This window comes from Leptospira wolffii serovar Khorat str. Khorat-H2 (assembly GCF_000306115.2).
Lineage (GTDB): Bacteria > Spirochaetota > Leptospiria > Leptospirales > Leptospiraceae > Leptospira_B > Leptospira_B wolffii.
In genome coordinates, this window is record NZ_AKWX02000020.1 from 746,971 (window position 1) to 862,313 (window position 115,343).

General features: G+C 45.8%; 93 protein-coding genes and 1 pseudogene (1 of these 94 running past the window's edge). 50 read left to right on the forward strand and 44 right to left on the reverse strand.

Annotation, left to right across the window (positions count from 1 at the left end):
* Positions 1 to 1,252, forward strand: the 3' portion of a protein-coding gene (locus LEP1GSC061_RS16775; protein WP_016546771.1) for an amidohydrolase family protein. The gene continues 14 nt to the left of window position 1, outside the view; 1,252 of the gene's 1,266 nt are visible here — the last part of the coding sequence; its start codon lies off the left edge, out of view; its stop codon occupies positions 1,250 to 1,252.
* On the opposite strand, the gene LEP1GSC061_RS16780 is transcribed toward LEP1GSC061_RS16775, so the two are convergent.
* Positions 1,224 to 1,859 carry a methylated-DNA--[protein]-cysteine S-methyltransferase gene (locus LEP1GSC061_RS16780; protein ID WP_016546342.1) on the reverse strand — a complete coding sequence of 212 codons (636 nt, stop codon included), beginning with the start codon at positions 1,857 to 1,859 and terminating at the stop codon, positions 1,224 to 1,226. The two genes, LEP1GSC061_RS16775 and LEP1GSC061_RS16780, sit on opposite strands and share 29 nt — an antisense overlap.
* 226 nt (positions 1,860 to 2,085) lie before the next feature.
* Here LEP1GSC061_RS16780 and LEP1GSC061_RS16785 point away from each other — a divergent pair, with 226 nt between their 5' ends.
* On the forward strand, positions 2,086 to 2,880 hold the full coding sequence (locus LEP1GSC061_RS16785) for an SDR family NAD(P)-dependent oxidoreductase (RefSeq protein ID WP_016546401.1): 795 nt from the start codon (positions 2,086 to 2,088) through the stop codon (positions 2,878 to 2,880).
* Entirely contained in the window at positions 2,880 to 3,890 is a 1,011-nt protein-coding gene (locus LEP1GSC061_RS16790) for an LLM class flavin-dependent oxidoreductase (protein ID WP_016546394.1), read from the forward strand. Before LEP1GSC061_RS16785 ends, LEP1GSC061_RS16790 begins: the two co-directional genes overlap by 1 nt.
* 31 nt (positions 3,891 to 3,921) lie before the next feature.
* Here the strand turns inward: LEP1GSC061_RS16790 and LEP1GSC061_RS16795 are convergent, their stop codons facing one another.
* The 3 genes from LEP1GSC061_RS16795 to LEP1GSC061_RS16805 all read right to left on the reverse strand — a co-directional run bounded on the left by LEP1GSC061_RS16795 (position 3,922) and on the right by LEP1GSC061_RS16805 (position 8,022).
* A complete protein-coding gene (locus LEP1GSC061_RS16795) occupies positions 3,922 to 5,103 on the reverse strand; it encodes an acetyl-CoA C-acetyltransferase (protein WP_016546020.1) in 1,182 nt (393 codons plus the stop codon).
* A gap of 39 nt (positions 5,104 to 5,142) precedes the next feature.
* Positions 5,143 to 7,176, reverse strand: coding sequence for a neutral/alkaline non-lysosomal ceramidase N-terminal domain-containing protein (locus LEP1GSC061_RS16800; protein ID WP_016546142.1), 2,034 nt, complete (start codon positions 7,174 to 7,176; stop codon positions 5,143 to 5,145).
* Positions 7,177 to 7,245: 69 nt separating this feature from the next.
* Positions 7,246 to 8,022: an acetoacetate decarboxylase family protein gene (locus tag LEP1GSC061_RS16805; RefSeq protein ID WP_016546670.1), complete on the reverse strand. Its 777-nt coding sequence runs from the start codon at positions 8,020 to 8,022 to the stop codon at positions 7,246 to 7,248.
* 162 nt (positions 8,023 to 8,184) lie between these two features.
* Between LEP1GSC061_RS16805 and LEP1GSC061_RS16810 the strand changes: the two genes are divergently transcribed.
* Both LEP1GSC061_RS16810 and LEP1GSC061_RS16815 read left to right on the forward strand, forming a co-directional pair.
* Positions 8,185 to 8,799 (forward strand): TetR/AcrR family transcriptional regulator, encoded by a 615-nt coding sequence (locus LEP1GSC061_RS16810; RefSeq protein WP_040509340.1) that lies wholly within the window; start codon positions 8,185 to 8,187, stop codon positions 8,797 to 8,799.
* Positions 8,796 to 9,713: an alpha/beta fold hydrolase gene (locus tag LEP1GSC061_RS16815; protein WP_016546496.1), complete on the forward strand. Its 918-nt coding sequence runs from the start codon at positions 8,796 to 8,798 to the stop codon at positions 9,711 to 9,713. Before LEP1GSC061_RS16810 ends, LEP1GSC061_RS16815 begins: the two co-directional genes overlap by 4 nt.
* Positions 9,714 to 9,718: 5 nt before the next feature.
* Here the strand turns inward: LEP1GSC061_RS16815 and LEP1GSC061_RS16820 are convergent, their stop codons facing one another.
* From LEP1GSC061_RS16820 to LEP1GSC061_RS21735, 3 genes are all read right to left on the reverse strand, one after another.
* On the reverse strand, positions 9,719 to 10,054 hold the full coding sequence (locus LEP1GSC061_RS16820) for a rhodanese-like domain-containing protein (RefSeq protein WP_016546600.1): 336 nt from the start codon (positions 10,052 to 10,054) through the stop codon (positions 9,719 to 9,721).
* A gap of 25 nt (positions 10,055 to 10,079) precedes the next feature.
* Positions 10,080 to 12,023: an ABC-F family ATP-binding cassette domain-containing protein gene (locus LEP1GSC061_RS16825; RefSeq protein ID WP_016546247.1), complete on the reverse strand. Its 1,944-nt coding sequence runs from the start codon at positions 12,021 to 12,023 to the stop codon at positions 10,080 to 10,082.
* Positions 12,024 to 12,098: 75 nt separating this feature from the next.
* Positions 12,099 to 12,266 carry a hypothetical protein gene (locus tag LEP1GSC061_RS21735; protein ID WP_016546619.1) on the reverse strand — a complete coding sequence of 56 codons (168 nt, stop codon included), beginning with the start codon at positions 12,264 to 12,266 and terminating at the stop codon, positions 12,099 to 12,101.
* Between the two features lie 142 nt (positions 12,267 to 12,408).
* Here LEP1GSC061_RS21735 and LEP1GSC061_RS16835 point away from each other — a divergent pair, with 142 nt between their 5' ends.
* Positions 12,409 to 12,855: a DoxX family protein gene (locus LEP1GSC061_RS16835; RefSeq protein ID WP_016546404.1), complete on the forward strand. Its 447-nt coding sequence runs from the start codon at positions 12,409 to 12,411 to the stop codon at positions 12,853 to 12,855.
* 86 nt (positions 12,856 to 12,941) lie between these two features.
* Here the strand turns inward: LEP1GSC061_RS16835 and LEP1GSC061_RS16840 are convergent, their stop codons facing one another.
* Both LEP1GSC061_RS16840 and LEP1GSC061_RS16845 read right to left on the reverse strand, forming a co-directional pair.
* On the reverse strand, positions 12,942 to 13,997 hold the full coding sequence (locus LEP1GSC061_RS16840) for a FecR family protein (RefSeq protein WP_016546075.1): 1,056 nt from the start codon (positions 13,995 to 13,997) through the stop codon (positions 12,942 to 12,944).
* Positions 13,998 to 14,149: 152 nt separating this feature from the next.
* Positions 14,150 to 14,704: an RNA polymerase sigma factor gene (locus LEP1GSC061_RS16845; protein WP_040509051.1), complete on the reverse strand. Its 555-nt coding sequence runs from the start codon at positions 14,702 to 14,704 to the stop codon at positions 14,150 to 14,152.
* Positions 14,705 to 14,842: 138 nt separating this feature from the next.
* Here LEP1GSC061_RS16845 and LEP1GSC061_RS16850 point away from each other — a divergent pair, with 138 nt between their 5' ends.
* Entirely contained in the window at positions 14,843 to 15,658 is an 816-nt protein-coding gene (locus tag LEP1GSC061_RS16850; protein WP_016546567.1) for an LA_0442/LA_0875 N-terminal domain-containing protein, read from the forward strand.
* A 3-nt stretch (positions 15,659 to 15,661) separates the two neighbouring features.
* Here LEP1GSC061_RS16850 and LEP1GSC061_RS16855 read toward each other — a convergent pair whose 3' ends face one another.
* The 4 genes from LEP1GSC061_RS16855 to LEP1GSC061_RS16875 form a co-directional block, all read right to left on the reverse strand.
* Entirely contained in the window at positions 15,662 to 16,819 is a 1,158-nt protein-coding gene (locus LEP1GSC061_RS16855; RefSeq protein WP_016546256.1) for a DUF1554 domain-containing protein, read from the reverse strand.
* 125 nt (positions 16,820 to 16,944) lie between these two features.
* Complete coding sequence (locus tag LEP1GSC061_RS16860; RefSeq protein WP_016546354.1) at positions 16,945 to 18,045, reverse strand: DUF1554 domain-containing protein; 1,101 nt, start codon at positions 18,043 to 18,045, stop codon at positions 16,945 to 16,947.
* 196 nt (positions 18,046 to 18,241) lie between these two features.
* Entirely contained in the window at positions 18,242 to 19,291 is a 1,050-nt protein-coding gene (locus tag LEP1GSC061_RS16870; protein ID WP_016546671.1) for a DUF1554 domain-containing protein, read from the reverse strand.
* Between the two features lie 224 nt (positions 19,292 to 19,515).
* Positions 19,516 to 21,552 carry a hypothetical protein gene (locus tag LEP1GSC061_RS16875; RefSeq protein WP_016546385.1) on the reverse strand — a complete coding sequence of 679 codons (2,037 nt, stop codon included), beginning with the start codon at positions 21,550 to 21,552 and terminating at the stop codon, positions 19,516 to 19,518.
* Between the two features lie 248 nt (positions 21,553 to 21,800).
* Here LEP1GSC061_RS16875 and gpmI point away from each other — a divergent pair, with 248 nt between their 5' ends.
* Positions 21,801 to 23,444, forward strand: a complete 1,644-nt coding sequence (gene gpmI, locus LEP1GSC061_RS16880; protein WP_040509057.1) for a 2,3-bisphosphoglycerate-independent phosphoglycerate mutase — start codon at positions 21,801 to 21,803, stop codon at positions 23,442 to 23,444.
* A 2-nt stretch (positions 23,445 to 23,446) separates the two neighbouring features.
* Here the strand turns inward: gpmI and LEP1GSC061_RS16885 are convergent, their stop codons facing one another.
* The 5 genes and pseudogenes from LEP1GSC061_RS16885 to murB form a co-directional block, all read right to left on the reverse strand.
* Entirely contained in the window at positions 23,447 to 24,982 is a 1,536-nt protein-coding gene (locus LEP1GSC061_RS16885; protein WP_016546012.1) for an Lcl domain-containing protein, read from the reverse strand.
* A 283-nt stretch (positions 24,983 to 25,265) separates the two neighbouring features.
* Positions 25,266 to 25,718, reverse strand: a complete 453-nt coding sequence (locus LEP1GSC061_RS21955; RefSeq protein ID WP_232218505.1) for a TetR/AcrR family transcriptional regulator — start codon at positions 25,716 to 25,718, stop codon at positions 25,266 to 25,268.
* Positions 25,719 to 25,982 (reverse strand): annotated as a pseudogene (locus LEP1GSC061_RS22055) (TetR/AcrR family transcriptional regulator); the annotation flags it as partial.
* A 335-nt stretch (positions 25,983 to 26,317) separates the two neighbouring features.
* Positions 26,318 to 26,899 carry a TetR/AcrR family transcriptional regulator gene (locus LEP1GSC061_RS16905; protein ID WP_016545994.1) on the reverse strand — a complete coding sequence of 194 codons (582 nt, stop codon included), beginning with the start codon at positions 26,897 to 26,899 and terminating at the stop codon, positions 26,318 to 26,320.
* Between the two features lie 10 nt (positions 26,900 to 26,909).
* Positions 26,910 to 27,929, reverse strand: a complete 1,020-nt coding sequence (gene murB, locus LEP1GSC061_RS16910) for a UDP-N-acetylmuramate dehydrogenase (protein WP_016546731.1) — start codon at positions 27,927 to 27,929, stop codon at positions 26,910 to 26,912.
* Positions 27,930 to 27,973: 44 nt separating this feature from the next.
* On the opposite strand from murB, the gene LEP1GSC061_RS22025 reads away from it, so the two are divergent.
* A complete protein-coding gene (locus tag LEP1GSC061_RS22025) occupies positions 27,974 to 28,099 on the forward strand; it encodes a hypothetical protein (RefSeq protein ID WP_016546261.1) in 126 nt (41 codons plus the stop codon).
* A 25-nt stretch (positions 28,100 to 28,124) separates the two neighbouring features.
* On the opposite strand, the gene hflX is transcribed toward LEP1GSC061_RS22025, so the two are convergent.
* Positions 28,125 to 29,840: a GTPase HflX gene (hflX, locus tag LEP1GSC061_RS16915; protein ID WP_198014284.1), complete on the reverse strand. Its 1,716-nt coding sequence runs from the start codon at positions 29,838 to 29,840 to the stop codon at positions 28,125 to 28,127.
* A gap of 394 nt (positions 29,841 to 30,234) precedes the next feature.
* On the opposite strand from hflX, the gene LEP1GSC061_RS16925 reads away from it, so the two are divergent.
* The 11 genes from LEP1GSC061_RS16925 to LEP1GSC061_RS16975 all read left to right on the forward strand — a co-directional run bounded on the left by LEP1GSC061_RS16925 (position 30,235) and on the right by LEP1GSC061_RS16975 (position 41,698).
* Entirely contained in the window at positions 30,235 to 31,539 is a 1,305-nt protein-coding gene (locus LEP1GSC061_RS16925; protein WP_016546328.1) for a HEAT repeat domain-containing protein, read from the forward strand.
* Positions 31,540 to 31,832: 293 nt separating this feature from the next.
* A complete protein-coding gene (locus tag LEP1GSC061_RS16930; protein ID WP_156844574.1) occupies positions 31,833 to 32,450 on the forward strand; it encodes a hypothetical protein in 618 nt (205 codons plus the stop codon).
* Between the two features lie 156 nt (positions 32,451 to 32,606).
* Complete coding sequence (locus LEP1GSC061_RS20890) at positions 32,607 to 33,233, forward strand: hypothetical protein (protein ID WP_016546620.1); 627 nt, start codon at positions 32,607 to 32,609, stop codon at positions 33,231 to 33,233.
* A 63-nt stretch (positions 33,234 to 33,296) separates the two neighbouring features.
* Positions 33,297 to 34,076: an inositol monophosphatase family protein gene (locus tag LEP1GSC061_RS16940; RefSeq protein WP_016546548.1), complete on the forward strand. Its 780-nt coding sequence runs from the start codon at positions 33,297 to 33,299 to the stop codon at positions 34,074 to 34,076.
* Positions 34,077 to 34,201: 125 nt separating this feature from the next.
* A complete protein-coding gene (locus LEP1GSC061_RS16945; protein ID WP_016546679.1) occupies positions 34,202 to 34,906 on the forward strand; it encodes an MgtC/SapB family protein in 705 nt (234 codons plus the stop codon).
* 206 nt (positions 34,907 to 35,112) lie between these two features.
* Positions 35,113 to 36,210 carry a sensor histidine kinase gene (locus tag LEP1GSC061_RS16950; protein WP_016546277.1) on the forward strand — a complete coding sequence of 366 codons (1,098 nt, stop codon included), beginning with the start codon at positions 35,113 to 35,115 and terminating at the stop codon, positions 36,208 to 36,210.
* A gap of 24 nt (positions 36,211 to 36,234) precedes the next feature.
* Entirely contained in the window at positions 36,235 to 36,855 is a 621-nt protein-coding gene (locus LEP1GSC061_RS16955; protein ID WP_016546384.1) for a hypothetical protein, read from the forward strand.
* A gap of 165 nt (positions 36,856 to 37,020) precedes the next feature.
* Complete coding sequence (locus tag LEP1GSC061_RS16960) at positions 37,021 to 37,944, forward strand: hypothetical protein (protein WP_016546162.1); 924 nt, start codon at positions 37,021 to 37,023, stop codon at positions 37,942 to 37,944.
* Positions 37,945 to 38,286, forward strand: coding sequence for an STAS domain-containing protein (locus LEP1GSC061_RS16965; protein WP_016546458.1), 342 nt, complete (start codon positions 37,945 to 37,947; stop codon positions 38,284 to 38,286).
* 9 nt (positions 38,287 to 38,295) lie between these two features.
* Positions 38,296 to 38,733 carry an ATP-binding protein gene (locus LEP1GSC061_RS16970; protein ID WP_016546542.1) on the forward strand — a complete coding sequence of 146 codons (438 nt, stop codon included), beginning with the start codon at positions 38,296 to 38,298 and terminating at the stop codon, positions 38,731 to 38,733.
* Positions 38,720 to 41,698, forward strand: coding sequence for a PP2C family protein-serine/threonine phosphatase (locus LEP1GSC061_RS16975; RefSeq protein WP_016546297.1), 2,979 nt, complete (start codon positions 38,720 to 38,722; stop codon positions 41,696 to 41,698). Before LEP1GSC061_RS16970 ends, LEP1GSC061_RS16975 begins: the two co-directional genes overlap by 14 nt.
* 51 nt (positions 41,699 to 41,749) lie before the next feature.
* Here the strand turns inward: LEP1GSC061_RS16975 and LEP1GSC061_RS16980 are convergent, their stop codons facing one another.
* The 3 genes from LEP1GSC061_RS16980 to LEP1GSC061_RS16990 are packed head-to-tail and all read right to left on the reverse strand — an operon-like array spanning position 41,750 to position 58,015.
* Complete coding sequence (locus tag LEP1GSC061_RS16980; RefSeq protein ID WP_016546353.1) at positions 41,750 to 47,653, reverse strand: carboxyl transferase domain-containing protein; 5,904 nt, start codon at positions 47,651 to 47,653, stop codon at positions 41,750 to 41,752.
* Between the two features lie 10 nt (positions 47,654 to 47,663).
* Entirely contained in the window at positions 47,664 to 48,113 is a 450-nt protein-coding gene (locus LEP1GSC061_RS16985; protein WP_016545959.1) for a holo-ACP synthase, read from the reverse strand.
* Complete coding sequence (locus LEP1GSC061_RS16990) at positions 48,110 to 58,015, reverse strand: type I polyketide synthase (protein ID WP_040509062.1); 9,906 nt, start codon at positions 58,013 to 58,015, stop codon at positions 48,110 to 48,112. The genes LEP1GSC061_RS16985 and LEP1GSC061_RS16990 overlap by 4 nt, the downstream gene beginning before the upstream one ends.
* A gap of 513 nt (positions 58,016 to 58,528) precedes the next feature.
* On the opposite strand from LEP1GSC061_RS16990, the gene LEP1GSC061_RS16995 reads away from it, so the two are divergent.
* Positions 58,529 to 59,659 (forward strand): carbon-nitrogen hydrolase family protein, encoded by a 1,131-nt coding sequence (locus LEP1GSC061_RS16995; protein WP_016546794.1) that lies wholly within the window; start codon positions 58,529 to 58,531, stop codon positions 59,657 to 59,659.
* Here the strand turns inward: LEP1GSC061_RS16995 and LEP1GSC061_RS17000 are convergent.
* The 5 genes from LEP1GSC061_RS17000 to LEP1GSC061_RS17020 form a co-directional block, all read right to left on the reverse strand.
* On the reverse strand, positions 59,656 to 60,078 hold the full coding sequence (locus LEP1GSC061_RS17000) for a response regulator (RefSeq protein ID WP_016546689.1): 423 nt from the start codon (positions 60,076 to 60,078) through the stop codon (positions 59,656 to 59,658). The two genes, LEP1GSC061_RS16995 and LEP1GSC061_RS17000, sit on opposite strands and share 4 nt — an antisense overlap.
* Entirely contained in the window at positions 60,075 to 61,973 is a 1,899-nt protein-coding gene (locus tag LEP1GSC061_RS17005) for an ABC transporter ATP-binding protein (protein ID WP_016546647.1), read from the reverse strand. Before LEP1GSC061_RS17005 ends, LEP1GSC061_RS17000 begins: the two co-directional genes overlap by 4 nt.
* Before the next feature lie 4 nt (positions 61,974 to 61,977).
* A complete protein-coding gene (locus tag LEP1GSC061_RS17010) occupies positions 61,978 to 62,556 on the reverse strand; it encodes an anthranilate synthase component II (protein ID WP_016546633.1) in 579 nt (192 codons plus the stop codon).
* Positions 62,553 to 63,977, reverse strand: coding sequence for an anthranilate synthase component I (trpE, locus tag LEP1GSC061_RS17015; RefSeq protein ID WP_040509351.1), 1,425 nt, complete (start codon positions 63,975 to 63,977; stop codon positions 62,553 to 62,555). Before trpE ends, LEP1GSC061_RS17010 begins: the two co-directional genes overlap by 4 nt.
* Before the next feature lie 86 nt (positions 63,978 to 64,063).
* Positions 64,064 to 65,227: an acyl-CoA dehydrogenase family protein gene (locus LEP1GSC061_RS17020; protein WP_016546864.1), complete on the reverse strand. Its 1,164-nt coding sequence runs from the start codon at positions 65,225 to 65,227 to the stop codon at positions 64,064 to 64,066.
* Positions 65,228 to 65,825: 598 nt separating this feature from the next.
* Here LEP1GSC061_RS17020 and LEP1GSC061_RS21740 point away from each other — a divergent pair.
* Both LEP1GSC061_RS21740 and LEP1GSC061_RS21745 read left to right on the forward strand, forming a co-directional pair.
* Positions 65,826 to 65,972, forward strand: a complete 147-nt coding sequence (locus LEP1GSC061_RS21740) for a hypothetical protein (protein WP_016546338.1) — start codon at positions 65,826 to 65,828, stop codon at positions 65,970 to 65,972.
* A 556-nt stretch (positions 65,973 to 66,528) separates the two neighbouring features.
* Positions 66,529 to 66,675 (forward strand): hypothetical protein, encoded by a 147-nt coding sequence (locus LEP1GSC061_RS21745; RefSeq protein ID WP_016546135.1) that lies wholly within the window; start codon positions 66,529 to 66,531, stop codon positions 66,673 to 66,675.
* A gap of 89 nt (positions 66,676 to 66,764) precedes the next feature.
* Here LEP1GSC061_RS21745 and LEP1GSC061_RS17030 read toward each other — a convergent pair whose 3' ends face one another.
* Positions 66,765 to 67,613 (reverse strand): patatin-like phospholipase family protein, encoded by an 849-nt coding sequence (locus LEP1GSC061_RS17030; RefSeq protein ID WP_016546734.1) that lies wholly within the window; start codon positions 67,611 to 67,613, stop codon positions 66,765 to 66,767.
* A 143-nt stretch (positions 67,614 to 67,756) separates the two neighbouring features.
* Between LEP1GSC061_RS17030 and cutA the strand changes: the two genes are divergently transcribed.
* A complete protein-coding gene (gene cutA / locus LEP1GSC061_RS17035; RefSeq protein WP_016546340.1) occupies positions 67,757 to 68,074 on the forward strand; it encodes a divalent-cation tolerance protein CutA in 318 nt (105 codons plus the stop codon).
* A 93-nt stretch (positions 68,075 to 68,167) separates the two neighbouring features.
* Positions 68,168 to 68,782, forward strand: a complete 615-nt coding sequence (locus tag LEP1GSC061_RS17040; protein ID WP_016546537.1) for a hypothetical protein — start codon at positions 68,168 to 68,170, stop codon at positions 68,780 to 68,782.
* Positions 68,783 to 68,839: 57 nt separating this feature from the next.
* Here the strand turns inward: LEP1GSC061_RS17040 and LEP1GSC061_RS17045 are convergent, their stop codons facing one another.
* Positions 68,840 to 70,573: an alpha/beta fold hydrolase gene (locus tag LEP1GSC061_RS17045; RefSeq protein ID WP_016546882.1), complete on the reverse strand. Its 1,734-nt coding sequence runs from the start codon at positions 70,571 to 70,573 to the stop codon at positions 68,840 to 68,842.
* Between the two features lie 266 nt (positions 70,574 to 70,839).
* Positions 70,840 to 71,892 carry a helix-turn-helix domain-containing protein gene (locus LEP1GSC061_RS17050; protein WP_040509355.1) on the reverse strand — a complete coding sequence of 351 codons (1,053 nt, stop codon included), beginning with the start codon at positions 71,890 to 71,892 and terminating at the stop codon, positions 70,840 to 70,842.
* A gap of 228 nt (positions 71,893 to 72,120) precedes the next feature.
* On the opposite strand from LEP1GSC061_RS17050, the gene LEP1GSC061_RS17055 reads away from it, so the two are divergent.
* Complete coding sequence (locus tag LEP1GSC061_RS17055) at positions 72,121 to 73,419, forward strand: OmpA family protein (RefSeq protein WP_052006572.1); 1,299 nt, start codon at positions 72,121 to 72,123, stop codon at positions 73,417 to 73,419.
* Between the two features lie 356 nt (positions 73,420 to 73,775).
* Here LEP1GSC061_RS17055 and LEP1GSC061_RS17060 read toward each other — a convergent pair whose 3' ends face one another.
* Entirely contained in the window at positions 73,776 to 76,175 is a 2,400-nt protein-coding gene (locus tag LEP1GSC061_RS17060) for a sulfatase (RefSeq protein WP_040509066.1), read from the reverse strand.
* A gap of 207 nt (positions 76,176 to 76,382) precedes the next feature.
* On the opposite strand from LEP1GSC061_RS17060, the gene LEP1GSC061_RS17065 reads away from it, so the two are divergent.
* From LEP1GSC061_RS17065 to LEP1GSC061_RS17075, 3 genes are all read left to right on the forward strand, one after another.
* Positions 76,383 to 76,835: an FAS1-like dehydratase domain-containing protein gene (locus LEP1GSC061_RS17065; protein ID WP_016546446.1), complete on the forward strand. Its 453-nt coding sequence runs from the start codon at positions 76,383 to 76,385 to the stop codon at positions 76,833 to 76,835.
* A 12-nt stretch (positions 76,836 to 76,847) separates the two neighbouring features.
* The gene (locus LEP1GSC061_RS17070) at positions 76,848 to 77,264 is read left to right on the forward strand and encodes a MaoC family dehydratase (protein WP_016546575.1); all 417 of its coding nucleotides are present in this window, start codon (positions 76,848 to 76,850) and stop codon (positions 77,262 to 77,264) included.
* A gap of 134 nt (positions 77,265 to 77,398) precedes the next feature.
* A complete protein-coding gene (locus tag LEP1GSC061_RS17075) occupies positions 77,399 to 77,749 on the forward strand; it encodes a hypothetical protein (protein ID WP_016546377.1) in 351 nt (116 codons plus the stop codon).
* A 6-nt stretch (positions 77,750 to 77,755) separates the two neighbouring features.
* Here the strand turns inward: LEP1GSC061_RS17075 and LEP1GSC061_RS17080 are convergent, their stop codons facing one another.
* Positions 77,756 to 79,843, reverse strand: a complete 2,088-nt coding sequence (locus tag LEP1GSC061_RS17080; protein ID WP_016546361.1) for a SpoIIE family protein phosphatase — start codon at positions 79,841 to 79,843, stop codon at positions 77,756 to 77,758.
* A 322-nt stretch (positions 79,844 to 80,165) separates the two neighbouring features.
* Between LEP1GSC061_RS17080 and LEP1GSC061_RS17085 the strand changes: the two genes are divergently transcribed.
* Together LEP1GSC061_RS17085 and LEP1GSC061_RS17090 are read left to right on the forward strand one after the other, a co-directional pair.
* A complete protein-coding gene (locus LEP1GSC061_RS17085; RefSeq protein ID WP_016546848.1) occupies positions 80,166 to 80,963 on the forward strand; it encodes a tetratricopeptide repeat protein in 798 nt (265 codons plus the stop codon).
* 12 nt (positions 80,964 to 80,975) lie between these two features.
* Entirely contained in the window at positions 80,976 to 81,614 is a 639-nt protein-coding gene (locus LEP1GSC061_RS17090; protein ID WP_016546757.1) for a DUF2062 domain-containing protein, read from the forward strand.
* Position 81,615: 1 nt separating this feature from the next.
* Here LEP1GSC061_RS17090 and LEP1GSC061_RS17095 read toward each other — a convergent pair whose 3' ends face one another.
* Both LEP1GSC061_RS17095 and LEP1GSC061_RS17100 read right to left on the reverse strand, forming a co-directional pair.
* Positions 81,616 to 82,653 carry a 2-dehydropantoate 2-reductase gene (locus LEP1GSC061_RS17095; protein WP_016545983.1) on the reverse strand — a complete coding sequence of 346 codons (1,038 nt, stop codon included), beginning with the start codon at positions 82,651 to 82,653 and terminating at the stop codon, positions 81,616 to 81,618.
* A 124-nt stretch (positions 82,654 to 82,777) separates the two neighbouring features.
* Positions 82,778 to 83,701 (reverse strand): lipase family alpha/beta hydrolase, encoded by a 924-nt coding sequence (locus LEP1GSC061_RS17100; RefSeq protein WP_016546034.1) that lies wholly within the window; start codon positions 83,699 to 83,701, stop codon positions 82,778 to 82,780.
* Between the two features lie 681 nt (positions 83,702 to 84,382).
* On the opposite strand from LEP1GSC061_RS17100, the gene LEP1GSC061_RS17105 reads away from it, so the two are divergent.
* Positions 84,383 to 86,179 carry an N-acyl-D-amino-acid deacylase family protein gene (locus LEP1GSC061_RS17105; RefSeq protein ID WP_016546399.1) on the forward strand — a complete coding sequence of 599 codons (1,797 nt, stop codon included), beginning with the start codon at positions 84,383 to 84,385 and terminating at the stop codon, positions 86,177 to 86,179.
* A 52-nt stretch (positions 86,180 to 86,231) separates the two neighbouring features.
* On the opposite strand, the gene LEP1GSC061_RS17110 is transcribed toward LEP1GSC061_RS17105, so the two are convergent.
* The 4 genes from LEP1GSC061_RS17110 to LEP1GSC061_RS17125 form a co-directional block, all read right to left on the reverse strand.
* Positions 86,232 to 87,245: a zinc-dependent alcohol dehydrogenase family protein gene (locus LEP1GSC061_RS17110; protein ID WP_016546145.1), complete on the reverse strand. Its 1,014-nt coding sequence runs from the start codon at positions 87,243 to 87,245 to the stop codon at positions 86,232 to 86,234.
* A gap of 80 nt (positions 87,246 to 87,325) precedes the next feature.
* Positions 87,326 to 88,576 (reverse strand): crotonyl-CoA carboxylase/reductase, encoded by a 1,251-nt coding sequence (gene ccrA / locus LEP1GSC061_RS17115; RefSeq protein WP_016545961.1) that lies wholly within the window; start codon positions 88,574 to 88,576, stop codon positions 87,326 to 87,328.
* 66 nt (positions 88,577 to 88,642) lie between these two features.
* The gene (locus LEP1GSC061_RS17120) at positions 88,643 to 89,236 is read right to left on the reverse strand and encodes a TetR/AcrR family transcriptional regulator (RefSeq protein WP_016546580.1); all 594 of its coding nucleotides are present in this window, start codon (positions 89,234 to 89,236) and stop codon (positions 88,643 to 88,645) included.
* A gap of 209 nt (positions 89,237 to 89,445) precedes the next feature.
* Positions 89,446 to 90,138 (reverse strand): hypothetical protein, encoded by a 693-nt coding sequence (locus tag LEP1GSC061_RS17125; protein WP_016546883.1) that lies wholly within the window; start codon positions 90,136 to 90,138, stop codon positions 89,446 to 89,448.
* A gap of 153 nt (positions 90,139 to 90,291) precedes the next feature.
* Here LEP1GSC061_RS17125 and LEP1GSC061_RS17130 point away from each other — a divergent pair, with 153 nt between their 5' ends.
* Together LEP1GSC061_RS17130 and LEP1GSC061_RS17135 are read left to right on the forward strand one after the other, a co-directional pair.
* A complete protein-coding gene (locus LEP1GSC061_RS17130; protein ID WP_016546868.1) occupies positions 90,292 to 90,975 on the forward strand; it encodes an OmpA/MotB family protein in 684 nt (227 codons plus the stop codon).
* A gap of 173 nt (positions 90,976 to 91,148) precedes the next feature.
* Positions 91,149 to 92,792 (forward strand): ATP-binding cassette domain-containing protein, encoded by a 1,644-nt coding sequence (locus LEP1GSC061_RS17135; protein ID WP_016546383.1) that lies wholly within the window; start codon positions 91,149 to 91,151, stop codon positions 92,790 to 92,792.
* Between the two features lie 11 nt (positions 92,793 to 92,803).
* Here LEP1GSC061_RS17135 and LEP1GSC061_RS17140 read toward each other — a convergent pair whose 3' ends face one another.
* From LEP1GSC061_RS17140 to LEP1GSC061_RS17160, 5 genes are all read right to left on the reverse strand, one after another.
* Positions 92,804 to 93,286, reverse strand: a complete 483-nt coding sequence (locus tag LEP1GSC061_RS17140; protein WP_135597951.1) for an LA_3696 family protein — start codon at positions 93,284 to 93,286, stop codon at positions 92,804 to 92,806.
* Positions 93,287 to 93,405: 119 nt separating this feature from the next.
* Entirely contained in the window at positions 93,406 to 93,990 is a 585-nt protein-coding gene (gene rdgB, locus LEP1GSC061_RS17145; protein WP_016546106.1) for an RdgB/HAM1 family non-canonical purine NTP pyrophosphatase, read from the reverse strand.
* Positions 93,987 to 94,325 carry an STAS domain-containing protein gene (locus tag LEP1GSC061_RS17150; RefSeq protein WP_010514772.1) on the reverse strand — a complete coding sequence of 113 codons (339 nt, stop codon included), beginning with the start codon at positions 94,323 to 94,325 and terminating at the stop codon, positions 93,987 to 93,989. The genes rdgB and LEP1GSC061_RS17150 overlap by 4 nt, the downstream gene beginning before the upstream one ends.
* Positions 94,326 to 94,511: 186 nt before the next feature.
* A complete protein-coding gene (locus tag LEP1GSC061_RS17155) occupies positions 94,512 to 95,753 on the reverse strand; it encodes an acyltransferase family protein (protein ID WP_016546729.1) in 1,242 nt (413 codons plus the stop codon).
* Complete coding sequence (locus LEP1GSC061_RS17160; RefSeq protein ID WP_232218499.1) at positions 95,750 to 97,228, reverse strand: hypothetical protein; 1,479 nt, start codon at positions 97,226 to 97,228, stop codon at positions 95,750 to 95,752. The genes LEP1GSC061_RS17155 and LEP1GSC061_RS17160 overlap by 4 nt, the downstream gene beginning before the upstream one ends.
* A 276-nt stretch (positions 97,229 to 97,504) precedes the next feature.
* Here LEP1GSC061_RS17160 and LEP1GSC061_RS17165 point away from each other — a divergent pair, with 276 nt between their 5' ends.
* The 6 genes from LEP1GSC061_RS17165 to LEP1GSC061_RS17190 all read left to right on the forward strand — a co-directional run bounded on the left by LEP1GSC061_RS17165 (position 97,505) and on the right by LEP1GSC061_RS17190 (position 106,266).
* The gene (locus LEP1GSC061_RS17165; RefSeq protein WP_016546553.1) at positions 97,505 to 100,654 is read left to right on the forward strand and encodes a SpoIIE family protein phosphatase; all 3,150 of its coding nucleotides are present in this window, start codon (positions 97,505 to 97,507) and stop codon (positions 100,652 to 100,654) included.
* Positions 100,655 to 100,832: 178 nt separating this feature from the next.
* Positions 100,833 to 102,893 (forward strand): ATP-binding protein, encoded by a 2,061-nt coding sequence (locus LEP1GSC061_RS20895; RefSeq protein ID WP_016546215.1) that lies wholly within the window; start codon positions 100,833 to 100,835, stop codon positions 102,891 to 102,893.
* A gap of 3 nt (positions 102,894 to 102,896) precedes the next feature.
* Positions 102,897 to 103,340 (forward strand): response regulator, encoded by a 444-nt coding sequence (locus LEP1GSC061_RS17175; protein ID WP_016546434.1) that lies wholly within the window; start codon positions 102,897 to 102,899, stop codon positions 103,338 to 103,340.
* Positions 103,341 to 104,474, forward strand: coding sequence for a hybrid histidine kinase/response regulator LvrB (gene lvrB, locus LEP1GSC061_RS17180; RefSeq protein ID WP_016546595.1), 1,134 nt, complete (start codon positions 103,341 to 103,343; stop codon positions 104,472 to 104,474).
* Between the two features lie 64 nt (positions 104,475 to 104,538).
* Positions 104,539 to 104,886, forward strand: coding sequence for a hypothetical protein (locus LEP1GSC061_RS17185; RefSeq protein ID WP_016546681.1), 348 nt, complete (start codon positions 104,539 to 104,541; stop codon positions 104,884 to 104,886).
* Between the two features lie 123 nt (positions 104,887 to 105,009).
* Positions 105,010 to 106,266 (forward strand): esterase/lipase family protein, encoded by a 1,257-nt coding sequence (locus LEP1GSC061_RS17190; protein WP_016546196.1) that lies wholly within the window; start codon positions 105,010 to 105,012, stop codon positions 106,264 to 106,266.
* On the opposite strand, the gene LEP1GSC061_RS17195 is transcribed toward LEP1GSC061_RS17190, so the two are convergent.
* A complete protein-coding gene (locus LEP1GSC061_RS17195; RefSeq protein WP_016546107.1) occupies positions 106,263 to 106,733 on the reverse strand; it encodes a DUF1801 domain-containing protein in 471 nt (156 codons plus the stop codon). The genes LEP1GSC061_RS17190 and LEP1GSC061_RS17195 overlap by 4 nt on opposite strands.
* Before the next feature lie 351 nt (positions 106,734 to 107,084).
* On the opposite strand from LEP1GSC061_RS17195, the gene LEP1GSC061_RS17200 reads away from it, so the two are divergent.
* The 10 genes from LEP1GSC061_RS17200 (at position 107,085) to LEP1GSC061_RS17250 (ending at position 115,223) form a co-directional block, all read left to right on the forward strand.
* A complete protein-coding gene (locus LEP1GSC061_RS17200; RefSeq protein ID WP_016546408.1) occupies positions 107,085 to 108,362 on the forward strand; it encodes a lectin-like protein in 1,278 nt (425 codons plus the stop codon).
* Positions 108,363 to 108,724: 362 nt separating this feature from the next.
* Positions 108,725 to 109,396 (forward strand): response regulator, encoded by a 672-nt coding sequence (locus LEP1GSC061_RS17210; RefSeq protein ID WP_016546299.1) that lies wholly within the window; start codon positions 108,725 to 108,727, stop codon positions 109,394 to 109,396.
* A gap of 58 nt (positions 109,397 to 109,454) precedes the next feature.
* Positions 109,455 to 109,904 (forward strand): Spy/CpxP family protein refolding chaperone, encoded by a 450-nt coding sequence (locus LEP1GSC061_RS17215; RefSeq protein WP_040509079.1) that lies wholly within the window; start codon positions 109,455 to 109,457, stop codon positions 109,902 to 109,904.
* Positions 109,905 to 109,927: 23 nt separating this feature from the next.
* Positions 109,928 to 110,479, forward strand: coding sequence for an RNA polymerase sigma factor (locus LEP1GSC061_RS17220; protein ID WP_016546644.1), 552 nt, complete (start codon positions 109,928 to 109,930; stop codon positions 110,477 to 110,479).
* Positions 110,464 to 110,769, forward strand: a complete 306-nt coding sequence (locus tag LEP1GSC061_RS17225; RefSeq protein WP_016546792.1) for a hypothetical protein — start codon at positions 110,464 to 110,466, stop codon at positions 110,767 to 110,769. The genes LEP1GSC061_RS17220 and LEP1GSC061_RS17225 overlap by 16 nt, the downstream gene beginning before the upstream one ends.
* Before the next feature lie 126 nt (positions 110,770 to 110,895).
* Positions 110,896 to 111,249 carry a single-stranded DNA-binding protein gene (locus tag LEP1GSC061_RS17230; RefSeq protein WP_016546709.1) on the forward strand — a complete coding sequence of 118 codons (354 nt, stop codon included), beginning with the start codon at positions 110,896 to 110,898 and terminating at the stop codon, positions 111,247 to 111,249.
* 92 nt (positions 111,250 to 111,341) lie between these two features.
* Positions 111,342 to 111,884 (forward strand): phosphoribosyl-AMP cyclohydrolase, encoded by a 543-nt coding sequence (locus tag LEP1GSC061_RS17235; protein ID WP_016546103.1) that lies wholly within the window; start codon positions 111,342 to 111,344, stop codon positions 111,882 to 111,884.
* A 124-nt stretch (positions 111,885 to 112,008) separates the two neighbouring features.
* On the forward strand, positions 112,009 to 113,028 hold the full coding sequence (gene mltG / locus LEP1GSC061_RS17240; protein WP_016546337.1) for an endolytic transglycosylase MltG: 1,020 nt from the start codon (positions 112,009 to 112,011) through the stop codon (positions 113,026 to 113,028).
* 10 nt (positions 113,029 to 113,038) lie between these two features.
* The gene (locus LEP1GSC061_RS17245) at positions 113,039 to 113,296 is read left to right on the forward strand and encodes an SPFH domain-containing protein (protein ID WP_016546776.1); all 258 of its coding nucleotides are present in this window, start codon (positions 113,039 to 113,041) and stop codon (positions 113,294 to 113,296) included.
* Between the two features lie 253 nt (positions 113,297 to 113,549).
* Complete coding sequence (locus tag LEP1GSC061_RS17250; RefSeq protein WP_016546888.1) at positions 113,550 to 115,223, forward strand: acyl-CoA dehydrogenase family protein; 1,674 nt, start codon at positions 113,550 to 113,552, stop codon at positions 115,221 to 115,223.
* The last annotated feature ends 120 nt before the right edge of the window (positions 115,224 to 115,343 follow it).

The window sequence follows — 115,343 nt, forward strand, 5'->3', positions numbered from 1 at the left end:
TCGTAGAGTTTCCGGCAGATTCCAAGACAGCAAGGGTTCCTTTCTTGCGACGATCGAATTGGATCCTAACGGATTGATTCTATTCGTACAGAAAGACGTTCTTATTTCCGATCCGAAGGAAGACGAGCTAAGCTTCGATCCGAAGCAATCCTTCATATTCTCCGGGTTCGGAGATATTCACGTTCATGCGAGAGAGGATGAATCCCAAAAGCATATCTATAAGGAAGATTTTGTTTCTGCGGGACTGGCGGCGATCAACGGAGGAGTGATCCAGATTGCGGACATGCCGAATAATCCGATTCCTCCCACGGACGACGAAACGTACGCAAAGAAGAGGTCCTTAGCGGATCGTTCCCCCGTTAGAATCACTTTATATGCGGGAATCGGGCCGCATACGAAACCTTTGAGGACTCATGTTCCTTATAAAGCGTTTATGGGGCCTTCCATCGGAGAATTGTTTTTTCACTCCAACGAGCAGTTGGAGGATACTATCCAAAATTATAAAGGTTGCAACGTTAGTTTTCATTGTGAGGACCCCGAGATTCTGGAAAAGAGTCAGAACGAAACTTACCACGAGGACCGTAGGCCTCCGGTCGCGGAAACCCTGGCTACAGACTTTGCGCTTTACCTTATTGAAAAATACGATCTCGTAGGAAAGCTTTGCCATTATTCTACGGAAGACGGTTTGCATAAGATCATCTCCGCCAGAAAGAAGGGGGTAAAAGTGAAATGCGAAGTGACTCCCACTCATCTCTATTTCGATCGGACGATGCTCACGGATGAGAATCGACATTGGTTCCAAATGAATCCTCCTTTACGGGGGCCGGAAGACAAGAAGGCGCTCTTGCAGGGAATCAAGGACGGGTGGATCGATTTTCTTGCGACGGATCACGCTCCCCATTCGATTCCGGAAAAGTTGAAAGGCACTTCCGGTATTTCCCAATTGGATACGTATTCCTTATTCGTAACTTGGCTACATAAGGAAGGAAAAGTAAGCTTAGAGAAGATTTCGGAAATCTGTGCGGAGAATCCTGGAGAATTCGTGAACGAGTTTCTTCCGCAAGAATATGGTAAGGGATTCGGAAGATTAGAACCTGGCTACTGCGGAAGTTTTACCGTCCTGGATTTCGAAAATCCGACTCTATTCAAAAAAGAAGATATAAAGAGTAAGAGCGGTTGGTCTCCTTTCGAAAACGTCGTTTTTCCGGGAAGCATCGTATCGGTTATTCATCGGGGAAAAAAGGTAAAGTAGGGGAGTCGGAATTTTTTCTTTCCAGTTCGAGAAGGAACTTCTTTCTCCAGAGTCCGCCTCCGTATCCTATTAAGTCCCCGTTCTTTCCTATGATCCTATGGCAAGGGATCAGTATCGCGATCCGATTTTCTCCGTTCGCCTTGGCTACCGCGCGGATGGCTTGCAAATCTCCGACTCGAATCGCCTGAGCCTCGTAGGAATTTGTTTGTCCGTAAGGAACGGAAGCGAGAGCCTTCCAAACTTTTTGTTGGAACTCCGTACCTGGGGTTACAAGCGGAGTATCGAATTCTTTCCTTTTTCCTTTGAAGTATTCGTATAATTGATTTTCTAATCCGGAAAAGATCGGACTTTCCCCAAGCACGATCCCCGAACGGAAATATTTTCCCAATCTAGGGAGTTGGAGCTCCAACCTTTCTTTTTCGGTGAATTCTAAAAAGCATAAGCCTTCTTCCGTGGCTCCCGCTAATAATATTCCGATCGGAGTGGAGATGAATTTTGCGAGGACCGGCTTTCCCTCGGCTTCCGAATGTCCTATTCTTCCGGAAACCCTTTCGAAAAGAATTTGGTAATCGGAAAAATCCAAGTCTATTCGGGGCTGTTTTTCCATACTTTGCGCTTCCGATCGCCGAGCCTTACGGGCTGAAATGAATTGGAATTCGAAAATCCACTCCGATCAAATCCTTTTTATTCTACTCTTAAGCCTATAAGAAAGAATGCGAGGTTGCATGAGAATAACGCCGACCGAAGTATCAAAAGGAAAAGATTCCGTTTTTCGAATATCCCGCGACTAAACCCGTCTAAAAATTAGAAAACTCGGGAGAATGGAATCTGGAATGGATACCCAACTGAAAAATAAAACCGCCTTAGTAACCGGCTCTACGGCAGGTATTGGACTCGCTATTGCAACCGGCCTAGCGAGAGAAGGTGCGAACGTAATCGTAAACGGAAGAACGAAAGCAAGGGTAGAAGAGGCGATCGCTTTGATAAAAAAAGAAGTTCCGGGAGCCTCCGTCCAGGGAATCGAAACCGATTTTTCCAAGAAAGCCGAAATAGACGGAATCATATCAAAATTTCCGAATGTAGATATTCTTGTGAATAATGTGGGAATTTTCGAGCCCAAGAATTTTACAGATATACCCGACGAGGATTGGAATCGATTCTTCGAGGTAAACGTATTGAGTGGTGTCAGACTTTCCAGAGCTTACTTACCAAGTATGCTGAAAAAAAATTGGGGAAGAATCCTATTCATTTCCAGCGAATCCGGCGTGCAAATTCCGGAGGAAATGATCCATTACGGAGTCACCAAAAGTGCTCAGATTTCCTTGGGTAGAGGGCTCGCGGAACTGACCAAAGGTACGAATGTAACCGTGAATTCCGTACTACCCGGACCAACAAGATCAGAGGGAGTCGAAGGCTTCCTACAAAATTTGGCGAAGCAGCAAAATACGGATCTGAACTCCGTCGAAAAAGCTTTCTTCCAACAGGCAAGACCTAGCTCGTTAATCCAAAGATTCGCTACCGTGGAAGAAGTCGCCAACCTGGTCGTTTATCTGGCCAGTCCATTATCCTCGGCCACGAACGGTGCGGCTCTTAGGGTGGATGGCGGCGTCGTTAAATCTGCGTTCTAATGGTTCGACTTAGTGTTTTAGATCAATCTCCGATTCGAAAGGGAGGAACGGCCGCGCAAGCGGTTCGTGAATCCGTAGAATTGGTCAAGCTTGCGGATAAGCTCGGCTATTCCAGATATTGGGTATCGGAACATCATAATATTCTAGGATTGGCCGGCTCCTCCCCGGAGGTTTTGATTTCCCATTTGGCGGGTGAGACAAAAAGGATTCGAGTCGGTTCGGGAGGCGTCATGCTTCCCAATCATAGCACTCTTAAGGTCGCGGAAAATTTTCGCATGTTGGAGACTTTGTTTCCCGGAAGGATCGATTTAGGCCTCGGGAGAGCTCCGGGAGGGGACAGGCTTACCGCAGCAATATTAAATCCTTCTAATAGTTTTGTTCAGAACGATTTTGTGCAACAGATTATGGATCTACGGGATTTTTTGACCGATCATGCCGAGCCTGAGTCCATCCAAGAGAAGGTGAAGGCGATTCCTATCTGCGAGACCGTTCCGGAGATGTGGATGTTGACTTCCAGCGGGGAAAGCGGACTTCTCGCGGCCCACTTCGGAATGTCCTTATCCTTCGCGCAATTCATCAATCCTACCGGAGCGAGGGCTACGATCCAAGCTTATCGGGAAAGATTTCGACCTTCCCGGTTTCTGGATTCCCCGCGGGCCAGTGTCGGTATCTTCGTTCTATGTGCGGAAACCAAGGAAAAAGCCGACGAGTTGCAAGCCGTCATGGATCGGCAGCTATTGAATATAGAGAAAGGAATTAGTGAAGGCGTTCTTTCTTACGAGGAAATCAAGCCCTATGTTTATTCCGATATAGAAAAGGCGAGGTTGCTATTCAATCGGGGACGAATGATCGTAGGAACTCCCGATATCGTAAAACAGAGGATATTGGATTTAACGAGGGATTGCGGGATCGAGGAAGTCGTGGTCACGACTATCACTCACGATTTCAAAGACAGAATTCGCTCTTATGAACTCTTAGCGGAAGCGTTCGGTTTGGAAAGAACAGAGTGAGTCTTTCCAAACCGAGACGTAGAACTTGAAATTAGGCTTCCGGGTTTTCCAGAACCAAAGCGATTCCTTGGCCGCCTCCGATACAAAGGGAAGCGACTCCGTATTTCGCCTTTCTTCTTCTAAGCTCGTATGCCAAGGTAATGGTGACTCTGGCACCGCTTGCCCCCAGCGGGTGTCCGATTGCCACCGCTCCTCCGTTCACATTCGTGATTTCCGGATTGAGTCCTAGTTCCTTTTGGACCGCGAGATACTGTGCCGCAAAAGCTTCGTTTACTTCCACAAGGCTCATATCGGAAAGTTTGAGACCCGCTTTCTTGAGAGCGATCGGAATAGCCAATGCGGGACCGATTCCCATTTTAGCCGGATCGCATCCTGCGTGTCCGTACCCTCTGATGATCGCCAAGGGTTTTTTTCCGATCTTCTTAGCGTAAGAAGCGGAAGTCACGATCGTTGCCGCCGCTCCGTCGTTCAAACCGGAAGCGTTTCCGGCAGTGACCGTCCCACCTTCGCGGAACGCGGGCTTGAGTCCGCCCAATTTTTCGATGGATGCGGCTCCTTTAATAAATTCATCTTTTTCTAATGTTATAGGTTTCTTTCCACCCACGGTTACAGGAAGAATTTCCTCTTTCAGTCTACCTTCTACCGTCGCCTTTTCGGCTCTGGTTTGGGAGATTCCCGCCCATTCGTCCTGCTCGCTGCGGCTGATCTTGTACTGGTCCGCCAAATTTTCCGCAGTGGCTCCCATGATCAGGCCGACGTATTGGTCCGTGAGTCCTTGTTCTAGAGAATCCTCGAATTCGGAGGAACCGTATCTAACTCCCCATCTCGCGTTACGCACCACATAGGGAGCGTTACTCATGGATTCCGATCCGCCTGCCAGGACAGCATCCGCCTCGCCCAAATAGATTTTTTTGGCGGCTTGGATGATGGCTTCCATTCCCGAACCGCAGAGTCTGTTGAGAGTCAGGGCCGGAACGGTTTGCGGGAGGCCGGTTTTTAATCCGATATGTCTTGCAAGGTAAATCGCTTCCTTTCCTGTAGGAACTACGTTCCCGAAAATCGATTCTCCGATATCGCCGGGGTTTACTCCGGTTCTTTCCAATACGGATTTGGAAACTAATACTCCCAAATCCACCGCGCTTACATCCTTTAAGGTTCCTCCGAAATTTCCGAAGGCCGTACGGATTCCGTCTAGTATTACCGCTTCTTCCATCTTATATCTTCCTAAATAATATAAATCTTTCCCGGAAACTTATTTTAATTCTAGTTCCGGGCAAGTTGCCGAGAAGGGGACCGCAACTCCGTCTTCGCCCAAGTAGGACGAGGAATGTTTAAGTCTATAGGAGCCGGGAAAGTCCCCTTTTTCCGTCTGCCAGTATAGGATTGCTTTGTCCTCTAAAAACGGAAAGAAGGATTTTTGGAAAACGAATTTAGTCGACCAGTCCGCGTCGGTATATGTCGCGATCCATTTTTCCCCCACTTTCCTTTCCACATCGAAATAGGATTTTTGCTTCGGATAAGCCTCATTCGGATTTACGGTCGTTACCTCGCAGGATACGAGTTCTCCTGATTTTGCGGAGCTCGCATTCGGCGTCACTACATGCGAAGAGAAGGACTTTCTTTTTCCTCCTCTCGGGATCTCGGTGGTTATGACGCTCGCACTCAAATCCTTAGGCAGGGGGCCTTGCAGGCTGGTCTTTTCCTGCAGTAAATCTTTTGCAAGGCGATCGTATTCCTGTCTAAAAAGATCCAGACTGAAGGGGCCATGCAAAGTGTGACCGCCCTCGTACTGTTGTGTGGAATATTCTTCCTTTGTGGTGATATAACCCGCGAAATCGTTAGTCAAACCGGAGAGAGCGATCTCTCGCACCTTATCTCCGAGCACTTTTCGGACGACGTCCTTCATTCTTCTACTGGACATGGTCGTTACTTCGTTCGGAGATACGATCAATCCGAAATCCCCGATGGTCACTAAGCCGATCGGTAGGATTTGCGATAAGGAAGGGTCCGGTTTGGTCTCCCCCATGGGAAAAAGGATCGCTTTCGGCTTTTGGCATTCTCTAAGCTCTTCCGTGGGAGACTGCAGTAGGAAAGAAGCCAATAGATCTATATAGAATTTTCTATCCTCGTCCTTCATTCCTTCGTGAAAGAGAAAATGTCCTCCGCCTTCTTCGGTAGAACCGGCGGCTAACGCGTATCCGTAGGCGGAAGTGCAAACCTTTTCGTCTTTACCTGTTCCGGAGAATTCCTTTCCGACTATCGAGTTGGGCATGTCCAAGAAGGATTGGGCGAAACTTAGGCCGGAAGGTAAGGATCTGAGTTTTTCGTCGTTTAAGATCTGGGCACTTGCGGTGTACTGTCTTTCGCCGATTATTCTGGTACTCTCGAACATATCTTTACCCGGCCCGGTATTGTCCAGATTCAGATTCGGAGTGACGTCTCCTTCGTTTGCTTGGGCGAAGATGGCGGTAAAATCCTTTTGCCCTCGTTTTGCGGCTTCGGATTCCGCCAAATAAGATGCGTATCCTTTATTATCGGTCGAAATGAGGTGGTTATTGAAGGTCATATTCGTGGTATGAACTCCGAACCAATTCACGAATCCGACGGCACCCTTACGAGTATTTACTACGATTTGTATCATGGTTTTATCCACATTCGAATCGTATTTCTTACGCTCTTCTTCCGGATTCGCTTCGTATGCGATCGCCGATCTATTTACGCCGGCTCCTTCCACCTTTGCGGTTCCGATCAGTAATTGAGCGGGCTCTTTCTTAGAATACGCTTCTTTAACCGATTGAACGATTCCGTTCACGATTACGTTGTAATATTCCGGAAAAAATTTGGTAGTGTATATGGAATTCTTAATATAATGGAAGAAACCCGCAGGTGCGCTATGAGTATGGGATGCGTTCAGTAAAACGTTCGCCAAATTGAACGAAGGATCCACTTCCTTTTTAAGTCTCGCGACCACGTCTCTTTGGACTTCATGTGGAACACCGCCCAATTCAGAGGTAACATATGCGAGAAGCTTGCCCGATTTTACGTCCTTGATAACGAGCGCTCTCGCGAATTGTCTCAGGTGGATTCCCTCTCCCTTTTGGCCTTCTTGTGCGTAACCCCAGAACATGATTCCCGTAGGAGGTCCTGTGATATCCGCTTTGGCCATTCCCGCCTCGAAGGGGAAATCTTTAGGGAGAGGTTTCGCCCGTCCGTTAGGAGCGGATTCCAATCCCAAAAATGAGAAGAATATGAAGCAAAAAATCGATGCCCTGGCGGCTCTAAACATGGTATGACTCCGTTCTACATGGTCGTTAGGTCGATTTTAATATCAAATTTTTCGAATATTCTTTCTTTTCTAATCCACGATTTCGGCAACGGGGAATACCAGATTGAACGGCGAGGCGCCGATTCCGGTTTTGAATCCTCCACCTTTTATGAAGTCGGGGAAAACGCTTTCGTCGGTCCAAATCGATTCTATTCTCGCGAACTTTCCTTTTCCTTTGCCGATAAACGCCGTGCTGAGACGGCTTCCATCTTCCGCTTTTTGTAGAAGTACGTAAGGTAGTACGGAAGTTGTGACCGGAAATCCGAAACCCAGAGTACGGATGGAAATCTTAAAGAAAGTTTTCCCGTTTCGAGAGACTTCGATATGCGTAAAGGGGCCTTTCTTTTCCCATTTAAAATCCGCTCTCTCTTTAGGGATGGCCCAATTGCGGATTCCTTCCTCAACGGAAGTCTGGCTGGAAACGAATATTCTAGTGATCCGCTTATAATTTCTGTCCTTGTACTCGAAATTTCCGGGGATATATAGTAATTCATAATATGGACCGACGTCGGACCTTTCGTAATTTACTAGCATCAAGGAACCGATTCCGCCTCGATAGGATTTGCGATCCTCGTCGTCGAAGAATCCCATTTCGGAATTGTAGGACTTCCTGCCGAATAGGGGGAAAAGAAAGCCTTCTCCCGTTAAATTCCAAGGAGCGGGAAAATGTCCCCTAGAGAGGCTCGCGATTTTTTGATTGGTGTCTGTGGCTTTTTTGGGAGATTTGGATGCCGTTTTAGCTGCTTTTTGCGGGAGACCGACTGTTTTTTTCTTCGGCTTAGTCTTTGTATTACCGGTAGATTTCATGCGATGGATCCGTTTCTGTCTTTTTTGGTGCTATCCTGTGAAAAACCCCGAATTTGAAAAGGAAACTCTTGAACATCTTGCCTATTTTTGGGATAACTGGACATTGGGGATAGCGTTCGGAGCCGATCTATGCCTCCGGACCGCGATCTTAAGGCAAAAACTATGACCGCAGTAGCTACACGTCCTAGACGACGTACTAGAAACAGTTTAAATAAAGAATCCATTGTTCAAGCAGCCTTGGACATATTGAACGAAGAGGGAATCGACGGTCTATCCATGAGACGGATCGCCGAAAAATTGGACTGTAGCGTGGCCAGTCCGTATTCTCATTTCAAAAGCCAACAGGATATTATAAAAATTATCATATCCCAAGGAGAGGCTCAGCTCACCGAAACATTAAGGGCCGCACGGCTCAATGGAAATTCTTGTTATCAGAAATTGACTTTGATCGCTAGAGCGTATTACGACTTTTCCGGGAACAACCAAGAACTTCATAAGGTGATGTTCAATACCGTTCACGGGCATATGCATCGTAAAGCTTTCCCGAAATTGCCGACGAGTTATCGGGTTTTTTTGGAAACGATTCGAGCGGGCGTTCGTTCCAAGGAGTTTCGAATTCGGGAGGAGGATTATCCTTCTCTTGCTAGGACCATGTATTCCTGGATGTACGGAATCATCGTTTTGGATATGACGGGAATGCTGAAAAAAAGAGGTATGGGCGATCCTCTCGACGAAGGTTTTTTATTCTTTCGTAAAATACTTTTAGGCGAAGAATGAAACGCAGACTATTCCCGATCGGAATCGCGGGACTAGTTCTCGTAATTTCGATTCTGCCTTTTCTTAGATCGTTCGAAGATTCCGAATTGAACGAAGTGGCTCGAGCAAGCGCAAAGGGAAGTTTTGTCACTCTCGCGAAAGGCACAGTCCATTACGAACTTGCGGGCCCCGAAAAAGGAAAGCTTGTCGTTCTGGTCCACGGATTTTCCACTCCGTATTATATTTGGGATCCGGTAGTTGAGTCTCTATTACATTCCGGTTATAAAGTGCTTAGATTCGACCTATACGGCCGGGGATACTCCGATCGCCCGGATACGGTCTATAAGATGGATCTGTTCGTTTCGCAAATCGAGGATCTATTAAATTCTCTTCATATTCAAGATTCATTCGATATCATGGGTCTTTCCATGGGGGGACCGATCGTGGCCGCTTATACCGGAAAGAATCCGAGCAGAGTGAAGAAAGTCGTTCTGGTGGATCCTTTTTCACAAACCACGAGTATCTTTCCCCTCAATCTGCCCTGGATCGGCGAGTATTTGAATACTACCGTTTATATTCCTTCCCTACCGAAAGGAATATCCAAGGATTTTGTGGATCCAAGCAAGGTGCCTAACGACTGGGTAGAAGGTTATAGAAAACAGATGAGTTTCATCGGTTTTAGAAGGGCCATTCTATCCACACTTAGAAACTTAATCGTCAGAGATCCTAAAGTTCATTTCGAAAGCTTGGCTCTGGCGAAAAAACCCGTATTAATGTTTTGGGGAGAAGAGGATAAGACCACTCCCTTGGAATCCGGAGCTTATCTGAGAGAATTATTGAAACCCAAATTCGTTTTAGTGAAGAGCGCGGGGCATCTACCTCATGTGGAAAAACCGGAAGAAGTACTTCCGGTCATTTCTTCGTTCCTAAAGTGAGCGTTTCAGTATTTAGCCAAAGAAGAATCCACATCGTCCGAATATTGTAGGATTCCGCCTTCCAGATTGAATACTTTACCGAAACCTACGCTTTTTAAGAACGCGCAGGCGTTTCCGGATCTTCCTCCGGAGCGGCAGTAAACGATTAGATCCTTTCCGGAATTCTTCCAAGAATCCAATTCGCCAACTCTTCCTGGGAGTTCGGTGACGGGGATCAAGAGATCCGTTCCTTCAATGATCGAAATCTCCTGTTCGTTCGGATTTCGAACGTCCAAAAGATAGAAATCGTCCTTTCCCGATTTGCGTGCATCCAGTCTTGATTTAAGTTCGATAGGGTTCATTCCGTTTCCTGTATTCGTTTATTCTTTAGACAGCAGAAGAAAGTTCTTCCATCTCCAATTGGAGCTTTTCCCAATTTTCGGTGAGGCGGGAAATCTCCGCCTTTGTCTCGTTATAAGTGTCCAATTCCATCTGATAACTGCGCTTTTTATAGAATTCCGGATCGGCTAACAGCTCTTCCGAATTCGCTTTATTTTTTTCAAGCAGGGCGATTTTCCCTTCGATTTGCTCGATATCCTTTTGGATTTTCTTCAGGCGATTCTTATCCGAATTCTTTTGGGACCGACTCTTGTCTTTCTGAGAATCTTTTTGATTTAGCTCGCTCGAGCTCCGAATTTCTCCCTCCGCCTGGAGATCTTCCGGGGGAAATCTAAGATAATCGGAAAAGCTGGAATTCAGGTCTCGGATCTTTCCGCCGGAAACGGAAACGGTTCGAGTGCAAAGATCCTTCAGGAAATCCGGATCGTGAGAGATGACCAATACCGCGCCGGGATAAGCTTGCAGTGCCCTTTTCAGATTGTCCCGAACCACCAAGTCCAAATGATTCGTGGGCTCGTCCAGGAATAGAGTATTTGAGGAGAATCTTACAAGCAAAGCGAGTCTGAGACGACTTTGCTCGCCACCGGAAAGCAATCCTACTTTTTTGAATACCCGGTCGTCGCTAAAGGAAAAATAACCTAGGAGTTTGCGCGCTTCCACATCCGGGAGATCCGGATAAACGGAGAGAACCGTTTCCAATAGGGTCTTATCGGGATCCAGATCTTCATGATGGTTCTGTGAAAAATAACCGATCTTGGTTTTGGGTCCGAATGTGACGGTTCCTTTAGTTAATTTATGAATTCCTAATAAACATCTGAGGAAAGTAGATTTTCCCGCTCCGTTGGGGCCGATGACCGCGATCTTATCGCCTGTGGAAACATGCAACTCGGCGTTTTCGAAGATTTTCTTCTCCTTTCCTTCGTAGTGGAATTCTCCTCCTTCGATTCGGAAAGATAGATTACCGCTGGGGGTAAAGTTGAATTGATAATCCGTTTTGGAATTCCAAAAGGACTCTTCCGGAGCATCGACTTTCTCCCTTTTCTCCAATCTCTTGATGACGCTTTGGACCGCTTTCGCCTTTGTAGCCTTGGATCGGAAACGTTCTATCCATTCGGTTCTCTGTTTGAGATAAGCCTCTTCTTTTTTGAATTGAACGCGTAATTTATCCAGTAGTTCGTTCTTATGTTCGAAATATTCCTCTAAGGTTCCTTTGAATTCGAGTACTCCGGAAGGATTCAGTTCCGCGATGGTGTCCGAGGTCGCATTCAAAAATTCCGGATCGTGAGTAACGAGTACGAAGGAACGATTCGTACCGCGTAAATATTCCGCCAGCCAATCTTTGGACGCATGATCCAAGTGATTTGTGGGTTCGTCCAAGAGAAGAAGGTTTCCCGGGTTTAGGATGGCTATCGCGAGTCCTAACCTGTGTTGGTATCCCGGAGAAAATTCCTTTACCTTTTTTTCCATCTGTTCGTTAGAGAAGCCTAATCCGCCGATGATTTTGCGGGCCTTGGCTTCTAATTCGTGTACTCCGTAGGTAAAGGCGTATTCTTCCAGGGCGCTTTGCTCTTCCAACAGGTCGTTGAAGGCGGGAGAATCGTGATCCGTAAGATTCATCTTTTCCCGAATTTCTTCGGAACGTTTTACATATTCGTTATAATGTTTATGTTTGGATAAGGCGGTATCGATCACCTTGGCTTCGAAATCGAAATCCGGAATCTGTTGGAAGAGCGAAATCTCCGCATGTTTGGATCTGCTGACCAAACCTTCTTCAGGAGCTAACTCGCCGGTTGCCATACGGAACAACGTGGACTTACCGGAACCGTTCGGTCCTACGAGAGCGATTTTGGATCCCGGTTTGATATGCCAGGAGAATTTTTCGAAAAGGGTGGAGCTACCGAACCGGTGCTTTATATCGATAAATTGTAGCATGGTTCTTGGAAAATTAAGAGAGGCGATCCCTCCACCCGAGCAGGCGGAGGGTTTTAACGGGATGTTAAGTAGTGCTTACTTCTTTTTAGCGAGTAGTTCTTCCTTTCTCGCTTTAAGATGTTGTACGTACTTGCTCGTTTCCCCATTCATCTTCTCGACGGCGTTTTTCAGGGCTTGATCCAGCTCTTGAGCACTCATCTTGTTGACTTTCTTGTTCTTCTTTTCGGCTGTCTCTTCAGACATAGGTACCTTCCGATGCGTTCGTATTGCCAAAATTTCCGGAAACGGGCGTTTCGACAACCTATTTTGGCCCGGATGGCTCTCGTTGGATTGGTCGAAAATGGCTGGAATCGACGCTACAAATGGATTCCAATGAGAAAGACTCATGCTGTATCATTTTTTTCAGACTTCTTCGGGGTATGCGCCTCTGTTTCTTAGATTAGCCTTGGCCGTATCCATTTTCCCTCACGGGGCTCAAAAGGCCTTGGGATGGTTCGACGGGGCCGGCTACCAGGCAGCCATGGAATATTTTACCCAGACCTTAGGTGTCCCTCATTTCTTAGGAGTCCTCGTAATCGTATTCGAATTTGTAGGAACTCTCGGACTGGTTCTCGGATTCTTGACCCGCTTTTGGGCCCTAGGACTTGCGGTTACTTTAACCGTCGCCGGTTTTACTCATATTGAATTCGGATTCTTTATGAATTGGTTCGGCGATAAGGGAGGAGAAGGTTTCGAATACCACATACTCGCAGTCGGCATGAGTCTTTCTCTTTTGATTTTCGGGGCAGGGTCCTTCTCTATCGATAAGAAATTAGGAGAATGGTCCGTATAGAAAATGTAGGAACAACGGTCTCGAAATAAAAAACCCGGAGTGTTTCACTCCGGGTTCGAAATAGAAAAGGAGGCTTTCCTAATCGATCAGTAGACGATCTTATCCACTGAATTCTCGTCCAGGATATAGGACCCTTTCAATGTTTGGACGATTAGTTTTCCTTTCTTTTGGGAAACCACAACGCCTCTTAACTCACGACCGTCCTTCATTATGATACGTTCGATGCTTTTATCGTAGAGTTCTTCGAGCTCTTGTTCTGTCTTAGCGGTTTTTAAGTTTTGAGTGGTTTCGAGAACTTCCTTATCCAGTCCGCCCAAGTTCTTACGCATCTCTCCGTATTCCGGAAGAGATTTTTTGGTTCTAGCGGCATCTTCGGATACTTGAGATTCATCGGTGGTGACCACGATCAGTCCTCCGCCGTTCAGCACTTTTTGAGTTTTATCGCGAACGAGAGGAGTAACTTCGACGGATCCTTCCACAACGAAGACCGATGATTCGGTAGAAGAGGCGTTCACTTCGAAGGATGTTCCTCTAACCGCAGCTACGACTGTGGGGGTGTCTACGAAATAGTTGGAGTTCTTCTTTTCCTTCTCGACCAAGTTCAGAATTTTTCCCGAAACAAGGGACAGTCTTACTTGGGAGGAATCGGTTTGTCTCAAACCTTTTAGAATCAGTTCGGAATTTTCCTTTAAGCGAATTACACTGGAATCGGTGAGTCCGATGTCCACCGCACCGCCTTTTCCGGTGACGATTCTATCACCTTCCGAAAGTATATCACCTAAATGTAATTGAGTCGGAGCGTCCTTATGAGTCTTAACGTCCCCGATCACAAAGACGACCGCCGCTTTTAGAAGAACTCCCTCTGCTACTGGAGCCGGAGTTTCTTTCTTGAAAACCGTAAAGTAAGAGCCGATTCCGATCCCGACGATCAAGACCGCCGCAGCGGCCAAAAACCAAACTTTGTTTTTGGACTTTAATTCCACTACATTGTTTTGTGTAGGAGATTGCATGATATTTGCCTCCACTGTTAAGCGGGGAGACTTGCCGATCCAGTTAGGATCGAAATCAGGAGCCTTAGAGATCGGTTGGATATTTTTCAGGACTTCTACGAATGTTTGAAATTCAGGGTTCATTCTATCCATCCTTTTAATACCGTTTCCCGATCCGGAGCCTAAGGGGTTTAACCTGCCCGCTCAGTTGGACTAACAAACTGCTTCCGACTTCCTTGCTCGTTTTTTTGGGGGGTATGGCTTTTTTGACGAAAAGAATCGATTGTTCGAAATACATAAAATCCTTAAGATTTCAAAAAAGAAGAAGGTTGAAACCCCTTCCTTTTACCTTCCTGGAGGAGATGCTTTTCGGCTCTTTCCAATAATCTAGAAACGCCTGAAACGGAAAGATCCAATACCTGAGCGATTTCTTCCAGTTTGCAATTCTGGGAATACCTCAGGTCGATTGCCGTTCTCTGCTCTTCCGGTAGGGTGCTTAATAATTCGCTTAGCATTTTTCCCAGATTTTGGGCTTCGATATCATCCAAGACCTGGCCCTCGGGTCCTTGCGCTTTGGATCCGAATACTACTGAGCTTTCTTCGCCGACGAGGGAGACGTTCTTTTGGTAGTAGGACTTGCCATGATTGATCATCAGGTTTCGGGCGATGCGGAATAGGATCATCCGGGATATTTGTTCGTCCGGGATATCCTTGCCGGTATAGTGCTTAAAGAAGTTTAAAAATGTATCCTGTAGGAGGTCCAATGCAGTCGATTCGTCCCGGATCGAACGGCGAATAAATGAAAACAAGTGGTCCTTATTTTTATTGTATAGTTTTTCGAAAAACAAGGTCTCGGACACGGTAAAATAGAAAGTTTTTTCCTACGGTCTTTTTTCAAGTAAATTCGGTTTTTTCTTGTAGAAAGCGAACCCGATTTAAAAGGTATAGGCAAACGAATTTTCGTCTGTAATCAAACAAATCCTGGATTAAATAGAAGTATGGCCTACCGCTGGCTTTTAACACTCTGTCTCGTATTATTCACTTCGAACCTATTGGCTTCTAGCCTAACCCTGAAAAATGGAAAAGTTTTACAAGGAAAGGTCGTCAATCAGACCAGAACGGAAGTACAGATCGAAGTGGACGGTAAGGTTCTAACGATTCCAAAGACGGATATCGTGGAGTTGAATCTCAAGGATACCCCTAAACAGGAACCCAAGAAAGAACCGGTTAAGGAAAAAGCTAAGGAAGAACCGGTAAAGCAACCGGAAGAGCCGATCGGTTCGAAATGGTATAATAAGCCTCGTTGGAGTTATTCCATTCGTTCCGCCGTTGTACCGGGTTGGGGATTCTGGAAAGCCGACAGGAAATATCTTGCAATCGGGACGTTTATTCTATTTGCAGGAGCGGCATATTCCACCGCGCATACTCAAAGTGCCTTTAACTCCGCAAAGAACGCATACGAACAGGGAGCGACTAATTATTTCGCTTATGCGTTGAGCGATCCCGTTCTGTCTAGCCCGAGCAATACTACTCAAAGGTTGGTTCTTGCTTTTCTCGTAAATAAAGGCCCTTATAATCATTACCAGGGTCTCGCCGGAGAAGGAAATAACTATCAGTACGTTCTCGGACTGGTTTACGGCCTACAAGTATTATATTCTTATTATTTAGGAACGAAGGCTGAGCAAGCCGCCGGAATTTCGGAAGGACCTAATTCCGGATTTAAATTTAGCGTAGCCCCGTCCTACCAGCCTATGATCATAGGTGGAAACGGTTTGGGATGGAACGGAGAAGTTAGATACGACGTCCGGTTCTGACCTTTATTGAGCTACGCATAGAAAATTGCGTTTTAGCGAACAAAGAGAAACGCTCGGGCCTGCCGCAGGTCCTATTCCCAATTGCTTGGAGATCAGATTTACATCCAAAGCGGAAAGATCCCCGTAATAACCGGTGATGGAGGTTCCGGCGGTATCGCTCCAAGATGCCGCACTGCTTTGGCCGTTTAGAGCGGCGCATTCACTTACGGTTACAGTTCCGGATCCCCAGGATGAATTCAGTCCGGTCCATAATGTTCCGCTACCCAAGGCTTGAGTCAATGCGGGATTAAATCCGTAAATACCGGAAGAATCGGTCGTGAATAATTTTACGTTATTTCTGCCGAAATAGTAGGTCGTAGATACCGCCAACGGCCAGGTTCCGGAGAATTGCAAACCTCTTAATTTAGAAGCGGAACGGTTGGCGGCCGCGCTCACACTGATTACGGCTTTATATGTCGCGGAGCTCGGAAAAGTTCCTGGCTTGTCGCTCGAATTATTGCAGGCGGCGTCGGCGATATCGATAGCTGCGTCGCTTAATTTTCCGTCAAAAGCGAAATTGCCCGGCCAACCTTTTCCTCCGTTAGTCGCTACAAACGCACATTTTTCGGTGTCTGTGGTCTTAAGAGTAAAATATTGAGGCACATTCGTGATCGTGTCGGTCGCGATTAACACGTAGTCCTGTTCGATACAATCCGCATCGATTAAATAGAAGGAAATCGTAACTACGTTCGCCTGCTTCGCCGGATCAAAGGTAAAACTATTATTGGTGGGAGGCGCTCCGTTTATATACAGTATGGGAATGGAGCTCGTATTATTAGTCGCGAAATTGAATGTGACAGTCTCACCTTTTTGAGCATCCAAAGCATTTGCCAGTTCAAATGTAATCGTATTTGTTCCTACGCGAACTCCTTCCGGGATCGTAGGGGGCGTAGTGGTAAGACCTCCGTTCGCATCCATTTGCTGTAAAGCGATGGGAGAACCTCCGAGTACAATGCTAGGGTCTTGCATTACGAGAGCGGAGACGGGGCTCTTGCTACCGTCTAAATCCACGCTTTTTGCGCTATTGCAGGCGGACAAAAAGACAGAATATAAAAGGAAGAGGCAAAAAGTCAGTTGGGAACGATAGAAAACCATGTTTTCCTCCCTCATTCGCTTATTCATGGGGAATTCCCCGACCCTTTATAACAAAGTTGGTCGGAACTTGTTGCTCTTTTTTTATCCGGTTAGGAAAAAAATAAATTCCTTATCGACTGGCCCTGGAAGGGCTGTAGGAGAATGTAAGAGATCTACTGTTCCACACAAAGTAAGTAACGAGATGTGTTACAAGATTGCAAGTCCAGACCCGTCGAAGTCGTACTAAATTTGGCGATCGCCTGATAATAGATTTCGTTTAATAACCCATAGCTTCCGGTTAATGCGCTGGCGCTATACCAAGAATAAGCGAATTGTCCCGCTCCGCCGGCACATTGGGTTTGAGAAGGAGTTCCTATCCCCCAGTTGCTGTCGGAGAATCCGGTCCAAATGGTTCCCGCTCCCCCGAAACTATTTTCTAAGTGGTTCTCGTTGGCAAAATCCGGATGTGTTCCCTGGTAGGCTAGATCGAAGATTTTCGTGTATCCGCCTCGGCCGAAATATCGAATAGCGGTATAAGGCGCGCTAAAGACCCAATTGGTGGAAAGAGTACGAGTCGCAGCTCCGTTAGGCGCACTGGAAACTACGATCATCGCTTTAAACGTGGGAGAATTTACGTTCATAGCGGCGGGAATATTGGACGCGCAGATTGCATCCGCAGCTTCCACCGCGCCACCCAAGGAATTATTGATATAATTATTTGCGAAAGATCCGCTGTATCCCCATCCGCCGTTCGTGGCTACGAACGTACATTTATCCTCATCCGTGGTATGGAGCCGAATCCATTGGGGAATATTGGAAACGGTATCGACCGCAATGATAAAATAATCCTGTTTGATGCAGTCCTCATCCTGAGCGAAGTCGATCAACATATAGATACCGCTTTTTTGCTCATCGTAAGAAAAATAATCCTTATAGAATCCGTTGGCATCATGTCCGGAAATGGAGATCAAGGGAGAGCTTGGATAGAAAACGAACTCCGCTTTTTGGCCGGATTGCGATAAAGGATTCGTGAGAATTAAGGTAAATTCCATCTCCGAGTTTTCGTATACCGTGGGTACGTAAACGGAGCCTGCGTCTCCTTGGACTTGGATAGGATAAGTAGGTCCTAAGAGAAGCGATAGATTTATGTTGAGAATTCCGCCGAGACTGTTCGGCTTACTTGCATCTAATGCTGTGCTATTGGCGGTATTACATCCGACAAGGAGGATAGATACTAAAATTGCAATATATAAATAAAACGATCTTCCTTCCATAACCTACATATCCACCTAAACGTTCGATTCGGACTAAAAATCCCCTGTATAAAGGAATAAACAAAAGAGCTCTCGAAAAAATGAACGAATTTTTGGGTTTCAGAATGATTTAAAGGAAAAAAAGAATAAGGAAATATCTTTCTGACCGCCCTTCTTTCGGGCGATCGGATCTTTTCGAACGTATTTCCAATGAGACTTAAGGAGAATACACGCAAATGAAGGTAGAAGGCGATTCCGTAGCACTAGAGCAGGTTTGTATATTTGCACGGGCTGCATCGTTCGGAGAAATGCTCGGCGCTCCGATGGCTCCCGAATCGGTGGAAGTCGTACTCGGTTTCCAGCTCTCCGAGCCTTCCGGATTCATGCAAGATTCGAAGGTTTGGGAACCCCATCCGGAGTTCATTCCGGTCCAGTATCCGTTAGAGGTTTCGCTAAAAGGGTTATCGAAATTTACCCCCGGCGTCCAAGTATTGGGGGGCCAACTTCCTGAATTCTGAAAGATCTTTACCCAAGACCCGTCGGCTTGTTGGCGTACATATTTCTTACCGGATCGGAAGAATGAGGTAGAAGAAAGAGCTTCTCCCGGATTTCGATTTCCTTGGCTTGCGGAAACGGCCGCTACCATGGCCTTGTACTTAACCGGAACTCTAGGAAGGCCTTTTTGAATCGCCAATTGCTCGCAGGTAGCGTCCATTTGGGTCAGACCGCCTAGGTTAGGCGCTGCGGTAGGAGCGGATTCGAATACGCAATAATCTCCATCTAACACGGTAAAGGTGTAGGAATGTTCATCGCCGGTGGAAGTTCTACGAATTCGAACCGAAAATCTGTCTCCCGGACGATCCAAACAATTATCGTCGTCGGAACCCAGAGCAAAGCCGATATTCTTCACAGTTTCTCCTTGGAGTAATGTGAAGTTATCGTATCCTACGAAGGCGGGAGTCTGGACCGTAGTTACGTTTTCGAAACTCATCGTAAAAGTTTCGTCGGAAGAAAATGTGCCGGGAAAATTCAAATCGATATAGCTATTTCCCGCGTCGTAAAAGGAATTCACGGAAGGACTAGGAAAACCTTCGGGAAGAGTCTCACCCCCCGAACCGGGAAGCTCGATCGACAAAAGAAATCCGGTAGCACTACCGCTTGCATCTATGTTTACCGGTTTGGCGTCGTTACAAGAAGACAAAAATATCGAAAGTAGAAGGATTTCGGATAAGATAATTCTTCGAAATAGACGTGATATATACTTCATAAAGACGATTTACTATGGAATCCTTTTAACGGTCTCTTCCGGAAGCTTGTGACAAAGCGTTTCTTCTTCCAACAAATTAAATATGAGGTTTTGCTCACTTTTTTGTCCGATTTCTTTTTTCTCGGATACTTGGAATTCCCGATCCTCTTTCGTATAGAGATTTCTGCTAGCTAAAGAATCGTAAGTTTTTTAGGATATTTCGGGAAGAGATGTAGGAGAGAGAATCAATTCTCTCCTGCATTCGGTTTCTTCAGTTTATCGATCTCTTTGCGGAAGGATTCGAAAGGATCGTCGCTTGCGGGTTTATCCGTCTTTTGCGCTCCTGCCGATTTCTCGGGGCCTTTATGCGAGGAGAACCAATCGTCTATATGTTTTACGACTTTGACGATTCGATTTCGAGCGTCTTCCTCTTCGTTGGTTCTGACCTTATTTTGTAGGACTTCTAATCTTTCCGTGAGAGTCTTATGTAATTCTCTGGCTTTGCTTCTGAAGTTTTCGTCCGCCGGATAGCAAAGTACCTGTTCGTATTTTTCCTTGGATTTTTCCCAGTTTAACAAAACGAATTTTTCGCGGTCCAATATTTGGTAGAAAAGATCGGCGGGAAATTCGGGAAGGATTCCTTGGATTTCCGAGGAGGTGGGCGGGAGTTGTTTTCGAAAATAATATCCGTCCATCGCGGAGAATATCTTACTTCTCTGTTCCGCAATTCGGATCTTTTCCTCTTCCTTGATTCTGTCCTGAATGCGGACCTGCTCCTCTTTCTTGGCGGCCTCATGGTTCTTGGCTTTCAGAAAATTCTGTTGGGTTCGGATTTTTTCCTTTGCCTGGGCGAAGAAAATATCTTGCAATAGTCGACCTATCCCCAGCCAATCCAAAATGGAATAGTACCAAGGGAAATAGTCCATATAACCTTTTCTTAATACTTTTCCGTACGCTCTTACGAGTTCCGGGTCGTTGAATATGGATTTGATTTGAGGCTCGTTCGATTCCACTAGATGGCGGACGCATAAAATCTTCCAGGCCTCGACTCCCACGGCGGCCCCCAGGCTCAGGATGATTTGCCTTACGCTATTCGGATTCTTATGGAAAAAGGCATGAATCGTCGTGGTTTTGGTTTCCCAAGTGGAATAGCCGATTTCTAAATCGTCGATCAACATTCTCTTGAGTTCGTCCGGATAAGATTTGAATTCCTTATCCGTCAGCAAGAGCACTTTTCGATCCCAGCGGGCGCCCTCAGCGACTAGATTCTTTTTGATTTCATGGAAACGATTTCTTTCTTTTTCCGCGGATTGCTTTTGTAATTCTTTTTCCGCCAACTCGGATAGAGAACGCATAAGCACCACGCTAAGCATTCCCGGAAATCCGGGGCTAGGATTACCGGAGGGGAGTGCGTTTGCAAAAGCTTCCGTTCTTGCCAATCGAAACTTGGTTGTTTCGGGATGCGAAGGATTGGAATAATATAACTTTTCTTCCATAGCGATTTTCTGGAACTCGTCATGAAGAGCGTATCGAAGTTGCTTTGCCGCCTTGGATTGCATGAAGTCGTCCACGTATTCCATAATCTGTACGGATTCTTTTGCATTACGAATTCCGAATAATCCATAACCTGGGACGTCCACGACCCTACCTTTTTTGAAAAGATCGTCCTCCAATTCGAACAGGAAATCTTTAACGAATTCCGGATTAGGGGAAATTCTAAAATGAGGATTGTTAAAGGACTCTCTCAAGTAGAGAAAAAGCTGGGGAAAAGGAGCTTCGCTTCTGGCGCCGGATTCCCAATCGTTTTCCAAATTATCCGAAAGCAGCGCCTTGTTGATTTCGGGTTTGCGATCCAAGTATCCTATGAGGGAAGTTACGGAATAGTCCAACACTTCCAGATAGATCCTGCTTAGGTCTAAAGATTCGATTTCGGGAAAGGCCGCATAGCATGGGCGTGCCTCGGGTTGCTTTTCATTATTATCGCTGACAAGATATGCTAACTGGGAAACGGTTCCGTCTTCGAGTAATCTCTTTAAATGTAGATCTATTTCCTTAGGAGAGAGTTCTCCTACTTCCGGAACTTTATGCTGAGGCTCGAAAAGTTGTCTTTTCTTTACATTCTTGAAAGAGGTAGCGCCTGCGACCGCCTTGTACACGGAGTGAGTCACCTTGTCGTTCATGTAATAGCTGACCACTTCGTTCAGCTTCTTCACTTTTAAGAAGGCTGGAACTACGGGATTACCCGTCATAGGGTCTAAGGGCTTGGGACCTTTGGGACTCATGTTTAAAATATCTTCGGAAGAAATAAATTATTAAAAATTTATCATATACAATCCTCTATTCGCTCGTATTAGGCGAATGGAATCTTAATATGATTGCAACCATCATATCTTGCGATTAGAACTCTTCCACCGAAAAACCGGGATTTGGCCTTATTTTTGGTAAAGTAGGTCTAAACCGAAGGACGTATGCCGAACTCATTACGCGAATCCTCTTGACGAGGGGCTTACTCGGGCTTTCCTGGAATGGAATGAACCTTAAGAAACAGTCTCCCTTCTCTCCTAGAAAAGTCCTATTCGTGATTTTGGACGGCGTTGGTTATACCCCTAAGGGTCCCGAATTCGGAAACGCGATCGCCGGAGCAAAGCTACCGTTTTTGAATCGGCTTTGGAAGGAATCGCCCACGGTTTATCTTAAAGCGCACGGAACCGCGGTGGGTATGCCTTCCGACGAGGATATGGGGAACTCCGAAGTAGGTCATAATGTACTTGGCTGCGGAAGGATATTCGATCAGGGGGCGAAGCTAGTTAGCAATTCCATCGCCGACGGATCGTTATTCGAAGGTAAGGCTTGGAAGGAGATCGTCGGAAACGTAAAGGAAAAAAACTCCGTCCTACATTTGATCGGATTATTTTCGGACGGCAATGTTCATGCACATATCGATCATACTAAGGCATTAATAGAAGGCGCCATCCGAGAGAACGTTTCTAAGATCCGACTGCATATTCTTCTAGATGGAAGAGACGTGCCGGAAAAATCCGCTTTGGATTATCTGATTCCTTTCGAAGAATGGCTCTCCTCTTTACGCTCGAAGGGCACGGACATCCGGATCGCTTCCGGAGGCGGAAGAATGACGATTACCATGGATCGCTACGAGGCGGATTGGTCCATGGTGGATAGAGGCTGGAAGATTCACGTAAAGGGAGAAGGTAGATTCTTCCCGGATGCAAAGACGGCTATAGAGACTTTCAGAAAAGAAGATCCGGCGGTGATCGACCAATACCTTCCTTCTTTCGTGATTGCGGAGAACGGAAATCCTGTAGGAAGAATTTCCGACGGAGACTCGGTGGTATTCACTAATTTTAGGGGAGATAGGGCCATCGAGATTTCCATGGCTTTTACCCAATCCGATTTCGATAAATTCGATCGCGGAAAATTGCCCGCGGTATGTTACGCGGGAATGATGCAATACGACGGGGATCTTCAATTGCCTGCCCGTTTTTTGGTAAGCCCTCCCGCGATCGATCGCACTTTGGGAGAATATATGGCTAAGTCCGGAGTTTCCCAATACGCGCTCTCCGAGACTCAGAAATACGGGCACGTCACATTCTTCTGGAACGGGAACCGCTCCGGAAAATTCGATTCCACTAGTGAAGATTATAAGGAAATCCCGTCAGACGTCATCCCGTTCGATCAGACACCCGAAATGAAAGCGGAAGCGATCACAAAGGAATTGGAAAGAGTTCTCGCGGAGAATAAGCACGACTTTTATAGGATTAATTTTCCGAACGGAGATATGGTGGGTCATACCGGAAATTACGCCGCTACGGTCAAGGCGATGGAATTCCTGGACGGATGTATGAGTCGATTGGCTGAAGCTTGCAAAAAAAGTAATGTAGTTTTGTTGGTGAGCGCCGATCACGGTAATGCGGACGAAATGTATCAATTAGACAAGAAAGGGAACGTTCAAACGGATAAATCCGGTCGTCCGGTGCCTAAGACTTCCCATACTTTGAATCCGGTTCCTTTCAGTATTTTGGATCCGGAAGGCAAGTTGAGCCTTAAAAAGGATCTACAGGAGTCCGGGCTGGCCAACGTAGCCGCCACGATTCTGGATATAATGGGATACGAGACTCCGGAAGAATACCATCCGAGTCTTTTAATCAAGCCCTAAAATCAATCGCTTACGCATAAGACTTCGTATCCGAAAGTCTTATCGTATTCTCCTATGGTTCCGTAGGCGAATACCACCGTTTGGCCCCAGGCTTCGTTCGGAGTGTGAATTACGGACGGAGTCGAAGTCCAAGTCGCGTATGTGATAGGATTCGGAAAGGCGGTCGAATTAATATACGGAGCCGAGCTTCCTTCTTTTAAAGAATACAATTCCGTAATATTCGGGAGTCTCCAATTCTGGCGCGCATAGTAGCCTATGCTGGAGCCATGTAAGGTATTTAGATAGGCGCAGGCATTCAGTGCATTTTCCCAAGTATAATTGAGTAAGGCGCTTCCGGAGCAATCGGAAGCCGTTTTTCCTTCCCAGCAGGTTTTCCAATTTAATCCGGTGGAAGAATCCGAGGTCACTATATCGGAAGTATAAGTTCCATGAGCGGTCGGACCGGTATAAGTTTGGCTTCCCGCCGAGGTTGTGCGACTTCCGGTAGTAAAAGTTCCTTGTTGGCTCATCGTATTTCCCGCTAAATCGCGTAACGCGGTATTCGGGATCGTCCATCGAATCTGGGAATTTTCGGGAAAATAAATCCAACTTACCGTGATGACTAAGGTCTGAGAATCCTGCCAATCGTAGACGGTTCCCGAATTCGGAATCGTGACCCAGCCTGTTCCGTTATTGACCTCCGTAGTCATGGACATTGTGGTTCCGGTGTCCATTGGTTCCCCGAAGTTCAGAGTGATCGCTCCGGGAGAAGGGGAAATTCCCGTGGCGCTGTTACTTGGATTCGTAGAGTAAACGGAAGGCGCCACGGTATCCACGACGATACTCGCGCTCGATACGGTGGATACGTTTCCCGCTTTGTCTCTGGCTTGGAATTTGAAGTCCGTGGTGGTATTTGCCGATACGTTGATCGGAGTGGAATATTGGGTTCCTACATTGATCGTTCCTGTGGGACCGTCTATATCCGGAGTAGAAGTGTCCGTGACGAACGCGATTTTATCGCAACCTACCGCGTTGTCCGTACAGGTCAAAGAAACGCTTTGAGCCGAATTATACGAGCCTTCGCTCGGAGATGTAGCTACGCTGGGCGCTGTATCATCCCTATCGATTCTGAAAATAGCGGATCCGGTATCATCTTCCGAATCCGTCACGCAAACGCGGATATAATTCGCGCCTACCGATAGGGAAGATGCGGAAATATTGGATGTGTTTGCCGCAAATGCCGTGATCGTGCCTGAATATAAGGATGTTCCATCGGAACAACTGGTGGATCCTGCTAAAACGGAATAGGACCCGTCACTATCTGAGCTCCAATTTAAAGTGGAACCCGTAACCGCTCCTGAATTACCACTCACATACGCAGTGCTAAAACTTCCGATAATTCTGGGGCCGGGAACGCAGGCTTCTAATTCTCCCAGGACGCAACGTAATAGATTCGTTTCCCACCAGGCTTTAGAATAGGGAATCCCGGGATTGTTGACATTGACGGGAGTGCAACAGGCCCAAAATAAAAGTATGGATAAAAGATAGCGCAACTTCACGATAATTCTCGCTGGAACGAAATGCCCGATTCGACCGTCTTAGGGGACGAATTAATAAATAATTTCTTTACCAAAAGGAAACGTCTCATTTCCGGTATCTTTTTCAATACAATTATACCATCCTCGATTCTTTTTCGGACATTCGGGATGCCGTATCGAAAGAATAAGAGCAAAAGAATGTATAGTATCCGGGATCTATTTGGGGATAAAAGAGAGCTTATCTAGCTTTAGATTCGATTTATTCGCGGAGGAAAGTCCGAAAACCTCCTCCACGATTCACCGCTTAATGCCTTTTGGGCTGTTTATCTTTTTTTCTCTGGGTAGGATTCGGAGCCGAGATCTTAGAAAAACCGTCCCAGAGCATTTCTGCGGATTTTTCTAGCACCGAATCGTTCAGACTTCTTTCTCCCACATACAATCTTAGGATCCCGGAAAAGGAACCTAAGATGATACAGGGATAAATGAAATACAAGTCGTCCTTTTCTGTCGAATAGGAGAAGTAATTATTGATCTTGGTTCGAAGTTTATCCGCTTCCATAAGACTCTCTTCGTCCAAGAGGCTTGAGGAGAGGTTGCGTTCGATCATGGTGAATTGATCGAATTCTCTCTGAGAAAAGAAACGTAAACCTTTCCAGAAGGTAAAGAATCGTTCTCTATGAGAAGTTTCTTTCAGTAGGCCTTCGTCCAAGAATTTTTCGAAATCTTGGATACATGTACGAAATGTTTCGTTAAACATGTCCTCCTTATTCTTAAAATGTCTGTACAAGCTTCCGACTCCGACTTTCGCATGAGCGGAAATTTCGGGGATTCTAGTCTCAAAAAAACCTTTTTCCGAAAAAAGTTTAAGTGCGGATTGAATAATTCTCTTTCGAGATTGTTCATATTTCCTTTGGTGCTTTTGCATTCTTTCGTTCCGTTCTTGCGGGAGCGGATCATGATTTTCTGTGAGCTGTGGATCCGAGGAAAGGAGCTGGGATTCAGATAGCATTTTGACTTCCATTCGGTTACCCTTTTCATATATTTTTCTCGCGTGAGCCTTTTTGTGTTTATAAAGTACAGGCAAAAAGAGTCGGTTAACGCTAAATGCTGTCAAATGAAAGATTCCGGTCCCGCCGATTTTATTCTTGGTAATTCGGAATCGGAATTCATATTCCGAAAAACTACTGGACCGAAAACGATTTATATCGATAGCGAACGTATTCCCCAAAAGGTCAATCGCATTTTTGTAAATAAGGAACTCGTTTTTACAAGAAGAGAGAAAGAGAATAAGGAAGCCGGATTTTGAGATTTAATTTTAGTTAGGTTGATGAGAAGAAGGGACCGATTTGCTAGTTCTTATTTTTCTAGGGCCTTCCATAATGTTGAGGCGGCTGCATGAACGGTTTCTGGAGTGAGTTTTATATATCCCCCTTGGGACATTTTTACCATTCCTACGAACCCTCCGTAGCATAAGGAGACGAGTTCCATGGAGCCGAGATCGGAACGGATCTCTCCTTTGGATCGGGACTGCTCTAAAAACATGCAGATGAATTCCATGGTTCTAGCCGTAGCATTCTTACTTTCCTGATCGAGATAGGGAGAATGATAATGTAGCTCCAAAAATTCGAAAGCATCTGGATAGCGATCGTAGAAACCGGCTAGCGCCTTCCAGAGGTGAAGGAAGCGTTCCTTTGCCTTAGCTTTTTCCGGAAAACCTTCCGCCAAGGTCTCTCTCAGTTTATTTTTCCAGAAGCGGAAGAGTTCGTTTACGAGTTCTTCTTTGCTTTTATAGTATCTGTAGATGGTTCCGGCACCTATTCCCGCGTCTTTGGCTAGATCCGGAATGGGCGTTCCTTCAAATCCCTGCCGAGTGAATAATCTCAATGCAGAGCTGAGAATTCTTTCTTTTTTGTCTTCCGGATCTCTGACTACGGCCATAGAAAATTCCTTAAGGTACGGTTCCGAAATATTCTACTTCTCTTTCGAGAGATACCCCGGTCTCTTTTCTGACTTTTTCTTGGACAATAGAAACGAGACTATTTACGTCGGAGGCTTTCGCTCCACCCGTATTCACGATAAAATTGCAATGCTCCGGAGAAATCTGAGCGCCTCCGATTTGTAATCCTCTTAAGCCCGCGGAATCTATAAACTGCCAGGCCTTCCTTTCCTTGCCTTCCTGGTCGTAGATTTTCGGGTTCTTAAACATGGATCCGGCGCTTTTCTTATTTTGAGGTTGGGAGGAATTGCGTTTATCCCTTTTTTCCTTTAGAGACGCCTCGATCTCGTCCGGATCTCCCGTCTTTAGTCGTATGGTAACGGAAAGAATGATAGAATCCTTTTTTTGTAGGAACTCGGTGAACCTATAACCGTGCTTGATTTCCGAAGGGGGAAGTTTGTGAATCTGTCCGTCTCTCAGAAATTCCACTTCCTGGATGAGATCGAAAAGTTCTCCCCCATAGCAGCCCGCATTTTGGATAACCGCGCCTCCGGTCCATCCAGGGATCGTACTTAAGAATTCGGCTCCCGTATATCCTTTCTGGGAAATTTGTCGGAAGGTGGGAGTGGTATTCGTTGCCGCTCCGATCTGAAAGAGCCCGTCTCCTAAATCCCGGTATTCCTTAAATTCTCCGGAAAGCTTGAATACGATTAAATCGTCGGGATGATCCGAAATGAGTACGTTGGTTCCTCCACCCAAGATTTTCCAAGGCAGGTCCAATTTCTTGAAAATCGAAAGAGCCTCCAAGATTTGTTCCGTGTTTTCCGGTTCGATTAGAATGGGACAGATTCCGCCGATTTTAAAAGAGCAATGCACGCTTAAGTCCGAGTTTTCTCGGAAGGGGAGGCCGCTTTCGGAAAAGGCTTCCTTCGCTTCTCGGATCTGAGTGTCGGAAAGAGGATTCACTTTATTCAGGTTCCCGTGAGCAAATTTAGCGGCAAGAAAAAAGTCGGGATCGGAAAAAACGCTCATGCCCCGTAAAAACCGGTCCGAACATTCTCTTAGGAGTCGGAAGAATGTTTTATCTACTCTTACAGTCCGTTTATCAAGACTATATTTCCGGAAGATCCGATCGGGAGACTTACGTCAATTCCGTGATCCGTTTGGCCATGGACCAGGAGAAACTTGCGGGTCTGGTTTGATTCGCGTAGATTCGTACAAAAGAGTCTAAACCAAAGTTTCTTCGGCAGTTTCTTCGAATTCCGCGTCCTCTTCCCAGAGTCTTCTTTCCTGTAATTTCGCTTCCGCTTGGGAATAGATTTTTTCCTCGATGCGAGCCAATAAATTGTCCAATCCGAATCCTTTGATTGCGGAAACATAGATCGTATCCGCATCCGCTTCTCTCAAGAGTTCGTTTCTGGCCTCTTCGGGGAGTCCGTCAATTTTATTAAAAACTAATATTCTTGGAATATCCGAAAGTCCCAAATCCTCTAAGATCGTCTCGACAGCTTCCATCTGCGTTCTGAATTCGGGGTTGGATATGTCTATCACATGAAGAAGTAGATCAGAGTCTCCCAATTCTTCCAAAGTGGCCTTGAATGCGTTCGAGAGTTCGGGAGGAAGATCGTGTATGAAACCCACGGTGTCCGATATGATGATCTCTCTTTCCTCCGGAAATCTCATTCTTCTCGAAGTCGGATCTAAGGTAGCGAAGAGTTTGTCCTCTGAAAGCACCGAAGAATTTGTCATCGCGTTCAGAAGGGTGGACTTGCCTGCGTTCGTATATCCTACGATGCCGCAAACCGGGATTTCGTTTTTCTTGCGACGTCTTCTTGCGACTTCTCTTCTTTTCTTTAGGGACTTAAGTTCCTGTTCGAGACGGGAGATTCTTTCTTCTACTCTACGTTTGCCGATCTCGAGTTTGGTTTCTCCCGGTCCTCTTCCTCCGATTCCTCCGGTTAACCTGGACATATTATCGTCCAATTCCGAGAGTCTGCCTTTCAAATACTTTAATTGCGCGAGTTCCACCTGCAATTTACCGTCTCGGCTCTTGGCGTTTCTTGCGAAGATGTCCAGGATCAATTGGGTCCTATCTATGACTTTTAGGTCGGCGTAATCGGAGATTTTTTTGGCCTGGGAGGGAGAAAGCTCCAGATCGAATACAAGAACCTCCACTTGTTTTTGAATGGCCTTTAGCACTATCTCTTCTAATTTACCTTTTCCTAATACGGTCGCGGGATCCAGACGATTCTTGCGTTGGATGAATGAATCGACCACATGTACTCCCGCCGACCTGCAAAGCTCTTTCAGTTCCGCTATAGATTGGGAAGGTTGCCTTCCTCTGATTTGCTCCGGATAGACTCCCACTAAAAAGGCCCGATTTTCCTTTTGTGCGCCTTTTAAATTACGGCGATAACGAGCCATTCTGCCTTCTATCTCCTGGATTTCCTCCAGAATTCCTTCCGATAATTGGCCGGGATTCCTTTTAGGAAGAATTGTCCAAGGTTCGCCTTCCTCGTCCTCGGGATTTACATGAGCGGAATAATAAGCTTTCGGAAGACCCTTATCGTCCACGGTGACCGCGGTTATATAATCCAAACGTAATAAAGCTAAGTCCGTAAGGTCTTCCTGGTTCAGGGACTCGTCTTTTAGATGGCTGTGTACGAGTCGGATGCCTCTAAGCCTGGCTTCGGACGTACGAATCCTGTCCAGCCAAGGGATATCGATGGAACTGTCAGAACCCACGATCACATGAGTCACGTAACCGTTTCGATCGATCATGATTCCGATCTGTCTTGATATTTCTAGGGATAATTCTGTGAGTGTTCTGGAAACTTCGGGAGTGACGATCACATTCTCCCGTATTCTCCGTTCGGAGAGCTTTTTGAGTCTTTGGATCTGGTTGGACTTTAAACCGGAAAGGTTACCGCTGAGCTTACTAATAAATCTGTCTCCTTCTTTCCTTAAAAAGGTAACATTTCAGGGGGGCCGAGTCAAGCAGTTCCGACACGAGCGCCCGATTTAGGGATGCGGATTTTTTTCCGTATTTACTCTTTTTGAAGAACTTTTGTAAGCGATTTGTTTTATGAAGAAGGGACTCAAGAGAGACAGGACCGTGGAGAAAATTGGAAATTGGTCTAGGATTTTGAACAAGATACGGATCGAAATTAAGAGTTTTGGAAAGAAATTATTCCTTTCAGGCAGGGGTTTATCGGCAAGAATCGACGTAATTCCAAAAAAAAGGTCATCGACCGATAACGGATGGTCGAAAAAAAAGAATAGAGGCGAGAAGGGGAGAATGTTTCCTGGACCCATGCTTGCTTTTCGGCTAAAAAGAATGCATTTGCAATTGATCCTTCGCTTAATGTTCTCCGGGCTTTTTACTGCCTGGTTTCTAATGTCCGTTAGCTTCTCTCTTCGGGCCCAAACCGCAGCGGATCCGAATTCTCCGGAAGTCTCCTCTCCGGAATCAGGGACTCCTTCGGACCAAGATCTTCCCGAAAAACCGGAACCGAAGAAGTCCAAAAAGGCTCCCGTAGACAAGGAAACGAAAAAATACAACGATCTATTCAAGAAAGGACTGCTCGCTGTATTCGAAGCCGAAGCGAGGAGAGATCTTCCGAAATTAGGTAGATTCGGGGCCACTCATCCTATTCCCAGAGTAAGAGCAGCGGCTGCGTTAGGGATAGGACGCTTGGAAAGCAAGTCAGGCGCAAAATATCTCCATAAGATGATCGATCGCGACGGAGAACAGGTAAGGCAAGCGGCCTATAAGGGACTGGCACAGATAGGTTCCCCTTCTTCATTAGAATATTTTTATGCAGGAGCAAAGTCCTCCGATCGAGAGATTCGAGTCTCCTCTTTCCGCGGAATGGGAAAAACCTTGGACCCGGGCGCCCGAGAAGTCCTTCTGAAAAAAGGAATCACTTCCGACGACAAGGAAATCGTGAAGGCTTCCATACTCGGACTGGGATATTATCAGGTTCCGGAAGATATCCGCACTTTTATCGATTATTTGAATTCTCCCGACGAAGAATTCCAGAAGGCGGCGGTCGAGGCCTTGGGCAGACACAAGACTCGCACTTCCATGAAGATACTGGAAGATTCCTTCGATCAGAAGCAAAATCTTAGAGTACAAATTCTGGATACTCTCACCGAGCAGAAGAATTCCTTCGCCGTTTTTGCATTACTGAGGATTTTGGACGCACATTCGGATTCCGAAGCGATCGTTTCGGAAATCAGCGCAAGGCTCTATAAATTAAAAGCGTACGGAAAGTTCATGACCGTAATTTCCGGTCAGGCACCTTTGATGAAGGAACCCTATGTAGGAGCTTCTAAGATTCGCGATTTGGAAAGCGGAGAAGTCGGTAAAGTCTTAAGTAAGAGTCCAGTCGCCTATATTATCAATATCGACGGAGAGAAAATCGAGGACTTCTATTATAAGGTGCTTGTGAATACGAAATACAAGGACGCATTTACCGAAACGGTCCAAGGTTGGATTTTCGGTAAATTTATCCGAATTCGTACGATTACCGCTCCAAAGCCCGAAAAGAAAACCAAACGGCCTTCCATTCTGGACGATGTGGAACCTACGAAATCTCAGCCTCAGGCGGACACTTCGGACGAAGACACGAATCTTTAATCCGAATTATTTCCGTATAAGAAATCTTCCCTCCAAACACCCTACGTGAAATGAGGATACCGGATGTATATAGAATTTTTATAATATACGGCGTTCTTTTCTTGTCGCTTACATGCGACGGAGGGAAAAGTTCGAATACCTCTTTTGAACCGAAGCAAGTCGGTTTTGTATTTGCAGATCGACTATTCTGCAGAGAATATCCTAGCCGCGATTCCAAAATCAAAACCTCTTTCGTTTTTGGACAAATTATCGCTCTCAGTGAGAAAACCGGTATTAAAGAAACGATCGATGGAGTGGAAGGTGATTGGTATCGGATTTCAGACAAGTCTTGCTGGTTATTTTCAGGGCATCTACGTATCGATTCTCCCCCTGATCGATTTTTGAATCCGAAGCAGATCGTATGCAATTTGGGCTCGGAGTACTCGGAAGGATTCAAACCTTTACTCGGTTCTTACAACTTCTTGTCCGTGGAAAGATTGGACGATTGGGCTAGAGAAGGAGAATACGGAGAGAACGATCCGCCGGGACAAGAAGTCGTTTTTGTAACGATCGGTAAATACGAAAAGAAAGGGAACGAGTTTTTTCTGAAAGGAGAAAGGACCGCAGTCTTCGTAAATTCCCGATTCTTACGTTTCAGAACGAAACTGTTTTACGCAAAGAATGGAGGATTACATTTAGTTCTAGTTTCCGACGAAGCAGGAGAATATTATAAGAATCGGAAGTCTCAAGGAGATCGGAAATCCTCGGTCGCTTATTGCAAAAAATTCCAAGATTTCCTTCCTACGCGAAAAACGATCTTCTTTGAATATTATATAGAAACGAAAATAGAGCCGTCCTTTCCTTTAGAACCGCTCCAATGTGCTAATCAATCCAGGGCTGCTTATTGTTCCGGTTGGAATATTAGTGAGTGACAATCGAATACGAGGGAATAAATTCTCCTAGCGCTGGGATGAGGTTCGCTTGGAAATTTCCCAATTTCAGTCTTTAATCGATTATTTTTTCGTATTCTACCCGCATTGTCGTCGGCAAGAACGGATTCCGGATATGTTTAGGATCGGAGTTCTACCGTGAAGAAGCAAACGATCGAAGAGAAATACAAGAAATTATACAAGGACTTGAATTTCGAAAGAGCCGGACTGTTTCGTCTTTTGCGGGATATGTTGGGCAGCGGTAACGTGGTTTATCCCGGAAGCGGTATCCATATCACTCCCTCTTTTTACTTTCGCTCGGTTACTTATGTGGATTCCAGAGACGAGGTGGAGGAATTCTTTTCGGATCCGTCTCTTATTCGATCCGTAATAGATTCGGAGAAGAATTATCGTGAAGTTCCGGAGATTCGATTCTTCCAAAAGGATTATCTTTTACGGGATTTTCAAATAGAAGGGGAGTTCCAACTCTTGCTTTGTCTTCATGCTCCGTACTGCTTTCCGAATTTTAGAAAGAACCTGCCCGTAGGAGCCCATTATCTTACGAACGATTTCCAAGGTTCGGCTAGATCCGCTTTGGACTGCGGCGATCTAAAATTAAAGCACAGGATTCGCTATTCTCCCAAGGGTTATCAGATTCTTAACGATGAGATCGAATCGGAGTCGAAGAATTCCGATAAGAAGAAGAAATCCTCCGGCTTAAATCGTAAGAATGACGGCATGGAGATTTCGGACAGGGACGATTACTTTCTATTCTCCGTAATTTGAGTTTCGACGCTAGTATTTAAAATCCTTGTTTCCTCGCGCGAATTCCGGATTCTTCCAGAATCGATGTCTATCAGTTCCGAAATTCTAAGCACATTCGTTTACGCCTCTAAGCAAGCGGGAACCGCGATTCTGGAGTTATTCGACGGTAAATCCAGTTTCGACTTAAAGGATCCCATGCAGGTTCTGACGGAGGCGGACTTGCGTTCTCATACGATCCTGAAGGAAATTTTGGAAAAGGAATTTCGCGGGCTTCCGCTTATCATGGAGGAACAGCAGAATTCGGAGCCTTTGCCCCAGGATTATATCGTTTGCGACGAACTGGACGGAACTGCTCTATTTTCGAGAGGGATCGGAGAATTCGGCGTGATACTCGCTCATGTGGAAAAAGGCAGACCTAGAGAAGGGTGTATCTATTTCCCCGCTTCCGAAACTTTTTTGACTTCTTCTCTCGGCGGTGGCGCTTTCGTGAACGGGAATAAAATTCTCCCGAATAAGACGGGAACTTTGGAATTATCGGTTCTTTCATTAGAAATAAATAATACGTTTCGGGACGACGATTTTGCCTGGATCAATCGAGTCTCCAAGAACGTTCTAGCTACCCGGGCTTTAGCGGCTACGGGAGCGGGCTTTCTGGAACTTCTACAGGGAAAAACGGATTTGTTCATGAATTTGAGCGGTGCCAAGGTTTGGGATTTCGCCGCCGGAATTTTGGCTTTAGAGGAAGCCGGAGGGTTGGCCTTGGATAAGAGCGGAGAGCCCTTGGTTTGGGACCGCATCCGGATGAGCGCGGTGATGGGAAGGAATCCTGAACTGGTAAAGGAACTCTATCGTTTCCGGCCTTGATCTCTTAATTTTTCGGAAGAATTATTATTCGCTTTTCACGATTTCCAGCGGAACGATTTTTTGGTACAGGTAGAGAGGACTTTTCCTCGACTGTCGAATCTTAAGGAAAGAGGGGCTAAGAGTAGATGCAGGAACTCCTACAAATTCTGGAATCCAAAGAGATCAGCGCCATCACCGTTTCCATCCGAGTGTTCTTGATTATCGTCTTTGCCGGCGTTATCGGTTGGAACCGGGAGCAAAAGAATCACGGTGCGGGTTTCAGAACCCATATCCTGATCGGATTAGGATCCACGATTCTCATGTTTCTCTCCATCTATGTTCCGGATTCGGATTCTTCCGCTACGACGGGAGATCCATCCCGTATCGCCGCCCAAGTGGTATCCGGAGTCGGTTTCCTTTGTGCAGGTGCGATCATTAAATCGGGGATGACCATTAAAGGTTTGAATACGGCTGCCTCTATCTGGGTGGTATCGGCTATCGGATTGCTGGTGGGTTCCGGTTTATACTTCGCTTCTTTTCTTACCACTGTGGTTACTCTCATTATCTTGATCGCATTCGACCTGGTTGAAGATAGGTATTTCGGTAAATTCGAATATAAGGTTCTCATCCTAGATCTAAGGCAGAAGAAATTCCATAAGAAAGGTTTTCGGGACCTTTTGGTCAAAAATAAACTTCGCTTAGTCTCCGAGTCGTTTATGCAGGACTTTCAAACGAAGAAAGCACAGATAAAGCTTACCATTGCGGTACCTAGGGAATTCGACATTCTTAAGATCGTGGACGAGATCCGGGATTTATCGGACGTTACAAAGATAAGCATCGAGACTCCTTAAGTGTGAGAACGGGTAACGTATTCACGGATTGAAATATATTCAACGGAAACGGGCAAATTTGAGGCGAAACTACAGCGCGTATTTTAAGTTTGAATGTGTCCATGTCGGAAACTTTCCTGAGAAAAAAAATTAGCTCGCGAATTCACGTATCTTTTAGTATACTCCCTTATCGAAATTAAGGTCGATATTCTGCAGGATTGAACGAAATGAAAAGAGAGAATCGGGTTGCGGAGATTTTTCAGGATGAGGAACTTTTAAGAAAGGTCATCGATTTTATCCCCTGCCCGTTCGGAATCTCCCAAGGAGAACCGGTAGACGAGGATATTCTTTACTTGAACCGGGCATTTCGCGAAGAGTTGGGATACGGATATTCCGAACTTCCTACCGCTAGAGAATGGTTTAATACCCTTTATCCGGATCCGGAATACAGACAAAAAGTCCTTAAAGATTGGTACGACAAGGTCGAAAAGGTAAGGCAGGGCGGCGGCGAGTCCGTTACGGCTATCGCAAAGCTTCGTCTCAAAAACGGAGAGGATAAATGGTTCGAGATTAACGCTTCTCTTTTGGATAAATATTTCGTCGTGGCTTTCAAGGACATCGACGAGGTCTATCGCCAGAAAGAAGAATTGCAAAGACGCAACGATTTTAAGGATCGTATTCTTTCCGTTTTAACCCACGACCTAAGAGCCCCTCTGGCCCAACTCGGCGCTTTGGCGGAACTCATGTCCGTTGCGGATTTTTCTCCCGAACAAATGGACGGGTTCTGCAAAAAAATTACCAACGAAGTCAAATCGGTCTCCGACTTCATCAACAATACCGCACATTGGGCCTCGGCTAATTTCGGTTATTTGAATATTCGAAAAGAGTCTTTCGATGCGGGCGAATTATTCGACGAGATGATCAAATATTACGGGGCGGTGGCGGAAACAAAGAACGTAAATCTTTCCTTGAACGTCAAACCGCCTTCCGTCCTGAGTACGGATAGGGAAGTGCTGAGGATCATACTTAGAAATCTTATTTCCAATGCAGTTAAGTTCACTCCTCCCGGTAAAAACGTGAAGGTCACCGGAGATTCGGACGGTTCCGCATTCCGTTTTTTAGTCGAAGACGAAGGCATGGGGATCGACCCGGAACACCTTAAGGAGTTGAAAGAGGGTAGACTTAGTTCTCGACTTGGAACCACTAGGGAAAAAGGATTAGGGATCGGACTTTCCATATGTTTCGATATGGCCAAACGTTTGGACGCTCGCCTGGATTTTGAGAGCGAACCTGCGAAAGGCACGAGAGCCATACTCCTAGTTTGATAATCGATTTGTAATATTTCTAGAATGCCTTTCCATAATCGAATTCTCGCAGTGTTCCTCGCTTCCTTTCTTTCCGGATGCGTCTCCTTCTATTCCAATGTCTACGTAAACGATAAATATAAGGGAGATACGGAATCATCCGTCTTGATTCTGCCTTTCGCAGATAGAAATGAAGGAACTTTTTCCGGCTATTACCCGGAGGCAGGCAAGGTTGCACAAGGTTATATGGAAAACGAACTCTTGAATCTGGGATATCAGGTTCGCCACTTGGAGGGGTTGGTTCCTCCTACGTCGAATCGTCCGGAATCGCCGGATTTATTCGACCTCGGTCGAAGAAGCGGGGCTAAGGTCGTAGTCATAGGTATCGTTACTTCCTATGTACAAGGTTTTGCGACTCACCCGCTCAGCCAAAGGATCGAGCATGTTCGTTTCGGCTTTGAGGCGAAGGCGATTCAGGTAGAAACCGGGACGATTCTTTGGAAAGTGAGCGCATATAAAAAGGATGAAGGAATATTTTCTTATACTTCTCCCGTTCAAAATTTGGCGGCGGAAGTGATTCGGTCGGTCGCGGCCGAAATGAGATGGAAAGGAGCCGGCGTCAAAGAGAAGAGTCCGCAAGAAAGTAGAACCGGTTCTCAGTATTAAGGATTTATGTCGCAAGCGAGAGTATGCGAATTTTCGGATCGGAATTTGCTATGCTTTTTGAAGGGATAAACGAAGATGCTGCACTGGAATCCTTTGAATTTCGCCTAACAAAAGATTAAAAAGGCTTAATTTCGGAGTCCAATCGATCCAAAGATTCCTCTGACGATGGCCGAAAAAAGAACTTCAATCCCTCAGGATCTCGCACAAGAACTAGTAAAGACAATCCGCCTTCTCGCTATGTCCGGCAAAAAGAATTTTAGAAAGTATCTCTTCGATCCTTTCGTTTACGCCGGTTGGGAAAAGGAAAAGTCGCATTCTGCCTTGGCGGCGAGTAAGATGATCGATAAGATCCAGGAAGATTCGCGGAATCCTTCCTACCTCCATACCATTCCCCACCATTGCAAACGTCTAGTTTCGCAAGGATTGCAGGAAAGTCTCTCCGCGCTCGGAGATTCCTGCATATTCTTCCTGGAAAAGATGCAGGAAGACCCGAATATATCCTTCTCTCCCGAAGCTTTGGAATTCGTAGGAGTATTAGAAAAGCCTTTAAAAGAATTCGCAAAATTAACGAGTAATAATAATGAAAAGCTTTTCGAGGATTCCATCCGAAATTTTTCGAAGGAAGAATTGAAATCCGCTTTCGAGCCCGTTAAACTGGACGGGACTCGTCAAAAGGTGTATTTGGATACCGAAGTTCATACTCTTTATCAGCAGATCTTGGCGGCTGCCAAGGTGAACAATCTTGTCCGTTGCAAAAAACTACTTTCAAGATATCTGATCAATTACAGCGATTCGGAAACTTATAGCGAACAGGAAGTGGAGAATCTTCTGGACGCTCTTGGTAAAAGGGAGAACGGTTTTCGTGAAACTTTAAAAGACTCCCTGGCGATCGAATTGTACTACACGATCACCCGAGGTATCATGGAAGGAAACGCCAAGAAGGCGATCCAAGGGATACGCAAATACGCGCACATATTCGAGGGAGATCCGAATACAAAGTATTATTACGAAATAGACGCTCTGGAGAGAAAGCTGTATGCGATCATCCAAAGTAAGGATTTAATGAAGGAATTAAGGAAAGGTATGTAAATGGCAAACCTCACATTCAACGAAAAAGTGGACGGAAGTAGACTGATCCTAAAGGTAGCGGGGGAGATCGACGCAAAGACGGCTCCGGATCTGAAAATCAAGCTGGAGGCGGCGGTAGGGAACGGAATCAAAACGATCGTATGCGATTGTTCGGCTCTGACTTATATCGCGTCCGCAGGAATCGGAGTATTGAACTCCATTCAGAAATTTTTGAAGGATAAATCCGGCGAGATCGTATTCTGCAGTCTGAAGAAAGAAGTCAAGGATACGATGGAACTCATGTACTTCACTAAAAAGGTAAGAGTGTTCCCGACTTTGGATGACGCATTAGGCGGAGTTTAATTATCCTCGATGGATTTTTCCCGGGAAAGGGTCTTATTTTACTCCGTGGATTTGGACGAATTGTCCAACATCCGTTCGGAGGTGCGCGAATTTCTGGGAGAAGAATGTCCCGATCTGATCAAGGGTAGAATCGTATTCTGTTTGGACGAGGCGATGACGAACGTTATCGAACACGGATTTTCCGGACCGAACGATTCTAAGATAGAGCTTCGGATGAAGCGAAACAAGCGAAATTGGAAATTCTCCATTCTAGACGAAGGCGTTCCCTTCGACCCTACTAAAGAAAAAAGCGAAACTTGGAAGGAATTATACGAAAGCGGCGCAGACGGAGGATTCGGACTTCGATCCATTAAAAAAGTCATGATCGTTCGTTACCAAAGATTGAAAAATCCGCCGCGCAATAAACTCACCCTGATTCATACGAGAGATTCAAATGATCAAGAATAAGATTCTGAGAGCCGTACTCCCCGGTATCCGGGCGAAGCTCTCCTTTTTTACCGCTTTACTCGTGATTTCCATTCTGGGTTTCACTTCTGTGATTCATTATTCCCAGCAGACCGAGGCCCTGGAGGAGAAGCTCGATTCCGAAGTTAAGGCTCCTTTGGAATACGTCAACTCGGTGGTCTTGGATTTGGAGAATCTAAGCCGAAGCTTGATTTTAGTAGAGGAATTCAAGGTCCGAGTCAAAGAGAAGAAGAAGCAACTCAGCAAGTTCAAGAGGACCGTCGTCCAGAAAGAAGGAGGCTTCTTCGGTGCCTTGAAATCGTTCGGACAGTCCATAGGGTTGAACGTAAAACGCGGAAATGTTTATAAATCCGTGGATACGTATTTTACTCGTTATCTTTCCGAGAAGGAAATCCAGGATTTCGAGACCAAGGTCAGAAACGAATTAAGAAAGGAGAATGGAGCTCCGATCGATAACCCTGTCTATGAAAGGATACGCAGCATTGCGGAGAAAACCGCAGTAGCTAGAATCGGATCCGAATCCGCAAGAACAAGAATCGAAGAGATAGACGAGGAACTCAAGGCCCTGGACCAGGAATTGGCTAAACCCGATCTGGATCCTAAAAAGCAAAAGAGTTTAAGTTCCGATAAGGATAAATTGGTAAGAGAAAAGGGAGTTTCAGAAAAGGCGATTCCGGACGGAGAAAAGAAAGCGGCAGCCGGAGAAACCGCTCTTACCAAAGCATTACAGAATTTCTTTAGAGGTTCTTTCAAAGATAGAATTTCCTCCTTGGGTTTACTTCCGGATAAAATTCGCATTCTCGCTTACGATAGGGAAGGAAAGCAGACTCTGGATACGGGACTTCTATTTTCCCAGAGTTCGGAAACGGGAAAAAAGTTATTCGCTCTTTCCGATTTCGAAGAAAGTAGGAAGAGCCTTTTCGGAGATTCCGACGTATTGGAAATCATCCGAAGTAAGAACGAACCCGAAAGTTTCGAAGTGGGAGGAAGGCAATACGAGGTGATTTATCGTCCCGTATTCAGAAATCCGAGCACCGCGGAACGATCGCTTTCCTTGACGAGAGAGATCTCCGAAAATAAAAAGCGTTGGAAAGAATTCCTGGAAGAGGATCGTAAGATTTCCTCGGAGATTGCGGAAATTTCTCAAAGGCTGAAATCAAGAATGGCGGAGCTGAGGAAAGACGGTAAGGCCAAACCCTCCGCGGATAAGGAATTCAAGAATCTCGCCTTGGCATACCGCCAAATGCTCAAGAAACGCGAGACCAAGCTGGATCAATTGCAGCCTTATACGTCCGATTTCGAAAAATCCGAAAAGAAATGGGAAGAGGATAAGGCTGCTCTTAAAGCTAAGATAGAATCGAATAGCAAGGAAATTTCGGAATGGGAAAAGATGCTGAAATTCCCTCCTAAAGAAGGGCAAAATAAACTCTCTCCGGAAGAAATCCAGGAGAAGATCCGAAACGCCGAAGCTATTCTGGAAGAATATAAGGATTCTCTAATTCGTATGGACTCCACCAAGGGGGATTGGAGCCAGGAACGGCTGAGGCTGGTCGTTGATTCGGTTTACGGTTTGCGAGAAGCCGCTCTGGAAGATTTCGCATTTATTCCTTTCAAGACGGGGCCTTCCGGAATCCGCAAGTATTATAAGGAAGAGTCGGAGCGCAAGGCGGTGCGCGCAAAATGGAAGCTTCTGAGAGAATGGATTCTTTCCGGAAACTCGGAGACCGAATTGCCCAAACCTCCTAAAGGGGTTTCTTGGGATTCTGGGATACTAGTTCGTAGTCGTAGCGAAGTGGAGGAGATCATGTGGGCCATGGACTCTTCTCCTCTGATCGCCTCCGGAGAAGAGGAAGGAAAGGGTCTAGTCTACGATCTATTGCGTAAGGATTTGTTGGGATATAATATCATCGTCATAGATAGGACGGAAGGCGTGCGTCAATTGCGGAGTAACCGCGAAGAGATGATTCGTTACACAGGCATAATCGGAATCACTGCGATTCTTTTAGCTTACGGTCTTGCATGGTTGGTCGTCAGAAGGATACGCGCCATTAGTCTGAATGCGGAGAAGATAGGAGAAGGGGACCTGAACGTCCAATTTCCGCCCGCGGGTTACGACGAGATCGGAGTTCTTAGCGAATCATTGAACGATATGGTTCACGGTCTGAAGGAGAGGGAGGAAATGAAAGGGGAACTCCTTGCGGCCGAAGAGATCCAGAAGCGCCTTTTGCCCGAGAAACTTCCTACCAGCCTGAACGATTTCGTGGAATTCGGGGCATTTTATAAGGCGATGACCGGAGTGGGCGGCGACTATTACGATTTTATTGAGTTAGGAGGCGGCAAGATCGCCATCTGTATCGGAGACGTTTCCAATCACGGTGTGGGTCCCGCTATCGTGATGGCCCTTTTCCGCGCTCAAATACGGGCCATTCTTCGGAAAGGAGAAAGGGATCTGAAAAAAATTCTCTTGGAAGCGAACGGCTATCTTTACGAGGATACTCCCGATCATATTTTCATTACTTTCTTTTTGGCCATATTCGATTCCAATACCTCCAAGCTGGAATATATTTCCGCGGGACACGTTAAGCCTCTTTTTTATGACGCATCCGATCGTAAGATCAAGGAGCTGCCTGCGGGAGGCTTGCCAATCGGAATGGATGAGAATTCGTTCTTCGAAACTACGATAGAGAGAAGGGTACTTACTCTGGATTCGGGGGACGTATTTTTCGAGTATACGGATGGTTTGGACGAGGCAAGAAATCCGAACGGAGAGATGTATACCCGGGAAAAGTTAGCCAGACTACTGCATGCTAACGGAGAAAAGAGACCGGAAGAATTGATCAAGACCGTCGTATCGGATGTGGAAGCGCACACTCAGCAGGATCTGGGCAAAGCGGGTCTATCCCAATTGTCCGACGATATCGCAATGATTGCCATTCGAAAAAGATAAGAGCCCGGCCGAGTCTACGGCTCGGACTCTTTTAGGCAAAGATCGAGAGTTCTATGGGAGGATAAGGTCTTTCCATTCTTCTTCGGAATTGCCGGAAGTCGTGTAAATCGGACCGCGGGAGTATTTCTCCCGCAAGGATCTCCAGGCTTCCGTTTTTCTCTCAGCTTCCTTCAGTCCAGACTCCACGATCTCTCTTAGATCGGAGATAGAGGAGAATACTCCGTCCAGTACTCCGGAAGATTTTGCGTCAGCGTCGGCTCTGGATTTTTTTCGGAAATCGTCGAAGAATTCGTTTCGAAGCATTTCTATCTCTTCTTCTTTTCCTTCCTTACGTAATGTGGAAACCTTTGCTCCTTGGAATAGATCGAAAGCGGAATTAGAGCCCATCACGGCTAAGGTCGCATCTGCTAATGAATAATAGGCGATTCCAGGTCTAAGGAACCCGCTGAACGCGTGGATTTGTCTGCCTCCGTAATTTTGTCTTAAGACTAAAGACAGAACCGGTATTTTGGAGAGGACGTTTACGTCCAAGGATTCGCCTCCGATTTGTTGGATTCGGAGTCTTTCCTGTTTTGTACCCGGAACGAAGCCGGGCGCATCGGAAAGCATGAGTAACGGTATTCCGTGCTTTTCAACGAATTCGGTAAACACTCTGAATTTTTCCGTTCCGGGAGCGTCCGGGGATCCGCCTCCTTTGGGTTGATCCGCGATGACCGCTACGGTTTTTCCTCGTATTCTTCCCAGGCCCGTGATCAGACTCGAACCGGGATCCCAGGGAAAAAATTCCAGAAAGGAATTCGGATCAAAGATTTTTAATACGACTTCTTCCTTCATGTCGTAGGAACTGGAAATCTCCGAAGGAAGGGAGATGGGAGAATTGTTCGTCTCACTATTACCGATCTCCCTTTTTTCCATTAGGTGGAAAAACTTCGCGACCGTCTCGTATGCGCTTTCTTCGTTAGGTGCCGTGAAGGTGGCCCACCGCCTAGCATTTTCTAAGATGCGTTTGCTTACGACGCTTTTACGATCTTCTCCCTCTACCAATAGCCATGCGTCTCCTCCCGCGGCGAGTTCAGGTATGCGTAGGCCGTCCGGATTCTTGACCATATGGAGTCTGATTCTATTAAATTTTTGTAACTCTTTTTGGAAGTCTCTACGGGGCCTGAGAGAATCCGAATCGTCTAAGTGGGAACTACGGAACCATTTATTTCCGTAGACTAGGAGTAGATTGGATCCGGTTTTTTCCGCGATTTTCAGGGACTCTTTCGCTTTGATTATGCACGGAAGAGAATGGAAACCATAGCTGGTTCTAGGGCCCATGACTAGAACGGGGCTATCTCCGAATCTTGTCAGACCCGTTACCAAGGATCCCGATCCGGAGTAATTTTCTTTTATCGCTAAAAACGTTTTATAATCCGAGTTTCGAAGGATTTCATTTTCATCCAATACGCACCATTCTTCCCTGGGGGAATTGTGCTGCGGTTCCGTTTTAGAGATATGGGAACCTAATAAGGAATCCTGAATGCGCCTCAGATACCAGATCAATTGTACCTTATCGTTCGCGACTAAGTCGGCGGTTCCCGTTGCCTGTCCCATGATCCTTGCCCCGCCGATTTCGAAGTTGGTGAATTTCTCGCCGGTTACGGATTCTATTACGGAAGATCCGGTTAGGACTCGATACGATTCCTCTTCGTTGAGGATAATCTGAAGGGATGCCTGAGAAGATCCGTATACATCTAGCCCCGTAGAGGAACCTATGCCTACCGCGACTACGAAACAATTCTCGGGTTTTTCCCCGGACGAATAGACGCGGAATTCGGATCCGTATTCTTTCTCTATGTCGGAACAAATTTGTCTAAGTATTGTATCCGGATGGGATTCGATTGCCGCTCGAAATTCCGAGACTTCGGATCTGGAAGTTAGAAGGGAATTCATAAAGAATCCTTCCGCGGCTCGATTCAAGGAAACCATTCCTTCTTTGATATTGGCTCCGGCTCCGTCGTTCCAAACGTATAGAGGCACGTCTTTTCGATACGCATAATATGCCGCGGCTATGTACTTCCTTCCCTCTAAATCGCCGGTGGCTCCTCCAGCCACTCTGGAATCTTTGAAGAAGCATACTGCGGATTTCCCTCCGATCCTTCCCGAATAAATCTTGGCTCCTGGTTTATGTTCTTCCTCCAGACCGGTTTTCGGATTCCTTTTAAGAATTCCGTCGGCGCCTTTGACAAGAATCTCTCGAACGGAATCCCTGTCGAAGACTAGATCCGCCCAGGATTCCAGAGGCCATTTTCCTTTTTGAAAGAGCGCTTTATCCTTGGGATCGGAATGATTTCCGTAAGGAAATTTAGGATCGCCCGGGTAGACCACATCCATTCTCAGCTTTCCTTCCTTAAAAAAGAAGGAAAGCGTAACGATTTCTCCCGTATCCTTACTTAGGAAATCCATAGTGAATTGGCTATACAATCCGTGTAGAAAGAAACGAACTACGGATCCCGCGGATTCCATTATATTATTATAATTGAATACTTCTTCGTCCTCGGATCCTAGATCGAATTCGACGGGAGTTTCGCTCACTAACACTTCGAATCGGAAAATATCCGCCTTTCGGAGCGCTTGCGCTCCTTGTAGAATGCAGGATCCGTTTTTGGCGACCGTTTCCAGGTCGAATCTGGAGATTTTATGTCCCGGATCGGAAAGTAAGGCGGAGAATAGGATGTATTCCTTCTCATTCTCCTTTTCTATTATATAAATATAATGTCCTTTCGCGGGAGAAAAGAGCCGTTTGATATTTCCCTTTTCCTGCCAATATTCCAGTTTCCTTTTTATTTTGGAAGAGAGAGAGTCCGATATCCCTTCCGGAATGAGAGGAAGCGGATTGCCGAAGGAATCCAAAAAAAGGAACTCCAATCTTTCCATCGCTTCTTCCGAAACTAGGGACCATGGATTTTTCACGAATCGGATATAATCGAATACATGCTCCCTAGAAATGGTTGCGTCTCCTCCTTTGAATTTTTGAGGACGATTCCCTCTTGCTGCGAGAATTCTACGCACCGTTTTTTCTAAAGAAGTTTCCTTTTCTCTTTCTTCCAAGAATAAGATACCGTTTAAGGCAAGATCCACGGAAGGCGTGGGAGGAGCGTAAACGGAAAGTAGTTCCAACATCTTAGCGAATACTTCCTTACCTTCTCTTAGATTCGCGTAAGCGCGTACAAGGAATAGAAACGCTTCTTCTTGGTCCTTGGTTCTTCTTAACGGATTCCAGGATTTGACTCCGTAATAATGAAACGCGTTGGATAGCAGCTTCTTGGTGGTTTTGGGAGGATTATAACCTTCCGTATCCCATTGGGTAAGCAATCTATGGATTTCTCCGTAATGGGAGAATTTGGTCCCGGGATCCGAGGAGAATATTCTTCTAACCAATACGTGAAACTTTAGGATCTCTATGTAGAAATTTCCCCAGGACTTGTTTTCGGAATCGGAACCATTATTAAAATGGAATGTTTTTAGTAGCGAATCGATTTTTGCCGCAGTATCTTGTTCTCTTAGGGTTCCTAAAGACCAGGAACGGAGTAATTTTCGTAATTCCTGAGGGCTTTGGACGGATTCAGGAAAAACCGTTTTAGCGTCGGATTCAGGCTCTAAGATAGAAAGAGATTCCCAAAGGGATTCGGGTAATGCGCTTTTATTGGTGAAATCGGATGTTTTGGAATCAGAGACTACGGATTCTATTTTTGCAAGTATCTCTCCTTCTGCAAAGCCTTTACCGAGTACCATTCCGGATGCGGTGACTCCTCGCACTAATTTGCCAAGATCTCCGTGTTCCGCCAAGAAAGTTAGAGTCCCGGAACTCGGAGCGCATAGGACGGTTTCCATCTTCATTGCAGCGATGATCAGAATAGGATCCCCTTCTTGTATCGGGGAACCTTCCGTCCAAGCAATTTTAGTATTAGGATCTTCGCATATTTTTACGAAAGTCCCTTGGAAAGGAGAGCGTAAGAACCCGGCCGAATCGGAGTCGGATCTTTTGTCTTTGGAATGAACGGAAAAACGGGAATATCTTAATTTTCCGGTTCCATCGGGAAAACGTATCGAATGGAAGGAAGGTCTTCTGTCTATACGGACAGGAACCGTCCTGCCCCGATACTCCGCCAAAAATTCCTCTCCGGATTCTCCTTTGGATAGGATTCCAATTTTACCGTAGTCCTTTCCGTTCAGTAGAATTTGATAAGAGTTCGTCGAAAGACGAAAGAGCTTTGTCTGAAAATTTACCGTTTCAGATTTCAATTCGAATTGGTAATCGGAGTATTCGGATTCTTGGGAATGCAATAGTTTTGCTAGATCCCGTCCTCTCAAGGATTCGATCCGATCGTTTTCAGTAATGCGAAGACATTCGGCCAGAGAACAATATAGGGCCGCCTCTTCTTCCGATTCGGAGTCGGAACGAGTGAGTTCAGGATGATCGAGTAATATTCGGTTATCGTAATTTCCCTTCCGAAAGAGTTCATGTCTTATTAATCCGATCAGTTGCTCTATGTTCGTCGTGATTCCTCTGACATAAAGATCGGAAAGAGCTCTTTCCATTCTTAGAAGCGATTCTTCTCGGGTTGTGCCGGTTGTGATGAGTTTTCCGATCATCGGATCGTAATCTCCGAGCACACGGTCCCCTTTTCTGAATCCGAAATCGCAACGTACTCCGTTGAAGGTGGGTAATTCCAGATCCTTTATCTTTCCGGGTGAAGGAGAATAATTTTGAAACGGATCCTCCGCGTAGATCCTACATTGGATAGAATGATTTCTGTCCGAGAATCTTTTCCTTACGACGGAGTCGTAAGGGATCTCCTGCTCTCTTCCGTCAAAGAGTAGAATTTGCCATTTGGCCAGATCGATACCGAGGGATTGATCCGTGACCGGGTATTCCACTTGGAGCCTAGTGTTCATTTCTAAGAATCCGAAGTTTCCGGTTTCGTTATCCAGTAGGAACTCCACGGTTCCCGCGCCGCAACCCTCGGAATATCCGGAGATATGTGCGATTTTTTCGGCGGAAGATAAAAGCTGCAGTAGAGTTCTATCGTCTAGAAACGTTTCTCCGCTTTCTTCCACCACTTTCTGGTTTCTTCTTTGGACGGCGCATTTGCGTATGCCGACGGCCGTAGAGCTAAAGATCTGTACCTCGAAATGAGCCGGACGCTCCACGAATTTTTCGAAGAAGTAAGTGGCATTGCCGTAGGATTGAATGCCGATTCGGACGGCGCTTTCTACGGCGGGAAGTAGATCGTTCCTGTTACGAACGACGACCATCCCTTTTCCTCCGCCCCCGCTATCTAACTTGATTATCAGTGGATAGCCTACTTTTTCAGCTTCCTGTAATATCGTTTCTTGGTCTCCGGACACGGGACCGCTCCCCTTAAAGAGGGGAATTCCGTTTTCCGAGGCGAGCTTTCTCGCATCCAGTTTGTTTCCGACCTTCCGCATCACGGAGGCTTTGGGTCCCATAAAAATTATATTTTTATTATATATGAAAGAAGCGGCCTCCAGGCTTTCGACGAATCTATAATCCTCGGACAGAAATCCGTAACCAGGGTAGACTGCGTCCGCTCCGGATAGCAAGACCGCCGCTACGAGCGTCTTTGCATCCGAGTAACGGTCCGATTCTCCGATATATACGATTTCGTCGGCCGATTCGTACCAGGATTGTTCCTTGTCCGGATTCGTTACGACGGCTACTGAACGGATACCTTCTTCTCTCAACGCGAGGAAGAATCTTTTCGCGATTTCTCCCCGGTTTGCAACGAGTACTTTCTTTAACTTTCCCTTTCGGTCAGCTACGGACTCGTAACCTTCCTTTCGGTTTGGATTTAATATTTTTAGCTCCCGGATGATTGCGTCTATTTCGGGTAGACTGATATTGCCTTCGATTAAGGATTCCGGTTCCGGTTTTCTTGTTGGGATCATTCGCTTACTCCTAAAGTATTAGGAGGACTTCAGAAAATGCGTAATCCTCCGTATGGCTGATGCTGAGACGGATCGAGCTAGGGTTCAGACTTCGAATATATTCGGCTAGGTTTCCGTAGAATCGGAAGTAAGGCCTACCGTAGTCATCGTTTCGTATCTCAATTTCCGAATATTTTAATATAAGATCCGGCTCTAAGAACAATCTTCGACCGTCCAGCGCTTTGATAAAGGCTTCCTTGGCGGCGTATCTTCCTGCAAAGAAATACGCCGATTGGTCTTTGGGTTTGGACTTCGCCCTGCCTCTCTCCCATTCCGTGAAAGTCTCCTTCAGAAAGAAGCTGGCGGAATCTTCCACGACTTTTGCAAATTCCGGAACGAAGGTGAGATCGATTCCGATGGAAGCGGAGGATAGATCCCTAACTTCGAAAAAGGAAGGATTCGGTTCGTTTGCGGTCTTCATCCTTTTTGCTCCGATCGGATTCTGTAGTCGGCGTCCAAAAGGATTCCAATTTCGTCCTCTTCGAAATAGGATTTGGTTTTTTTCTCATAGAGAGGCTTGCCGACCCCCATCCTGATTTCGTGGTAACGATTTCTTCCGCGTATTTCCCTTTCGTTTCGTTTAGAAAGATATTCCGCTCTCTTCTCTTCCGGAACGGATGCGAGAAAATAATCGGAATGAACGAGCAGACAGAGTGCACCTACATGTCCGAATCCTAAGGTCGTTAGCATTCCCGCTTTTAGCTTATGTTTTCCGAAGCGAATGCTCTCGTCCGAAAAGGTAAGGAAAGGGTATTCGTTCATATCCGGATCCACTTCTTCCAGATTCCGATTTCCAGTTACGATCCCTTCTTCCAAACTTTGTAATACGCCTATTGTCTGCCAAGCTGCGGCTCCGCCCTTGGAATGTCCGGTTAAGAATTTTTGGGAAACGATCGGTAAAAGATTGCCTTCGCTTCTTCCCAGTTTGCGTAGAAGGTTATAGAGGAGTTTGTTCTCGTTCTTATCGTTTGCCTTGGTGGATGTATCGTGTTTGTACGCGACTCCGATATCGTCCGCCGAAAGTCCGAATGCGGATAACGCGTCTCTTAAAGGAGAATTTCCTTTTTCCGATTCCGCACCTAAAGAAAGGAGTCCGAGTCCGGGTGCCGGAATCGAGGCTTGAATACCGTCCGTTTTGGAGCCAGCATATGCCAGGATTCCGTAAACGGGTAATCCGGCCGCAAGTGCGATGTCTCCTCTTGCGAGTAGAATCACTCCTCCTCCGTGCGCCTCTACGAAACCTCCTCTTCGAATATCGTTCGGTCTACAGATCGCTTTGGGCTCTATGCCGATCGCTTCCATTTCCACGCTACTCGCGGTGGCTTGCATATCTCCGAAACCTACCAGGCCTTCTTCCGAATAATCGTCAAAGGCTCCGGCTAACATAAATCCCGCTTTTCCTTCTCGGATCAGGCCCGCCGCCATTTCGAGGGAAATCCCCGCCGTTGCACAGGCAGCGACAGGAGTTTGCACGGGACCGTAAGCTCCCACATAGGATGTTAAGGCCCAAGCAGCGGTCACATTGATTAAGGATTCTTGGAGTGCGTCATGCTGTCTTTCCTTACCGAGTAGGAAATCCTGAAACATCCGTTTCATTTTTCCCATTCCACCCATACCTGAGCCCACCGTGGAGCCGACTAGACTAGGATGTAGGAACCGATACAACTCCATCGGCTCCATCCCCGCGCGAAGAAAGGCTTCACAAGTGCAGTAAATATTATATACCGTGATAGAATCCACTTGCTTGGTAAGATCCTTAGGAATTCCGTATCGAGAAGCGTCCCACCCTTTCGGAATTTGGCCTGCGACTTTTCTCGCGAAGTCGATGGCCTTACGAACTTTGATTTGGCTTCCTTTTTTACGTCGGACGAACCATTTATCTTTTTCCGAATCGTGGTATTTTTCGGTGAAATCCGGATCCGCCTTTTTGAATTCTTCCGCCTCTTCCGGTCCGGAAACGGGCAAGAAGAAGTCCTCCTCCAAAACCACGTCCACAAAGGAAAATAACGCGTCAGGGTCGAATCCTCTGCTTTCGGAATCTATGATTCGGATTCCCGAATGAGCCAGAATCTTTTCCTCGTATTTGGACTTGATCTCCCATTCCGGAACAGGCTCGCCCGTTTCCGAATCGGTCCAGGTTCTGCCTTTATCGGAGGCCTGGAATTTCACGAGACCCATGGTCCATGCAAGTTCCAGAGCGCCTTCCAAGGAGAGGACTCCTTCTTTTTCCAATTCCCAACGACTGTGGGAACTTCCACCGGGGCCTACTTCCGCAAAACCGACTACGCAGATTTGTTTGGATAATTCGGGTAAAGGACTCTTGGCGATTTCTTTTAGATGATCTTCTTTAGGAAAGGAAGGATAAGCATAGGCTTCTTTAGGTAACGTTTTTCGTTTTTCTTTCTCCACTTCGCGGGAAAGAAGTTCGTTCTTTAATGCGAAGATTTCTTTCTTATTTTTGGCATCCGTAAGGATCCCGGCTCGGATTTCGGAAAGGGCTCTTCCCAGATCGGTGACGGAGTCCAAGCCTCCCGTGAAGTCCGCTTTTAAGACTTCTTCCTTGGATTGGAACGCGACGTGATGGATGAGGCAAGAAAGTAGAAGTCCCATTTCTCTGCGTGAGAATGTGGAGATCCCCGTTTTTTCCTCCAGGGCTTGTGCGACTATGTCGTTCGCTTCCATTAAGCCCGTGCCTCTTACCCACCCGATTACGCAGCCGTGGATTCTGGTATTTTTTCCCCAGTCTTCCGCTTCGGAGAATTTTTTTCGAAATAGAGTCTCGAGTCCCAACTTCGTTTCCGCATACATCCCGTCTCTACCAAAGATTCCATGGTTCGGAGACAAAGGAAGAATAACGTGTATAGGAGAGGAATCCTTTCCGAAGGATCCTCTGCTTCTTCCTAGCGTACCTATCAGCTTTTCCACACCAAGGAGCATAACGCGCAGAGAGTTTAAAGAAGAATCGTCCAATTGAGACGCGGAATTCTCCTCTCCTACCGCTCCGAACGGGATCAATACGTCCGGTTGCCAGTCTTTGGAAGAGAGCCAATCAGAGAGTCGGGAGATATCCTCGAAGGATCCTTGGGAGAAAGGAATAATCTTTAAAGAAGAACCTTCGGCTCCGTATTTCTGGAAAATCCTTCGGTATATTTTCAATTTTTCGGACGAATAGGATGTCGTGGTGAGAATGATTTCCGCTCCACCGGCCAATAGGGAGAATACAGTTTCTAATGCGATGGAATTCGGTCCGGCTCCCGTTACCAAAACCTTTAATCCGGAGAATCCGATTCCTTCGGCTACGCTTTTTTCCAACGTTTGTAGGAAAATTTCGGACTCGGCGGAATTCTTGGAGAAGGAGCTTCCATAATCTTTACTCGCTTTGATGGATAGCTTGTTCTCCAGGAATCGTTTTGGGTGGACCTTCTCTTCCTCTTCTCGGAAATTCCAATTTCCTTCCGGAGAGATCTCCAATTTAGGTCTGAGTACGGAATTCGAGGCACGGAAAAGAGGGCCTTTTCCTTTTTCGGATTTCCAGGAAACAATCAGATCTTCCGTAATCTCCTGAAGTTTGGAGTAAGGTACTTGATCTTTTTCGGAAGAAGTTTCCCATTTTTTCCAAAGGCTCTTACGATAGCGCAGTATCTTTTCTAGCGCGTCACTTGCGTGATTGGTAAAATACGTTTTCTCCTGAAGGGAAAAAGCGTCTCTCTTACCAGTTTCCAGTTCGGCAAGCAGTTGTAATAATCTCTTCTTGGCCCATTGTTCCGAATTGGAGAAAGTGACGATTTTCTTTTCGTCGAAAAGGGGAGAAGGCGCCGTCTCGGAGACCTTTTGTCTTGCGGCCTCGATTTCCATTCTATCTTTGATTAAGAATTCGGAATATGGATCCTCTCCTAAAAGTCTTCTTCGGAAGTCTTGGATGGTTTTTCCGAAGATCCCTTCCACTCCGAAGTATTTTCTTTCCAATTCTTCCAGAGCGGCAGCGTCCACTTTCGCTCCGCTTCCGGAACCTCCTCCCACCGCGGATTTTTTTCCTATGCGGATTCCTTTAGATTGAGCGAATGCATCCACCGCTTTATCTAGCCATTTGCTCGCATCTTTTGCGCCGGATAATCTGGAGTTTAACGAGATCGGGCTTAGAGAGCCTTTTTTCAAAGACTCTCCTTCTCTTACTACTAAAGGAAGAAAAATGCTCAAAGCGAATACTCCGGATTCGGAGAGACCTCTTTCTTCTTTCAAGTGCTTGAAGACTTCTCCTCGTCCGAAATCCGGCGGGAAGAATTTCTTTAAAGTTTCTTCGAAGACGGTCCTTAAATACGGGCCCGGTTGGTTGTAGGAGGATTGTTCCTCCAAAGTTTTCACGAGATCCCGAAGCGATTTTTCATGAGCGCCGTCCAAACTCTGGGTCTTGAATTCCGCTCCTAGGTCGGCCATGACTTGGTTTCTTTTGGAGGAATTTCCCCCGAATAGGGCGTCTATATTCTCCTCTTCCGAAATCTCGTCGGGGCGGATTCCCGCTTTCAAGGAGAGAAGTGCGAATAACGCATCCTTTCTACTCAAGCTTACCGAGGCCTCGTCGCCGGATGAATCGGAGCTAACGACAACGGAAACCTCTTCCGGCTTAACGATAGTTTGGGAAGCAGGAAGAACCGGTTTCGATTCCGCTTGGACCTGCGTTTCTGGTCTGGATTCTTCGATATGACTCCAGGCAGCGTCCTCACAATCCTCTCCTTCCGACAAGACTATATTTCGATTTTCCTCCATGTGGAGGACTTCGTAAGAGGAGGAATCGGACAGATCTCTTAGAGTTTGTCTCGCCATTCCCGCTAGGTCGCCTCTGGCGCCCAGATCTATGAGTCTGCGTACTCCTAACTCCTGGAAGAAAACGTCCTGCGTTAAGATCCATTGTACAGGCATTGCGAATTGATAAGCCAATAACTCGATCAGAAGAATGCGCCGTAGATCCTGTTCGGAGACCGGGACCGTTTGCTTATTTAGAATTTCTGCAAGTATCGGACTGCCTGAAATCTCCTGAACTTTTGCAATGAATTCTTCTTTCGTGGAAAACGGACGGGCGACTAAATTCGGGATATATCTTCCGTCCAATTCGTCGAAATGGGAATTTTTAGGGATGTTCATCTCCAAAGTTTTTCGGAATTCTTCCACTCCGGAGACCAGAACTCTGGAATGGAAAGGCACATCGATTCCCTCCAAGCGAATGGTCGTCTTTTTGCCGCGAACGATTTCCTTGAACTTGGCCTCCATTTCTGCGAGCGCTTTGAGATCTCCGGTGACCGAATATTGCTTATCTCGAATATTCAGGTTCACTACTTCCAGGGGAAGACCGGTTTTTTCCCGTATATTCTTAACAACTTCAAGAATGGTTTCTTCTCCCAAGCCTACGTGACGGTTTCCTAATACTACGCTCATTCCGTAGGGACTTCTGCCTTCCGCATCTCTAGGAACGAGGCCCTGCATAGTGAGGCCTCTTCCATATACGATTCGGATCACGTTTTCGAGACCGAGGAATCCTCTTGCGGATAAAGCGGAGAATTCTCCGAGTGAGTGACCCGCAAACGGGGCCTCCTTGACTAAGAAGCCTCTTTCTTTCAGAATTTCCCAATCGGCCATGGATTTAGTCACCAAGGCGACTTGAGTGAATTGCGTGAGGTGCAGAACCCCTTTCGGATGATTCCAAATCCGTTTTCCTACCCGGAGAACAGTCGGATTCTCTTGCACGATTTTTAATAAAGAAAAACCTAACTCGTTTTGAGTGGTGGCTTCGGCTCTTTGCCAGATCTTTTTGGCTTCCGGAAATTCGTCTTTGAGTTTCATCCCCATGCCTTGGGATTGGGAGCCTTGTCCGGTGAAGACGTAACCCGTTTTGGGAGGAGCGATCGCCGCTTTGCCTCTAAGCTTTATTTCTCCTTGGCGATTGGTTACGATTACTTCGAGAATCTGATTTCCTAAGGACTGAGCGATATGCTTGGCTTCTAATTTCAATTCTTCCCCTAAAGATACGGGGGCCTCGAAAAATTCTTCGAAGGAGAATAATCTATTCGGATTTCCATTGCAGGCATCCGTTACGATTTGCTTGATCACTCTTGCGGACGTCCAAAGTCCGTGTACGATTCTATCCTTCCAGCCCGCATAGATCGCGAAATCCTTATCCGTATGGATCGGGTTCGTGTCTCCAGATGCGGAGGAATATTCGGACATCTCCATAGGAGCAAAGAACGTATGGGAGAGTATTCTGTGTTTTTGGTGTAGATCGGTTTCAGATTCCGCGTCTTGGAAGACGGAAAAGAATTTATCCAGATTAGAAGGTTCTCCGAAAGCGTAGGTCTCTTCTTTTCGGAAATCTCCCCAGGCCTGCGTTCCGGTCGGAGTTACTATTTCTACTTTTCCGATCGCGAAAAGCTTTTCGATTCGAGAATCGATTCTCTCCGATCGTTTTTCAGAAGAAACGAATCTAAGAGTCGTTCCCACGGCAACGGGAGATCCGGATTTTCCTTCGATCCAATCTAAAGAATTTATAATATCGCATTCCGCTTGGTTTCGGATTCGGATCTTTCGGTCGATCGGTATGGAATCGAATTCTCGGAAAGGTTCGATCGCATCCCGAATCAGGAATGCGGTTCGAAAACTACAAATCGTTTTTCCGTTTTTAGAGACCGTGCCGGCGATGGATATCTCTTGGCCGGAACCTAATTTTCGAACTCGAACGATTTGCGCTTGGGATAAAAGTTTTTCTCCGGGGCAAAGATTATGGGCTTCCTTTTCCCAGCGGAAGGATTGGGAAAGATGTAGTAATTTGAAGAGGTTTTTATTTTCCAATCCGAATAGAGGTGCGAGTAGTGCTTTCCACGCAAAAGTGGTTCCCATGCTTAAGGGCGGATTCGGTTCGGATTTAAGGTCGCTTCTTCTCAACTCGCCGATCGCTTTCCGAAATTCTAATATATTTTCCCGATCTATTACGATTTCGTCCTCGTAGACTCCTTTGTTCTCGGAGCCCGAAGATACGGATTCTAAATTCCAGATCTTACGATAGAGTTCCTGAACGGACTTTTCTTTTAGTTCCGAATCTTCTCCGAAGAAGGATTCTCCCGTTTTCTCCGAGTGGAATTTTCTACGAAAGGGGATCGCATTTCGATTTTTAGGATCATAGTAGATCAGATCCAATTCCGCAGAGTCCTTATCTAACAGTCGGAGCTCCACTTTCAACATCTCTCCTTCCGATACGCGGAGGAGGATCAAATCTCCGTTAGGACTCGTTTCCCATTGGAACGTTCTGCCGGTTCTAGGAGCGAAGACCGACGCAAGGTCGGAAATTGTGGATCCGATTCTAGGAGATAGCAATAATCCGGAGAGAAATCCGTTTCCTAATTTCGAAAGATGGCGAATCCATTCGGAAGGAGAAATCTCCATCTCTTCCCGGATAAGAATATGACTCGAGTTAATTTGCTCCGACGGAAATAGATCGGATAGAGTCCGAGAAAGAATTCTATCCGTAAAAAGATTCGACCAGGAATCGATGCGTTTGGCTTTTTGGGAATATACTTCTTCCAAGAAATCGGAGAAGATTTCTCCTACGCTTTCGTTGGCTTTACGGATTCCTGAAACTGCCTTAGGGCCGGGGATCCAAGCGCACGCATCCGGATCCATGTCCACACAATGGGAATACCAGAGAGAATCGGACCGTATCCATTTCACAAGATCCTCGTCCAGCACGGGCACGAAATTCACGGGCTTGCCCGGCCTGCGGCAAACATCCAAGAAAAATATCCCGTCTTCCGGTAAGACTATTTTGTCGGCAGGGTAGGAGGATTTCCATTTCGTCAAAAAAGAATCCGGATCGGAGAGTTCATCTAAATTCTGTAATATATAAAACCCTTCCGAATTTTCGGAAAGTCTGGATTCGAATCTTCTTACGAGTTCGAATAATCTGGTTCGATAGCTTCTGTCGATATAAGGATGATCCGGCCATTCTCCCTCGGGGGAGATAAGTCTTGCTTTAGAGCAGGTTAGTTCGATATAACGGGAAAGGACTTCGGTGTAAGTCATTCTCCCCAGATCTCCGAAGTAAGGCTTTGCCGTGGCATTGCATAAAGCGATCAATTCGGCTCTTCGGGACTCTACGTTTTTTCGGGCTTCATCGGATTCCTTTCCTTTCGTAAGTTCCTCGGCTAAAGATGAAAGCTTAGTCCATGTATTTTGCGCGTAATAAATATCCGCACCTAATCCGGAGCGTCCGGATAAAACTCCGCCTGCGCTTTTTCCTTCTTGTGTGGTTTTCCAATTATCGCTTCCACCCAAGGAGACGAGAGCCTGTTTTATTTTTTCGGAGGTGCAGCACTCTTTGGCGGCCATGAGTCTTGTGCCTAAGAAGACGGCGTCCACAGGCATCGGATTTTTACCAGCCCAGGTTCCGAATAGCCAATCGGTCGTTTCTTTTTTCTCTCCGATTCCTCCGCCTACGGCCAATATTATGTTTTTGCAATCTCGGATTTCGGAATAAGTGGAGCGCACCAATTCTTCCAGGTCTTCCCAACTATGATGTCCTCCCGCAGCGCCACCTTCTATCTGCATCAGGATTTGGGACTCGGGAATCCTCTTCGCTATTTCAAGGACTTGCTTGATTTGCTTTTGGGTCCCCGGCTTAAAGGAGTTCATCCATATTCCCAGAGATTCCAGGTCCCTTAAAATTTTGACGGCTTCGTCCGTTTCCGGAATTCCGGCGGAGATCGTAACTCCGTCGATCGGAGCTCCTTCCATTTTAAGTTTCTTTACTAAAGGAAGTTGTAAATTCCAAAGATAAGCATCCAGATATAGTAGATTGACTACGATCCCCGTACCTGCAGGAAGTTCCCGACGGAACACATCCATTCTCTTTCTAAATAATTCTTCGGTGACTTGTCCGCCTCCGGCCCATTCCACCAAGTAACCTTCCTTGGCGGCCGCGATTACCATATTCGGTTCCACCGTAGAAGGGGTCATTCCTCCGCCGAAAACGGGAGGTCGTCCGCTCCAAATCGAATAGCGATTTCGAATCAACTTCCGACCGTTGGGAAGAATAACATGGCTAGGAACGAATTCCTTCCAAGGAGTCGGAAAATCCAAAGGATCTTCCTTCTTAAAGGAACGGAGAGATTCTTCTCTGCTTAAATTCCGTATTAGAAAAGCTTTTCCTTTGATGGACGGAACGCATAGTTTTTCCGCATCCGTTCCCGGTCCGAAGGAAAGAAGTAATATTCTAGTCTCTTCGTTTTTAAGAGAATCGATGCAGGTATCCCAGTCCAGAGTCTCGGCGACCGCCATTCGGGAAAGAGAGAGAGCTATATCGCTTTCCGTTCTAAGATCTCTACCATCTCTTGTATCGTATAAGGGAATCCGCAAGTCCCCGCGATCTGGAGAGAAGCCGACTCTTTTGCAATCCGCCTCGAGTAGGACGGGAACTCTTCGCAAGAGCGGGCTATGAAACGGAGCCGATACTTTTAGAAAGGACCAGGATTCGGTATCCGGAAACGACTGAGAAGAAAGTACGTCCCGGAATTCCACAAGAGCCTCGGGGGATCCGCATAATACTCTAACCTTAGGGCCGTTCTTGAGACCGAGATAGACCATTTCTTCGGAAGTTCTGCCCGCATTAAATTTATCTAATTCTCGAGATAGGATTTCATCTTGTTCCGTTCGGAGTGCAGCCATAGGCGAAGGTGTTTCGTCGGGACGTAATCGTTTACGAAAGACGGGATCGAAGTCCAAAACGGGAAATTCTTCCTGGGAACGGATCCCAAGGTTCAAGAGAATGCGAACGATTAAGGAAAGGTTTCGTAAGAAAGAAGTCTTGTCATGAGAAAGAGAAAGTAAAAGTCCAGCGTAGACTCCCTGGGAATGTCCGAAGATTCCCTTTATGGACGAGGAGAAAAATTCCCAGTCGCTCGATTCTCTAGCGATCCTATAAAGACTGGTCGCCTGCGCTATAAAGATAAGAGGAACGCTGTAGGAACAATTTTTTAATACGAAAGAATCAGGAGTTTGTTCCGGATAAACCAACCAATTTTGCAGATCGAATCCGTAAGGAAGGACTAGGGCAACTCTCTTGGAATCTAATGAAGAGTATTCTTCCTTTAGCGACGTAAAGATTACATCCCAGAATTCCGAGTTGGAATTTCCTTCTTCGAAGAAAGATCTCAATTCCGGCATAGGATCTATGCCCTGTCCTCCGAATACTACATATGAACTCGTATTCGCTTCGCCTAGATGGTTAAATGATGTGAATGTATGATCGGATGAGATTGGATTGTCAGAATATTTCGATTTCATTTAAACGACCTTCGGTTAATAAATTTTCGATTGTATGCATTACGTTTTTACTCGGCTGAGTTTACGTTTTGATTTCAAGAAAAAAATATTTCTAGACTCTAAAAAATAAAATCATCTCTTCTTAACGGCGTTAACGAAGGTATAACAATTGCTACATCTTGAATATTTTCCTAATTTATAATATGAATGTACAGATTCTATACTAATGAACGTAAGTTAACTAACATTGGTTAGCTAACGATCGTTCGTAAGTAAGTGAGTTTTTGCTCGCATGCCCTCGTTTGCTGTGACGAACGAGCGCTTATTCTTGATGAACGATTGTTTACATAGTATTAGTAAAATATTAAGTAATTCATTCGTCATCCTCTGTCTGCTTGCGTTCGGAGGTTCGCTTAGGGCGATAGGATTTCAAGATATCGTTTTCGAAGGGCCGTTTAGATCTTTCCCACTTGACGGGAGGATATCCGCTCGTAAGTTCTTAAGCCGAAACAAAGATAAAGAGGTGTTGTGGAAATGCGGAGATCCGTTCTGTTATTATCCTTACTAGTCGCGGGGTTTTACGGTTTTTGGTGCAATTACGATTTAGGAAATGCCGAGGAAGCGAGGATTCTTTCCGTGGATTCGATATCTTACGGAAATGGTCGAGGCAAAGGAAACCTGATCGGAGTCGAGCCATATATGATTCCCGCAGATTACTCGAACCAAGAAAAGTTCCTACAGAAAACCGAATCCTATTTTATCAAGGCAAAGGAAGAAGGCTGGCTGAACGAAAAGACGGTTATGGTCTTTCCCGAATATTATGCGACCTGGCTCGTGGTTGCGGATGAAAAATCCGGAGTGTATTCCGCTTCTGATATCCAATCCGGATTATTCCTTTTGATTTTGAGACATCCTTTTCGATTCCTTGCCGATTATATTTCATCTTCCGAGAGGGAGGCGCTACAAGCGGCGTTATTCCGGACTAAATCGGGATCGATGCGCGAGATATATGAGAATACATTCTCCTACCTTTCCCGCAAATACGGAGTCACCATTCTCGCCGGATCCATCGTTTTAGAATCTCCCATCCTGGAGTCCGGAAAAATCACTTCGAATTCCAAAGATCTGTATAATGCTAGTTTCGTGTTCGGAAGAGAAGGCCGGGTCTTGGATCCGCCGGTGAGAAAACGTTTTTTGACCGAAGAGGAAAAACCGTTCTTAAGCGCTTCCTCTTCTCCCGGAGTCGTAGTTCCTACACCTGCCGGTAGGATGGGGGTGTTGGTTTGTGCCGATTCCTGGTATCCCGAATCCTACGAGAATCTTCGTAAGAATGGAGCGGACTTCATTGCGGTTCCATCTTATATCAATCGGGGAGAGAGTTCTGTTTGGGATAAGCCTTGGGGAGGTTATAACGGAGAAAAGAATCCTTCCGATGTGGATCCTAAGGATATCGGAAAAATTTCGGAGGCCGAGGCTTGGAAAAAATACGCTCTACTCGGCCGAGCAAGCAGACTCGGTTTTCAAAACGGGATCAATATCTTCCTACAAGGAAAACTTTGGGATTTGGAATCGGACGGAGAAACGTTTTTATTACAGGGCGGAAGGCAAACCGTAGCCTCTCTGCCCCAAGCAAGGAAGAACACTATCTACAATCTATGGCTTTAAAGAGCCTTTAATTTTTCTTCGAAGGTTGCGGATCCTAGTTTTGTAGGAAGTAAGAGTACCTTTCCCGCTTTCAAGGGAACTTTAGGAACCATATACTCGATCCCCGCAAACCAAGGGAGAAGGTATTTGCTGATCGCCATGACTCCCGCCACATCAAAGCCTGTGGTTGCGATTACCTTGATCCCGGAGAATCCGTCCTTATGAATATTGCGAATCATCCATAAACCGGAAGTTTGGGTTTCCATGGTAATATCCGTGATCACCGCTTTTAGCAGGTTCTTATTGGCGCGATACATGCTCCAGCCTTGTGCCGCATCGATGGCGCGAATCGTTTCGCAACCGAGCGTTTTTAGATATTCGATCAGATTATTCGCGTAGCGATCGTTATCGTCTACGACCAAGATTAAAGGCTTCTTCAAGGTAGGATTCCCGTTCCTGCGTATTGATTGTCGGTAAGTTTCCGGTAGATTCCGTTTTGTTCCATTAAGGAATTATGATTTCCTTCCTCTACGATTCTTCCGTTGTCCATTACTATGATTCTGGGAATATCCTTAATGGTGGAAAGTCTGTGGGCGATTACGAAAGTCGTCCGGTTCGCGAAGAGTCTTCGTAACGCGTCGCTTACCAATCTTTCGGATTCGGTGTCCAAAGCCGACGTAGCCTCGTCCAAAATCATGATCTCCGGATCCCGTAATAGGGCTCTTGCGATCACAAGGCGCTGTCTTTGTCCACCGGAGAGGTTCAATCCTCGAACACCTAAAACGCTATCGTAACCGTTATCCATTTTCTTAATAAAGTCGTGCGCGTGGGCCAATCTCGCAGCGCGAATAACGTCTTTGCGCGACGCTCCCGGTTTTCCGTAGGCGATGTTATCCGCAACGTTTCCGTGAAATAGAAAGATATCCTGGGTAACGATTCCGATCTTTTTGCGGAGATCGGCTAAGCTCAGATCTTTTATATTATTGCCGTCGAACTCTATGGATCCGGTACTCGGATCGAAAAATCTAGGGATTAAATCCATTAGAGTGGATTTACCGCAGCCGCTTGCGCCTACTATGGCGACCGTTTCGCCTACCTTAATCGTCAGGTTGATATCCTTTAGGACTTCGGAATTGGTTCCAGGATAGGCGAAAGTTATATTGCGGAAGGAAATGGAATCCGAAAGTTTTTCCGTTTTGATTTTGGCTTCTTCGCTATGGTCTTCGGTTTCCAGATCGATGATTTCGAAGATTCTTTTTCCCGCGATGATCGCTTGGGATACTTTTCCCACCATCTGCGAAAGCTGAGTGAGAGGGCGAAGTAGAAATAGAAGGGTAAGTAGGAAGACCATGAACTGGCCGACTGTGAACGGAGAATCCGTCTTGCCCGCTAAGATATATTTGGCTCCGAGAGCGAAGAATCCGAGAACCACAAGAGAAGACGTCAATTCCACTAGGCTAGGCGCGATTTGCAGATAGTATTGACCCTTGAAGTTCCTACGATAAACGTTCTGGTTGATTTTCGAAAATTTTTCCTTCTCGTGCCTCTCGGTATTAAAGATACGAATCACCTTAATTCCAGAGATCATCTCCTGGAGATTCGCGTTCAGATCCGCCATCTTTTCCTGTAGTCTTTCCGTGGAGCGGGTGATCTTCTTGGTGAACAAGGTGACGGGAAGAATGATGAGCGGGACCGTTCCGCAAGCGATCAGTAATAATTCCGTATTTAAATAAAGCAGTACGAGTAGGTGTGTGACTACGTAAAAAAAGTTGATGGTCGCGTCCCGAAAATTGGAGGAGATGACTGCGGATACGACTTCTACGTCGTTTATGATCCGGCTCATCAAGAGTCCCGTCTTCTCCTTAAAGAAGTATGTGAGAGGCAACATCTGATTCTTCTCGAAGAGCTTCTGTCGAATATCACGAACGGCCCAGTAGCCCGCCGTCGCCAGACAATAGACGGAGGCCAGATACGAGAGTAATTTCAAAACGTATAACGGAAGAATGAGAAGGCAGACTGCCCATACGACTTCTCGAGGTTCCATATACTTGGTTCTTCCGTTGGACCATTTTTTGAGATCGATCAGTATCTTTTTGGAATGTTCCAGAGGATCCAAGGGAGCGTATCTGGATTTGAGAAGAATCTGTTCTTCCGCCGCGGTAATCTCGAACTGAAATCGCACGTTCGGATCGGCGGCCATGGTGTCGAAAAGGGGAATGATGGAAGTCAGGGAGACAGCATTCAATACCGCAGTCAGCAGAGCAAAGACTATGCCTAATAAAAACCGATACTTATAACGTACGGAATAGGACATTAGGCGGAAAAAGATCTTCATGCTTTTACGCTTCGGAAACGATCCGAGAAAAATTCCTAACTAGCTCCAAACCGTCCTGAGTCATGATGGACTCGGGATGGAATTGGACCCCGTAAAGATGTGGTTTGGTTTTGTGGCGCACACCCATGATCACTCCGTCCTGGGTCTTGGAGGAGACTTCCAAGACCGATGGAAGGGATTCGGGTTCTATTACTAAAGAATGATATCTTGTCGCTAAAAAAGGAGAAGGAATCGCCTTATAGATATCCTTTCCGTCGTGTTCGATCAGGCTTACTTTTCCGTGCATGATGCTAGGAGCGTTCACGACTTTTCCTCCGTGAACGAGACCGATCGCCTGGTGACCTAAACAGACTCCTAAAATCGGTAGAGTTCCGGTCATTTCCTTTAGGATGTCGATGCAGACTCCCGAATCTTCGGGTCTTCCGGGGCCGGGACTGAGTACGATCCCTTTGGGGGTCAGTTCTTTGATATGATTCAGATCTATTTTATCGTTTCTGAATACTTCGACCTTGTTTCCTATTTGGGAAAAATATTGGTATAAGTTATACGTGAAGGAGTCGTAGTTATCGACGAGAAGAATCATCGGTTCCATTCTCCTTTGAGACCGTTTCGCGCGAAGTCCACCGCTCTGAGTAAGGCCGCCATTTTGTTCTTGGTTTCGTCCAATTCTCCCTCGGGAGAGGAGTCGTACACCACGCCTCCACCCGCTTGCACAAAAGCCCTTTCTCCGTAAAAGGAAATCGTACGGATCACGATCGCCATATCCGTGTCTCCGGCGTAAGAGATATAACCAAGAGCTCCTGAATAGACTCCTCTTCTGGTTCTTTCCAGTTCGTCTATGATTTCCATGGCTCGGATCTTAGGCGCTCCGGAAACCGTTCCCGCGGGAAGGGTGGCCTTTAACAGATCGTAGACGCTTTTGCTCTCTTCCAAAATTCCGGAACATTGGCTTACAATGTGCATAACGTGAGAATATTTCTCTATGATTTTGAAATCTTCCACTCTTACGCTGCCCGCTTCGCACACTCTGCCTAGATCGTTTCTACCCAAATCCACAAGCATGATATGCTCCGCGATTTCTTTGGGGTCTGCGAGAAGATTTTCCTCTAGAAGTCTATCTGCCTCCGGATTCGCACCTCTAGGGCGGGTTCCCGCAATAGGGCGCAGATAGGTCTTTCTATCCTTACACTTGACCATGATCTCGGGAGAAGATCCTACAAGGGAGATATCGTCCAGCTTCAGGAAATACATATAAGGACTAGGGTTCACGGTTCTTAAGCCCCGATAGACTTGGAACGGAGGAACTCCCGGGCGGAATTCCAATTTGCGGGATGGAACCACTTGGAAGATATCTCCGGCGTAGATATACTCCTTCGCTTTTTGAACCGCCTTCTTATAATCTTCGTCGGGAATATTAGGAACGTATTCCAGCTTCTCCTTCGCTTCCAGAGGATGCTTCACCCAGCCGGGTAATTCTCCTTCTCTTAATTCCTTTTCGATCGCATCGATTCTTTCTAGGGTCGCTTCGTAACAAGCCTTAGGATCTTCGAATTCTGAGAGTCTCGCATTGACAACGATACGTAGAAGTCGATCCACATGATCCACCACCAGGACCTCGTCATAGAGAGCGAAGTAAGCGTCGGGCGCAGGCTCGTCTTCGGGTTTGGTATCGGGGATTTTTTCGTAATAACGCACGGAAGAATAGGATAAGAATCCTACGGCTCCTCCCTGGAAGGAAGGGAGTCTATGATCTGGGACATATTTATCGTCGCCCATGGAATATTCTAAAAGAAAGAGAGGATCATAAGTAATGATCTCGGTTTCCGGTTCATTCTTCTTGGAAACGTAGAATAACCCGTTCTTGCCGTATAGTAGTCGATACGGATCCTTGCCTAAGAAAGAGTTCCTACCTACCTTTTCTCCGCCTTCCACCGATTCCAGAAGAAAGGAATGCTTGGCCTCGGTCCCTCCCCATTTTGCAAAGAGAGAAACCGGAGTTTCCAAATCGAGGAAGACCTGTTTAAAGATCGGAATCAAATTCCCGGATTTGGTTCTTTCCAGGAATTCCTCGTATGTGATGGAGAATTCCTTCAGATGTTTGGTCCTTCTATTCCCTTACCTTCGGAAAGATAACGGGAAATAATCAATCTTTGGATCTGAGAGGTTCCCTCGTAGATTTGGAAGATTTTTGCGTCTCTCATAAGCTTCTCTACGGGATACTCCGAATTGAATCCGTAACCGCCTAAAACTTGCACTGCGTCGGTGGTGATTCTCATACAAGCGTCCGCGCAGAATGCTTTTGCGATAGAGGCTTGGTAAGTATTGCGATAGCCGTTATCGATCAACCAAGCGGCTTGGTGGCAAAGCAATCTTCCCGCTTCGATGTCTCTCGCCATCTCCGCGATCATAAAGGAGATAGCTTGGTTCTCTATGATGGGTTTTCCGAATGCACTACGGGTCTTCGCGTATTCTAATGCGTGTTCCATCGCAGCTCTTGCGACTCCCACCGCTCCGATAGCGACTCCGGGACGAGTATGGTCGAAGGCTCCCATTGCGATTTTAAAACCGTCTCCTTCGTTTCCGATCATTTGGCTTTTGTGAACCTTCACTTCTTCGAAGGTAATGCCTCTCGTGTCGGAACATTTCTGTCCCATGTTCAATTCTTTCTTACCTACAATCACTCCTGGAGTCTTGGAACTTACGATAAAACCGGTGATTCCTTTGTGACCTGCAGCCGGATCGGTTTTGGTAAGGACGAAGAACCAATCCGCATAACCCGCATTCGTGATCCACATCTTGGAACCGTTGATGATGTATTCGTCTCCCACTTTACGAGCGGTAGTGCGAATTCCTGCGACGTCGGAACCTGCTCCCGGCTCGGTCACAGCGTATGCGCAAAGTTGGAATTGTTCGGTCATGGGCTGTACCCATTTCTTCAATACCTCGTCGCTCGCTCCGATGAGCACCGGGGCTAAGGCCAAGTTATTTGCGAGAATTGCGGTCGCCATTGCGGAACAACCCCAGAATAATTCCTCGCCTATGATTACGTCGTCCAACTCGGCCATTCCGGCGCCGTTGTATTTCTCCGGGATATGAATATTCATGAGCCCGATTTCCCAGGCCTTTTTCAGGATTTGGAGAGGGTATTCCGCCGTTTTATCGTGGTGTTCCGCTTTAGGGCGGATTTCATTTTTTGCAAAGTCTCGCGCCAGGTCTCTGAGCGCCTTTTGATCGTCCGAAAGAGCAAAATCCATTATAACTAACCTTTATTGGAGTGGGGTTCCTCCCAACGAAACGATCGATTCGAAATTGCTATCCGAATGCGATTCAAACTTCCTTCTTTCGAAAGAAGAAGTTTCCGGAAATAGAATGGAAAACCCGAACCCTGCAAGCCCGAGGTCCTCGTTCTTGACGATTCTTCCCAACCCCGGGTGGACGGTAAATTCCCGGAGGAAACCCTATGGAACAGCTTCTAAGCGGAAGGGTAGGGAGTCAACAACGTACGATAAGCGGATTCCACGAGACGATTTGTAGGTTGATGTATAATTGCCTAAAATAGGGCGGACGAGAAAAACGCTCGGTTTGGAAATAAATTTCCAAACGCCTGATTTTTAGGGGCAAATCTGTTTTCCATTTGGACCCGTAGGGTAGGGGGATTCGTTCCATTCGGGCTTCCATAAACCCGGATTTTTCAGGGGAAAAAATAAAAAAAGAAACACCCCGAAAAAAGAAATCTTACGCAGGAAATCGATTTTTGATTGAGGCGTACCAGTACTTTTGCGGATTATCTTTATCCCTTGGAACCTCCGGTTTCCACCGTGAGGGCCCAAAACAATCAAAAGGATAAATCCGATGAAAAAACTTTTACTCGCTGTTGCGACTCTTTCTCTTGTTGCCGCTTTTGCTTTGACCGCTGAGGAAAAAAAAGAAGCTCCTAAAAAAGAAGAAGCAAAGAAAGAAGCTCCTAAAGCTGAGCACAAAAAAGAACACAAAAAATAATCCCGAAAGGGCTTATTGAATCGCTCTGGATTTAAGAGCGAAGCGACGTTAGGGCCTTCCGACAAGGAGGGCCCTTTTCATTTCCAAGGGGCATATTCTTTGCCGTCTAATATTCAAAAAAGATTATGTAATATTGGGGAAAATAGAGAGCGAGAAAAAAAGAATCCGGCCGCCCGAAAGCCGCACCGGATTTAAGAGTGAAGCGACGATGGAGTCAAAAGACTCCTGGTTCTTATAACTGAGTTTATGGATCGATTGTCAGCCACTTTTTCCCAATCCTCCCCTCTCTCTGTATTTTCCGGGCTGAATCTTGTTTCCGATTAGAGAGGGTTCTAACCTAAAATTTAGACTCTGGTTTGCATTTTGAGAATAATTAGACATAATTCATTCTATCTTCTTTCTGCCTTGATAAATGAGAATTTGAAAATCGGCGTTATAGAAGAAAAAATCTATTATAGCGAATATTTTGATTGAAATAATGGATATGGCTTTTAGACTTTGGAATCGATTCGGGAAGAATTACCCGGACTAAAAACTAACCTTTAGGAATGAAGCGATGAAAAAACTAGTACTTGCGATCACCACACTCTCTCTCGTTGCAGCTTTTGCATTGAGCGCGGAAGAAAAAAAAGAAGCACCTAAGAAGGAAGAAGCAAAGAAAGAGGCTCCGAAGGCCGACCCGAAAAAAGAAGCTAAGAAGTAATTCGGAATCCGGCGCAGAGAATATCTTCGCCGAACGAGGTATATTCTAGTTTTACCCGTTAGGCCGTCCTTTGGACGGCCTTCTTATTTCTATTTTCCTAGGATCGCGTCCTTCATCATATGCGCGGATCTTCTCCCCAATTCCAAAGCCAACCTTCCATTCTCCATTTTATTCGGATGGAGATAAGGGGTATTGGTCACCACCCTTACGATCTTCTTACCGTATTTCTTTGCCAATAATTCCTTAAGTTCTCTCGTCTCACTGGATATGACGGATACGCAGGAATCGAAGGCTCTGATCAGAATCTTATCCGAAACGGGTTTTCTGTTTTCGATGTCATGGATTACTATTCGTTTGATACTTGGATCCAATAGGAATTCTTTTATGGGTTCCGCGTCGGCGACTCCTCCGTCCAAATATTCTTCTCCGTTAATATTCGGAATTTCGAATAGAAAGGGGAAAGTCATGGAGGCAAGAATCAGATCCATTGCGTTTCCTTCCTTCTTCAATTCCCGGATACCTTTGGTCAGATTGGAAACGGATACCCCCATTTCCGTCGGAAAATGGGATAGATCCTTTCCCCCCAAGTAAGGTTCCAGGAGTTTTCGAATCTTGTCTCCCGTTAAGAGACCGGAGTATTTCCGGAGGCCTTTTTTAAAGGGTTTCCAGATTTGGCTTAGCAGACTTCCGTCCCAAAAATCGGATTTCTTTAACGTAAGTATCAAACGGGTGATTTCCTCGGGAGGAAATCCCGCTGCTACCAAGGAACCGATCAAAGCGCCCGAACTGGAACCTGCGATTTTTGCCGGGACGAATCCTATCTCTTTTAATCCCAGAGCGAATCCGGAATGTGCGTAAAAACCGAAAAAGGCGGAATTGAAAGCTAGGGCATCATAGGATTTACGAACCAAAATATTAGGGGATTTGCGGATCGACATCGTAGATGGAGTCCTTCTCGAATCGGGATTTGTCGAGAATTTTCCCCCGAATTCTGAATGTATTCCACCCTTTCTCGGAGGAATCTTATCTTCTTTCGAGAATCATCCTTGCTTTGGGCCTTTTAAAGGAGTATTACTAAAAAATGGACTACCGAACTTTTTATATAACGACTAAAAACGAAGCCGAAGCCTTGGAAATCGCGGAAGCTTTGGTAAAAGAACGCCTGGTCGCCTGTGCCAATATGATTCCGGGCATGAAATCCATCTATCATTGGCACGGAAGATTGGAGGTGAATCAGGAGACAGTTTTACTTCTGAAAACAAGAGCGGAACTTTCGGAAAAAGTGATCGCTAGAGTCGGAGAGCTTCATAGTTATACGATTCCTTGCATTGTTTCCTGGGAAATCCGGGAAGGAAACAAAAAGTATTTACAATGGATCGATTCGGAGACGGGAAAATAATCCTTTCCATCCAATCAAACAAATTCTACATTCGGATATTTTTATCGGAATTCGAGATTCAATACTCGGTTTCCGAAAAACAGAGGCGGATGAATGGAAGAAAAAGCGGAAAAGTTTTGGAGCTGGTTCTCTCAGAATAGTAAATATTATACCAAGCTGGATGATATGGAGGATCGAGAGCGGGATCGTATTCTCGACGACCTAATGGATCGACTCCAGGACGTGAATTCCGAATTTTATTTCGAAATCGGAGGGGGAGAAGGCGGCCCCCAGGAGCTGACGGTTATTACCGCCGGCGACGAGGACCTTTACGCAGAGGCGGAAAGATTTGTGGATCTCGCCCCGGAGATTCCGGGCTGGGAGGTCTTCTCAGTAGACCAATATCAGGAAAAAGGAACCGTCATTTTTTACGAAGGTTTGGAATTGGATTCCGAAGAAATCTGGTTCTTACCTTTGGAGAATTCCGGACCTAATAACGGCTTCGGAGTTCGCATTTGCTTCCCGGATTATCCCAATGTAGAATCCAATCCCCATGTCAAGAAAGCCGTAGGCCTAATGTTGGAAGCGGTCTTAGGGGAGGAAACCTTCGCGCAAGAGATCGGATATTATGAAATCGGAATATTGCCCGACGATCCGGAAGAAGAAGGTTATATCGAACTCGTGGAACTTCCCGATTATATCCAATGGAGAAAGGAAAGAGAGGCGTAAAAAAAACGGGCCCGAAAGCCCGCTTCAACAAGGGATGGAAATCTTACGAGACGATTGTTATTCCGCTTGGATCGTCAAAGTAGACTGCGGATTCGAGCTGTGCTTCACATCCAGTCCGTAGACCAGAACCGTAGGCACCGCATACTGAGAATCGAAAGTATCCAAAGCGATCGCTATCGTATTTCCCGCAGGAACATCGTAGGCGATAGCGTTCAGATCGACGGATAGATTTCTAGTCTCGATAGGAGCGGCGTCGAAGATCGTTGTGGTTCCGTGAGTGATCAAAGTCGCAGTTCCGTTTTTATCCACATCGTAGAAATACACGTTCACATTGGCCTTTCCCAGAGTGGAAGATACCCTTCCGTTCCAGAAAATCTTTCCGCGTATTTTTATAGCCGAGCCTAGTTTTGCGGATTGGTAAACGATTCCGTTGATCCTGCTGATCAGCCCCAGGTTGGTCTGAATAGGCAGTTCTGCGTGAGCCGAAAGAAGATCCGACAGAATCGGGAACCCTGTGGTAGCGAAAGTATCCGCTCCGGAAAGGATTCCCGTATTGCTCGAGCTGGTGTTTTGCGAGGAGGAGATTTCTCCGTTAGAGAATAGACCTCTGGGTTTCAGATAAAACTTCTTTTCGGAAACCGTAGGAGAAGGCCAAGAAGGTAGAGTCACTCTAGGACCGGAGAATTTCTTCTGGAATGTGACCTGGGGCTTGGCCATGATTCCGTTATCGATTCCTTTCAACCAGTAATCGAACCAATCGTAAGCGTTATCCCATACGAAGTTCGAAAGACCTAATATTCCGGGGATTTCGGCGCTTGCATGAATTCCTTCGTTTAGGATCAGCTTTTTCGGAATCGTGATCTGGGCATAATAGTCCAGAACCGCATTCGGATTAAATAGGAAGTCTTCGAAGTTGTTGGAAATGAAGACCGATTTTCCGGATGCGTTTAATTGGTTAACGAATGTCTCCGGAGAACGATCCGCAGCCCAGGAGGTCACAAAATCGATATCCTTGTGTTGGAGCAATTTTCCGAAATTCTCCGCTACGATCGGATCGGGTCTGCCGGTGATGTAGCTGGAGGCCACGAGTAATAGGCCCCAAACCAAACGAGGAGTGTCGTTTCCGTATAGGGAGCGTTTCAAGTTTCCCCAGCCGCTCATTGCTACCGCCGTTTTGATTCTGGGCTCGGTGCTGACGGCTTCCAAGGAGATCCCTGCACCGTAGGAAATTCCGGAAATTCCTATATTGGCGGAATCCACAGGCGCATTCGCGAGTAACCAATCCAGGATTTTACTCAAATCGGAGCGGTCCTTAGGGCCTGCGGTGTCGATCAAACCTCCGGAGAATCCGAATCCTCTCGTACTATAGCAAAGTACGACGTATCCTTTCTTGGCGAGTTTGGCGGCGGGAACAAGATACTCGTATTTGTTCAGCGCCCAACTATTTACGAAAACGACCGCCGGATATTTTGCGCCTGCGGGAGGATTCTTGGGTTGGAATAAATTCGCTTCCAAGGAGACTCCGTCGGCTGCAGTTATACGAATCGTATCGTCAAAGGTGAAACTGCCGTCGCTTTCTTGGGCGAATGCGGTTTGGATCTGTTGGCTGGAATCCGCGAGCGCTTGTGTATTGGCTCCGGAAGCCGCTTGAGCCGCGTTCGGGTCCAAAGAGGCCAGCAAAGCCGCTGTAGATGCGTTTCCGGAAGAAGAGTCGCTTTTACAGAAGGACCCCGCTCCGGCCAAAATTAGTATGCAGAGCTGCATAACTAACGTTCGGTATATTTTTCTCATCACTATTCTCCATAAACTTTTTCAGTCATTCGGTATCGATTTCGCTTAGGCAGAAGAGTATAGAAAGAGAATGAGAAAGGGTCGTCTGAGATTCGGATTTTAGACAAAATAAAAGGTCTTAATTATTTTTTGAGACCAATTTAAAAGTGAACGTTCGTTTGAATTTCGATTTAAGATGTTTTATATAAAACTAATTAGTATATAAGTGGAGTCCGGTGGGAGTTTTAAATGTCGTTCTGATGAGTTACAGATTTGCGAAAGGAATTTTATCCGGAGAATCCCGATTCAGAAACCTTGGCCTTACGTAAGAATTCCCGGGGAGAAAGCCCTTGCACGGATTTAAAGGCCAGATTAAAAGTGGCTTTGGAATTGAAGCCGGATCTATATGCGACGGAAAGAATATTGGCGCCTTCTTCCTTCTCCAGGATACGAACCGCTTCCGCCACCCGGAATCCGTTTACGAATCTAGCAAAATTTGTCTTCTTCTTCTGATTTAAAAATTCGGAAAGTTGATAAGGTTTGATGTCCAATCGAAAAGAGAGCGCGGTCAGAGAAAGATCCTCTTGCAAGTAGACCTTTTCCTCATTCATGATCGAATCCAATTTGGCTTCCAATTCCAGGATATCGATTCCTTCTATTCTGGAATTTCGGTAAGCATCCCGAACGGAAGGGCCTATTTCTTGGAAGACTTCGGGAGAGTAGATCTGGGACAGATAGCCTGCCACTGCGTAGAGAACCGTTGCAAGCACCGTCGCGAACATAAGATGGATGTCTCTTACCAAATAGGACAAAACTAGAACCAAGGTAACGCTTCCGCTTCCCACGATGATAAAGAGTAGAATTCTAGCTCCTCCGTCTTCCCTCAATCTTTCTGGACGGAAAACGCTTCTGGTTTGCCAGACTACGGACAAGTAGAAGGCCAAGTTTGCCACATAGGCTCCCACTAGTAGGATATCCAACCAACTAGTGGTTCCCTGTCGGAAATAATCCACGGGTTTCGGTTCGAAGGCATGCGGTAAGAAGATCGATAGGATGGGGAAAAACAAGAGTAAAGATAAGCCGGGAAGATAGAACTTCCACTCGGAGGCGGTTAACGGATCCTCCCTGACGGTTGCGGAGAATAGGCTGTACATTCCCGGCCCTAGAATCCAAGCGAAAGGAATATGCAGATGGTTTAAAAACGAAGGTTCGAAATAAATTCCCTTAAGTAGGAAGAATACGTAAGCGAATTGTACGGATACGCAAAATGAAAGCAGAGAAAGAAGTTTGAAAGCTAATCTTTTTTCGGGACGAAGCAAAGATGCCACTCCCAGAAGCATGCAAAACACAACTCCGAAGAATACGATTTCCTGGAAGAGGGGGATCACGGAATAATGGATTCGCCTTTCTTTCGGTCTTGTCAAGTTCCTTACGGCGGAACTAAGAATTTCCCCCTTGGGTCCTCTTGGAAGAAAGTCTCTTACCTTGGATCCATATTTTCCCGGGAAACCCTAAGATTTTTGGAATTCCTTCCTAAGTTTTCCTCGGGATCCATCGAAACTAATAGTATGCGTTCCCTCCGAGGGTATATCTTACTCTATCTATTCTTATCTTCCGCGGTTTTTGCAGAGGATCTGGTACTTTTCCGATGGAAGATGCGATCCGGAGACGACCTAGAATTGAACGAATACCATAGAGTCAAGGCGAGACAGGGGGCTCGGATCATTCATAGGGAAGATAAGAATCGGATACTATTAAAAGCCGTCGCCTGTAAGAAGGAAGGCTGCGATTTCTCTGCCGTATTCGATACCTATATTAAATTTCCGGAATTGGACCCTGCCTTTTATAAGGATAAGACTTACAAGAGTCGATTTTACATTTCGGAGACCGGAAGATATTCCGTCCCTCCCGAATATACGATGCCTAATTTGAGATCTCTTCCGAGTTTCGCGGACCGCGCAGTATCCTCAGGAGAAGAATGGACCAATCCGGCTTCCGAAAGTTTCCAGTTTACCGGGGCAAGAATAGAGATCCCGGTACAGGCGAAATATACCTATAAAGGAAAAGGCGCTTGGGAATACGCCGGGCGAACCGGTAACGCGGATTTGATAGAATATCAATATAATCTAATGAATGAATCCGATCCGGTTTCCCAATCCGTTCCGTATAAGATCTACGGATTCGCGAAGGGAAAAGTATATTTCGATTCGGAGGCGGGAGTTCCCCAATACAAATACGTACAATTGGCCTATACCTTCGTCTTTCCGAATGGGATCGCTCAGGAAATGTCCTTTGAAATCCACGGTTTATACTCCAAGCAAGGAGCCGTAACGGAGTCGGACAAAGACAAGATCGCGGAAGAAATGAGAAGGCTACTCGGTCCTTTTCCGGAGGGATCCAATTATCCCAAGCGCAAACCTAAAAAGAATTCGGGCAATGGGTTGGAATGGCCGGAATGGGAGGGCGATCCTGAAGAAAAAGCGGATCGCGCGCCTGTCGAAGTCCGTAAATCCAACGAAGGCGTGGTTCTTTCTTTGGACAATCTACTTTTCGATTATGATAAGTCCGAACTAAAGCCCGGGGCCAAAAAGGTGATCGAGAGGATCGCGGATGTTCTCCGTAAATATCCGAATCGGGAAATTAGGATCGGAGGGCACACCGATGATAAGGGAAGTCAGGACTATAATATAAAACTCTCCCAGGAAAGGGCGTTATCCGTTCTTCGGGAATTGAGGGACGCTCACGGAATCGAAGAACGTAGGATGTCCTACAAAGGTTACGGAAAGTCCCAGCCTATCGCGGAGAATTCCACGGAAGAGGGACGTGCGAAAAACCGTAGAGTGGACATTACCGTAGTTTTGGATTGATCGAAAAATCGCGGTTCGGTTCTAAAAGTAACCTTCACTATTGCAATCCGAATATTCAGTCTGTTGGTATAGGCATGCCATAAGACTTTCGTTATATGTATCCGTGCCTTCATGTGCAGCTACGGCTTGGCATACCGCGTCTCTCATTACTTTTCTGCGATCCTGGCAACGTTTGACGGGGTCGGAACCGCATGAATATAGAAACGTAAAGGCGCCAAGGCATAATATCAGTTTATAGATTTTCATTTTTCCCCTCTATTCTCTTCTCTGGAGTTTTAATAAATTAAGGAATAGAATGTGAAAATGCAAGGAGGTTTTCGATCGAATGTTCGAAATCTTTGATATAAAATTATTTCCTACTCGTGGATATAACCCCAGCTTTCCAATACCTTTCTAACTTCTTTTCCTAACGCGGCTTCTTGCGACGATTCCGAGTTTCCGGATAAACCCGCATCGTTGTACCAATAAGGAAGAGAAGACGTTCTAAATTCGAAAGGTTGTTTGGAAGAGGAAACCAATTCCGGATAAGAGACATACATCGAGTTTGCGGCTTGGGATAAAATTCCCCATCTTCCCGATTTGAAGTCTTCGCTCTTGCCGTTCTTTTGTATGGAAAGTCGGAACCCGAAGATAGGCTCCACCGATTGAGCGGTTACTATGACTTCTTTTCCCGGATTCTGCCGAACGGAAAAGGAAGCGTTCTTAGCTTCCAATGAATGGAAGCTTATCTCTTCTTCGGAAAAGATCCGATAGATTCCCCCTTGGAGATGGAGATCGACCTTACGAATACACACATCGGAACAAGCGGGAAGTCTGAGCCGGAAGGAATTTTTTTTCAGACTATTCTCCTCTAAGGTTTTTCTTGCCTTTGCCAAGAGAGGAAGTCCGGAATCCAGAGACGCCAGATTCTTGGATTCTTTGGGATCCTTAACCAGATCGTATAATTCTTCGGTCATTCTATGCGGCTGCCCTTCGTAGGTTCTTCTAACGAAATCGTAGCCAGGGTATCTACGGATCAGTTTGAATTCCTTCGTGCGAACCGATTCGGAAAACCGACCCTCCGTATATACCGTCTCTTCTCCCGTAGGACCTTGTCCTCCGAATATTGGGAGGGAGTAATCGTTACCTACGCAAGATTCAGGTTCACAAGGAAAACCTAATGCTCCGACCAAGGTAGGGAATAAGGAAAGAAGGGAAACTTGGTCCGAAAACTTCCATTTTTGGATGGAAGATTTTACTGAAGCCGGAGGATGTAGGATCCAGGGCACTTTGATCTCTTCTTCGTAATGGGATTCCCCATGCGCATGCAGATTTTGAGCTACGAAATGATGGTGGTAATAATGCTCTAGCTCCTGTAATTCTCCATGGTCGGCGACTAAAACGACCCATGAGTTTTCGTATGCGCCGGTTTTCTTGGCTTCGTCCAGGATCTTTCCGATGACTTCGTCCGTATAAAGGATCTCCGCCAGATATTTTTTTACGTAAGGATCGTATTCCTTCCAAACCGCGGGAGGAGTGCTTTTTTCCAGAGCCTCTGTATATTTTCTCTCAGGTAGATAGGGATAATGAGGGGTGTTGATATTGACATGTAGGAAGAATCTTCTATTCTTATTCTTACGGAGAAATTTCAGGGATTCGTCCAATATTAATTCCGTATCCGCCTTGTCTTTTCCCGGTTGAAACAGTTTATGAAAACCTAAATCGACTCCGACTCCCGTGTAATCCAAAAGAAAAACGTTATTCATTAAACTAGCGGTCAGGTATCCTTTCTCCCTCAGGTGATTCGCTATCGTATCCGGTTTCTTGGAGTAAAAGATTTTTCTGTGCAGATTGGTGGAATAGAACCAGGCGTTTCCCATCCCCAGTTCGGAGGCGATTCTGGAAGTGAAAAAGGAAAGCATGCTGGGCTTGGTCCAATTTCCGTTCGCGAAAGCGTTCTCGAATACGATCGATTCTTCCGCGAGTTTGTCCAAATTAGGGCTCGTCTGGACGGGAGAACCTCCGAATCCGAGTCGATCGGGACGCAATGCATCGACTACGAATAGGATTACATTCTCCTTTCTTCCCCATTCCTTGGGCTCTTGGACCGAAGCGAAAAGAATAGGCTCTCCAATAAATAAAAGATCTCCCGCGTTTTTCGGTTTCCATTCGAATTTCCAAGAAGGCGGATTTTCTCCGGATAATAATTCTATAACATTCTCTTGCGGAGCGAACGATACATCTTCCCAAGATTCTCCTCTTCCCGATATTTCCTTTTTAAAGATCGGAATATCGCCTAGTCGGATTTCGAGTTCTCCGGAACTTTGAACCTTTTCTCCTTGGGCAGAAAACGGCACCAAAGAGAATTCGAAAATCGGTTTGCTTCCCGAGGAGATTTTGGATCCAGCTACGGTAAAATCGGAAGGTATGGAACAGGCTCCGCCTTTGAATAATAGAAGGCTGTCCCTAGAATCGTTGAGTAGATTTTCCTTATCCTTTAATACGGTGAGTTGAACATTTCTCCATCTTTCCTTTACGTCTAAACCGGAATATCTTCCCGGGTTCTTTTTATAATGGTAGGATATCCTACGAATCGCCTCTTCCGGATTTCCTTCGCAAGAGCTTCCCGATTTGGATAGAAGCCTAAGTCCGTCCCACACGGGAAAGACGGTCTCTTCATCCGAAATAGAATGAGACGATAATTGTCTGCAACCGTTTCCCAGAAGAAGAAACGAGGAGAGACATAGAACCGAAAGTTTGTATACAAAAGAATTCATCGGGATCAAAGACAGAATTTCGTTCGGGGTTCGAATGACAACCTTTATCGTTTGGGTGAACACTATTCGTTGAACGTGCGTTTTCTCAATCCCTACGTGCCTATTCAAAAATCAATGGACCTCAGGGGTCGGTGTCTAAAAGATAGAGCCGTATCAAGAACCTTGAACGGGTTCGAAGGTTGAACACCAATCCCAAGGAAAAGGATTATGGCAGAAAAAGGCATTTCAAAAGACCTGATCGGCACAAAGCTAGATCTTTACGAGTTCGACGTAGAGAGAGGAAAGATCCGCGAGTTTTGTCAGGCAATAGGCGAAACCAATCCGATTTATTTCGACGTAGAAGCCGCTAAGAAAGCGGGTTATGAGGACGTTCCGGCTCCTCCTACGTTTCCTACCGTAATACAGTTTTGGGGATATCCTAAGATTTGGAAGGATATGGAGAACATGGGAGTGGACACTTCCAGGATTCTTCACCTGAAGGAAAAATACAATTACGTTAAGACACTTTATCCAGGTAGAGTATCCTCTCAAGGAGAATGCGTCAACGTAACTGTCGGTAAAATGGATACCATGACTTTTAAGACCACCATTCGTAATGCGAAAGGTGAAACCGTAATCGAAGCGGAGATGTCCATCTTCATTCGTAAACCGGAACAGTGATAGGAGGAGACAATGAGCAAAATCGAATTCGATAAATACGAAGTAGGACAGGAGCTTCCTCCCCTTAAAGTGGATGCGGTTACTCACGCGCATCTGGTGAGATATGCAGGCGCGAGCGGGGATTTCAATCCCATCCATAACGATCCGGATTTCGCGCGTAAGACCGGATTGGACGGAACGATCGCACACGGTATGTTCGTGATGGCCCAGATCGGACGCCTCTGTACTTCTTGGGCGGACCAGAAACAGATCAAGGAATTCGGAGTGACCTTTAAGGCGATGACCAAACCGGGACAGAAGTTGACTTGTAGCGGTAAGATCAAGCGCAAGAAGGAAGAAAACGGAGAGAAACTTCTCGTAGTCGCGGTCGAAGCCGCCGACGAAGCGGGAGAAGTGAAAGCCTCCGGAGAATTGGTCGTGACCTGCTAAGGAAAATTTTTCCGGCAAGACCAAAAAGCCTCCGAGAGATCGGAGGCTTTTTATTTTTTGGGGTACGATCTTCTTATTATCATCCTATAAAAATCGGTTGTCATCGCCCGAATTTCGGATAAAAAAATCGGCCTATGAACGCTGCAAAAAGTGTGCAATATTTCGGAGTTTTCTTGGTGATCGAAGGAATCCTATTGATTGCGATTCCTGATCTTTTCTTAGGAGTAATTCTACTGAACGCTTTGGATGTTTGGGTCCGAATTTTAGGAGTAGCTCTGGCTATATTAGGATATTTTTATTTCGAGTTGGGTAGGCAAAATGTCCGGTCTTTTTTGAGATTGACCACCCATTCTCGAACCTTCCAATTTTTGACGATTTCGGTTTTCGTCCTTTTAGGATGGATTCACCCTATGATATTCTTACCTAGCGGATTCGAGTTTCTTTGTGGAGTTCTCACTTTCGTTTTGTTAAAGAGAGAATCTTAAACGCCCTTAAGCGGGAGGAATACTTTTGGATTCGATCGCGATGATCGTGATATCGTCGAATCTTTGTTCTTCCCCTCTTGATTTTTCCTCCATGACCACAAGTTCTTCCAGAAGGTTTTGGAGACTTGCATCGTTTAAGGAAGAAGCTTTGGACGCGATCGTATCCACGGTACTCCAACGATTTTCCTTTCTCCTGTTTTCGATGAGCCCGTCCGAGAAAAGAAGCAGGCGACTTCCTACCGGAAAAGGGTAAGTGGAAAACTGGATTTCCAAATCATCGAAGAGCCCTAAGATCGGACCGGTCTTATGCAATAATTCGTATTTGCCTTCAGGAGAAATCAAAACTTGATCGGGATGTCCCGCCGAAGCGTATAGAATTTCCTTTTTCTCTAGATAGATATCGGCGACGAAGCAGGGAAAGATACTTTCCAACGTATCGAATTTTCGTAGGAACCTTCCGTTCAATTCCCTGAGAACGAAAGTAGGACATTCCAATTTCTTTAACTCTTCGTATTCGGTTTTGAGCGCCATAGTCATGAGAGACGCTTGGACTCCGTGGCCTACTGCATCCGCTAAAAGTACACGCACCTGTCCGGGTTTGATTTCGGAAATATCGAGGAAGTCCCCTCCCACTTTTTCCAAAGGTTTATAAACGTAATCGAATCGTATCCCTTGGATTTGTCTTTCAGGAGGAGTAAGTATTTTCCTTTGCACGTTTTGGGCGATTTCCAGCTCCCGATTGATCTGCTGCAAGGTATCGTTCAGGGTTCTGGTCCTATCCTCCACTTTTTGAACGAGCTTTTCCTTCATCTCGAAGAGTTCCAAGTTCATCGTCTGCAAATCTTCCGTGAGAAGTTTGGCTTCCTTGTATTTGGAAGAACGGTCCGAAGCGATCACCAAGGATTGTAGGAATACGAAGAAAACCAAGGCAAGGTGGGATAATTGATGGGAAGAGACTTTTAGCACATAAGTATAATATAGATCGATCGCTACGCCTAAAAACAAGATTCCGGATCCGTAAAGTACGTAGGAGGAATTGTTTTCCCTATCGAAATCTATTTTAAAGATCACGTATAATACGTAGCCGATCGTCGCTCCCATGAATAGATGGAAATAAGCGATCTTATTACTGTTGAATTCCAAGGAGCCCAGAAAGTTGGATAGAATGAATAAGGAAATGATTCCCAGAGAGATCTTGACGTATTCCGCGGAAACGTACAGTGAAAATGTCTCCAAAAAGAATATTAGATAAAGCGCAACCGCCACCATCAGGGAGGTCTGCTCTATAATCTGGATCCCGTTTTGACTGATGCTCGGAAAAAATTCCATCAATAGCCGGGTGTTAGTGACCAGTGTTCTGATCCCGATAGTGATGCTCATGATCCCGAAATAGAGAGGGGCCTTACTGGAGCGCAGATACAGATACAGGGAAATATGATAGATCCCCATGATGATCAAACTGGAAAATGCGAAGATGTCTATGAATATGGATCTAGTCCTGGAAGAGAACATCACTTCGGACGGCCCTAATCTTACGGGAGAAGTGATTCCTCCCTGACGGGCGAAGGAATTGGCTACGAATATTTCCAATTGTATCTGATTGGAACTGGGAACGAAGGAAAAAGAACGAGGTTGGATTCTTGCAAGGCTGGACTCTTGGCTATTGGAAGGGATTCCCGATTCTCCAATGATTTCATTATCCAGATATAATCTGTAGGAACTTAGCACGGTTCCTAGACTTAAGGTCAGAACCTTACCCACCCATATATCCGGGAGAAGAATTTTCAATCTGTAGGTTCCGAATCCCAATCTATCATAGGAAGGATGGAGTTCCGTTTCCCGATTCCAGGATCCGGGTACGGTCATGTTTCCGTGAAAAGCTTCCAGGATTTTATCCGGTTCCTGACTCCAAAAGAATTCCCATTCTCCGGAAAGATCTACCGGGGCAGACGAAGGATTTTGGATTCCTCGGAGGTCTATGACACCTCGGTAGGCCCGCAGATTCTCCTCCTTATGCCAAGGGGTAAGGGAGAGGAGAAAAATAAGGAATCCAATCGGTCCTAATAGAAAGAATAAATACTTCGAAATATGCATTGAGCTGGAAGCTGATGGACCATGCTCCATCGTTTTAGATTCTTAAGTCAATCGTTCTCCGACTAACAAACGTATTCGATCCGAAATATTGGAAAATATTAATTTCCAATATGATTTCGCTTATTGATCGAAAATCCGCCCGGTTCCCGGAATGAAAAGAGGGTCCTATTCTTAAATTCGGGAACTTCAAATAGGATTGGAGGAAAAAAAAGGTCCGAATAAAACGGACCGACCGTGTTTTTCGATAAAATTCACCTCGTTTCACCTGTTCGAAACAAAAGAGTGGAATTTACTGTTTACCGTTCCGCCCCTAGGAATCAGAATGAAATCCGTTTTGGGTAAAATGAAAACCAGTCTAGTATCCCGCGAATACGCAACTTGGGCGATCTTATCTCTTTGCTTTTTTTCCGGTTGCGGCGAGCCGAAAGAACCTACGATCACTGAAATTCGGGATTTGTTGGACTCGACGCATCTTTCGGAAGCGATCCAGAAGGCGACTAAGGAAGCGGAGAAATCGGGTAAGACCGACCAAATCCATTACTTAAGAGGGTGGATTTATTATCTTCGTCACCAGGATGAGGCGGCCGGCAAAGAATATAACCTTTGTCTGAAAGAGAATCCGGCATCGGTGGATTGCATTCGAGGTCTGGCTCGAATCGATCAGCAAAAAATCCAATATCGTAAGGCGGAGACCGGATTCAAGAAAGCCTTGGGACTTGCGGAACTGGCCAAGGACAGGGAAGCGAAGGCCACAATTCTCACCGATTTGGGAAATCTCGCATTGGCGGAGAACAAAAGAAAAGAAGCGATCGATTGGTATACCCAATCCATTCAAACCAAGGAAGAGGGGTCCGCCTATTTCGGATTGGGTTTGGCGTATTTACTGGAAAGGGACAAACCGAACGCCGCGGCCAACCTAAGGAAAGGTTTGGGAGTCGAATATAAGGACTCTATTATGAAGGCTGAAACCTACTACCTTCTCGCCAGGCTCCAATTCGAATGGGAGAAGAATCCCAAGGCTGCGGCCGAATCCGCCAAAAAGGCTTTCGAATTGTTTCCGGCAAGGGAAGAATATGCCAAATCCTGGGAACAATATTCCAAGGCGGCGGGTTCTAATTAAAGCGATCTTATTATGAATTATTTAAGAATGCTAGGTAGGATCATTCATAGACAAGTGATCCTACCTTTCCAAGAATCTCACGCGCCTATCGGAGAGGTTTGTCTGGGTACTTCCATCGGGCTTATCTGGGCCATGACTCCTTTGATAGGAGTGCAAATGTATTTGGGTTTCGCTACCTGGGTCCTTTTTAGATTGATAGGAGTTCGATTCTACCTTCCTATCGCGATCGCGATGATCTGGATTACGAATCCGATTACGTTACCTTTCTTTTATTATCTATTCTATATCGTGGGAAAATACGTACTGATTCTATTCGGGATCGGATTCAACGAAATCGATTTCGACACCTTGCTTTCCATATCGAAACAATCCGAATCCATGGATCTCGTTTCCGGATTGTATCATTGGACGCTTTTCCTTTTGGACAAGATGGGACTTCCTATGTTTGTGGGAGGTTTTGTCGTCGGAATTCCCAGCGCCGTATTAGGATATCCTTTGACCTATAGATTATTAAATTCTTATAGAAAAGGAAAGGCGGAGGCCGAGGGCCTGAGTCTTACGGAATGGGAAGAGAAATATATCCGCAAGGATGTGGGGCTCTTTTCCTGGTGGAAGTCTTCCAAGTCCACGGATACTCCTTCCGTTTCCTAAATCATGAAAGTCCCAATTCTCTGGAAAGAGAATCCGCCGTATAGTTTTTGATCTCGGTCCGATTCTCCGCTTCCGCGATCAAAGACGCGATCTTACGGTTTATAGTAGCCGGATGCCCGAAACGATCCGCTAAGTTCAGGATTTCACCGTTTAAATAATCGATCTCCGTTTTCCTTCCATGGTGTAGGTCCTCCCACATCGAGGATCTAGCCTCCGGATCGATCTTAACCATACTAGAAGCAACGGCGAAGAATAAAAAGTCGGGAAGTTTGAGAACGATCGGCGCCAACTGAGGAATCATTTTCCCCGCCCTAGCCGGATGGATGTCCGCCGCTTTTAAGACTTCCATCCCTTCGGAAATCATTGCAGACAGGATTTTACGATAGCCCCTCTGGGATAATTCCTCGCGCAGAGGAACTCCTGCGAGTGCGTTTAGGCTATTATTCAGATTGATAAGGAGCTTTCCCCAAAGCACTCCGGGCATGTTCCGATGGGAAATCGCCGAAAGCCCGGCTTTCTTTAAGTAGGATAGGACCTTGTCTCCGGCCTCGTTTTTTTCGAGTACGAGTTCTCCGCTGGTCCCCCTATGAAATTTTCCTTTTCCTTGGGACACTACGTTGAAAGGAACCATTCCTGCGAGAACTCTAGCTTGGCAATCGGGCAGAGCGGAGGCGAGTTCTTGTGCGTTTCTGACGCCGTTCTGAAAACTGACGAAGATCGCATTTTTGCGATTCTCTCCCGTGAGAAGTACGGAAAGAGATCGGCTTAGATCGGCAGTATCCTTACTTTTTACGGTGACCAAAAAAATATTACAGTCCTTAACTTCTTCGGTGCTAGTCACATATTCGATGCTACCCGGCGGGAGGGAGAAAGAGTTTCCTTCGAAATCGCTGATTCTTAATCCGAATAACTGAACTTCTTGTTTTAATCTTTCTCTACCGACGAAAACGACCGGGTAGCCGGCTTTTAATAAATGGGCCCCGATATAGGTGCCTATGCTTCCCGCTCCCAGGATCGCGAATTTCGGAGAAAAAGTCATAAGGAAGAGATGCTGTCTCGGAAACGGATAAAATCCAAGAAGAAAATAGAGGAGTCGTATCCCCTTGGTACATAAAAAAAGCCAGGAAACATCCCGGCTTTTTTCGATGGCGAATGAAACCTTATTATTGGTTAGATTTCGCGTTTTGAGCCATTTTCAGGAAGTAACCTTCCACATCGTACCAAGGTTTTCCGGAATTCAGAGTATTGGACGCTTGCAAGTGGTCCACTCCGGTTACGAGAATTCCATAGTCAGGTCCACCGTTGAACGTTCCCCATTTGAGAGAAGTATAAGGTACGAGACCGTCGCAGGTTCCGCCTTGTCCGTTAAACAATCCACCGGCGATACATGCAGGTTGGATGATCCCCATCAATGGGTGTTGGATTAGGTCCGGGATGGTGATGTAAGATCCGTAAGAGTAATACTTAACGGAAGATGCATTTGGAGTGCGATTGTTGAAAGCCGCAGTTCCACTGGTGGTTAAGGAACCGAGAGCGCCGATAGCGTCTTGGTTTCCTCCTCCGTATACCAATTGAACGAAGACTCCAAGGATGCTGCTTACGAAAGGTTTAATCCAGTCGGGAAGAACCGTATTGATGATGTCTGCAACGGGAGATCCTCTATGCGGAGTATTCAAAGTGGTAAGGGTGGAAACCTTGGAAGCCAGTCCTAAATTGGAAATGGCATAGCGGCTATCCAGACCTCCCTGAGAGTGTCCCAGGATATGCACTTTGCTGAAGCCGTTTGCGGCCATATAAACCAAAACTTTGTCTTTAAGTTCCGCGCCACGAGTTTCGTTAGACTGGGCTGCGGTCTTAGTAGGAGCGTATACGGTTGCACCTTGGGATTGCAGGTAGGTGTCCATGCCCCCCCAATAGTTCACGATGCTGATAATGCCGGAAGAATCTTTTCCCCAGCCGAAAAGCCCATGAGAAAGCACGATCGGATAAGATCCTGCTAACGGTTTGGAGGAAGATCCTCCGCCGGATGCGAACAACGAGCCGCCACATATAAACAGGAGTAGAATCGCTAGTCCTAATTTACGCATTTGAGTTACCTCTTCACTATTCTCTTTTGTCTGTATCTTCTCGATATTTGAGATTCGCTTATTTCTTGTTCGCTTTTTCTGTATCACTCAGTACAAACCGAGCTTTTGAAGAATAATTCGAGAAGGAATGCTGTCAAGATAAATCGTTCGAAAAAAGTCATGATAAAATAACGTTTGGTATCAAACAATAGTTTATTCATAACATTTGTTCTAAATATGAATTCGAGCAGAATGCGGTGAATTTCCACTCAGCGTCTTATTCTTCTCTATAGAACTGACCGACCTAAGTTCAGGGCTCCCTTAGGGGCTAAAATTCCAAGAGGTGGCGGAAGCAATAGGACCAGGGCCTCCATTCGATTTTGGATGAGAAGACGGTGGCCAAGACGTCTTGATTCGAATGTATTCAAAAGTTTCGGAATTCTTATCCGGATAAGACTAACTACCCGGTGTCTTCTTCTTCTCTTAGTAGCATAGATGCTTTAATGGAAACGAACTGAATATCCGGTCGGAAACGGATTTGAAAAGGAATCACCCCACCTCGCGATCGTTATTCCAAAATTCCATCTTATAATGAACGATTGTTTATCTATATTCTTAAAATTTGAAAAAGATTGACTCCATGCGAATACCTATTTTTCTTTCGAGGCTTTTAATAATAGAATCGGCGATGGAGAATGGAAGATGACTAAATATGACGTACTCATACGCAACGGGAGAATTTTCGACGGAGAAGGCAATCCGTCCTTTGTCGGAGACGTAGCCGTCTCGGGCGGAAAGATCGTGAAGATCGACAAGGAAATTTTAGATATGGACGCGACCAGGATCTACGATGCAAAAGGTTTATGGGTGACTCCGGGTTTTATAGATTTCCATACTCATTACGACGCAGAAGTGGAAGCTTCTCCCGGATTGAAAGAATCCGTGATGCACGGAGTCACTACCGTTACGATGGGAAGTTGCTCCTTGAGTCTTTGCATAGGCACGGCAGAGGATCTTGCGGATATGTTCAGTAGAGTGGAGGCCATCCCGAGAGAGCAGGTTCTTCCTTTACTCAGAGAAAAAAAAAGCTGGAATACTATGAGAGAATATTCGGATCATTTGGCTTCTCTTCCTCTCGGGCCGAATGTTTCCACGTTTCTGGGACATTCCGCGATTCGAGCCCATGTAATGGGATTGGAGAGATCCTTGACCAAGGGATTGAAACCGACGGAGCAGGAAATGCGACGCATGGAGGAACTCTTAAAGGAAGCGATCGATTGCGGTTATCTCGGTTTTTCCATCAACACTCTCACTTGGGACAAGATGGACGGGAACCGTTTCAGAAGCAGACCTCTTCCTTCCACCTATGCGAAATGGTCCGAGATCAGTCGTTTGAATCGGATCGTTAGAGAAAAGGGACGAGTCTTTCAGGGAGTTCCGAACGTCTCTACGAAATACAACGTATTACTTTTCTTTAAGGAAAGCGTCGGGGTATTTCGGAAGAAGCTGAAGACTACCATCATTTCCCTTATGGATCCTCGCTCCAATAGAGGAATCTATCGTTTAGTAGCGATCCTGACTCGGATTGTGAACACGATCTTAGGAGGAGATGTGCGTCTTCAGGCGGTACCGGCGGTATTCGATTTGTATGCGGACGGAGTGGATGTGGTGGTTTTCGAGGAATTCGGAGCCGGAACCGCCGCTATCCATCTGGCGGATTTGGCGGAGCGCAGAAAACTTCTTCTAGATAAGGGATACCGAAAATGGTTCAGAAGGCAATGGACCAATTGGTTTCTGCCTAGAGTCTTTCACAGGGATTTTAACCAATCCAAGATCGTAGAATGTCCGGATCAGAAATTGATTGGAAAATCGTTCGTAGAATTAGCGAAGGAAAGAAACGAACACGTGGTCGAAACCTTCTTGGATCTATGCGCACAGTACGGCAACGACATACGTTGGTATACTGTCATAGGTAACGATAGAAAAGGACCCTTAAAGTATATAGTAAGCCATCCGGATGTACTCATCGGATTTTCCGACGCAGGTGCCCACCTAAGGGGAATGGCTCATTATAATTTTCCGTTGCGATTTCTTAAATTAGTGAGGGACGCGGAATTGGAGGGTAAGCCTTTTCTTTCCGCCGAAAAAGCAGTATGGAGGGTAACGGGGGAGATTGCCGACTGGTTCGGACTGGATACCGGAAAGCTTAAGATCGGGGCCCAAGCCGACATTGTATTATTGGATCCGAACGCTTTGGATGAGGAGATCGAAAAGATCCGAGAAGTTTCTATGGAGGAATTCGGCGGCATCGTTCGTTTAGTGAGAAGAAATCCGAAAGCGATTCATGCAGTTTTGATTAACGGAAAAGCGGCGGTGGAAAACGGAAACGTTCTGCCCGAGATCGGGAAAGAACACGGTTTCGGAAGATTCATGGCCTATAAGGAAAAGGATTATCTGTACAATTCTTCCCGAAAGGAAAAGACTCCGGTTCTTAGCTGATCTTTCTTCCAAAGGGCGGAGGAGTCATTCTTCCGCTCGATTCTTTTCAGGTTTAAGAAACGCGAACTACGATTTTTCCGAAATGTTTTCCGTCTTTTAGATAATCCAAGGCCTCGCGGAATTCTCCCAGTTCGAAAATCTTGTCCACGACCGGACGTAATTTCCAGGATTCGATCGCTCTGTTCATCTCCAAAAATGCGGCTCGGTGTCCGACCACGATCCCTTGGACTTTGATCTGATTCATTACGATAGGAAGAAGATTCAGATCCTTGATGGATCCCGAAAGAATTCCGATTAGATGAACGGTTCCGAATAATTTCACCGCTTGGAGGGACTGTTCTAACGTTCCTGCCCCTCCCACTTCCACGATATGATCCGCACCCTCTCCTCCGGTTATCTCCCGGATTTTTTTCCCCCAGGCGGGATTTTCCTTATAATTGATTAGAAAGTCCGCACCTAACTCTTTGCCTCTTTCCAGTTTCTCGTCGGAAGAGGAGGTGAGGTATACGGTCGCCCCGACTTGTTTTGCGAATTGCAATGCGAATAAGGAGACGCCCCCGGTGCCCTGTACTACCACCGATTCTCCCTGCTTCAATTTGCTTTCTACGAAGAAGGAAGACCAAGCGGTTAATGCAGCGCAGGGTAGAGTGGCCGCTTCTTCGAAGCTTAAGTGTGTAGGCATCGGCACCACTCCCGTCGCCGGAAGGATCGCATATTCTCTAAGAGTTCCGTCCAAGGGACCGCCCAGAGTGGTTCGCAATTCGTGTTTGGTGGCGGCGCCGTTCAACCAGTAAGGAGCGAAGGTAGCGTTGACCTTATCGCCCGGCTGCCAATCGGAGACTCCTTCTCCTACTTGTACGATTTCTCCGGATCCGTCACTACATGGAACCATGGGTACGGGAAAATTCGGATTGTACTTTCCTTGAACCACTAGGTAGTCTCGGAAATTCAGGGAGGCCGCTCGGAATCGGACAAGCACTTCTCCCGGTCCGGGATTCTTAGGATCGGGTAAATCGGTTAGGGAAAGGTTTTCTTTTCCGAAAGCGGAGAGTCGGATCGCCTTCATATCTTTATTCTAATATATTAATTTTGTTTCGGGAAGGAAAAAAGGTATAAGCCCTCAAACGGGCTTATACCCTGAAACGGTTACTTCTTTCCTAATCCGGGCTTGTCTGCGCCGACGAGGATACTCATGTTTCCGGAAGGATGCTTATTCTCTTTCATGAGTTGGTGAGCCTTTCCGGTTTCGTCGAAAGTAAAGGTATGGGCAAGAACCGGATCGACTTTTTTGTCGATGACCAGTTGGTTCAAACCGATCGAATTTTCGTCGTTCGCGAAGTGGGAACCTTGGAGACGTTTTTGGCGCATCCAAAGATATCTCAAATCCACGGTCGCGTTGTAACCGGTGGTTCCCGCGCAAATGACTACCATTCCTCCGGTTTCGCAAACGAAAACGGAAGTCGGGATGGTGGTTTCTCCCGGGTGTTCGAAAACGATCTTAGGATTATTGCCTTTTCCGGCGATGTCCCAAATTGCCTTACCGAATTCTCTCGCGCTCTTCGTCCATTGCGCGAAGACTTCCGGTTTATTGATGTCGGAGGTTAAAGCTCCCCAATGTTTGAAGTTGTTTCGATTGATGACTCCGGCCGCTCCCAATTTCTTACAGAAATCGATCTTGTCGTCGGAAGAAACCACAGCGATAGGAATTCCGCCCGCAGCTTTTACGATCTGGATAGCCATAGCTCCTAATCCTCCGGCTCCTCCCCAGATCAAAACCACGTCTCCCGGTTTTACATCGTTCGGTTTCCAGTGGTGAAGCATTCTGTAAGCGGTAGCTCCAACCAGCATATATGCGGCAGATTCTTCCCAGGAAAGATGCTTAGGTTTAGGAAGGCATTGGTGATCCTGCACTTTACAGAATTGCGCGAAGGACCCCCAATTCGTTTCGTATCCCCAAATCAATTGGGAAGGTGCGAACATAGGATCGTTACCCGCTTTTACCCAAGGATCGTTTTTATCCCAGATGCCGCAATGTAGGACGACTTCGTCTCCCACTTTAACGTTCTTAACTTCGGAACCTACTTTGTATACGATACCGGAAGCGTCGGAACCGCCGATATGAAACTTTTCGGGCTCGCCTTTTTTATTTCTAGCGGCGATCACATCTACAGGATAACCTAAGCCGGCCCAAACGTTATTATAGTTGATACCGGCAGCCATAACGGCTACGAGGACCTCGTCCGGAGCAATTTCCGGGACATCGATCTCTTCTTTTTGGATGGATTGAATCGGATCTCCGAAACGCTCGGGTCTAATGACCTGCGCGTGCATTTTTTTAGGGACAACTCCAAGAGGAGGAAGCTGTCCGATCGGAATAATTTCAGGTATGCTGCTCATGGGGACCAGAAAACAGAACCGACCAAGGGTTACGACTAAAAAATTTGGCCTGAAAAGCCTAAGATACTAGGCGGAAAGTATATAATCGATCCTTTCCTGTAGCCCATCTACCCGATCTTCGAAGAATCGATCCGACGAGCAGGAAAGAATCAGACTATGTAAAAGATCCACCAATAGAGAAAGCTTCAAGTCGGCGTTTTTTGCGGGCGGATTCCTTTCTACGGCCGCTTCTAATAATTTTCTGTATTGGGCTCCGTAATGGTTGGTATATTCCTGTACTAGGTTTTCCGGAGCGGAATATACCAAACTGAAAGGCAATTTGGCTCTGTCTGGGAATTGACGTGCGATGTTCGCAATCGCCATGAAGACGGAAACCGCTTCTTCTCTTAAGCCCTTGTCCTTAACGATACGACTTCTAATGTCGTTAAGAATCATAAGATGAGTGGCGACTAATGCTTTACGAAAAAGATTTTCTTTGGAGTGAAAATGATGGTATATACTCGGCTGTTCTAAGCCGCATTCTCGACTGATCTCCCTAAGAGATGTACCATGGAAACCTTTTCTGGCGAAGGCAATGGCTGCCCCTTCTAGTATGCGTTCCCTGGAATTTCTAAAATTCCCGTTTGTGGGGTAGACTGGGCTACCGTCCTTTTTTTTCACCGATCCAAACCTCTTCTGCGAGGATACGTCCGAACGAATCTTATTTTTATTTAATAAAAGTCGGGCTTTGTAGAACGTCGGACGGACCTAAGTCCGAGGGACTTTAAGCCTATTTGCGAAGATACAATAAACGCCTGAATTCCGCAATTCATTAAATGCCCGGCTTAAAACCGGGAGAAACCCGTCCAGGATGACAAGTGTCAAATACCTTAGAATTCCTTCTTGAAGACTTCGAAATAATTATTTAACTCACTCGTCCCAGGCAGACGTCCTTCCGCTCCCGGTTGTTTTTTTCCGGGAGAACCGGGTTGGTTGAGATTCTGGTCTTTTTCCTCCCTGCCGAAGGCGGCGGCAGGAGTGTATAACTGACTTCCGAATAGTAGCTCGAAGTGTGCTACGTTAGACTCCGATTCATCCAATTTGAGCTCCACTATGAAATGGTTCTCTCCGTATCTCGCTTCCCACTCGTAAAGAAATACGGGTTCCACGAATCCTGTGAAGAGAGGAGAAAGTTTTCTATCCTCGTTATCCGAAAGAAAGATTTGGACCATGACGCTTTGGTCTTGGATTTCATGTGCAAGACCTAAACCTAACTTACGAACTATTTTTCGATCCCGACCTTCCGGAAATTGAAGCTTGAATAATACGCTGTTTCCTTTGAATACGGACCCCGCGAATTGGGACTTCTTGTCGAAGGAATAACCTCGGTCTTTCAAGGAATGTCTGACCTCATCGACAAGCTTCTTAAGAGTGGGAGGACCTCCCGCAATGGATTCTTTAGGATTTACGGGAGTGCCTGCCGGAGTGGTCTGGGCGAAAGTCTCGGAAAGAATCAGTAAAGAAAGACATATAATAAAGGGAAAGATTCTGCGAGAAAAAGGTTCTAAGGGAATATGGCGCATATTTAACGATCAGACTAACTCGGTTCGCGCTTTACTGCGAGATTTTTTTGTAATCTTGAGGAAAAAGCGGAGAATAAACTTAGGAAAACGGTGAAAAAATCGATAGTACTATAGTACGAAGTTTGTCTTTCGCAAAAATCGCTAGGTGAAACCATGAAAACAAATCGTTCTTATCTTTTTATTTCCATATTACCTTTCCTTTTCTCCTTTTGCGTGTCTCAAGGAAAATACGACGCTCTTCAGGAAGCTTACGATAAGAAGGCGAGAGATCTCGCGCTTCTTGAACAAGACAAGCAGGGTCTGCAAAGATCCATGGATGACATGAAGAAGATCCAGGAAGAAACGCAGAGACGCGTCCTAGAATATAAGAATCTTCTAGCCAGCTTCAAAGACATGATAGACTCCGGAAAACTCAAGATACGTATCGTCGACGGAAGAATGGTGGTCGTTCTTTCCTCCGACGTTCTATTCCCTCCGGGGTCTGCGACTCTTTCCTCAAAGGGAGCGGATGCGGTCAAAGAAGTCACGAGTATTCTCGCTTCTCTTCCCGGGAGAAGATTCCAAGTAGAGGGACATACGGACGATGTTCCTACCGGAATCAAAGGCTATTCCAATTGGGAACTTGCCTCCGCAAGAGCTTTAAACGTTTTACATACTATGGTGAAATCCGGTATGCCGGAAGAAAGAATCAGCGCCGCATCCATGGGGGCGTCTCGTCCCGCCGTTCCGAATACGAACGCGGAGAATCGGACTGCGAATCGAAGAATCGAGATCGTTATCGTTCCGGACCTTTCCAATCTTCCAGGAATCGAAGAATTACGTAAGATGAGCGAATAAAATCGCCGACTCGATCAAGAAAACCTTATAAACTATCCGTATAGAAACTTCGACTCGGAATGCTCCGGGTCGAAGTTTCCGCCTTTGTTTCGCTTGGCAATCGAGTGACCTTTGCCGAACATGGTTATATCCCCTCTTTTAAGCGAATCCCCGCGGTATTATAGGTAGGTTGTATGATCAGCGCTTCTGGCATTTCTCTGAATTTTGGAAAGAAAATCCTCTTTGAGAACGTAACGGTTAAATTCAAAGAAGGCTGCCGATACGGTTTGATCGGAGCTAACGGTTCCGGAAAATCCACCTTTATGAAGATCATGGCCGGTATAGAGCAAGCGGCTGCGGGTACAATGGCGATCGACGTCGGAGTCAAAGTAGGATACTTAAAACAGGACCATTACGAGTACGAAAACGAAACCGTTTTGAACACTGTACTCATGGGAAATAAGGAACTCTGGGAAATCGCCAAGGAAAGGGATGAGATCTATTCCAAACCGGAAATGTCCGACGAAGACGGGATTCGAGTTTCCGAACTCGAGGAATCTTTCGGAGAATTGGGTGGATACGAAGCGGAAAGTATCGCGGGAGAATTATTGGAAGGGCTCGGAATTCCCACCAATATCCATAGCCAGACTCTTTCCTTTTTGACCGGGGGTTTTAAACTTAGGGTGCTACTCGCCCAGGTCCTTTTCCAAAAGCCGGACGTTTTACTCTTGGACGAGCCTACCAACCACTTGGATATTAAGACGATTCACTGGTTGGAATCCTTTCTCATCAATTATAAGGGAGTCGTTGTGGTCATTTCCCACGACCGACATTTCATCAACTCCATAGCCACGCATATTTGCGACTTGGATTATCAGACCATGACCGTGTATCCGGGAAATTACGACGAATACATGGAAGCTTCTCAGGCTGCAAAAGAGAGAGCCCAAGCAGATAATAAGAGAGCTAAAGAGAAGATCGCGGAATTGCAGGAATTCGTAAGTAGATTCAGTGCTAACGCGGCAAAATCCAAGCAGGCCACATCCCGTCAGAAGATGATCGAGAAGATCAAGGACAATATGACGGAGATACGTCCCTCTTCCCGCCAATTCCCTTATATCGTTTTCAAAATGAAACGACCTTTAGGAAAGGACGTGATCATTGCGGAAAGCATTTCCAAAGCGTACGAGGATCGTACGATCTTTAAGGACTTTACGGTTAATATCACTAAAGGCGAAAAGATCGGGATCATCGGAACGAACGGTGTGGGAAAAACCACGCTACTTAAAACCCTGATGAAACAGATCGATCCGGATTCAGGCTCGGTGGCTTTCGGAGATTCCGTAGAGCCTTCGATTTTCCCTCAGGATCATAGGGAAGGGATCGGCCAAGACGCCGATTCTATTATAGAATGGTTATATAGATTCGCTCCTGCCGGAACCGAAATGGAAGAGATCCGCGCTATCCTGGGAAGAATGCTCTTTAGCGGCGATATGGCTAAGAAGCCCACCCAAGTATTATCGGGAGGGGAAAAGTCCCGTATCATATTGGGAAAAATGATTCTCACCCAGGACAATCTTTTAGCTTTGGACGAACCTACAAACCACTTGGATTTGGAATCCATCGAGTCTCTAAACTACGCATTAACGAAATTCGAAGGAACCGTGCTGTTCGTGTCTCATGACCGCGAGTTCGTGAGTTCGATCGCTACCAGAATTCTGGAAGTAACCACGGAAGGGATCCGGGATTTTAAGGGAACCTACGAGGAGTTTTTGGAAAGAGAGGGTCAGGAATTCTACAAACGATTGGCAGGCGGTCCCGTTCTCACGGAATCCTGATCGTTGTTCCGTTATAGGAATTTTTGCAGTAGGCGGTTGACGATCGGGAGAAATACAGTAACTGCGACTGCAGTAGTTAAAATCCACTTAGTTTGATTCGAAATGGTCTCGTGGATTTTATGCAGTTCCTTATAGACCTCTAAGAATTCGTTTTTCATCTCTATTCGTACTTGGGTGATTTCTTGTCGAATTTCCGATTTAATTACTGAGAATTCGGTTCGAGTTTCCGTTTGAAATGAGGACATCTCCGTCTTGAATTCTGACATTTCATTCTTAAATTCGTTTAATTCCTGACGAAGGTCGGAAAGTTCCTCTCTCAATTTGCTTGTTTCGTAGGAGAGCCTTTTCTCGAATCTACGTTCTGATTCTTGTCGTAACATTCTTCCTCCCTCCTCCCAAGTATAATTTACGAAATCGATATACTCGGAACTTCCTTCGGAGCCGAGCATTTCCGATAGTATTCTAGGTAATTTTCCAAATATCGGTCTTTTCACATTCTTCTCCAAACGGGTTTTTGCAATTCATTTTGCGTCCCTTGGAGAGACCGATTCCGGAAAAGCGGTTTCCACTCGCGTTTTTTTAAAGAATATTATGGAATCTTGATTCCGTTCTGTTAGAGTTTACGTAGATAATCCGTTAAAAGATCCAAGGCTTTCTTTCTATGAGAGACCGAATTCTTTCTTTCTTCGGAGATTTGGGAGAATCGGGCCTGGAAGGGGGGATAGAAGAATATGGGATCGTATCCGAAACCGTTTCCGGAAGTATCGTAATCTTCTGCGATGAGTCCGTGGCATTCTCCTTCGAAGTAGAATTCTCCCTGTTTGGAAACGAACGCAATACCGCAGACGTATTTAGCGTTTCTGTTTTCCTTTCCGACCATTTTTTGAAGTAGCAATCTGGTTCGGCCTTCGTCGTCCAAACCTTCTCCTCCGAATCTTGCCGAATAAACTCCGGGTTCTCCGCCGAGAGCTTCTACGCAGATTCCGGAATCGTCGGCTAAGGAAGGAAGTTCAGAGAGTACGAATAATTCCCTGGCTTTTATGAAAGCGTTTTCTCGGAAAGTGGTTCCGGTTTCTTCCGGACCGAAATCCAAACCCAGCTCCTTGGGGGTTTGCAATTGAAAACCCAAGGGCGCTAGGATGGAAAGAATCTCTCGAACTTTATGGGAATTATTGGACGCGATCGCGAGGGATTTCAATTTCCCAGTTTGAATTCGTCAAAGGCGTCTTCGATGGTAGGAAGAACTTTAAAAACTTTATCCAACATGGTGATCTCGAACAATTGAAGAAGATCGTCGTCGTTCACCACGATGATGATATCGCCCTCTGCGGAGTTGAATTTCTTTTTGTAAGAGACTAGGATTCCGAGAGCGGTGGAGCAGATATGACTTACCTCGGTGAGATCGATGATGATCTTCGGAGAGGGCTCGAAATTGTGATCGCTTAAGTTGCGGTCCAATTCCTCGCTATCTGACTGGAGGATGGAGCCTGAAATCTTGATGATGTGGATGTCGCCTTGAACCGTGATTTCCATGTGGGTAACGAACCTTGTTTGCATATTCGATTTTTTAATAGCAAGCAAAAAACGCCTTTTTTCGAGTTTCCTAGGCCTCGGACTTCCGGTAAAAGCCCGAAAAAAACTATATCGAACGATTTATTGCGCATCGCGCAATAAACTTCGATTCTTATGTCCCTCGAATAACAAGTGAATAAAATTCTTTTAGGAAGTCGTTTCCAGTTTTTCCCGAAAGATTTCCGAAGTCACTTTCGCCTTGTATTTACGTATGATCCTATCTTTGAGATAAACGAAAGGTCTCTCGGTGAGAAGATGATAGAAATAAGCGAAGAAGAATACGACCAAACCCACAGGGATGGTGTACAATAGAATTTCATGTTGTTCTAATGTCTTATCCATGAACAGTAACTTTCTGGAAACGGGCACCATCACGACTATATGGATAATGTACGCGCAATAGGATAATTTCGCAAAAGGAGAGAATCCTTTCCAGGAGAGAAATTTTCCGATGGGATCTCCCTGGCGAATGGATAGAATCAGGATCGTGATCCAGAGAAGACTGTATATAGGGAATCGAAACACTTGCCACCAGCCTACCTCGAATTCGTAGACTAGGAGAGAAAATAATATCAAAACGACCCAGACAAAAAAATGCAGAACACTCGCCCCGTTTCCTAACTTCAATATACGATCCAGCCAATGCCTTCTAAAATTGAAAATGTAGGCAAGAATGATTCCGTAGAGAACGGAGTCGATATGACCATGGAAGGGATAATAAAAATTCTTATTGTATAAGTAAACATGCTCGGATGCGGGAGCCTGTAGCATAACCGTTTGCATGAAAATCGCCCTATAAACCAAGGGGAGAAGGGTGAGGAGCGTTAAAAAGGCAAGCTGAAGCTTTTTCGGAACGTAACGGAAGATCAACAAAAGGAAAACAGGAAGAAGCACGTAAAATTGCTCCTCCAAAGAAAGGGACCATCCATGGAACATCGTTCCCTTGAAATAATTGGAGATATAAAAGACGTCGAACCAGATTGTATATTTGGATCCGATCAATTGGGCGGCAGTCTCCGGCGGAGCGGATTTGATCAGAATCGGAAAGAATACGAAATATTGAAGCATTAAGAAAAAATAAAATGGAGGAAAGATCCTCAGAAACCTTTTCACATAAAAGAATTTCCAGTTGATGGTTCCTTTCGAGTCCAGCTCCGCGAGTAAGGGGCTTGCGATCAAAAAACCGCTGAGCGGAAAGAAAAGATCCAAACAAGCGGATCCGTTATCCAAAAAATTGCGTAAGTAAGGATTGATGTCAGGCAAAAGCAATTGGACCGTCCGGAACATATGTCCGTAAATCAGCATGAAGAATCCCAAGGTCCGAACTCCGTTGAACGAGCCTATCTCTCTTTCGTCGGAGCGAAAGATTCCCAAAAAATAATCTTTCATTTAACGATCCTTAATCTAGTGGATTTATATAAAAAGGTTCCTTTTTCGGGAATTTGAAAGGAATCGCTCTCTTCGGAAAGGGTCTCCAGGATTAAATCGGTTGCCGCCTCCTTGTCCTTACACCGGAAGCTTTCTCTTACTAGGAAATGCCATTCTTCGTTTAGGCAGGCATCGTAGCCGTTTCTGACTAATCTTAAAATCAATCCCATGGCTAGATCGCCTTGTTTGAAATCCTTAGGATCCGATTTCCAAAGGACTCGATATTTTTCCCCTTGAGTCGGATGCACCGCCTCCAAGAATTTTTCGGGACGATCGTCGTATTTGAACTCCTGATTCTTTCCGTAAAATGCGAAGCATAAGAACAGGCAGACTGACGAGTAAATTATGAAAGTCTTATTTTCAGGTAAGGATAAATTCGTCGTAAGTATTCTGGCCGACAGATAATATAGAATCGAGGCGAGAATATAGGTAAACCAATATACATGGGAAATCTGTCCCCCTTTCATTTTGAAGGCCCCAAAGAGAGTTAGGAAAAATGCCCAAATCAAAACTTGGAAAAGTTGTTTCTCGAATTCGGTCAACCGATCGCGACCCAAAAGCGGAATCGCGAATAATACCGACACGGTTAGAAACGGAGGTAGATCCTTCAGGAAGGCCAAAGGCGAAACGTAATAGGAAAGAGTATATTGTAAAGAAGGTGCTAACTTATGGAATGTAGAATTCTTGAACGCAAGAGTTAATATTTTCGTAATATTTCCCGGCGAGTTCGAAAATTGTTCTATTAAAGGCGGCAGCCAGCAGGCGAGCGTAAAAAGTAGGGAAAAGGATAGAATGGACCAAGATGTCCTATTTTTAAGTTCGAAAAGTCCTCCTTTTCTGAAAAAGAAAAATCCGGAAAGAGCGAGCATCGGAAAGACGAAGGAGATTCCTACGATTTGATTTTGCACGATTAGATTAGCGGTCACAGTCATCCAGAAGAAATTGGATAAGGATCCTCGAGAGAAATCGGTAACGCTCAACAAAAACAAAAGAGTCGGGAAAAGAATCACTCCCGGGCCCCAAATATTGGATAGGATTCCCGGAAGAAGAGGAGAGATTCCCAAAATCAGGGAGGCAAAAAGCAATATCGGACTTTTCTTATCCTGCGTTCTTTGGAACAGGAGGCGGAGACTTAGAATGACGAAGGCTAAATTGTAAAAAACGATCGAGATCTCATGGGCGCCCTGAGGGGACTTTACGAAAAATAAAACTTTTTCGGTCCATGCTAGATAATAGAAAACGACGGGGCCCGGATGATTTACAAGAAATCTGGAATAGGCACCTAATGTTTCCTGGAATTTCGCCGCTTTCCAAATCTGAAGAGCGTTCGCCGCGTAGTCTCCCAGTTCTTGGTAGTCCTGGACGAAGAAGCTAGCATTCGCAGCCAAATATCCTAGAAAAACGAGTATCGGAAGAAGTAGAATGGGTAACGGCAATCGGGAAGGGTTGGAGTTCTGCATGAAAGGAAGGATGAGAAAGGTGATCGGTTTCCAGTAGAGTTTGCTTCCGATACTTTGGGGTCAAGAAGATTCTTTTTTAGAACATGTTTGGGAATTTTGTGGGAGCTCCCACTATTTCATAGCTAAGATCGCGGGGGGCTTCGCAATCGATTCGAATTGAATCGTCTCTTGTATAATTTCGGCTTGATTCACCGTCTTCTACTCTTCTAAGATTCCGAGATCGTAATTGAGGGCACGGTAAATAACTTTTAGATGGATCCAATTTTCCTAAACTTTTATTCTTTCGGATCGATCCTTATCGTTCTATATTTCTTTTATGCGGCTTATTTCTTTCTGACTATCAAGGAAAGAAGTCAAGCGGCCTTTCACCTTGGGATCTGCTCCTTAACCACCGTATTCTTGAATCTGGGTTATCTTTGGGGTTTCATTTCCTTCGAAGAAAATACGATTTATCATAGGATTGTGGCTATCGCAGGGCCCTTGATGAGTTTTACTCAGCTTGTAGGATTTTTCATTAATTTTCCGGAGCCTCGAAAAAAGGGAATTCTTCCGGGTAGAATTTTGTATTGGTCCTTGTATGCCGGAGTGGCCCTCGTAACAGGCTATTATACTCTAATTTGTTGGAACGCTCCTCGGACGTTTGTCGCTGGGAGTCATTACTGGGATTACGAGGTTCCTCAGTTTTATGTATATCAAGTATATATAATATTATTCTACGAACTTTGCTATCTGGTGGTCGGTGTTTGGCGGGCCGTCATAGAGAAGGGAAAAGAGAGACGGTCGGTAATATATATTCTGCTCAGTTATGTGGTGATTACGGTAGGGCCGGGAATCCTGAACGCAATGAGTAGGATCGGAGCCGTTTCCAGAGCCACTTATCATCAAGTATTCAATTTGGGCTTCGTTACTGGGATGTTCCTGATCATGGTGGTATATGTGAACGCCACTAAGGAGAGGACGACGATTTTAAATCGGATCGTCGGAGTATCTTTGGCGACTTTCTTCGTATGTTATCAATTGGTCGGTTATTCCATCCTGAACGGATACGAAAAATCCTACGACGAACTTAAGATCCGGGACAGTTCGATCGCAGTGACGGAGGGAAAGAATCCGGAAGGGCTCGCTTATATAGTTTCCTACGAGCAGGAGGAGAACGAGTTTCGACAGGAACGAGGCAAAAAAGATCCGCGATTCAAAAAGGAAGACGAATTGGAAGTCAGATTTTTTCGGGAAAAGCGGAGGATCTGTAATTTGGGAAATCTCAGCGCGGAAGCGAGAATGGAAAAAACGGAGCCTATACTCAAATCTGCTCCGAGCGAATTCAAGGCGTACGCGGCCGGGATTCGCGCTTTTCTAAAATCCAAAAAAGGCCAGAGAGTCGATGATTCCGAAATGTCCGACTACTTCGGGGAGATATACGGAAAGCTGAATATAGTACGCAATAAGTATAATAGGCTTCCGGACGGAACGAATTCTAAAGCTATCGGTAATCTTTTGAATTCTACCGTTCCTGGCCTTTCCGAAACCCTTTCCTATGTTCGAAACGAGGCCTTGGATGCGGTGAAATCGGAGAAATCCTCGGAACATATTTCCAAAATCATTCTCAACTCATTGGCCCCCATTCATGAGGTAGGGGAGAGGATCTACAGAGGGACCAGAATCTACGACTCCTCCGACCCTAAACCGGCCTTATACATTTCCTATTACTACGTACCTAACTCCGGGGACAAGATTTACGAGGTAGGTTACGAATATAAGAATTATAGAATGTACCAACATTCTCCTAGTTTCGTTCTGATTGTCACGATGACTCTAACTTTCCTTGTGATCGTCGTAGGATTCAGATTCTTTTTCCAGAATGCGATCGTGGTTCCTGTGGACGAGGTTCTGGTCGGACTAAAAGAAGTGAATTCCGGGAATTTGGACTATAGACTGACTCCTAGGGTGGAGGATGAGATCGGATTTATCGCGAGGTCCTTCAACAAGATGACCCGATCCATCCAGGCTGCGAGAAAAAGATTGCAGCAATACGCCGACGAATTGGAGGAAAAAGTAAGGGAAAGAACCGGAGAATTGGAGAGAACTCTCAATGCGGTTAACGAACTGAAGCAGCAACAGGACGGGGACTATTTTCTAACTTCGTTATTGATTAAACCGTTAGGCGCGAACAAGGCTCATTCGGATAATGTAAGAGTGGATTTTCTTCTGGAGCAAAAGAAGAAATTCAGCTTTCGCAGATTTAACGACGAAATCGGTGGAGATATGAATATCTCCAACCGCATTCTGCTAAGAAACCAGTGGTACACTATATTTCTGAACGCGGATGCGATGGGAAAATCCATGCAAGGTGCCGGCGGTGCCTTGGTCTTAGGAGCCGTCTTCGAATCCATCATCGAGAGAACACGGATAGAGGATTCGATGAAAGAACAGTCGCCCGAGAGATGGTTGAAGAATTCTTTTTTAGAACTTCATAAAGTGTTTGAAAGCTTCGAGGGGTCCATGCTGGTTTCCTCCGTGATAGGTTTGGTGGAAGAGGATTCGGGAAGTCTGTATTACATAAATGCGGAGCATCCGTGGACTTGTCTCTATAGGGACGGCAAGGCCGACTTCTTGGAAAAGGATATGGCTTTTCGTAAACTGGGAACGACCGGTATGGAAGGAAAAATATCCGTTCGAACTTTCCAGTTAGAGCCGGGAGACGTCGTGATTGCAGGATCGGACGGAAGGGACGATATTCTGATCGGAACGGATACGGACGGCTCCAGGATCATCAACGACGACGAGAATCTTTTCTTAAAAATCGTGGAAGAAGGCGGCGGGGAATTGAATCGGATTTACGACTCTATTCTTTCCAGAGGAAGCTTAACCGACGACCTATCTTTGGTTCGAATTTCGTTCAAAGAAGAATCGGTCCCTCATAGAATTCATCAAAGGGAGAAAATTCGGGAATTACTTGGGAAAGCTCGTACAAAGGTAAAGGAAAAGAATTTTTCCGAAGCCCTGGCTTATCTGGAAGAGGCGGATTCCTTGGATTCCAAACTTCCCGAAGTGAAGAAGGCCGTCGTGAAATATTGCATTCGATTAAAGGAATACGCTAAAGCCGCGAAATTCGCGGAAGAATATCTGAATATTAGACCGGTTGATAAAGAAATATTATTCGTGGCTTCTTTCGCGGCAAGAAGGGCCCATCAGTTTCATAAAGCCCAGGATTTCGGAGAAAGACTGCTTATACGCGATCCTTTGCACGTTAGGAATCTGGTAAATCTATCCAGAATATGCATCGCTTTACGAAATTTTGAAAGAGCAAGAATGCTTGTAGGTGAAGCGATTCGCTTGGATCCGGAGAATCGGATTCTTCTGAAAATCAAGGAAGCCTTGGATTCGCAAAAAGAAGAGAAATGAAGCTATTTAATGAGACTTAATTCCCTTAGCCCTAGAGTGTAGAATTCCTAAGAAACGGTTTTGTCCAATTTATGGAAATAAGTTGATAAAATATACCAAAGAAAGTAAAATGCGTGGATTGTAATCGAATGCTCGGGGGGAGATACGCAATCTTCTTTCCCGGCGCTCCTTAGAATTTATGTTTTCTTTCGATACGAAATTACGTTTCGGCTTCTTGGCTGCGGGTTTGCTTACGCTTTCCATCGGACTTTTTTCCTGGATAAGCGGTCGTCAAGTGACCGAGTCCAAAAATTGGGAATCCCACACCTTCGCGGTAATTTCGCGTTTGGAAAAACTCACATCCGTAATAAAGGAATCCGAAATACACTTTCTGAACTTTATAGCCACCGGTCGGCCTGAATACATAGAATATTACGAATCCTCGATGCGGGATTTGGAGTGGAACCTAACTGACCTGGGAAATCTGATTCGAGACAATCAATCCCAGATTCTCGTGACGAAAGAATTGAGCGAGAATTTAAGACAAAGAAACCGGTATATTCGGGAAATCATAAAGAACCGATTCGAAACGGAAAAACAAAAGACCATATTGGCTTCCATAGAAGAGAACGGAAAAAACATCATAGAGGCCCTGGTAAAAAGGGAAAACGAACTTTTATGGGAGAGAACGAGAGAAGCGAACCGAAAATCCGAGATCGCCGAATGGGTGGTCTTTTTATCCGTCCTTTTTAACGTTTTTCTTCTAATCTTATGGTATAAGTTTTTGAGAAAGGAATCGGGGCTTCGTCTTCTGTCGGAAAGTGATTCATATCAGAAAAATAAACTGCTTTCCCTGATTTTGGAGAATATGGCCGACGGTGTCGTAGTCTTCGACAAAAACGAATCCTTGATTTTATCCAACGATAAGTCTAGGAAATTTTTGGAACAGAGTTCCGAGTTTTTGGATCGGTTGCGAAAATTGGATTCCGATCGATCCAAATTAAATCTCAAAAATGGATCATCGGAGGATCGAATTATTTTGGTCAATTCACGGAAATTTTCCGATTTGGACGGTTCATTCTTCGGAAAGGTACTATTATTGAGCGATATCTCCGAAGAAGAAAGTCGCGCATTCGAAAAAGAAAGATATCTGACCGAGATATTGATGATTAAGACGGCTCTGGACTGCGCGTCCAGCAGTATAATGATCGCCGACAACGATCTAAATATAGTATACACGAATAAATCGGTGGTTAATTTATTTCACGCCGTCCAGGAAAATATCCGCGAAAAATATCCTGATTTCACGCCGTCTCGTTTAATGGGAGTTTGTATCGATACATTTCATGCGACTCCGGAAAAGCAAAGGAAGATCCTATCTACGTTTACTTCCGAATACAAATCTTCGATTTCCATCGGAGGAAGAGAATTCGATCTTTGCGCTGCACCTGTGATCGACGAGAGTGGGGAAAGATTGGGAAGCGTAGTCGAATGGTTGGATGTAACGGACAGAAATCGTAAGAGATCCGAAATCAGTAAGTTGAACGAGGAACTGACCGAGAGCGTAGCAAAATTGGAGTATGCCAATCGGGAATTGGAGGCTTTCAGCTATTCCGTTTCCCATGATTTACGCGCTCCGATTAGAGGTATAGACGGATTTGCGAGAATCATGATAGAGGATTACTCCTCTACTTTGGATGCGGAAGGGAATCGTCTCTTGAATATAATCGCTTCGAATTCGAAATTTATGGGACAACTGATCGACGATCTGTTAGCTTTTTACCGCGTTTCCAAGGTGGAGCCTAGAAGGGAAGCGATCAATATGAGGGAAATGGTATTGGACGCCATAGAAATCGTAACTCAGGACTACCCGGACGAGGAAGTCCTGACCCAAGTGGGAGAATTATCCAACGTAAAGGGAGATCCTTCCATGTTGAAGCAGGTATGGCTGAACCTGATATCCAATTCCTTCAAGTATTCCGCCAAGGCCAAGGAGCCTAGAGTGGAAATCGGAGTAATAAATGGAGAAAGAGAGGAAACTTTTTTCGTCAAAGATAACGGAGCCGGTTTCAACGAACAATATTCTCATAAACTTTTCAAGGTTTTTCAAAGGTTACATTCCAACGAAGAATTTCAGGGGACCGGGATAGGACTTGCGATTGTGGATCGTATCGTAGGCCGACACGGAGGAAAAGTTTGGGGCAAGGGAAAAATAGGAGAAGGTGCCACCTTCTATTTTACATTACCGAAAAAGGATTAACAGATGAATCAAGCCGACAACTACGATATCTTATATGCGGAGGATAATCCGAACGATGCGGAGCTTACTTTACGAGGATTCAGAAAACATAATTTAGTAAATCAGGTCTTCCATGTAAAAGACGGCGAAGAAGCTCTCGAATTTCTATTTTGCAAGGGTAGATACAAGGATAGAACGGGTCGGGATAAACCCTTGTTCGTTCTCTTGGATCTGAAGATGCCTAAAGTGGACGGATTGGAAGTCCTGCGCGAAATAAAAGCGGACGATAAATTGAGAACTGTGCCGGTCGTGATGCTCACATCTTCGGCCGAAGAAAAAGACATAGTGGAAAGTTATAAATTAGGCGTTAATAGTTATATTATAAAACCGGTTGAATTTGAAAAGCTGATAACTACTGTAACTGAAATAGGACAATATTGGTGTATTCTTAATAAATCGGTGCATTAAATGAGTACGCTTAAATTTCTTTTTTTAGAGGATTCTTCGACCGATCTGGAACTTATCCAAAGAGAGCTAAAAAAAGCCGGTGTCGAATTTATCCCCGTACATGTTCAGGAGAGAGACGAGTATCTAAAGGCGATAGTGGAGGAAAAACCGGATTTCATATTTTCCGATTTTTCCCTGCCGAATTTCGACGGCCTTTCCGCGCTAACGATCGCCAAGGAGCAATGTCCGAGTACTCCTTTCATCTTCGTATCGGGTACCTATGGGGAAGACGCGGCCATACAAACTCTGACAAGAGGCGCGACCGACTACGTTCTGAAGGATCGTCTGGTAAAATTGGTCCCGGCGCTTCGCAGAGCTATCCGCGAAATGGAGGAGCATAGTGCCCTTCGAAAAGCGGAACAGGATAAGTTCGAGATAGAAGAGCAATTAAGGCAAAGCCAGAAAGTAGAGGCGATGGGATTCCTAGCGGGGGCCATGGCTCATGAAATCAATAACCCGATCATGGCAATTATAGATTATGCGGAGTTGATTGCCAAAGGCGGAATGGAGCCCGAAAAGACTCAGAAATTCGCCGCTAAGATCAAGCAGGAAGGGGAAAGAATTTCGGTAATCGTAAAGGATCTACTACGCTTTGCTCGACAGGAAAAGAAGAGCTTCGAATCGATCGACGCTTACGAGCTCTTGGTCAAGGCCAAAGGAATTTCGGAACAACGCATGAAAATGAATAGGGTTCAGTTTGAATTGGACGTGAACCCGGGGGAATTTTCGGTCTATTGTAAGGAAGGTCAGATACTGCAAGTGCTTCTGAATCTTATGAACAATGCGATCGATGCCTTGAATCAACGTTATCCGGAATATAATGATAACAAAAGGATCTCGGTTTCCGCAAAACCTGAGGAGATAGGAGGAAAAAATTGGGTTCGTATAACCGTGCAGGACTTCGGTTCTGGGATTCCTTCTGAAATCGGTAAATCGATCTTCAATACCTTTTTTACCACTAAGGGAGTGGATAAGGGGACAGGGCTCGGATTATCCGTAAGCTTGGGAATCGTAAAGGAACACGGGGGATATCTTTCCTTCGAAAGTGTTCCGAACGAATATACGAAATTCTTCCTGGATTTGCCTAGAATCTGAAACTTTTTCGCTGAGCTTCCGGATTTTTTGTCAAAAAATTATTCATGACCGGTTATATGAATTAATGGAATCGGACGCTTACAATAACTTACTTTCCGAGAAACCTTTTTCAGAATTGGACCTTCGTATAGGACGAATCGTAGGATTCGAAGTATCGTCGGAGAAGGACGAAAAGGCCTATCGTCTCTTATTGGATTTCGGAGACCAGATAGGAATACGAAAATCCTGCGAACCTCTCTATGCGCTCGGCAAAGAGCAGGACTTATTGGGCAAGCAAGGACTTTGCGTGATGGATTATCCTTCCGCTCATGTCGCCAGGATGCGTGCCCAGGCTCTCTTTCTGGGATTTATGGAAGAAGAGACCGAATTCTCCAAGGCGGATGCGATCAGTTTCGTAGAATTGGCCTGCTAATTCCTTCCACACAAGGGTTTCGAATTCCAAGAATCCCTTGTAGTCTTACCTTTCCTTCTTGACCCGGGAATTCTCTCCTATATATTCTCCGACGATTCGCGTTTAAATCGATCGAGGAATCCTATGCCTTATAAACCTACAGAACCGAGTATGAACCTGAGTAAGTTCGCAGTGAAGTTCGCTAAGGATTCCTCTTTAGGAGTGCTTACCGGCATACGTTCCGCGTTGGTCGGTTCCTTCGAATGGACCGCAAAAAGCTTATCCGAAATTTCGGAAATACCTTCGGTAAAGGGAACGGGCCTGGGAGACTTCTTAAAAGAAACCGGGGATTCGCTTCGAGATGCGGGTGATAAGACGGACCAAGGAATGTCTAAAGCGGTAGAGGCGACTGCAAAAGCGATGCATACCGCCTTACTCGCGTTAGACGATGCGGATTCTGTCGTTAAAAAGAAACTCTTCGAGAATATTCCGATATCTAGTATCGTCGGAGAATCCTTTGCGGGGTTAGTAACTACTTCCGAAATCCAGGCCTCGTTTCGATTGAACGGTAAGGACGTTTCTCACGAAGACGTCCTTACCGACTGGAAGAGTTCCGGACTTGCAAAGATCATGATTTGCGTTCCAGGTCTATTCTGCGACGAAAGTCTATGGACTAAAAACGGAGAAACGCCTCTCTCCGATATAATGAGGAACATCGGATATTATCCTGTATTCTTAAGATTCAATCCTGGTGCACATATCTCTGATAACGGTTCTCGTTTATTAAGATTACTGCATGCGTTCTTGAATCTGCCGGAGCTTTCCGGCGAGCAGGTCGATATCGTTTCCTATAGCCAGGGCGGCTTGGTATTCAGGAGCGCTCTGTACCAGGCGAGACAGGGAGAATTCGATCTATCTTCCAGAATTAGAAAAGCCATGTTTATCAGTTCTCCCGACGGAGGATCCTATATCGAAAAAGCGGGTTTCTGGCTAGGGTTGGGTGCGGAAGTCATGCCGGTATTTCCGCTCCAGGTGATCGGATTCATAGGCAATCAAAGAAGCGACGCCATGAAGGATCTTTCTCACGGAATCATTCGAGAAGAGGATTGGAAGAATGGCTCGCATCTATCCCGTTATGCAAAGGATCTTTACTTCGGAGAATTGGACGCTATGGACGCGTATCAGGCATACAGTCTGATCGCGGAAGAAGAAGGGGACTGGTCTTCCTGGATCGGCGACGGGATCGTGGAAAAACCCAGCTTAACCTTATTAAGCGAGATCGTATATAGAAAGAAAAAAGATCCGGAAAAGAGGGTCCGTCTTTTAACCGGAATGTCTCATTATCAGATCATTCCTTCCCCCGAGCTTAGGGATTATTTTCTGGAAGTCTTCGGCTCCTAATCCACCCAATCCTTTTTTTTAAATTCTTGGTAACCGAGTTCCAATGCGGATCGGATTTGGGAGAATAAGATCGGATCCTTCTTTTTGATATGAAAGCAGCTCTTTCCTTTTAGGCAACCTAGAAGTTCCGGCTGGAAGATCCGTTTCATTTCCGGTTCCGCATATACCGGCATGAAATAAAAACCGACATATCCTTTTTGAACGAGTGCGCTTGCAAAATAGACTTCCGGCTTTTTCTTGCCGTTCACGAAGATTTCCTTCTCGCTTACTAGATTGATTTGTCCTCCGGCTTCTCCTCGGATGCGGATGCTTCCCTTTGCATAAGACAGAAGTAGTCTTTTGATCTCCTCGAAAATTGGAACTAGTTCGGGTTGCCCGGGAGATTTGTCGGTATACTTGATGGCCTTCGGTTCCTTACCCTTGGAGGCGGCTTTGCGCGGGGTCGTTTTCTTTCTAGGAGTGGGCATGCAATTTCATCCTTTTCGAAGGAATTTCAAGAAGGAGTAGAGAATCGATAGCAGAAATTTTCCGAACCCAGAAAAGCGAGTCGCTACTCGCCGAAAGATTCCCGATCGTATCCATTTTATAACAAACCATTTGGGATCAAATGAATCCAAAGAGTATATTATTTTATTTTAATATTTTGAATAGAATAAAGCGAACTCCGTTTGTTTAAAAGGGTAATAATTTCGATCTATAAATATAACGCACGATATAAATAAAAAATTCCGCAAATAAGCCGAATATAAGAAGAAGTTCGTTCCTAGTTAAGGGCTACAGAATAAGATGCGCATAGTTAAAAAATAAAGGTGAATATGATGAAGAGAAAATTAAGTATCCTTTCCTTCTTGCTGGCTTGCTTTGCCGCAACCAACGTTTACGCAAGTAGGGGGGCGGTCGTGGAAAGCCCGATCGATATATTCGAAAAATCTTCGGAAGCCAAATCGTTGGGCGTTCAAAGACAGGTTCAGGTAGCGGCAAATTTGCCCGCTCATAAAGCCTTGTTTTACGGAACCCATAACTCTTATAATAGTAAGGCTTATGCCGGTCCTTTCTTTTCCTATGCGTTTCCGAACCAACAATACTCCATCGGAGATCAATTACGCCTGGGAGCGCGGTTTATCGAGCTGGATATCCATTACACGCTGGGAGCGAACTTTAAGAACGAGTTCCTACTTTGCCACGGTCAATCCAACGATTTAGGTTGTAACGTATTCGATCGTCCTGCGGGCAAAGGATTAGCTGAGATCCAGAATTGGATTTCCCAGCCTCAGAATAGAAACGAAGTCCTTATCCTATACACCGAGGATTATCTGGACGGAAGAGCGGACGAGTTTCTAGGAATCGTAAGAAGCTATCTGGATCCGTATCTTTACAGATATACCGGATCTTGTGGAGATATTCCTAACGCGGCCAATATGCCTAAGTTAAAGGATATGGTGGCTTCTAATCGCAGGATCCTACTCATGAGCAACGGATGTTACGACGGAGCTTGGAACCAATTCTATAAGAGAACATTCTTCGGAAGCAATACCATTAGTCCAAAGGACTTCAAAGGTTATCCGGATTGTAACTGGAGCAGAGGCGTTTACGATTCCACTCAAACTAGAGTGTTCAACGATAGCACCAATTACTTCGGAATTTACGACGGAGTGAAAGAAAGCGGAACCTTCACGAACGACAATATCTCTCAAATGCTGTCCTGCGGAATCAGCGTATTCGGAATCGATCAATTCGATCCGGATTTTGCGAAACAAGGTCTTTGGTCTTGGAATAACTCCGAGCCGAACGACGCCGGAGGAAACGAAGATTGCCTCCAGATCGTAGGTAACGGACGTTGGAACGATAATAGCTGCTCTAAGAGCTATCGTTACGCTTGTAAAGACGGCTCCGGAAATTGGGCGATCACCGACGCAAGCGGAAACTGGGCAAACGGAAAGAGCGCGTGCTCTGCTAAGGGTTGGAACTTCTCCGCACCCGTAACGCCTTATGAGAATAAAAAACTCCAAGAGACGAAAAACGCGAAGGGCGTATCCGAAGTCTGGGCTAACCTGACCGACCAATATGCGGAAGGTTATTGGGAGAGCGGACGATAAGATTCCCTTAATATATACCTATACCGCTTTTACAAAAGCGGAGATCGGAAAAGCGAAGGGCCGGATTCGGTTCTTCGCTTTTTTATTTATCTTTTCTATAACTTGCCATATCCGGCACACCCCGTCCGAGGGGAAAGGGAAATATTCCCCCCGAACTGGACCGTTCCCGACATCCTTCAGGGAGGGTCGAAAACTCGAGTAATCTCTCCCGGTGGTCTTTTTCTGCCGGATTCACGAAACGACTTCATTACCGGGCAGAATTTTATCGTCGACGGGCGGCATGACTAAGAAGATGATTTACGAGGAATAGCCCGCAGAGGTTCGTACCGAACGGCGCCGCCAACGGGGAAATTTTCGGATTTATGATACAATCGTTTATTAAGGTTTTATTTGCCGAAGACAATGAGAGTTCTGCGGAGCTCTTGATTCATTTCTTGGAAAGATATAATTTCGAAGTGGACCATGTAGTGGATGGAATGGCCGCCGAGCTCAAGCTGAGAAAAATAAAATACGATTTCATTATCCTCGATAACCTAATGCCGGTTCTTTCCGGGATTCGTCTTGTAAATAAGATTCCCGATCTGAATAAGAATACTCCGGTAGTCCTTCTCACCGCAAGTAACGAAAAGGAAGACGTAATAAGCGCCGCCCATAGTAAGCAATTGGTGGGCTATATATTAAAGCCTTTCGATTCGGACAAACTTTTGCAAAAAATAATGTCTTCACTTAAATTGAAGCCAGAGTCTCTTTTTGACAAAAAGAATTTTCCTTTCTCTATTGAAAGAGTCCAGAGGGTTTCCTACGGAGTGGGAGTAAAGCTGAACGGTTGTCCATTCCAGAAAAATGCCGAAAAAATCGCCCAAGAAATCGCCTTTATACTGAAAGAATTACCGGAACCCAGAAAATTCTTCATCGAGGTCGGTGAGGAATTCTACTATACCAAAAAGGCGAACGAGATCCTTTCCTCCCTTCTAACCCGTCTAGCCTCCAAGTACGAGATTAAGGAAGAGGATATATTGGTCCTAAGCCCCTAAATTTTTTGGAACCGGTTTTTTAGGTCTCGGTCCCAGGTGCATACAGAGGAGAGACAAAATGTTTCGCAAAATCTCAAAATTTACCGCAATCTTGTTGGTGCTAGGAACCGCAACCGTTCTAACCCAAGGTTGTCATCATAAGTGGATGTCGCCTGAGAAAAGGGCGAATTATATCGTCAAAAAACTTAAGTCCGAACTGGACCTAACGGAAACTCAAGCGGCTACCCTGGACAAGATCAAAGCCGATGTCCTGGAAAAGCGCAAAGAGCTGAAAATGGTGGGACCTTTCCTTCCTAAGGAAGCTGTAGAAGAACTTCGCGCAGATAAATTCAACGCCGAAAAGTTGAATAAACTGGGAGAGGAAAGAGAGAAGAAAATGGCGGCTTTCCGCGTATTCTTCACTAAGAAGGCGGGAGAATTCCACGCCGTACTTACCCCCGAACAAAGAGGTAAGCTCGCGGATCTAATCTTAAAGTTCCAAAGTAAATTCGATAGGGACGAGGATTAATTTCCGCGATTCTCGGAGGAAAAATGGGAGAGGAAGAATTTTCCCGCTTCGTAGAAGAAACCAGGGAGATCGTCTTAGCGGCGATCTCCCGCTACTTGTACGAACGCTTTGCATATGCAATCGACGATGTCGCACAGGAAACCTACCTTCGCGCATATAAGGCATTACAAAAGGGTCAATTTCGGGGAGATTCGAAATTGACCACTTGGTTGTACACGATCGCTCGAAACGAATCCATTCGTATGAACGAAAATCTCGGTAGAGAAGAAACCAAGGCGGAGAAGGCGGGAAAACGTTCCCGTGAAGAACGACCGCTGGTTCTAGAAGCCGAAGCGGAGGAAGCCGCCGAACTTCCGAGTTGGGAAAAGGCCAAGGGTTGGATTTCCAAATTGCCCGAAGCTTACCAAAGTGTGATCCAATACTACCTTTCCGGATATTCGGAAAAGGAGATAGCGGAGGCTTTGGGAGTTCCCGCAGGAACCGTTAAGTCAAGAGCGGCTCGTGGAAAAGAGATGTTGAGACGAATGCATCATTCTGAGCGAAGAGAAGGAGGCGATGTATGGGCAAATCAGTGAACCAAAGCCTAAGCATGAAAGAAGAAATCGGATTGAGAAAATCGGATCCGAATTGGTCCAAGAATATCGCATCTTGCGTCGTTCGTCGCCATAAAGAGGAATCCGAAACCAAGGGAAAGGTCATTTCCTTCCCGATGAGAAACGTATTAGCGGCCGCTGCCGTTCTCCTCGTAAGCGTTTCCATCGGATGGTTTGCAATTACCAATGTGCTTCCCCAGGAAGACGAGGTAATGCATGGGATTTCCTTCCTATTCGAAGGGGATTCTTATCTCTCCAGTTTGGAAGAATAGTTCTTTCTCCCGCCTCCTTTCGGGGGCGGGTCTTCGGAATTAGAATTCCGCAAAAAATCCAAAAAAAATCACGCAAGGTTCCATTCTGCTGAACCGGTAACTCCAAACCCCTTTGGAGGAACAAAGATGAAAAATATCTCAGTAACCGTGTTGGACGGTTATCTAACCAACGATCCCGAGCTCAAGAAGACCCAGACAGGCAAGTCCGTTGCGAAATTCACTCTGGCGGTGAACCACCAGTTCAAAAGACAAGAGGGCGAAGAAGGAGAGGTTTCTTACCTGGACATAGAAGTATGGGAAAGAAACGCGGAGAACTGCACCGAGTTTTTGAGAAAAGGGAAGAAGGTTACGGTCGTGGGTCAGCTACGCCAGGATAGATGGAAAAACCAAGAAGGCCAATCCAGGTCCAAAGTGAAAGTCGTGGCGGACGAGGTCCGATTCGATAGCTTCGGAGAGCGTAAGGAGAGGGAGGCCGCCTAAAATTTCCGTGGGTGGAGTCCGAGAGGATCGAATTCTCGGATTCCACCTTTCTTGACAGCCACGGACTCAGTCCAAGGTAATGTAGGAATAATATGCTTACCATTATCTGGGCAAACGCCCAGCCGGGAAAAATCTCCAGATTAGAAAGAATGAGCCCCGAGGCCTGGGAGGAACGCAGTAAAACTCTCCCTTCTTCTGCGAGAATCCAAATCGATTGCGACCAGGATACGATACTCGTCTTGGATCCTAGTTTTTCTCCCTTAACCTTGGAAGAATGGAACGAGGATCGGGAATTGAAATTTGTGAACGGTTTAATTCCCGTGGTTACCGTGGACCCGAAAGGATTCTTTTTGATGCAAGCCTTCTCGAATGAGGAAACCGTACGATTGACCGCTAAGGAATCCATGGGGATCTATTTCAGTCGTTCCCGGAATTCGATTTGGAGAAAGGGAGACACTTCCGGTCATATCCAAAAATTGCACAGGATTTTAGTATCTCCTTCCGGAGATTTTCTGATCTATGAAGTGGAGCAGGAAGGTGCTGCCTGCCATGAGGGCTATTACTCCTGCTTTTTCAGAGAAGCGGGAAATCGGGGAGATTGGAAGATTCTAGACATTCCTTTTTTAGGAAAGTAAAAGGATTCTTGATCTAAGAGTGAAATCCGACGGGTCTTTTCCGAAAAAGCTTCCCTTAAAATCGGGGCCCGATATAGCGTAAAAAAGAATTTTGTCCGATAGAAGAATAGGAACCGGAGTCGTTATGATTTTTAAAAATAAACTCGTTTTAAGGTTGGGGGCGGTCTTAGGCGTCCTGGCCGTTTTAGGGGTTTTAGCCTTCTTTGTCGTGGACGAGATCAAGGGCGGAGCGGTGGGCTCCGGCCAGGTAAAAGTGGATATCACCGTCGAGCCGGGAGATTCTCCCGCGGAAGTGACCGAAGCGCTCTCTAAGAGCGGCCTTCTGAAATCCTCCACATATTTTCTTTTTCTAATCAAGGCGACCCGATCCGCCGGAAAGATCAAAGCGGGACTCTACGAAATCAACGACGGCATGGACGCCCGTAAGATTCTTCAAGTGATTACGGAAGGGAAGGTGAAACTGATCACCTTCACCGTTCCGGAAGGTTATAATAACCGCCAGATCGGAGATCTACTGGTTAAGAAAAATTTAATTAAGACCCGTGCCGATTTTCTGAATGCGGCCTCCCGCACCGAATTACTCCGAGAGTTCAAGATTCCGGCCAATAATGCGGAAGGTTATCTTTTCCCGGAAACGTACAGCGTTCCTGTGAATTTTCCCGTGGATAAGATCGCAAGAATGATGATCAAAAGATTCTTCGCAAAGATCGAAAAGATTCCCAACGCTAAGGAATTGGATCCGAAAAAATTGCATGAGATCGTGGTTCTCGCATCGGTAGTGGAGAGGGAGGCCAAGAAAAACGAGGAAAGACCTCTTATGGCAGGAGTCTTTTTGAATCGTTTGAAGCAGGACATTCCTCTCGAATCTTGCGCGACGATTCAGTATTTATTCGATAAGCCTCATCCTAGGATTTTCGAAAAGGATCTCAAGATCGTTTCTCCGTACAATACGTATATGAATAAGGGGTATCCGCCGGGACCTATTTCCAATCCGGGGCAACCGGCGCTGGAGGCAGCATTGATGCCGACTCAAACGGATTATCTTTTCTTCCTATTGAAGCCGGACGGATTCCATTACTTCTCTAAGAGTTTTAAGGAACACGCCGAAGCTAAGAAAAAATACATAGACGTCCTTTACGAGTGAGGAGAGAAGAATGAATTCTCCAGTAGACGAAATCGCTTCCGTTACGGAACAATTGAGTCAGGTCCAAAAGGCTCTCGATCTTTTTAAGGAAAAGCAACAGCGCAGGGAGTCGGTAAGCGAAGCTGCGGTGGAATTCGTGGAGAAGGCGGTTCTGGTTCTGGATCGGGCAGAAAGAAAGGAAATCGTTCTCACGGAAGACCAAAAGAGAAGGATCCGGAGCAATCTATTGAAGATCCGGGCCTCTCTCATTAAGAACCAAGAAGGCTAATTCTTCTTTCTATCCGATCTTGGATTTGCGGAGTATTCTTCTAGTTACAATCCATTTTTGCCTTCTGTCGCATTGCTATAGGATAAACTCCCATCCAAAAACTTACATGACAGGCCGAAACGACCCCAGGTTATAGTCTTTTGAGAGCCCGACTCTAGGGTTTGGCTCTTGCAGCCCGGTTCCGAACGCTTCCTTTCGACGAACTTCGGGGCGGACATAGCAATAATTCGTAAAAAATCGGCAGGATAAAAAGATGATCGCAACGAAAGCGCCTACGGATTCCACGTCGGCAAAACAGGCCTTAAGCAAGTCTGCAGGGGTAATCGAGCAAGTCACCAAGGCTCTGGCGGCAAAGACTAGTTCCAACGGAAAAGTTTCCGTTTCCAAAATGGACCAGAATCAATTGGTTCAATACCAAATCGCATGGCTTACATCCGAGCAGAGAATCGCGGAAAACTTTATCGACTATGCTTGGAACGAATCTTTTGGAACGGGTGAGTTGGAAAGAACCATGGCCTACGCTTTTGCTGCGGAAGTCGTTTCTCATGTCCGTTCCGAATTCAGTGCTCGCTCCGGCGAATACGGAATCTCCACACAAGATCTGGTGTCCAAATTATTCGACGAGGCTACGAACCAATTCATCGAGACTGCTGGAGCCATCGAAAATTATAATCATATCGCGGATCTAATCGTTTCTCTCGGTCATTTCGGAGCATACGGACTCAGCGAGGATCACGAGATGTTCCGCCAAACCTTCAAGCAATTCGCGGAAGAAGTCGTCGCTCCTAAAGCAGAGCATGTGCACCGTCACGACGATATCGTACCCGAGGAAATCATCCAAGGTCTCAGAGACATGGGTTGCTTCGGTCTTTGTATTCCGGAAAGTTACGGCGGGCTCCAGCCTAACGATAAGCCCGACAATATCTCCATGCTTGTCGTAACCGAGGAATTATCCAGAGGATCTTTGGGAATCGCAGGATCTCTTATCACACGTCCTGAGATTCTTTCCAAAGCATTGCTAAAAGGCGGAACCGACGCTCAAAAAGAGAAATGGTTACCTTTGATCGCTTCCGGAGAGAAGATGGGTGGAATCATGGTGACCGAGCCGAATTACGGATCGGACGTCGCAGGAGTTTCCGTAACCGCTAAAAAAGTGGACGGAGGTTGGCTCATCAACGGAGTTAAGACCTGGTGTACTTTTGCAGGTTACGCAAATCTTCTTTTGATTCTTACCAGAACCGAATCCGATCCTGAATTAAAGCACAAAGGACTTTCTATTCTCCTCGCTGAGAAGCCCAGCTTTAACGGTCACGAATTCGATTATAAGCAGGACGGCGGCGGTCGTATCAGTGGAAAAGCGATCGGAACCATCGGATATCGCGGTATGCACTCTTTCGAAGTTTCCTTCGAAGATTATTTCGTTCCCGAAGAAAACCTGATCGGTGGCGAGGCAGGAAGAGGAAAAGGATTCTATTTCCAAATGGAAGGTTTTGCAGGAGGAAGGATCCAAACTGCGGCTCGTGCGAACGGAGTCATGCAGGCTGCGTTGGAAGCGGGCCTTCGTTATGCTCAAGAAAGACAGGTCTTCCAAAAGCCTATCTTCGATTATAATCTGACCAAATACAAAATCGCACGTATGGCGATGATCGTTCAGGCTTCCCGCCAATATACGAACACGGTAGCCAAACTTCTGGATAATCACCAAGGCCAGATGGAAGCTACTCTGATCAAATTCTACGCTTCTAAGGTTGCGGAATGGGTAAGCCGTGAAGCTATGCAAATCCACGGTGGTATGGGATACGCGGAAGAATATGCGGTCTCCCGTTACTTCGTGGACGCAAGGGTATTCTCTATCTTCGAAGGAGCCGAGGAAGTAATGGCTCTTAGAGTGATTGCAAAATCCTTAATGGACCAATACGCAGGTTAATCCTTTTCGTATTTGCCATAAAGTATGGGAAACGGGGTCCGATTCGGGCTCCGTTTTTTTATGTACGAAGCCGAAATGTCTAAATATTGCGATAATGGAAGAATTTTTTGCGCTCCATAG

Excerpts from the sequence above, each read along its gene's own strand:
- LEP1GSC061_RS16780 (WP_016546342.1), bottom strand. The coding sequence starts at position 1,859 with ATGGAAAAACAGCCCCGAATAGACTTGGATTTTTCCGATTACCAAATT.
- LEP1GSC061_RS16785 (WP_016546401.1), top strand. The coding sequence starts at position 2,086 with ATGGATACCCAACTGAAAAATAAAACCGCCTTAGTAACCGGCTCTACG.
- LEP1GSC061_RS16790 (WP_016546394.1), top strand. The coding sequence starts at position 2,880 with ATGGTTCGACTTAGTGTTTTAGATCAATCTCCGATTCGAAAGGGAGGA.
- LEP1GSC061_RS16795 (WP_016546020.1), bottom strand. The coding sequence starts at position 5,103 with ATGGAAGAAGCGGTAATACTAGACGGAATCCGTACGGCCTTCGGAAAT.
- LEP1GSC061_RS16800 (WP_016546142.1), bottom strand. The coding sequence starts at position 7,176 with ATGTTTAGAGCCGCCAGGGCATCGATTTTTTGCTTCATATTCTTCTCA.
- LEP1GSC061_RS16805 (WP_016546670.1), bottom strand. The coding sequence starts at position 8,022 with ATGAAATCTACCGGTAATACAAAGACTAAGCCGAAGAAAAAAACAGTC.
- LEP1GSC061_RS16810 (WP_040509340.1), top strand. The coding sequence starts at position 8,185 with ATGACCGCAGTAGCTACACGTCCTAGACGACGTACTAGAAACAGTTTA.
- LEP1GSC061_RS16815 (WP_016546496.1), top strand. The coding sequence starts at position 8,796 with ATGAAACGCAGACTATTCCCGATCGGAATCGCGGGACTAGTTCTCGTA.
- LEP1GSC061_RS16820 (WP_016546600.1), bottom strand. The coding sequence starts at position 10,054 with ATGAACCCTATCGAACTTAAATCAAGACTGGATGCACGCAAATCGGGA.
- LEP1GSC061_RS16825 (WP_016546247.1), bottom strand. The coding sequence starts at position 12,023 with ATGCTACAATTTATCGATATAAAGCACCGGTTCGGTAGCTCCACCCTT.
- LEP1GSC061_RS21735 (WP_016546619.1), bottom strand. The coding sequence starts at position 12,266 with ATGTCTGAAGAGACAGCCGAAAAGAAGAACAAGAAAGTCAACAAGATG.
- LEP1GSC061_RS16835 (WP_016546404.1), top strand. The coding sequence starts at position 12,409 with ATGCTGTATCATTTTTTTCAGACTTCTTCGGGGTATGCGCCTCTGTTT.
- LEP1GSC061_RS16840 (WP_016546075.1), bottom strand. The coding sequence starts at position 13,997 with ATGGATAGAATGAACCCTGAATTTCAAACATTCGTAGAAGTCCTGAAA.
- LEP1GSC061_RS16850 (WP_016546567.1), top strand. The coding sequence starts at position 14,843 with ATGGCCTACCGCTGGCTTTTAACACTCTGTCTCGTATTATTCACTTCG.
- LEP1GSC061_RS16855 (WP_016546256.1), bottom strand. The coding sequence starts at position 16,819 with ATGAATAAGCGAATGAGGGAGGAAAACATGGTTTTCTATCGTTCCCAA.
- LEP1GSC061_RS16860 (WP_016546354.1), bottom strand. The coding sequence starts at position 18,045 with ATGGAAGGAAGATCGTTTTATTTATATATTGCAATTTTAGTATCTATC.
- LEP1GSC061_RS16870 (WP_016546671.1), bottom strand. The coding sequence starts at position 19,291 with ATGAAGTATATATCACGTCTATTTCGAAGAATTATCTTATCCGAAATC.
- LEP1GSC061_RS16875 (WP_016546385.1), bottom strand. The coding sequence starts at position 21,552 with ATGAGTCCCAAAGGTCCCAAGCCCTTAGACCCTATGACGGGTAATCCC.
- gpmI (WP_040509057.1), top strand. The coding sequence starts at position 21,801 with ATGAACCTTAAGAAACAGTCTCCCTTCTCTCCTAGAAAAGTCCTATTC.
- LEP1GSC061_RS21955 (WP_232218505.1), bottom strand. The coding sequence starts at position 25,718 with ATGTTTAACGAAACATTTCGTACATGTATCCAAGATTTCGAAAAATTC.
- LEP1GSC061_RS16905 (WP_016545994.1), bottom strand. The coding sequence starts at position 26,899 with ATGGCCGTAGTCAGAGATCCGGAAGACAAAAAAGAAAGAATTCTCAGC.
- murB (WP_016546731.1), bottom strand. The coding sequence starts at position 27,929 with ATGAGCGTTTTTTCCGATCCCGACTTTTTTCTTGCCGCTAAATTTGCT.
- LEP1GSC061_RS22025 (WP_016546261.1), top strand. The coding sequence starts at position 27,974 with ATGTTTTATCTACTCTTACAGTCCGTTTATCAAGACTATATTTCCGGA.
- LEP1GSC061_RS16925 (WP_016546328.1), top strand. The coding sequence starts at position 30,235 with ATGCATTTGCAATTGATCCTTCGCTTAATGTTCTCCGGGCTTTTTACT.
- LEP1GSC061_RS16940 (WP_016546548.1), top strand. The coding sequence starts at position 33,297 with ATGTCTATCAGTTCCGAAATTCTAAGCACATTCGTTTACGCCTCTAAG.
- LEP1GSC061_RS16945 (WP_016546679.1), top strand. The coding sequence starts at position 34,202 with ATGCAGGAACTCCTACAAATTCTGGAATCCAAAGAGATCAGCGCCATC.
- LEP1GSC061_RS16950 (WP_016546277.1), top strand. The coding sequence starts at position 35,113 with ATGAAAAGAGAGAATCGGGTTGCGGAGATTTTTCAGGATGAGGAACTT.
- LEP1GSC061_RS16955 (WP_016546384.1), top strand. The coding sequence starts at position 36,235 with ATGCCTTTCCATAATCGAATTCTCGCAGTGTTCCTCGCTTCCTTTCTT.
- LEP1GSC061_RS16960 (WP_016546162.1), top strand. The coding sequence starts at position 37,021 with ATGGCCGAAAAAAGAACTTCAATCCCTCAGGATCTCGCACAAGAACTA.
- LEP1GSC061_RS16965 (WP_016546458.1), top strand. The coding sequence starts at position 37,945 with ATGGCAAACCTCACATTCAACGAAAAAGTGGACGGAAGTAGACTGATC.
- LEP1GSC061_RS16970 (WP_016546542.1), top strand. The coding sequence starts at position 38,296 with ATGGATTTTTCCCGGGAAAGGGTCTTATTTTACTCCGTGGATTTGGAC.
- LEP1GSC061_RS16975 (WP_016546297.1), top strand. The coding sequence starts at position 38,720 with ATGATCAAGAATAAGATTCTGAGAGCCGTACTCCCCGGTATCCGGGCG.
- LEP1GSC061_RS16980 (WP_016546353.1), bottom strand. The coding sequence starts at position 47,653 with ATGATCCCAACAAGAAAACCGGAACCGGAATCCTTAATCGAAGGCAAT.
- LEP1GSC061_RS16985 (WP_016545959.1), bottom strand. The coding sequence starts at position 48,113 with ATGAAGACCGCAAACGAACCGAATCCTTCCTTTTTCGAAGTTAGGGAT.
- LEP1GSC061_RS16990 (WP_040509062.1), bottom strand. The coding sequence starts at position 58,015 with ATGAAATCGAAATATTCTGACAATCCAATCTCATCCGATCATACATTC.
- LEP1GSC061_RS16995 (WP_016546794.1), top strand. The coding sequence starts at position 58,529 with ATGCGGAGATCCGTTCTGTTATTATCCTTACTAGTCGCGGGGTTTTAC.
- LEP1GSC061_RS17005 (WP_016546647.1), bottom strand. The coding sequence starts at position 61,973 with ATGAAGATCTTTTTCCGCCTAATGTCCTATTCCGTACGTTATAAGTAT.
- LEP1GSC061_RS17010 (WP_016546633.1), bottom strand. The coding sequence starts at position 62,556 with ATGATTCTTCTCGTCGATAACTACGACTCCTTCACGTATAACTTATAC.
- LEP1GSC061_RS17020 (WP_016546864.1), bottom strand. The coding sequence starts at position 65,227 with ATGGATTTTGCTCTTTCGGACGATCAAAAGGCGCTCAGAGACCTGGCG.
- LEP1GSC061_RS21740 (WP_016546338.1), top strand. The coding sequence starts at position 65,826 with ATGAAAAAACTTTTACTCGCTGTTGCGACTCTTTCTCTTGTTGCCGCT.
- LEP1GSC061_RS21745 (WP_016546135.1), top strand. The coding sequence starts at position 66,529 with ATGAAAAAACTAGTACTTGCGATCACCACACTCTCTCTCGTTGCAGCT.
- LEP1GSC061_RS17030 (WP_016546734.1), bottom strand. The coding sequence starts at position 67,613 with ATGTCGATCCGCAAATCCCCTAATATTTTGGTTCGTAAATCCTATGAT.
- cutA (WP_016546340.1), top strand. The coding sequence starts at position 67,757 with ATGGACTACCGAACTTTTTATATAACGACTAAAAACGAAGCCGAAGCC.
- LEP1GSC061_RS17040 (WP_016546537.1), top strand. The coding sequence starts at position 68,168 with ATGGAAGAAAAAGCGGAAAAGTTTTGGAGCTGGTTCTCTCAGAATAGT.
- LEP1GSC061_RS17045 (WP_016546882.1), bottom strand. The coding sequence starts at position 70,573 with ATGAGAAAAATATACCGAACGTTAGTTATGCAGCTCTGCATACTAATT.
- LEP1GSC061_RS17050 (WP_040509355.1), bottom strand. The coding sequence starts at position 71,892 with ATGCTTCTGGGAGTGGCATCTTTGCTTCGTCCCGAAAAAAGATTAGCT.
- LEP1GSC061_RS17055 (WP_052006572.1), top strand. The coding sequence starts at position 72,121 with ATGCGTTCCCTCCGAGGGTATATCTTACTCTATCTATTCTTATCTTCC.
- LEP1GSC061_RS17060 (WP_040509066.1), bottom strand. The coding sequence starts at position 76,175 with ATGAATTCTTTTGTATACAAACTTTCGGTTCTATGTCTCTCCTCGTTT.
- LEP1GSC061_RS17065 (WP_016546446.1), top strand. The coding sequence starts at position 76,383 with ATGGCAGAAAAAGGCATTTCAAAAGACCTGATCGGCACAAAGCTAGAT.
- LEP1GSC061_RS17070 (WP_016546575.1), top strand. The coding sequence starts at position 76,848 with ATGAGCAAAATCGAATTCGATAAATACGAAGTAGGACAGGAGCTTCCT.
- LEP1GSC061_RS17075 (WP_016546377.1), top strand. The coding sequence starts at position 77,399 with ATGAACGCTGCAAAAAGTGTGCAATATTTCGGAGTTTTCTTGGTGATC.
- LEP1GSC061_RS17080 (WP_016546361.1), bottom strand. The coding sequence starts at position 79,843 with ATGCATATTTCGAAGTATTTATTCTTTCTATTAGGACCGATTGGATTC.
- LEP1GSC061_RS17085 (WP_016546848.1), top strand. The coding sequence starts at position 80,166 with ATGAAATCCGTTTTGGGTAAAATGAAAACCAGTCTAGTATCCCGCGAA.
- LEP1GSC061_RS17090 (WP_016546757.1), top strand. The coding sequence starts at position 80,976 with ATGAATTATTTAAGAATGCTAGGTAGGATCATTCATAGACAAGTGATC.
- LEP1GSC061_RS17095 (WP_016545983.1), bottom strand. The coding sequence starts at position 82,653 with ATGACTTTTTCTCCGAAATTCGCGATCCTGGGAGCGGGAAGCATAGGC.
- LEP1GSC061_RS17100 (WP_016546034.1), bottom strand. The coding sequence starts at position 83,701 with ATGCGTAAATTAGGACTAGCGATTCTACTCCTGTTTATATGTGGCGGC.
- LEP1GSC061_RS17105 (WP_016546399.1), top strand. The coding sequence starts at position 84,383 with ATGACTAAATATGACGTACTCATACGCAACGGGAGAATTTTCGACGGA.
- LEP1GSC061_RS17110 (WP_016546145.1), bottom strand. The coding sequence starts at position 87,245 with ATGAAGGCGATCCGACTCTCCGCTTTCGGAAAAGAAAACCTTTCCCTA.
- ccrA (WP_016545961.1), bottom strand. The coding sequence starts at position 88,576 with ATGAGCAGCATACCTGAAATTATTCCGATCGGACAGCTTCCTCCTCTT.
- LEP1GSC061_RS17125 (WP_016546883.1), bottom strand. The coding sequence starts at position 90,138 with ATGCGCCATATTCCCTTAGAACCTTTTTCTCGCAGAATCTTTCCCTTT.
- LEP1GSC061_RS17130 (WP_016546868.1), top strand. The coding sequence starts at position 90,292 with ATGAAAACAAATCGTTCTTATCTTTTTATTTCCATATTACCTTTCCTT.
- LEP1GSC061_RS17135 (WP_016546383.1), top strand. The coding sequence starts at position 91,149 with ATGATCAGCGCTTCTGGCATTTCTCTGAATTTTGGAAAGAAAATCCTC.
- LEP1GSC061_RS17150 (WP_010514772.1), bottom strand. The coding sequence starts at position 94,325 with ATGGAAATCACGGTTCAAGGCGACATCCACATCATCAAGATTTCAGGC.
- LEP1GSC061_RS17155 (WP_016546729.1), bottom strand. The coding sequence starts at position 95,753 with ATGAAAGATTATTTTTTGGGAATCTTTCGCTCCGACGAAAGAGAGATA.
- LEP1GSC061_RS17165 (WP_016546553.1), top strand. The coding sequence starts at position 97,505 with ATGGATCCAATTTTCCTAAACTTTTATTCTTTCGGATCGATCCTTATC.
- LEP1GSC061_RS20895 (WP_016546215.1), top strand. The coding sequence starts at position 100,833 with ATGTTTTCTTTCGATACGAAATTACGTTTCGGCTTCTTGGCTGCGGGT.
- LEP1GSC061_RS17175 (WP_016546434.1), top strand. The coding sequence starts at position 102,897 with ATGAATCAAGCCGACAACTACGATATCTTATATGCGGAGGATAATCCG.
- lvrB (WP_016546595.1), top strand. The coding sequence starts at position 103,341 with ATGAGTACGCTTAAATTTCTTTTTTTAGAGGATTCTTCGACCGATCTG.
- LEP1GSC061_RS17185 (WP_016546681.1), top strand. The coding sequence starts at position 104,539 with ATGGAATCGGACGCTTACAATAACTTACTTTCCGAGAAACCTTTTTCA.
- LEP1GSC061_RS17190 (WP_016546196.1), top strand. The coding sequence starts at position 105,010 with ATGCCTTATAAACCTACAGAACCGAGTATGAACCTGAGTAAGTTCGCA.
- LEP1GSC061_RS17195 (WP_016546107.1), bottom strand. The coding sequence starts at position 106,733 with ATGCCCACTCCTAGAAAGAAAACGACCCCGCGCAAAGCCGCCTCCAAG.
- LEP1GSC061_RS17200 (WP_016546408.1), top strand. The coding sequence starts at position 107,085 with ATGAAGAGAAAATTAAGTATCCTTTCCTTCTTGCTGGCTTGCTTTGCC.
- LEP1GSC061_RS17210 (WP_016546299.1), top strand. The coding sequence starts at position 108,725 with ATGATACAATCGTTTATTAAGGTTTTATTTGCCGAAGACAATGAGAGT.
- LEP1GSC061_RS17215 (WP_040509079.1), top strand. The coding sequence starts at position 109,455 with ATGTTTCGCAAAATCTCAAAATTTACCGCAATCTTGTTGGTGCTAGGA.
- LEP1GSC061_RS17220 (WP_016546644.1), top strand. The coding sequence starts at position 109,928 with ATGGGAGAGGAAGAATTTTCCCGCTTCGTAGAAGAAACCAGGGAGATC.
- LEP1GSC061_RS17225 (WP_016546792.1), top strand. The coding sequence starts at position 110,464 with ATGGGCAAATCAGTGAACCAAAGCCTAAGCATGAAAGAAGAAATCGGA.
- LEP1GSC061_RS17230 (WP_016546709.1), top strand. The coding sequence starts at position 110,896 with ATGAAAAATATCTCAGTAACCGTGTTGGACGGTTATCTAACCAACGAT.
- LEP1GSC061_RS17235 (WP_016546103.1), top strand. The coding sequence starts at position 111,342 with ATGCTTACCATTATCTGGGCAAACGCCCAGCCGGGAAAAATCTCCAGA.
- mltG (WP_016546337.1), top strand. The coding sequence starts at position 112,009 with ATGATTTTTAAAAATAAACTCGTTTTAAGGTTGGGGGCGGTCTTAGGC.
- LEP1GSC061_RS17245 (WP_016546776.1), top strand. The coding sequence starts at position 113,039 with ATGAATTCTCCAGTAGACGAAATCGCTTCCGTTACGGAACAATTGAGT.
- LEP1GSC061_RS17250 (WP_016546888.1), top strand. The coding sequence starts at position 113,550 with ATGATCGCAACGAAAGCGCCTACGGATTCCACGTCGGCAAAACAGGCC.